At 57.8% G+C, this 115343-nt stretch carries 90 protein-coding genes, 1 other RNA gene and 1 pseudogene (1 of these 92 running past the window's edge); 54 read left to right on the forward strand and 38 right to left on the reverse strand.

Annotation, left to right across the window (positions count from 1 at the left end):
* Positions 1–157: 157 nt before the first annotated feature.
* From recC to L8H52_RS00030, 6 genes are all read left to right on the forward strand, one after another.
* Positions 158–3610 carry an exodeoxyribonuclease V subunit gamma gene (gene recC, locus L8H52_RS00005; RefSeq protein WP_242205508.1) on the forward strand — a complete coding sequence of 1151 codons (3453 nt, stop codon included), beginning with the start codon at positions 158–160 and terminating at the stop codon, positions 3608–3610.
* Positions 3607–7296 carry an exodeoxyribonuclease V subunit beta gene (recB, locus tag L8H52_RS00010; RefSeq protein ID WP_242205506.1) on the forward strand — a complete coding sequence of 1230 codons (3690 nt, stop codon included), beginning with the start codon at positions 3607–3609 and terminating at the stop codon, positions 7294–7296. The genes recC and recB overlap by 4 nt, the downstream gene beginning before the upstream one ends.
* The gene (gene recD / locus L8H52_RS00015) at positions 7293–9401 is read left to right on the forward strand and encodes an exodeoxyribonuclease V subunit alpha (protein WP_242205504.1); all 2109 of its coding nucleotides are present in this window, start codon (positions 7293–7295) and stop codon (positions 9399–9401) included. Before recB ends, recD begins: the two co-directional genes overlap by 4 nt.
* A gap of 119 nt (positions 9402–9520) precedes the next feature.
* A complete protein-coding gene (locus L8H52_RS00020) occupies positions 9521–10096 on the forward strand; it encodes a YfiR family protein (protein WP_242205502.1) in 576 nt (191 codons plus the stop codon).
* Entirely contained in the window at positions 10093–11361 is a 1269-nt protein-coding gene (locus L8H52_RS00025; protein ID WP_242205501.1) for a diguanylate cyclase, read from the forward strand. Before L8H52_RS00020 ends, L8H52_RS00025 begins: the two co-directional genes overlap by 4 nt.
* A 5-nt stretch (positions 11362–11366) precedes the next feature.
* Entirely contained in the window at positions 11367–11861 is a 495-nt protein-coding gene (locus tag L8H52_RS00030) for an OmpA family protein (RefSeq protein ID WP_242205500.1), read from the forward strand.
* Here L8H52_RS00030 and L8H52_RS00035 read toward each other — a convergent pair.
* Positions 11858–12805, reverse strand: a complete 948-nt coding sequence (locus tag L8H52_RS00035) for a LysR family transcriptional regulator (protein WP_242205530.1) — start codon at positions 12803–12805, stop codon at positions 11858–11860. The genes L8H52_RS00030 and L8H52_RS00035 overlap by 4 nt on opposite strands.
* Positions 12806–12954: 149 nt before the next feature.
* Between L8H52_RS00035 and L8H52_RS00040 the strand changes: the two genes are divergently transcribed.
* Together L8H52_RS00040 and mmsB are read left to right on the forward strand one after the other, a co-directional pair.
* Positions 12955–14481, forward strand: coding sequence for a CoA-acylating methylmalonate-semialdehyde dehydrogenase (locus L8H52_RS00040; protein WP_095114177.1), 1527 nt, complete (start codon positions 12955–12957; stop codon positions 14479–14481).
* Positions 14482–14491: 10 nt separating this feature from the next.
* Positions 14492–15394 (forward strand): 3-hydroxyisobutyrate dehydrogenase, encoded by a 903-nt coding sequence (gene mmsB / locus L8H52_RS00045; RefSeq protein WP_242205498.1) that lies wholly within the window; start codon positions 14492–14494, stop codon positions 15392–15394.
* Between the two features lie 94 nt (positions 15395–15488).
* On the opposite strand, the gene L8H52_RS00050 is transcribed toward mmsB, so the two are convergent.
* Positions 15489–15833, reverse strand: coding sequence for a cupin domain-containing protein (locus L8H52_RS00050; protein WP_122607511.1), 345 nt, complete (start codon positions 15831–15833; stop codon positions 15489–15491).
* A 513-nt stretch (positions 15834–16346) separates the two neighbouring features.
* On the opposite strand from L8H52_RS00050, the gene L8H52_RS00055 reads away from it, so the two are divergent.
* Genes L8H52_RS00055 through L8H52_RS00105 form a run of 11 tightly spaced genes read left to right on the forward strand, consistent with a single transcriptional unit; the run spans position 16347 to position 31025 of the window.
* Positions 16347–16916, forward strand: coding sequence for an acyl carrier protein (locus tag L8H52_RS00055; protein WP_242205496.1), 570 nt, complete (start codon positions 16347–16349; stop codon positions 16914–16916).
* An 8-nt stretch (positions 16917–16924) separates the two neighbouring features.
* Positions 16925–18199 carry a beta-ketoacyl-[acyl-carrier-protein] synthase family protein gene (locus L8H52_RS00060; protein WP_242205494.1) on the forward strand — a complete coding sequence of 425 codons (1275 nt, stop codon included), beginning with the start codon at positions 16925–16927 and terminating at the stop codon, positions 18197–18199.
* 1 nt (position 18200) lies between these two features.
* Positions 18201–19259 (forward strand): beta-ketoacyl synthase, encoded by a 1059-nt coding sequence (locus tag L8H52_RS00065; protein WP_242205492.1) that lies wholly within the window; start codon positions 18201–18203, stop codon positions 19257–19259.
* Complete coding sequence (locus L8H52_RS00070; RefSeq protein WP_242205490.1) at positions 19256–20551, forward strand: beta-ketoacyl-[acyl-carrier-protein] synthase family protein; 1296 nt, start codon at positions 19256–19258, stop codon at positions 20549–20551. Before L8H52_RS00065 ends, L8H52_RS00070 begins: the two co-directional genes overlap by 4 nt.
* A complete protein-coding gene (locus tag L8H52_RS00075) occupies positions 20548–21756 on the forward strand; it encodes a beta-ketoacyl synthase N-terminal-like domain-containing protein (protein WP_242205488.1) in 1209 nt (402 codons plus the stop codon). The genes L8H52_RS00070 and L8H52_RS00075 overlap by 4 nt, the downstream gene beginning before the upstream one ends.
* 47 nt (positions 21757–21803) lie before the next feature.
* On the forward strand, positions 21804–24674 hold the full coding sequence (locus tag L8H52_RS00080; RefSeq protein ID WP_242205486.1) for an aminotransferase class III-fold pyridoxal phosphate-dependent enzyme: 2871 nt from the start codon (positions 21804–21806) through the stop codon (positions 24672–24674).
* Positions 24675–24683: 9 nt separating this feature from the next.
* Positions 24684–25421: a 3-oxoacyl-ACP reductase family protein gene (locus tag L8H52_RS00085; RefSeq protein ID WP_242205485.1), complete on the forward strand. Its 738-nt coding sequence runs from the start codon at positions 24684–24686 to the stop codon at positions 25419–25421.
* Positions 25418–26182, forward strand: coding sequence for an SDR family NAD(P)-dependent oxidoreductase (locus L8H52_RS00090; protein WP_242205482.1), 765 nt, complete (start codon positions 25418–25420; stop codon positions 26180–26182). The genes L8H52_RS00085 and L8H52_RS00090 overlap by 4 nt, the downstream gene beginning before the upstream one ends.
* 50 nt (positions 26183–26232) lie before the next feature.
* Positions 26233–27483, forward strand: a complete 1251-nt coding sequence (locus tag L8H52_RS00095; RefSeq protein WP_242205480.1) for a DUF1302 family protein — start codon at positions 26233–26235, stop codon at positions 27481–27483.
* 57 nt (positions 27484–27540) lie between these two features.
* Positions 27541–28377 carry an outer membrane lipoprotein-sorting protein gene (locus L8H52_RS00100; RefSeq protein ID WP_095119577.1) on the forward strand — a complete coding sequence of 279 codons (837 nt, stop codon included), beginning with the start codon at positions 27541–27543 and terminating at the stop codon, positions 28375–28377.
* 32 nt (positions 28378–28409) lie between these two features.
* The gene (locus tag L8H52_RS00105; RefSeq protein ID WP_242205478.1) at positions 28410–31025 is read left to right on the forward strand and encodes an MMPL family transporter; all 2616 of its coding nucleotides are present in this window, start codon (positions 28410–28412) and stop codon (positions 31023–31025) included.
* A 69-nt stretch (positions 31026–31094) separates the two neighbouring features.
* Here L8H52_RS00105 and L8H52_RS00110 read toward each other — a convergent pair whose 3' ends face one another.
* The 3 genes from L8H52_RS00110 to L8H52_RS00120 all read right to left on the reverse strand — a co-directional run bounded on the left by L8H52_RS00110 (position 31095) and on the right by L8H52_RS00120 (position 33214).
* On the reverse strand, positions 31095–31505 hold the full coding sequence (locus L8H52_RS00110) for a MerR family transcriptional regulator (RefSeq protein WP_100846316.1): 411 nt from the start codon (positions 31503–31505) through the stop codon (positions 31095–31097).
* 196 nt (positions 31506–31701) lie between these two features.
* Positions 31702–32277, reverse strand: a complete 576-nt coding sequence (locus L8H52_RS00115) for an NAD(P)H-dependent oxidoreductase (protein WP_150651877.1) — start codon at positions 32275–32277, stop codon at positions 31702–31704.
* 55 nt (positions 32278–32332) lie between these two features.
* Positions 32333–33214, reverse strand: coding sequence for a LysR substrate-binding domain-containing protein (locus L8H52_RS00120; protein ID WP_242205476.1), 882 nt, complete (start codon positions 33212–33214; stop codon positions 32333–32335).
* Positions 33215–33431: 217 nt separating this feature from the next.
* Between L8H52_RS00120 and L8H52_RS00125 the strand changes: the two genes are divergently transcribed.
* Positions 33432–34196, forward strand: coding sequence for a sulfite exporter TauE/SafE family protein (locus L8H52_RS00125; protein ID WP_242205474.1), 765 nt, complete (start codon positions 33432–33434; stop codon positions 34194–34196).
* Here the strand turns inward: L8H52_RS00125 and L8H52_RS00130 are convergent.
* Entirely contained in the window at positions 34186–34500 is a 315-nt protein-coding gene (locus L8H52_RS00130) for a putative quinol monooxygenase (protein WP_242205472.1), read from the reverse strand. The genes L8H52_RS00125 and L8H52_RS00130 overlap by 11 nt on opposite strands.
* Positions 34501–34684: 184 nt before the next feature.
* Between L8H52_RS00130 and L8H52_RS00135 the strand changes: the two genes are divergently transcribed.
* The 7 genes from L8H52_RS00135 to L8H52_RS00165 all read left to right on the forward strand — a co-directional run bounded on the left by L8H52_RS00135 (position 34685) and on the right by L8H52_RS00165 (position 42137).
* Positions 34685–35275 carry an NAD(P)H-dependent oxidoreductase gene (locus L8H52_RS00135; protein ID WP_095119572.1) on the forward strand — a complete coding sequence of 197 codons (591 nt, stop codon included), beginning with the start codon at positions 34685–34687 and terminating at the stop codon, positions 35273–35275.
* A 60-nt stretch (positions 35276–35335) separates the two neighbouring features.
* Positions 35336–36247 carry a LysR family transcriptional regulator gene (locus L8H52_RS00140; protein ID WP_242205470.1) on the forward strand — a complete coding sequence of 304 codons (912 nt, stop codon included), beginning with the start codon at positions 35336–35338 and terminating at the stop codon, positions 36245–36247.
* 103 nt (positions 36248–36350) lie between these two features.
* The gene (locus L8H52_RS00145) at positions 36351–37244 is read left to right on the forward strand and encodes an NAD-dependent epimerase/dehydratase family protein (protein ID WP_242205469.1); all 894 of its coding nucleotides are present in this window, start codon (positions 36351–36353) and stop codon (positions 37242–37244) included.
* A gap of 720 nt (positions 37245–37964) precedes the next feature.
* Complete coding sequence (locus L8H52_RS00150) at positions 37965–39314, forward strand: GntP family permease (protein ID WP_242205467.1); 1350 nt, start codon at positions 37965–37967, stop codon at positions 39312–39314.
* A gap of 16 nt (positions 39315–39330) precedes the next feature.
* Positions 39331–40191, forward strand: a complete 861-nt coding sequence (locus L8H52_RS00155; protein WP_095191405.1) for a MurR/RpiR family transcriptional regulator — start codon at positions 39331–39333, stop codon at positions 40189–40191.
* A 1-nt stretch (position 40192) separates the two neighbouring features.
* Positions 40193–41650 carry a D-aminoacylase gene (locus L8H52_RS00160; protein WP_242205465.1) on the forward strand — a complete coding sequence of 486 codons (1458 nt, stop codon included), beginning with the start codon at positions 40193–40195 and terminating at the stop codon, positions 41648–41650.
* Positions 41651–41768: 118 nt separating this feature from the next.
* The gene (locus tag L8H52_RS00165) at positions 41769–42137 is read left to right on the forward strand and encodes a glyoxalase superfamily protein (RefSeq protein ID WP_034154383.1); all 369 of its coding nucleotides are present in this window, start codon (positions 41769–41771) and stop codon (positions 42135–42137) included.
* A gap of 795 nt (positions 42138–42932) precedes the next feature.
* On the opposite strand, the gene L8H52_RS00170 is transcribed toward L8H52_RS00165, so the two are convergent.
* Positions 42933–43949: an AraC family transcriptional regulator gene (locus L8H52_RS00170; protein ID WP_242205463.1), complete on the reverse strand. Its 1017-nt coding sequence runs from the start codon at positions 43947–43949 to the stop codon at positions 42933–42935.
* Between the two features lie 212 nt (positions 43950–44161).
* Between L8H52_RS00170 and L8H52_RS00175 the strand changes: the two genes are divergently transcribed.
* The 10 genes and pseudogenes from L8H52_RS00175 (at position 44162) to L8H52_RS00220 (ending at position 55213) form a co-directional block, all read left to right on the forward strand.
* Positions 44162–45757: an FAD-binding oxidoreductase gene (locus tag L8H52_RS00175; protein WP_242205461.1), complete on the forward strand. Its 1596-nt coding sequence runs from the start codon at positions 44162–44164 to the stop codon at positions 45755–45757.
* Positions 45758–45762: 5 nt separating this feature from the next.
* A complete protein-coding gene (locus L8H52_RS00180) occupies positions 45763–47358 on the forward strand; it encodes a glycerol-3-phosphate dehydrogenase/oxidase (protein ID WP_242205459.1) in 1596 nt (531 codons plus the stop codon).
* 20 nt (positions 47359–47378) lie between these two features.
* Positions 47379–48947 carry an FGGY-family carbohydrate kinase gene (locus tag L8H52_RS00185; RefSeq protein ID WP_242205457.1) on the forward strand — a complete coding sequence of 523 codons (1569 nt, stop codon included), beginning with the start codon at positions 47379–47381 and terminating at the stop codon, positions 48945–48947.
* A 240-nt stretch (positions 48948–49187) separates the two neighbouring features.
* The gene (locus tag L8H52_RS00190; RefSeq protein ID WP_242205456.1) at positions 49188–50477 is read left to right on the forward strand and encodes a phospholipase; all 1290 of its coding nucleotides are present in this window, start codon (positions 49188–49190) and stop codon (positions 50475–50477) included.
* Positions 50478–50524: 47 nt separating this feature from the next.
* Complete coding sequence (locus L8H52_RS00195; protein WP_242205454.1) at positions 50525–52483, forward strand: DUF1302 domain-containing protein; 1959 nt, start codon at positions 50525–50527, stop codon at positions 52481–52483.
* A gap of 18 nt (positions 52484–52501) precedes the next feature.
* Positions 52502–52594, forward strand: a pseudogene (locus tag L8H52_RS00200) (DUF4381 domain-containing protein); the annotation flags it as partial.
* Between the two features lie 20 nt (positions 52595–52614).
* On the forward strand, positions 52615–53988 hold the full coding sequence (locus tag L8H52_RS00205) for a DUF1329 domain-containing protein (RefSeq protein WP_242205452.1): 1374 nt from the start codon (positions 52615–52617) through the stop codon (positions 53986–53988).
* Between the two features lie 89 nt (positions 53989–54077).
* Positions 54078–54323, forward strand: a complete 246-nt coding sequence (locus L8H52_RS00210) for a plasmid stabilization protein (RefSeq protein WP_034154589.1) — start codon at positions 54078–54080, stop codon at positions 54321–54323.
* The gene (locus L8H52_RS00215) at positions 54320–54739 is read left to right on the forward strand and encodes a type II toxin-antitoxin system VapC family toxin (protein WP_034154392.1); all 420 of its coding nucleotides are present in this window, start codon (positions 54320–54322) and stop codon (positions 54737–54739) included. The genes L8H52_RS00210 and L8H52_RS00215 overlap by 4 nt, the downstream gene beginning before the upstream one ends.
* A 42-nt stretch (positions 54740–54781) precedes the next feature.
* On the forward strand, positions 54782–55213 hold the full coding sequence (locus L8H52_RS00220) for a transcriptional regulator (RefSeq protein WP_242205450.1): 432 nt from the start codon (positions 54782–54784) through the stop codon (positions 55211–55213).
* Between the two features lie 147 nt (positions 55214–55360).
* Here L8H52_RS00220 and L8H52_RS00225 read toward each other — a convergent pair whose 3' ends face one another.
* A complete protein-coding gene (locus L8H52_RS00225; protein ID WP_242205448.1) occupies positions 55361–57280 on the reverse strand; it encodes a methyl-accepting chemotaxis protein in 1920 nt (639 codons plus the stop codon).
* 253 nt (positions 57281–57533) lie between these two features.
* Between L8H52_RS00225 and L8H52_RS00230 the strand changes: the two genes are divergently transcribed.
* Together L8H52_RS00230 and L8H52_RS00235 are read left to right on the forward strand one after the other, a co-directional pair.
* Entirely contained in the window at positions 57534–58205 is a 672-nt protein-coding gene (locus tag L8H52_RS00230) for a histidine phosphatase family protein (RefSeq protein ID WP_242205446.1), read from the forward strand.
* Positions 58202–59023, forward strand: coding sequence for a phosphatase PAP2 family protein (locus L8H52_RS00235; protein ID WP_242205444.1), 822 nt, complete (start codon positions 58202–58204; stop codon positions 59021–59023). Before L8H52_RS00230 ends, L8H52_RS00235 begins: the two co-directional genes overlap by 4 nt.
* A gap of 67 nt (positions 59024–59090) precedes the next feature.
* Here the strand turns inward: L8H52_RS00235 and L8H52_RS00240 are convergent, their stop codons facing one another.
* The 4 genes from L8H52_RS00240 to L8H52_RS00255 form a co-directional block, all read right to left on the reverse strand.
* Complete coding sequence (locus tag L8H52_RS00240) at positions 59091–60569, reverse strand: glycosyltransferase family 39 protein (protein ID WP_242205442.1); 1479 nt, start codon at positions 60567–60569, stop codon at positions 59091–59093.
* 30 nt (positions 60570–60599) lie between these two features.
* A complete protein-coding gene (rimJ, locus tag L8H52_RS00245) occupies positions 60600–61187 on the reverse strand; it encodes a ribosomal protein S5-alanine N-acetyltransferase (RefSeq protein WP_242205440.1) in 588 nt (195 codons plus the stop codon).
* A 260-nt stretch (positions 61188–61447) separates the two neighbouring features.
* On the reverse strand, positions 61448–61819 hold the full coding sequence (locus tag L8H52_RS00250; protein ID WP_242205437.1) for a hypothetical protein: 372 nt from the start codon (positions 61817–61819) through the stop codon (positions 61448–61450).
* A gap of 176 nt (positions 61820–61995) precedes the next feature.
* Entirely contained in the window at positions 61996–63402 is a 1407-nt protein-coding gene (locus L8H52_RS00255) for a DUF2252 domain-containing protein (protein ID WP_242205435.1), read from the reverse strand.
* A 143-nt stretch (positions 63403–63545) separates the two neighbouring features.
* Here L8H52_RS00255 and L8H52_RS00260 point away from each other — a divergent pair, with 143 nt between their 5' ends.
* From L8H52_RS00260 to L8H52_RS00275, 4 genes are all read left to right on the forward strand, one after another.
* Positions 63546–64586 (forward strand): DMT family transporter, encoded by a 1041-nt coding sequence (locus L8H52_RS00260; protein ID WP_242205433.1) that lies wholly within the window; start codon positions 63546–63548, stop codon positions 64584–64586.
* A gap of 800 nt (positions 64587–65386) precedes the next feature.
* Complete coding sequence (locus tag L8H52_RS00265) at positions 65387–66541, forward strand: caspase family protein (protein ID WP_242205431.1); 1155 nt, start codon at positions 65387–65389, stop codon at positions 66539–66541.
* On the forward strand, positions 66538–67620 hold the full coding sequence (locus L8H52_RS00270; protein WP_242205429.1) for a hypothetical protein: 1083 nt from the start codon (positions 66538–66540) through the stop codon (positions 67618–67620). The genes L8H52_RS00265 and L8H52_RS00270 overlap by 4 nt, the downstream gene beginning before the upstream one ends.
* Positions 67589–68701, forward strand: coding sequence for a hypothetical protein (locus L8H52_RS00275; protein ID WP_242205427.1), 1113 nt, complete (start codon positions 67589–67591; stop codon positions 68699–68701). Before L8H52_RS00270 ends, L8H52_RS00275 begins: the two co-directional genes overlap by 32 nt.
* A gap of 317 nt (positions 68702–69018) precedes the next feature.
* Here the strand turns inward: L8H52_RS00275 and L8H52_RS00280 are convergent, their stop codons facing one another.
* The 23 genes from L8H52_RS00280 to L8H52_RS00390 form a co-directional block, all read right to left on the reverse strand.
* Positions 69019–69843 (reverse strand): hypothetical protein, encoded by an 825-nt coding sequence (locus tag L8H52_RS00280; protein WP_242205426.1) that lies wholly within the window; start codon positions 69841–69843, stop codon positions 69019–69021.
* Between the two features lie 194 nt (positions 69844–70037).
* The gene (locus L8H52_RS00285) at positions 70038–75557 is read right to left on the reverse strand and encodes a DEAD/DEAH box helicase (RefSeq protein WP_242205423.1); all 5520 of its coding nucleotides are present in this window, start codon (positions 75555–75557) and stop codon (positions 70038–70040) included.
* A gap of 1036 nt (positions 75558–76593) precedes the next feature.
* On the reverse strand, positions 76594–78483 hold the full coding sequence (locus tag L8H52_RS00290; RefSeq protein ID WP_242205421.1) for a hypothetical protein: 1890 nt from the start codon (positions 78481–78483) through the stop codon (positions 76594–76596).
* A gap of 16 nt (positions 78484–78499) precedes the next feature.
* Positions 78500–80146 (reverse strand): hypothetical protein, encoded by a 1647-nt coding sequence (locus tag L8H52_RS00295; RefSeq protein WP_242205419.1) that lies wholly within the window; start codon positions 80144–80146, stop codon positions 78500–78502.
* A gap of 19 nt (positions 80147–80165) precedes the next feature.
* On the reverse strand, positions 80166–81401 hold the full coding sequence (locus L8H52_RS00300; RefSeq protein WP_242205417.1) for a Druantia anti-phage system protein DruA: 1236 nt from the start codon (positions 81399–81401) through the stop codon (positions 80166–80168).
* A gap of 1980 nt (positions 81402–83381) precedes the next feature.
* Positions 83382–83699, reverse strand: coding sequence for a hypothetical protein (locus L8H52_RS00305; protein ID WP_242205415.1), 318 nt, complete (start codon positions 83697–83699; stop codon positions 83382–83384).
* Positions 83700–84046: 347 nt separating this feature from the next.
* Positions 84047–84910 carry a phage integrase N-terminal domain-containing protein gene (locus tag L8H52_RS00310; RefSeq protein WP_242205414.1) on the reverse strand — a complete coding sequence of 288 codons (864 nt, stop codon included), beginning with the start codon at positions 84908–84910 and terminating at the stop codon, positions 84047–84049.
* Positions 84911–86451: 1541 nt separating this feature from the next.
* Positions 86452–86922, reverse strand: a complete 471-nt coding sequence (locus tag L8H52_RS00315; RefSeq protein WP_242205411.1) for a hypothetical protein — start codon at positions 86920–86922, stop codon at positions 86452–86454.
* Between the two features lie 327 nt (positions 86923–87249).
* A complete protein-coding gene (locus tag L8H52_RS00320) occupies positions 87250–87849 on the reverse strand; it encodes a hypothetical protein (protein ID WP_095125358.1) in 600 nt (199 codons plus the stop codon).
* 13 nt (positions 87850–87862) lie between these two features.
* A complete protein-coding gene (locus tag L8H52_RS00325; RefSeq protein WP_242205409.1) occupies positions 87863–88090 on the reverse strand; it encodes a hypothetical protein in 228 nt (75 codons plus the stop codon).
* A 9-nt stretch (positions 88091–88099) separates the two neighbouring features.
* On the reverse strand, positions 88100–88570 hold the full coding sequence (locus L8H52_RS00330; RefSeq protein WP_095125360.1) for a hypothetical protein: 471 nt from the start codon (positions 88568–88570) through the stop codon (positions 88100–88102).
* Positions 88571–88581: 11 nt separating this feature from the next.
* On the reverse strand, positions 88582–88887 hold the full coding sequence (locus L8H52_RS00335) for a hypothetical protein (RefSeq protein WP_095125361.1): 306 nt from the start codon (positions 88885–88887) through the stop codon (positions 88582–88584).
* A gap of 96 nt (positions 88888–88983) precedes the next feature.
* Positions 88984–89208 carry a hypothetical protein gene (locus L8H52_RS00340; RefSeq protein WP_242205407.1) on the reverse strand — a complete coding sequence of 75 codons (225 nt, stop codon included), beginning with the start codon at positions 89206–89208 and terminating at the stop codon, positions 88984–88986.
* A gap of 603 nt (positions 89209–89811) precedes the next feature.
* The gene (locus tag L8H52_RS00345; RefSeq protein WP_242205405.1) at positions 89812–90057 is read right to left on the reverse strand and encodes a hypothetical protein; all 246 of its coding nucleotides are present in this window, start codon (positions 90055–90057) and stop codon (positions 89812–89814) included.
* Between the two features lie 323 nt (positions 90058–90380).
* Positions 90381–91523: an STY4528 family pathogenicity island replication protein gene (locus tag L8H52_RS00350; RefSeq protein WP_242205403.1), complete on the reverse strand. Its 1143-nt coding sequence runs from the start codon at positions 91521–91523 to the stop codon at positions 90381–90383.
* A 220-nt stretch (positions 91524–91743) separates the two neighbouring features.
* Complete coding sequence (locus L8H52_RS00355; protein WP_242205401.1) at positions 91744–93000, reverse strand: integrase domain-containing protein; 1257 nt, start codon at positions 92998–93000, stop codon at positions 91744–91746.
* A 183-nt stretch (positions 93001–93183) separates the two neighbouring features.
* Positions 93184–93572: a transfer-messenger RNA gene (gene ssrA, locus L8H52_RS00360) on the reverse strand.
* 96 nt (positions 93573–93668) lie between these two features.
* The gene (locus tag L8H52_RS00365; protein WP_077571007.1) at positions 93669–93947 is read right to left on the reverse strand and encodes a hypothetical protein; all 279 of its coding nucleotides are present in this window, start codon (positions 93945–93947) and stop codon (positions 93669–93671) included.
* Between the two features lie 130 nt (positions 93948–94077).
* A complete protein-coding gene (locus L8H52_RS00370) occupies positions 94078–96888 on the reverse strand; it encodes an FAD-binding and (Fe-S)-binding domain-containing protein (protein WP_242205399.1) in 2811 nt (936 codons plus the stop codon).
* On the reverse strand, positions 96885–97556 hold the full coding sequence (locus tag L8H52_RS00375) for a lactate utilization protein (protein ID WP_242205397.1): 672 nt from the start codon (positions 97554–97556) through the stop codon (positions 96885–96887). Before L8H52_RS00375 ends, L8H52_RS00370 begins: the two co-directional genes overlap by 4 nt.
* Positions 97556–99010, reverse strand: coding sequence for a LutB/LldF family L-lactate oxidation iron-sulfur protein (locus L8H52_RS00380; protein ID WP_242205395.1), 1455 nt, complete (start codon positions 99008–99010; stop codon positions 97556–97558). The genes L8H52_RS00375 and L8H52_RS00380 overlap by 1 nt, the downstream gene beginning before the upstream one ends.
* Positions 99007–99831 carry a (Fe-S)-binding protein gene (locus tag L8H52_RS00385; protein ID WP_242205393.1) on the reverse strand — a complete coding sequence of 275 codons (825 nt, stop codon included), beginning with the start codon at positions 99829–99831 and terminating at the stop codon, positions 99007–99009. Before L8H52_RS00385 ends, L8H52_RS00380 begins: the two co-directional genes overlap by 4 nt.
* Positions 99832–99981: 150 nt before the next feature.
* Positions 99982–101676: a lactate permease LctP family transporter gene (locus L8H52_RS00390; protein ID WP_242205389.1), complete on the reverse strand. Its 1695-nt coding sequence runs from the start codon at positions 101674–101676 to the stop codon at positions 99982–99984.
* A 262-nt stretch (positions 101677–101938) separates the two neighbouring features.
* Here L8H52_RS00390 and L8H52_RS00395 point away from each other — a divergent pair, with 262 nt between their 5' ends.
* The gene (locus L8H52_RS00395) at positions 101939–102706 is read left to right on the forward strand and encodes an FCD domain-containing protein (RefSeq protein ID WP_007915207.1); all 768 of its coding nucleotides are present in this window, start codon (positions 101939–101941) and stop codon (positions 102704–102706) included.
* Between the two features lie 120 nt (positions 102707–102826).
* Here the strand turns inward: L8H52_RS00395 and smpB are convergent, their stop codons facing one another.
* On the reverse strand, positions 102827–103309 hold the full coding sequence (gene smpB, locus L8H52_RS00400; RefSeq protein WP_008088297.1) for an SsrA-binding protein SmpB: 483 nt from the start codon (positions 103307–103309) through the stop codon (positions 102827–102829).
* Positions 103310–103428: 119 nt separating this feature from the next.
* Here smpB and L8H52_RS00405 point away from each other — a divergent pair, with 119 nt between their 5' ends.
* From L8H52_RS00405 to L8H52_RS00415, 3 genes are read left to right on the forward strand one after another with little or no spacing between them, the layout of a single operon-like run.
* Complete coding sequence (locus L8H52_RS00405) at positions 103429–104832, forward strand: sodium-dependent transporter (RefSeq protein ID WP_242205387.1); 1404 nt, start codon at positions 103429–103431, stop codon at positions 104830–104832.
* Between the two features lie 7 nt (positions 104833–104839).
* On the forward strand, positions 104840–105274 hold the full coding sequence (locus L8H52_RS00410) for a type II toxin-antitoxin system RatA family toxin (RefSeq protein WP_016986510.1): 435 nt from the start codon (positions 104840–104842) through the stop codon (positions 105272–105274).
* Entirely contained in the window at positions 105267–105581 is a 315-nt protein-coding gene (locus L8H52_RS00415) for an RnfH family protein (protein ID WP_242205385.1), read from the forward strand. Before L8H52_RS00410 ends, L8H52_RS00415 begins: the two co-directional genes overlap by 8 nt.
* Positions 105582–105641: 60 nt before the next feature.
* Here the strand turns inward: L8H52_RS00415 and L8H52_RS00420 are convergent, their stop codons facing one another.
* A complete protein-coding gene (locus L8H52_RS00420) occupies positions 105642–106169 on the reverse strand; it encodes an outer membrane protein assembly factor BamE (RefSeq protein WP_038357476.1) in 528 nt (175 codons plus the stop codon).
* Between the two features lie 97 nt (positions 106170–106266).
* Here L8H52_RS00420 and fur point away from each other — a divergent pair, with 97 nt between their 5' ends.
* Entirely contained in the window at positions 106267–106671 is a 405-nt protein-coding gene (fur, locus tag L8H52_RS00425) for a ferric iron uptake transcriptional regulator (RefSeq protein WP_064119476.1), read from the forward strand.
* A gap of 75 nt (positions 106672–106746) precedes the next feature.
* Here the strand turns inward: fur and recN are convergent, their stop codons facing one another.
* A complete protein-coding gene (gene recN, locus L8H52_RS00430) occupies positions 106747–108420 on the reverse strand; it encodes a DNA repair protein RecN (protein ID WP_242205382.1) in 1674 nt (557 codons plus the stop codon).
* A 240-nt stretch (positions 108421–108660) separates the two neighbouring features.
* On the opposite strand from recN, the gene grpE reads away from it, so the two are divergent.
* The 6 genes from grpE to carB all read left to right on the forward strand — a co-directional run.
* Positions 108661–109227 carry a nucleotide exchange factor GrpE gene (grpE, locus tag L8H52_RS00435; RefSeq protein WP_007915219.1) on the forward strand — a complete coding sequence of 189 codons (567 nt, stop codon included), beginning with the start codon at positions 108661–108663 and terminating at the stop codon, positions 109225–109227.
* 102 nt (positions 109228–109329) lie between these two features.
* On the forward strand, positions 109330–111246 hold the full coding sequence (gene dnaK, locus L8H52_RS00440; RefSeq protein ID WP_007915221.1) for a molecular chaperone DnaK: 1917 nt from the start codon (positions 109330–109332) through the stop codon (positions 111244–111246).
* A 297-nt stretch (positions 111247–111543) separates the two neighbouring features.
* A complete protein-coding gene (dnaJ, locus tag L8H52_RS00445) occupies positions 111544–112668 on the forward strand; it encodes a molecular chaperone DnaJ (protein WP_016986506.1) in 1125 nt (374 codons plus the stop codon).
* Between the two features lie 9 nt (positions 112669–112677).
* Positions 112678–113484 (forward strand): 4-hydroxy-tetrahydrodipicolinate reductase, encoded by an 807-nt coding sequence (gene dapB / locus L8H52_RS00450; RefSeq protein ID WP_160055781.1) that lies wholly within the window; start codon positions 112678–112680, stop codon positions 113482–113484.
* 257 nt (positions 113485–113741) lie between these two features.
* Positions 113742–114878 (forward strand): glutamine-hydrolyzing carbamoyl-phosphate synthase small subunit, encoded by a 1137-nt coding sequence (gene carA, locus L8H52_RS00455; protein WP_007915228.1) that lies wholly within the window; start codon positions 113742–113744, stop codon positions 114876–114878.
* A gap of 126 nt (positions 114879–115004) precedes the next feature.
* Positions 115005–115343, forward strand: the 5' portion of a protein-coding gene (gene carB / locus L8H52_RS00460; RefSeq protein ID WP_242205380.1) for a carbamoyl-phosphate synthase large subunit. It continues 2883 nt past the right edge of the window; the window shows 339 of its 3222 coding nt (coding positions 1–339); the start codon lies at positions 115005–115007; the stop codon falls past the right edge of the window.

Below are 115343 nucleotides of genomic sequence, written 5' to 3' on the forward strand. Positions count from 1 at the left end.
AGATTAAATTCCGAAACCCCAATTGCGAAAGCAGTTGGGGTTTTGTTTTGCCCGCAGGAAAGTTCGTACAGCATTCACAGACGCCGTCCGGCTGCTACAACCTGCCGACAATGCTAAGGTTCTGCCCTGGCTTTTGTACTTCTCCAAGGAAACCCTTATGCCGGACGCCCAGTCCCTCAACGCTGCATTCATGGTGGTTCAGAGCAACAGCCTGGACGAACTGCGCAGCCTTGTGATCAGCATCATGCGGCGCTATCCGCTAGCTCCCCTGGAAAACGAAATTGCGTTGGTGCAGAGCAACGGTATTGCCCAGTGGCTCAAATTGGCTCTGGCGGAAGACCCGGAGGACGATGACCTCGGCGGTTGCGGCATTGCAGCCGCGATTGACGTGCAATTGCCCGGAAGCTTCATGTGGCAGCTATACCGGATGGTTCTCGGACGAGAAGAGATTCCGGCCAAATCCCTGCTCGATAAGGCCCCGCTAACCTGGCGTCTGATGCGCTTGTTACCCCAGGTTATCGATCGCCCGCATTTCGAGCCGTTACAACGCTTCCTCACCAACGACACCGACTTGCGCAAACGCTATCAACTGTCTGAGCGTCTGGCGGATCTCTTCGACCAATATCAGGTATATCGCGCCGACTGGCTCGAAGATTGGGCTGAAGGGCGGCATCAGCTACGAAATGTCAGAGGCGAAGTAAAACCGCTGCCACCGACCAGTTGCTGGCAAGCGGAGTTGTGGCGTGCATTGCTCGATGACGTGGGCGAGCAGGGGATGGCGCAGAGTCGTGCGGGTGTTCACCAGCGATTCATCGAGCGCATCAACCACCTCACCGAGGCCCCGGTGGGGCTGCCCTCGCGAGTGATCGTCTTCGGGATTTCCTCGTTACCAGCACAAGTGCTTGAAGCGCTGGCCGGGCTTGCGCGTTTCAGTCAGGTTCTGCTGTGTGTGCACAACCCCTGCCGTCATCACTGGGCTGACATCGTCGCCGACAAGGATCTGCTGCGCCATCAATACAAACGGCAATCGCGCAAAAGCGGAATGCCCGTCGTGCTTGATCCTGAAACACTGCATCAACATGCCCATCCGCTGTTGGCAGCATGGGGCAAACAAGGCCGGGACTACATCAGCCTGCTCGACAGTTACGACGATCCAAATAGCTATCGAGCGGCTTTTCGCGACGGTCGCATAGACTTGTTCAGCGACACCCAGCCACACAACCTGCTCAATCAACTGCAGGATGACATCCTGGAGTTGCGCCCACTCAACGAGACACGTGAACACTGGCCCGCTGTCGACCTGGCTGATGACGAGTCGATCCGCTTTCACATTGCCCACAGCGCTCAACGTGAAGTCGAAATATTGCATGACCAGCTCCTCGCGCGCTTCAGTGCCAACCCGGATCTGCGCCCTCGCGATGTGATCGTGATGGTGCCAGACGTCGATAGCTACGCGCCGCATATCCGCGCGGTGTTTGGTCAGCTTGATCGCCACGACCCGCGATTCATACCCTTCACATTGGCCGATCAGGGGCAGCGCGGCCGCGATCCATTGCTGATCGCCGTCGAACACCTGCTCAAGCTTCCCGACAGTCGTTTCCCTGTCAGTGAAATCCTCGATCTGCTCGACGTTCCTGCTCTTCGCGCGCGCTTTGGTGTGGAGGAGCCCGACCTGCCAACACTGCATCGCTGGATCGAAGGTGCAGGCGTGCGTTGGGGCATGAACGCCGAGCAACGGGCGGGCCTGGGTTTGCCGAACGAGCTTGAACAAAACAGTTGGCATTTCGGTCTGCGCCGCATGCTCCTGGGCTACGCCGTCGGCAGTGCCGACGCGTGTGAAGGGATTGAGCCCTACGATGAAATCGGCGGACTCGACGCCGCACTGATCGGGCCGTTGGTAGCCTTGCTCGACGCTCTGGAACTTGCACATCAGCAGCTCACCCAACCGGCTCAACCCAAGGAGTGGGGGTATCGGTTGCAAGCGCTGATGCAGCTGTTCTTCAAAGCCAGTAACGAGCATGACGATTACTTGCTGACCCAGCTCGAAGAGCTTCGCGAAACCTGGCTGGAAACCTGTGAGGCCGTAGGTCTTGCGGATGAGCTGCCACTGACAGTTGTTCGCGAAGCCTGGCTCGCCGGGCTCGACCAAGGGCGTTTGTCTCAGCGTTTTCTGGCCGGTGCCGTGAATTTTTGTACGCTGATGCCCATGCGCGCCATTCCATTCAAACTGGTCTGTCTGCTGGGGATGAACGACGGCGATTATCCCCGCGCACAGCCGCCGCTGGACTTCGACCTCATGGGCAGCGACTACCGCCCCGGAGATCGTTCGCGGCGTGAGGACGACCGATATCTTTTGCTCGAAGCGCTTTTGTCAGCACGCAATCAGCTGTACATCAGTTGGGTCGGTCGCAGTATTCGCGATAACAGTGAACGACCGGCTTCCGTGTTGATCGGCCAGTTGCGTGATCACCTCGCCAGCGGCTGGCGATTGCTCGACGAAAGCCGGGATCTGCTGAGCGCCATGACGCAAGAGCACCCTCTGCAACCGTTCAGTGCGCGCTATTTTCATGACGGCGATCACCTCTTCAGCTACGCCAGCGAATGGCAGGTTCTGCATCAACAGCATGAGCCTCAAAACGAAGCGCAGTTACTGACTCCCTATGTACAAGAGGAACCGTTGAGCCTGGCTTTGCTGCAGGATTTTTTGCGCAACCCGGTTCGACACTTTTTCACCCAGCGCCTCAAGGTATATTTCGAGGCCGCAGAAGCTCCGCTGGCCGATGAAGAACCTTTCGTACTGGACGCATTGCAGCGTTACACGCTTAGTGACAGCTTGCTCGAAGCCGCTCTCAGGCAACCGGACAATGTCGATGAGGCGCTGACTGCTCAGGCCCGGCGCCTGCAAAACAGCGGCCTGCTGCCAATGGCCGGGTTTGGTGAGTGCCTGCAACGAGAGTTGATCGAGCCTCTGCCGGATTTGCTGCAGCGTTATCACCAACTGCTGACACTCTGGCCTGCCCCTTTGACCAGTGCGTTACCGGTCAACCTCCAATTGCAGGGATTACGCCTTGAAGGCTGGCTTGCCGGTTTGCATCAGCGCGCCGACGCTGGCCTGTTGTCGGTCACGACCATTCCCAACAGCATTGGCTCGATCAAAAGCCGTAAATGGCATCGCCTGACCAAACCCTGGGTCAATCATCTGGTGGCCTGCGCCAGCGGACTTTCCCTCAGCACCGCACTGGTTGCCAGCGATGACACTCTGCTGCTTGATCCCATGGAGCCAGATCGCGCCATACGGTTCCTCGGTGACTTGCTGCTCGCCTGGCAGGCCGGTATGCGCCAGCCACTGCCGATCGCGGTAAAAACCGCTTTTGCGTGGCTCTCTCAGACCGACCCGCTGAAGGCCGAAGCCGCCGCACGTAAAGCCTATGAAGGTGATGGTCAAACCAGTGAAGGTGAGCGCCGCGAGAGCCCGGCGTTGTCACGTCAATTTGCCGATTTCGAGTCATTGCTCGCTGACGAGACGTTTTCCGGTTGGTGTGATGCTTTGTATCGCCCGCTCTTTGAAGCGCCCTGGCGTTCGCTGTCCACTGAGGGGGCTTGCGCATGAGTACCAAGACACCCCTTGCACTGGCATTCCCGCTGCGCGGCAGTCAGCTGATCGAAGCCAGTGCCGGTACGGGTAAAACCTTTACCATTTCCGCTTTGTACCTGCGACTTATCCTGGGGCACGGTGACGAATTGAGCGGGTTCGGCCGCGAATTGCTGCCACCACAGATTCTCGTGGTGACCTTCACCGATGCCGCGACCAAGGAATTACGAGAACGCATACGCACGCGTCTGGCGGAGGCCGCTCGATTCTTTCGCGAAGAAACGCCTGCGCCCGACGCACTGATCGCCGAACTGCGTGATCAATTCGACCCCCAACAATGGCCAGGTTGCGCCAACCGTCTCGATGTCGCCGCGCAATGGATGGACGAGGCCGCCGTTTCGACTATCCACAGTTGGTGTCAGCGCATGCTGCGCGAGCACGCGTTCGACAGCGGCAGCCTGTTTACCCAATCCCTGGAAACCGACCATAGTGACTTGCTCGGCGAGGTGTTGCGCGATTACTGGCGGCTGTTCTGTTATCCGATGCAGGGCGATGCCTTGAACTGGGTTCGCAGCAACTGGGGCGGACCTGCGGCATTGTTGCCTCGCATACGCGGCTTGTTCGCCAGTGAACGCGACAGCGACGAGGGAAAGGTTCCAGCGGAGCTAATAGAAGAATGCCTGCAAGAACGTCGTGCAGCGTTGATCGAACTGAAAATGCCCTGGCGCCAGTGGGCAGACGAGTTGCTCGCCATCTGTCATCAGGGCGTTGCGAGCAAAACCGTCGACGGTCGCAAGATGCAGGCGCGTTACTTCGAACCGTGGTTCGAAAAGCTCAAGGCATGGGCTGAAGACGAGACTCTGGAACAACTGGATATCGGCACCGGTTTCACCCGACTGACTCCCGACGGTATGGCCGAAGCCTGGAAGGGGCAACCCCCGAGCCACCCGGGCCTGGATGCCATGCCGGCACTCAAGTCGAGCCTCGATGCTTTGCCAACCCCGGATGCCGCCGTGCTGCAACATGCCGCCAAATGGGTCGGCGCACGCTTTGAAGAAGAGAAGCGCCGTCGCGCCGAAATGGGTTTCGATGACATGCTTTTGCGTCTGGATGCCGCGCTGCAATCCGATGGAGGCGAACGTCTTGCGACGTTGATCCGCGAGCAGTTCCCGGTCGCGCTGATTGATGAGTTTCAGGACACTGACCCGGTGCAGTACCGAATCTTCGAAAGCATCTATCGCATCGAAGACAACAGTCCAGACACAGGCCTGTTTCTGATCGGTGATCCGAAGCAGGCGATCTACGCTTTCCGCGGTGCGGACATCTACACCTATCTGCGCGCGCGCCAGGCCACTACTGGCCGACTGCATACGCTGGGGACCAACTTCCGCTCCAGCCACGGCATGGTCAACGCGGTCAATCATGTATTCGCACGCGCCGAGTCCCGTGAGCTGGGGCGCGGCGCATTTTTGTTCCGCGAAAAAAACGGCGACAACCCGGTGCCATTTCTTCCCGTCGAATCTCAAGGTCGCAAGGAACATCTGCAAGTTGCCGGGCAGACTGTCGCGGCGTTGAATGTCTGGCACTTGTCCACCGACCAGCCACTGTCGGGTGCGGTCTATCGTCAGCAGTTGGCAGCAGCATGCGCCAGCGAAATTACTGCGCTGCTCAATGGCGGGCAAAACGCTAGCGCGGGGTTTGTTCAGGACGGCAAAGACTTCAGAGGTTTGAGGCCGTCCGACATCGCGATTCTCGTGCGCGACGGCAAAGAAGCCCAGGCTGTACGCGGTGAACTCGCCGCCCGTGGCGTGCGCAGTGTTTACCTGTCGGACAAGGATTCGGTGTTCGCAGCGCAGGAGGCACACGATCTGTTGTCCTGGCTCAAGGCCTGCGCCGAGCCGGATGTCGAGCGCTCCCTGAAAGCCGCATTGGCCTGTATCACCCTGAACCTGCCATTGGCCGAGCTGGAACGTCTGAACCAGGATGAACTGGTGTGGGAAAGCCGGGTCATGCAATTCCGTGGCTATCGCGAGCTATGGCGCAAACAGGGCGTGCTGCCGATGTTGCGACGCCTGCTGCACGACTTCCATTTGCCGCAAACCTTGATGACACGCAGCGATGGCGAGCGCGTGCTGACCAACCTGTTGCATCTGTCGGAGTTGATGCAGCAAGCGGCTGCGGAGCTGGACGGCGAGCAAGCGCTGATCCGCCACCTCGGCGAACTGCTGGCAGTCTCCGGTCAGGCCGGTGAAGAGCAGATTCTGCGTCTGGAAAGTGATGAGCAACTGGTCAAGGTCGTGACTATCCACAAGTCCAAGGGCCTGGAATATCCATTGGTGTTCTTGCCGTTCATTTGCTCGGCGAAACCCGTCGATGGCAGTCGCTTGCCACTGCATTACCACGATGCAGCGGGCAAGGCTCAGGTGAGTCTCAAACCGACTGCCGAGCTGATTGCACAAGCGGATGATGAGCGTCTCGCCGAAGACCTGCGCTTGCTCTACGTAGCCCTGACCCGCGCGCAGCACGCCTGCTGGTTGGGCGTGACGGATCTCAAGCGAGGCAATAACAACAGCTCGGTCCTGCACCTTTCCGCGCTGGGTTATCTACTCGGTGGCGGCTCATTTCTGGGTGAGTCGAGCGAACTGAAGCGCTGGTTGCAGGACCTGCAGCATGATTGCCCGGCCATCCACACCGGTGAAATGCCACAGCCCACCGACGAGCATTACCGGCCACCACGCAACGACGCCGTGCTGAGCGCTACGCTGCTGCCCAAGCGCAAGGCCAGCGAAAACTGGTGGATCGCGTCTTACAGTGCGCTGCGCATCAGCGATGTGCTGAGTGTCGGCAGCGATGAGGCGCCGGACAGTCCGCAGGCACAAAAGCTGTTTGACGACGAACGCCTCGACCCGGACGCGCCACGAGAAATCATTGCCGGCGGCGCCGATATCCACCGCTTTCCGCGCGGGCCCAATCCGGGAACATTTCTTCACGGTTTGCTGGAGTGGGCCGGTGATGACGGCTTTGCCGTTTCGCGCGAAGCGCTCGAAGATTCGATTGCCCGGCGCTGTAATCTGCGCGGCTGGGAGGGCTGGATAAACACTCTGAGTGACTGGCTGCAACATCTGTTGCAGTCGCCATTGCCGATTGCCGGCGGGCAGCCACCAGTCGTTCTGCAACAGTTGACGCAGTATCGGGTCGAGATGGAATTCTGGTTCGCCAGCCATAAGGTCGACGTACTCAAACTCGACGAACTGGTGCGACAGCACACTCACAGAGGCGTGGCTCGCGTGGCGGCAGAACCAGTGCAGCTCAACGGCATGTTCAAAGGCTTCATCGACCTGACCTTTGAACACGATGGTCGATATTACGTGGCCGACTACAAGTCCAACTGGCTTGGCGTGGATGATCTGGCTTACACCGAACAAGCCATGGAGCAGTCGATTCTCGACAACCGCTATGACCTGCAATACGTGCTCTACCTATTGGCGTTGCATCGCCAGCTCAAGGCACGGCTACCTGATTACGATTACGACCGGCATGTCGGCGGCGCGTTGTATCTGTTTCTGCGTGGCACACGCGCCGACAGTCGTGGCGTGTATTTTGCCCGCCCACCACGGGAACTGATCGAGCGTCTTGACCGAATGTTTCAAGGAAAACCCGAACCCAAGTCCGAACCCGCCTGGGAACAGGGAGTCCTGCTATGAGCCGCAGCTTTGCCGATCTGCTCCCAACGCCGCTGGCCGCTGACAGTCTGTCGCGGCTATCGCCCCTGACCAGCGCCGATGACCTGTTGATATTGCTGACCCGTTGGGTCGAGCGAGGCTGGCTGCGTGCGCTGGACAAAGCGTTTGTCGCGTTCCTTCATGAACTCGAGCGCGATACGGATCCACTGGTGTTGCTCGCTGCCGCCCTGACCAGTCATCAACTTGGCCACGGTCACGTCTGTCTTGATCTGTACGAAACCCTGAAAGCTCCCGACTTCGCTCTGTCGCTGCCCCCGGAAGGGGATGTGCAAGGGGGTGTGTTGTTGCTGCCTTCGCAATTGCTTGAAGCGCTTGAAGGTGCGCACTGGTGCAAGGTTCTCGCGGGCAGCTCTTTGGTCGCACTGGCGGCGGATACCCGCGATATCGCACAGCAACGCCCGCTGGTGTTGGCCGGAAAACGTCTGTATCTGCGACGCTACTGGGCCTACGAGCGGCGCATCGATTCCGCGTTGCGCGAGCGCCTGCAGCAAGTCGAGCCGACGCCGGATGATTTGCCACAGCGCTTGAACGAGCTGTTCGGATCAGCGAAAACGGGTGAGGTGATCGACTGGCAGAAACTCGCTTGTGCCATCGCGACCCGAGGTGCCTTCAGCATCGTCACCGGTGGTCCGGGGACCGGTAAAACCACCACGGTCGTGCGTTTGCTGGCGTTGCTTCAAGCCCCCGCAGTCGCGGCCGGTCATCCGCTGCGGATTCGTCTGGCGGCGCCGACAGGCAAGGCTGCGGCGCGGTTGACCGAGTCCATCAGTCAGCAAGTGCAGTCGCTCGAAGTCAGCGAAGAGGTGCGGGCGAAGATCCCTTGCGACGTCACCACCGTGCATCGTCTGCTGGGCAGTCGTCCCGGCACCCGACACTTCCGTCACCATGCCGGCAACCGCCTGCCGCTGGATGTGCTGGTGGTCGACGAAGCCTCGATGATCGACCTGGAAATGATGGCCAATCTGCTCGATGCCTTGCCTCCCCATGCACGGCTGGTCTTGCTGGGTGACAAGGATCAATTGGCCTCTGTGGAGGCCGGCGCAGTGTTAGGGGATTTGTGCCGTGATGCCGAGAATGGTTGGTACAACCCGCAGACCCGACAGTGGCTGGAGTCGGTCAGCGGAGAGTCGCTGAAGGACAGTGGTTTGCAGGAGGACGTCGATGGCGCTCACCCGCTAGCCCAGCAAGTGGTGATGCTCCGCCACTCCCGGCGTTTCGGCGAGGGCAGCGGTATCGGTCAGCTCGCGCGTCGGGTCAATCAACAGCTGCCGGATGAAGCGCGTCAGTTGCTCGCGGCCGGGCACTATGACGATGTGTATTCGTTGCCGCTCAAGGGCGAGCATGATCACACGCTGGAGCGACTGTTACTGGAGGGGCATGGCGATGGACCTCAAGGCTACCGCCATTATCTGAGCGTACTGCGCAATCAGCGTCCACAGTCGGGCCGGCCCCTCGAACATCCGGACTGGGTCATTTGGGCCCGCGAAGTCCTGCAAGCGTTCGACACCTTCCAGTTGCTGTGTGCCGTACGCAAGGGGCCGTGGGGTGTCGAAGGTCTGAATCAACGCATCACCGCCGCGCTGCTCAAGGCACGTCTGATCGAAAGTGATCAGCAATGGTACGAAGGACGGCCAGTGCTGATGACTCGCAATGATTATGGTCTGGGCTTGATGAACGGCGACATCGGGATCGCCCTCAAGCTGCCCGAGCGCGAAGGCCCAGACGCAGGCAAACCGGTGTTGCGCGTGGCTTTCCCGCGCAACGACGGGCAGGGCGGCGTGCGCTTTGTATTGCCAAGCCGCCTCAACGACGTCGAAACCGTCTACGCCATGACGGTGCACAAGTCCCAGGGGTCGGAATTTGCTCACACGGCGCTGATCCTGCCCGACGCCTTGAACCCCGTGTTGACCAAAGAGTTGATCTACACCGGTATCACCCGGGCCAAGCATTGGTTCACCTTGATCGAATCCCGAGCGGGCGTGTTTGAAGAAGCGGTGCAGCGCAAGGTCAAGCGCCTGAGCGGATTGATGCTGGAACTGGAGGAGGGGACCGTGCCTGCGAGGTGAAAATCCCGACGATGGACGGCGTTTACTGACCAACCGGTCAGAGGTCGCTGTCTCGCTGGCGTTTCAGCGCTGTGCTATCGTTGCGGCATCATTTCGCTACGATCCAAGAGAATCCCTGCATGAAGGTGTCTGTCTGGGCGACAGGGCGCGTAGTTGTCTGCAAGCATGCGTTGCTTGTCGGTCTGCTCTGGGTGATGACGGGCGCGGCTGTCGCGCAGCCGCAAGCGCCGACGGGCATGGCCGAACAACGGGCCAAATCTGTCACGCAGGTTGTTCTTGGCATTCTCAGCTATGCGCGCTGGCCGGTAGAGCCTGCGCAATTGCGCCTGTGCATCGTCGGCCCGACCGAGTACACCGACGATCTGGTCAAAGGAACCACTCAAGCCACAGGGCGACCGGTCACCGTACGTCGCCTGCTGGCCGACAACCCGGCGATCGTCAGCGAATGTGATGCGGTGTACATCGGCAAACTCACGGCAGATGAACGCAGTCGCTTGTTCGCTTCGCTGATCGGTCACCCGGTGCTGAGCATCAGCGAAGGTGGCGATCAGTGCACGGTCGGCAGCCTGTTCTGTCTGCGCGTTGGTGATGAACAAGTGTCGTTCGAGGTCAATCTCGACTCCGTTGCCCGCAGCGGCGTGCGCATTCACCCAAGCGTGCTTCAATTGTCGCGTCGCAAACCGGCGGCGCCATGAACCTGTTCAGATCGAATAGCCGCCCAACGCTGGGCTCGGTCATTGGCCGAGGGCATTTGACAGTCGCGCTGGTGGGCGTGGCGATGGCCAGCGTTTCGCTGACGTTGCTCGGCGTGCTGGCGCTACGGGTGTACGCCGATCACAACCTGCACTTGATCGCCCGTTCGATCAGCTACACCGTGGAAGCGGCGGTGGTGTTCAACGACAAGACCGCCGCTAACGAATCGCTGGCGCTGATTGCTTCCGCCGAAGAGGTCGCTGACGCCCAGGTGCTGGACAGTCAGGGACAATTGCTCGCGCATTGGCAACGCCCGGAAAACGGTTTGTTCTCTGAGCTGGAAATGCAGATTACCCGCGCCATCCTGGAAAAACCCATCAGCCTGCCAATCGAGCATCAGGACCGTGAAATCGGTCGCGTGCTGCTCACCGGCCACGGTGGCAGCCTGATGCGCTTTCTGCTCAGCGGTCTGGCGGGGATCATCCTCTGCACCGCAATCAGTGCTTGGGTTGCGCTTTACCTGGCGCGCCGGCAGTTACGCGCGATCACCGGTCCTCTACGCAGTCTGGCCAATGTGGCCCACGCCGCCCGCAGCGAACGCGCGCTGGATCGCCGCGTGCCTCCGGCGCAGATCGCCGAACTCGACAACCTCGGCAATGACTTCAATGCCTTGCTCGACGAACTGGAGTCGTGGCAAAGCCATCTGCAGAACGAAAACGAAACCCTCGCTCACCAGGCCAGCCATGACAGCCTCACCGGTCTGCCGAACCGCGCTTTTTTTGAAGGGCGGTTGATCCGCGCCTTGCGCAATGCCGGCAAACACAATGAACGCGTTGCTGTGTTGTTTCTCGACAGCGATCGCTTCAAGGGGATCAACGACAACTTCGGTCACGCTGCGGGTGATGCTGTCCTGGTCGCCGTGGCCAATCGCATTCGCGCACAGTTGCGCGAAGAGGATCTGGTGGCGCGTCTGGGCGGTGACGAGTTCGCCGTCCTGCTCACGCCGCTGCACAGGATCGAAGACGCCGAACGCATCGCCGACAAGATCCTCGCCAGCATGGACATGCCCATCGCGCTGCCGGGCGACACCAGTGTCGTGACCTCGCTCAGTATCGGCATCGCGGTTTATCCCGATCATGGTGTCACGCCGGGCGCCTTGCTCGATGCTGCCGATGCGGCGATGTATCAAGCCAAGCGTCTGTCGCGTGGCGCCCAATTCACGGCCGGGGCGGAGCTTCCGGTCGATTCCGTTCAAACCAGGAGCTGACTCTCGTGTTCACACTGTCCATTCGATCTTTTTACGCTGCGCTGTTGATCGCCGCACTGGCCCTGACCGGTTGCCAGAACACCCCGCAAAAAGGCCTGACGCCAGCGCAGGTCGCCGTTCTCAAACAACAGGGCTTCGAGCTGACCGATGAGGGCTGGGAGTTTGGCCTGTCCGGCAAAGTGCTGTTTGGCAGCGACGTCGAAAGCCTGAACAAGGAAAGTACCGAAATCGTCGAGCGCATCGGCAAGGCACTGCTGGGTGTCGGTATCGAGCGCGTGCGGGTCGATGGCCACACCGACGCGTCGGGCAAGGAAACCTACAACCAGCAACTGTCGCTGCGTCGTGCCAAGAGTGTCGCCAAAGTGCTGGGCACGGTCGGCATGAAGCAGGAGAACATCCAGTTGCAGGGTCTGGGCAGCAAAGAGCCGGTGGCGTCCAACGATACGGCGGCGGGCCGCACAGAAAACCGCCGTGTCGCGATTGTGGTCAGCGCCGATTAGTCGGCGAATTGCATCTCGCGGGTCTGCCCCATTAGCAGACCCTGATTACGCTCAGTCACCTCACGGATGTAATCCCACAACAGGGTGATCCGCTTGAGCTTGCGCAGGTCCTCCCGGCAGTACATCCAGAACTGCCGGGTGATGTCGATTTCCTCCGGCAACACCGGCAGCAGGCGCGGATCCTGCGCGGCGAGGAAGCATGGCAGTATCGCCAGCGAGCGCCCTTGCTGCGCCGCGACGAATTGCGCGATCACACTGGTGCTGCGCAAGTTGGCGCTGGCGCCCGGCAACACGTTCGCCAGATACAGCAGCTCGGAGCTGAACGCTAGGTCATCCACATAACTGATGAATTGATGCTTACCCAAGTCTGCCGGGCGGCGGATCGGTGGATGTTTGTCGATATATTCCTGAGTCGCGTAGAGCTGCAAACGGTAGTCGCAGAGTTTGCAGCATACGTACGGCCCATGCTCCGGGCGTTCCAGCGCGATAACGATGTCGGCCTCGCGCTTGGACAGGCTGATGAAGTGTGGCAGCGGCAGGATGTCCACCGAGATGGCCGGGTAGGCGTCGACGAAATGGCTCAACTGCGGCGTGATGAAAAAACTGCCGAAGCCTTCCGTGCAGCCCATGCGCACATGCCCGGACAGCGCCACGCCGGATCCCGACACCTGCTCGCAGGCCATGTGCAAGGTGCTTTCAATCGACTCGGCATAACCGAGCAGGCGCTGGCCTTCAGTGGTCAGGACAAAACCGCTGGTGCGCGACTTCTCGAACAGCAAAGTCCCCAGTGCAGCCTCCAGCGAACTGATCCGCCGCGACACCGTGGTGTAGTCGACAGCCAGCCGTTTGGCGGCAGTACTGGCCTTACGGGTGCGCGCTACTTCAAGGAAAAACTTGAGGTCGTCCCAGTTCAGCGAGCCTAGAGAGGTGATGTTTTTTTGCATGATGGACGGGCTTATATGTGCGTTCTTATTAGAAGTTTGCACATCTATACTCCAAAAACAGTCCGACAACCAACTCGTGACACACGCCTCATCTCAAGGCGAACCTTTCGCCTTGGCTCCTACGATAAAAACAAGTTTCGGAGACCAGCATGAACGCATCGCTTACGCCCAACGAAACCACGGTCCAGAAGGTCAAGCTGCTGATCAATGGCGAATGGGTCGAGTCGCAGACCACCGAGTGGCACGACATCGTCAACCCGGCGACCCAGCAAGTGCTGGCCAAAGTGCCGTTTGCCACTGCCGCAGAAGTGGATGCCGCCGTCAGCGCCGCCCAGCGCGCTTTCCAGACCTGGAAACTGACCCCGATCGGCGCGCGCATGCGCATCATGCTCAAGCTGCAAGCGCTGATCCGCGAGCACTCCAAACGCATCGCTGTAGTGTTGAGCGCCGAGCAAGGCAAAACCATTGCCGACGCCGAGGGCGATATTTTCCGTGGCCTGGAAGTGGTCGAGCACGCGTGCTCCATCGGCAGTCTGCAAATGGGTGAATTCGCCGAGAACGTCGCCGGCGGCGTTGATACTTACACCCTGCGCCAGCCGATCGGCGTGTGCGCCGGCATCACACCGTTTAACTTCCCGGCGATGATTCCGCTGTGGATGTTCCCGATGGCCATCGCCTGCGGCAACACCTTCGTCTTGAAGCCTTCGGAACAGGATCCGCTGTCGACCATGTTGCTGGTCGAACTGGCGATCGAGGCCGGCGTTCCGGCCGGTGTGTTGAACGTGGTTCATGGCGGTAAAGACGTGGTCGATGGTCTGTGCACGCACAAAGACATCAAAGCCGTGTCCTTCGTCGGTTCGACCGCCGTTGGCACCCACGTTTACGACCTGGCCGGCAAGCACGGCAAACGCGTGCAATCGATGATGGGCGCGAAGAACCATGCCGTGGTGCTCGCTGATGCCAACCGCGAACAAGCGCTGAATGCCTTGGTCGGCGCCGGTTTCGGTGCCGCTGGGCAACGTTGCATGGCCACCTCGGTGGTGGTGCTGGTCGGCGCGGCGAAGCAATGGCTGCCGGATCTGAAAGCGCTGGCGCAGAAGCTCACCGTCAACGCCGGCAGCGAGCCGGGCACTGATGTCGGTCCGGTGATCTCGAAGAAAGCCAAGGCGCGAATTCTCGATCTGATCGAAAGCGGCATCAAGGAAGGCGCCAAGCTGGAACTGGACGGTCGCGACATCAAGGTGCCGGGCTACGAGCAAGGCAACTTTGTCGGCCCGACCCTGTTCTCGGGCGTGACCACCGACATGCAGATCTACACCCAGGAAATCTTCGGCCCGGTGCTGGTGGTGCTGGAAGTCGACACCCTTGATCAGGCGATTGCGCTGGTCAACGCCAACCCGTTCGGCAACGGCACCGGCCTGTTCACCCAAAGCGGCGCGGCGGCGCGTAAATTCCAGACCGAAATCGACGTCGGTCAGGTCGGCATCAACATCCCGATTCCAGTGCCGGTGCCGTTCTTCAGCTTCACCGGTTCGCGCGGTTCGAAACTCGGCGACCTCGGCCCGTACGGCAAACAAGTGGTGCAGTTCTACACGCAGACCAAAACGGTCACGGCGCGCTGGTTCGATGACGACAGCGTCAACGACGGCGTGAACACCACCATCAACCTGCGCTGAGGAATCGACCATGAAAATCGCATTTATCGGTCTGGGCAACATGGGCGCGCCGATGGCGCGCAACCTGATCAAGGCTGGCCACTCGCTGAATCTGGTCGACCTGAACAAAACCGTGCTGGCGGAACTGGAACAACTCGGCGGCACTATTCGCGCTTCGGCGCGTGAGGCGGCCGAGGATGCTGAGCTGGTGATCACCATGCTGCCGGCCGCCGTGCATGTGCGCAGCGTCTGGCTCGGTGAGGACGGTGTGCTCGCCGGCATCGGCAAAGGTGTGCCGGCAGTGGATTGCAGCACTATCGATCCACAGACTGCCCGTGACGTAGCGGCCGCTGCGGCAAAACAGGGTGTGGCCATGGCCGATGCGCCAGTGTCCGGTGGCACCGGCGGTGCCACCGCCGGGACGTTGACCTTCATGGTCGGCGCCACATCTGAACTGTTCGCAACCCTGCAACCGGTGCTGGCGCAGATGGGCCGCAACATCGTGCATTGCGGTGAAGTCGGCACCGGGCAGATCGCCAAGATCTGCAACAACCTGCTGCTGGCGATCTCGATGGTCGGTGTCAGTGAGTCGATGGCGCTGGGTGATGCACTGGGGATCGACACCTCGGTACTGGCCGGGATCATCAACAGTTCGACCGGACGTTGCTGGAGTTCGGAGATGTACAACCCGTGGCCGGGAATTGTCGAAACCGCGCCGGCTTCGCGTGGTTATACCGGTGGGTTTGGTGCAGAACTGATGCTCAAGGATCTGGGCCTGGCGACGGAAGCGGCGCGTCAGGCGCACCAACCGGTGGTTCTCGGCGCGGTGGCGCAGCAGTTGTATCAGGCGATGAGTCAGCGTGGGGATGGCGGGAAAGATTTCTCGGCGATCATCAACAGCTATCGCAAGCCTGCAATAGAAGGGCAGCGCTGAACAAACTGTGGGAGTTAGCCCCCACAGGGGACTTGTGTGTATCAGATATTGTTTGCCGGGAAATCACGTTGGGTGATCTCCCGGCTTTTTTGCATCAGGCAAACACGAAATATTTACGCACGGTCTCGACCACTTCCCACGTGCCTTTCATGCCCGGCTCAACTACGAAAATATCACCGGCGCGCAAATGAATCGGCGCCATGCCGTCCGGGGTGATCACGCAGTAGCCTTCCTGGAAATGGCAGTATTCCCACTTCACGTATTCAACGCGCCACTTGCCCGGCGTGCAGATCCACGTGCCCATGATTTTGCTGCCGTCTTCGCTGGTGTAGGCGTTGAGGTTGACGGTGTGCGGGTCGCCTTCGAGTTTTTCCCATTTGCAGGCATCGAGTACCGGCAGCGGGTGGGTGTCGCGTAGAACGGTGATAGGGGCGGTCATGTGTCGGCTCCAGACAAGGCGATCAAACGGAAGCTGCACCCTATAGCGCCGTGCCGTGGCCCAGATGTCTGTGCTCGACATGCAGATATCCATAAACGCTGCCAGCGGTTTACGGATGGAGGCCTGAACCTTCCAGCAAAATCAATTAACGGCAGTACTGATCTACAACAAAGGTTATGAAGTTATAACTATTTTACTTGTCTGGTTTTTGCTTTTAGTACGTCTGTTCCGTTGCGTGCTTAGTTGCTTTCGATAGTCAGCCTGACTGATAGCGCGGGCGCCCCACCATACCCCGTCTTTGTTAAGTAAATAAGTCGTTCACCGCACCAAGGAGGTGCGGTGTCAGTGGGGTTTTGCAGACTTTTTTCGAGTTGTAAAAAAACCTTGAATAGTTCGTTGACTCTCCCCTTAAGGGCAGAGTTTAGATTCCCGCCGCGTGAGAAGTTGCTGTGGGAAAAGTTACTTTTCATAAGTCGAATTCATGAAGTAGTCACGACATATAGGGAGATAGAAATGAACAATCCATTGGACTTGGAACATGTCGTTGCCAGCACTCGCGAAATCCTCGCACAGCTGTTGGTGATGGATGCGAATGACATCGAAGAAAACAGCAGCATCGTCGAAGACCTCGGTGCCGACTCGCTGGACATCGTCGACCTGAGCTTCCAGCTGGGCCGCCAATATGGCTGCACACTGCCGAAAACCAGCGTGCTCGACCATGCGGTGGCGGTTTGCGGTGATGCCAGCGAGTTTCTCGTCAACGGCCGCATTACCGAAAGCGGCAAGCACTTGCTTGAGCAAAGCCTTAGTGCCTACACCCCGGATCAACTGAAGGCCGGCATGCAACCGGCTCAGGTGTTCGCCGCGACCACCGTGCGCAACTGGGCCAACCAGTGCCGCAATCTCTTCAACTACCTGCCGGCGACCTGCCCGGATTGCAACGCTCACCAAGCGGTTCTGAACGAGCGCCAACAAGTGGTCTGCGGCGCGTGCAGTGCGCGTCTGGTGCCGGCGGATGGCGATGAAGTGTCGCGTCAATTGGTTGAGCAGTTTGTTACCACTCACGCCAAAGAAGCGGTGTAGGAGTTCTCATGCGGGCACGAGAAGTCTATGTGAGCGGGTTCGGTCTGGTGGCGCCCATGGCGCTGGACGCTGCCACGTTGTTCGAGCGGATTTGCCGGAAGCAATCCTGTGTCCGCGAACATCCCCGGTTCAAGGCGCTGGGATTCAGCAACAGCGCTGCCGGGTTTATTGATGACGCGCAGTGGCAGCAGATCGGGGCCGGTTTCGGCGGCAACGCGGCGCTGCACCCGCGACAAAGTGTGCTGGCCGAGTTCGTCGCCCGGCAGGCGCTGGAACATGCCGGCCTGACACCGGCAGATTTTGCCCACAGTCGCAGCGGTCTGTTTCTGGGGGCGAACAAATATTGTGCCGACAGCCACGATCTGCAGCGAGTCAGCCGTTGCATGAATGAGGCGGGGCGCGTCGACCTCGACCGTCTGTTGGATCATCCGCCATCGCCCGCCGCGATCTTCAATCGACGTGTCGATCAACAGACACAACACCTGGCCGATCGGCTCGGCATCCGCGATCACATCTCGACCCATTCCGATGCCTGTGCCGCTGGCACCATGGCCATCGGCAGTGCTTACCGGGCCATCGAGCGCGGTGAGATCGATCTGGCCATTTGTGGTGCCGTCGAGTTGATGGCCAACGAATTGCCCTACTACATGTTCAACAGTCTCGGCGCGCTCTGTCAGGCCGACTTGCCAGCGAGCGAACAAAGCCGCCCGTTCATGCCTGACCGCAGTGGTTTTGTCCTCAGCGAGGGTTCGGCGATGGTCGTTCTCGAATCCGCTGAACACGCCCAACGACGCAAGGCTGCGCCACTGGGCCGGGTGCTCGGTTACGCGAATGTCTGCGAGGCGCAGAAAATGACCTCCAGCAGCCGCGATGGCAGCAAATACGAGGAATGCATGGAAGCTGCAATCGAAGACGCCGGGCTGCTGCGCAGTGCCGTGCAACACGTCAACACCCACGGCACCTCCACCCAGGCCAATGACAGTTGTGAAGCGCTGGCCTTGCAGCGGTTGTTTGGCGGCTGCCAGGACTTCATGACCTTCACCGCCAACAAGTCCGCCATCGGTCATTCGCTGGCCGGCAGTGGCGCGATCGAAGCGGTGCTGTCGCTGATGAGTCTGCGTGACGGTGTGCTGTTACCGACCTTGAATTACGACCCTGAGCGTGCCGAATACCCATCGCTGAAGTTTTTGAGCGAGCCGCTTCGCCAGTCGATCAATGTGGTGATGTCCAACTCGTTCGGTTTCGGCGGTATCAACAGTTCGCTGGTTCTGGGAAGGGCATGACATGAACAGAGCCATCTATCTGCACACCGCTGCTGTCCTGAATGCAGCTGGCAGCGAATGTGCCGACTTGCTCGGCACACCACGCTCAGCACAACCACTGGCCTTTGACGCGCGACGTCTGGCTTTTGCATTGCCGACGCCGCGTCTGGCGAGCGATTTGTTCGATCGCAAGATCCAGCGCAGCGTCGAGCCGCAAGGCTTGCGTTTATTGCATTGCGCAGCACGGCTGGCACCGTCGCTGGCGGCGCTGCAAGTGCCCGCCTCGCGTGTTGCCCTGACCGCGGCCATTCCCGAAGTCGACGCACCAAGCCCTTGTTGGGACGCGGTGCAGGCGATCATCGAACAGCCACACAAACAACTCGGCCAATTGTTGGCCAACACTCCGCCCTTGCATGCGCTGACCCTGCTCAACAGCAGCGTGATGGCGTATGTGGCCGAAGCGCTCGATTGCCACGGGCCGATGGGAGGCTTCTGTTCCCAGGACAACGCCGGGCTGGATGCGCTGATCGAAGCCTGCCAGCAGATTGGCGAGCAGCATGCCGACGCCGCGCTGGTGGTCAGCAGCAGTCCGAACCTGACACCGGCCCTGTACCTGCGCGAGCCCGACCAGGCAAACGAGGCGGTTTTTGGTGAGGGCGCCGCCGCGCTGTTGCTGGCGTCAACACCACCAGCGGATAGGGCCCATGTCGTACGCGTAGCCGGGTTCGCTCGGGGCTACAGCGCGGATCCGCAACGCTCTTCAGCCGTTGGCCAGCGCGTGATCGACCAAGCCTTGAGTCTGGAGAAACTGCGCGTGGGCGACGTTGAACAGGTCGTCGGCAATTGCGCTGACGAGCAGTTGATGAAGTTGCTCGAAGCCTTCCCGCGCGAGATTCGCAGCACCCGCAACATGACCGGTGAACTGGGCGCCAGCGGCTTGCTGACAGAGGTCGCGCTGACCTTGCACCTCAGTCGTGAGACAACGGCGACGCCAGGCTACACGCTGCTTGTCAGCCACACTCGCGCCGGTCACTGGGGCGCGTTGCTGTTGAGCAGTGAAACCATGGAGAAGCACGCATGAGTGCGACACGGATTGTGATCACCGGCATGGGCGCCGTCACCGGTTTCGGTTTCGAATGGCAGACCCTCTGGGAAAAAATGCTCGGCGCCGAACATTGCGTGCGGCCATGGCAGCCGGACGACCTGCAAGAGGCCTCGTTTGCGGTGCGTTATGCAGCGCCTGTCGACATGAGCCTGTTGCCGGAAAAACTGCACAACCACACGGCGTGGACGATGCCACTGGAAAAACGCAGCCGCTTTGGCTGGGTGGCCGCTACGCAAGCGGTCAACGACAGCGGCCTGCAACCGGAGCAATTGCGCGGCGCCGCGGTCCTGTGTGCCTCGGGCGCGCCACAGCACATGCTCGCCGACATGCTGCTGACCGCCGCCCCCGATGGCGCGGCCCCTGGCTGGCAGCACCTGATGCCGCGTGCCGGGCAAGTGAATGCCGACGGTTCGCTGCGTCAAAGCAACGACCGTCTGGCGCGCGTAATCGCCGACGATCTCGGCTGCGAAGGCCCCGTGATCAACATCAGCAGTGCCTGTGCTGGCGCCTCGCAAGCGATCGGTAATGCCTTTCAGATGATTCGTCGCGGCGAAGTCAGCGTAGCGCTGGCCGGCGGTGCCGACTCGGTGCTCAATCTCGACACCATGGCCGCGCTGTACTTGCTCGGCGCCGCGTCGGGCGAACAACGCTGGGGCGCCGACCTGTGTCGGCCGTTCGATCGTGACCGCAGTGGGCTGATCGCCGGCGAGGGCGGCGGTTTTGTTGTCCTCGAAAGCCTGGAACACGCCTTGGCCCGGGGCGCGACACCCTATGCCGAAGTGCTCGGTTTCGGCAGCAGCCTGGACGCTTACAAAGTCACTGCACCGCAACCCGAAGGACGTGGCGCGGCACTGGCGATGCAAGCTGCGCTCGACGACGCCGGGCTACGCCCGCAGCAGATCGATCTGATCAACGCCCACGGCACCTCGACGCCGCTCAACGACGTTGCCGAAACCCTCGCGATCAAAAGTGTGTTCGCCGAACACAAGCACTATCAAGCCTTGGCTGTCAGCGCCAACAAATCACAGTTCGGTCACCTGATCGCAGCGGCCGGCGCACCCGAATGCATCGTCACCGCATTGGCCTGCCTGAACGATCTGGTCACGCCCACGGTGAACCTGCACGACGCCGACGAACAGTGCGATCTGGATTACTGCGCCGGTCAGGCCGTCAGTCGTCGCGTGGATTACGCACTGAGCAATTCCTTCGGTTTTGGCGGCCTCAACACCTCGCTGGCCCTTGGCAAATATCGGGAGCACGGACAATGAGCAATGCCTCTGCACGTATCGCCATCACCGGCAGCGGCTGTGTGTTGCCCACAGGCTGGGGAGTTGAGGGTTTCTGGTCGGCGGCCCGCGAGGGTCGCAGCGCGATCTCGCCCCTGAACTCGTCACTGTTCCACAGCGAGCGCGTCACCGCGTTCGGGCACATCGCTGATCGAGACCATCAACGTAGCCGTCAGGATGTCGCGCAAAACCTCCAGCGTTACTGCCCGCCGGCAGTGATCTGGGGCGTCAGTGCCGTGCGCCAGGCGTTGGCCGAGGCCGGGCTTGAACCGGGCCGCGACAACGTGCGTTTTGGTCTCTATTGCTGCCAGGGCGGTTACACCCATCCCTCGCTCGCTTCTTACGGTGAACTGCTGCACGAGTGTCAGACCGAGGCCGGTGCCGACATGCAGCGTCTGGCCAAACGCGTGTTGCAGGAGCGCGCGCTCGATCCGTTTCTGGTCCTCAAAAGCCTCAGCAACGGTTTGCTCGGGGTGGTCAGTCTGGCGTTGAAACTGGAGTGCGAAAGCAACGCTTACATGCAAGGTGTGGCCGGCAATCTCGCGGCGCTACGCGAGGCCTGCGCCGCGCTGCAAAGCGGTCGAGTGGATGCGGCGATTGTGGTCGGCGCCGGCAGTGAACTTGATCCACTGGCGCTGGCTGCACTGGCCGAGGCTGGCGTAATCAGCACCGACGCTTCGCAAAGCCTGCGCGCCTTCGATCGCCACGGCAGTGGTGGTATTGCCGGCGAAGGCGCGGCGGCGTTGGTACTGCGCCGCGCCGATGATCTGCCGGCAGGCCCGCAAACCTGCCTGACGGCGCTCTTCGCCCATCCTCGTCTGGACTCGCTGAACCTGCCCGACAAACAGGTGGATCTGCTGATCAGCAGCGCCACTGGCGATGCGCACAAGGATGCCGATCTTGCCCGCACGCTGGCGCGAACCGGCGCCGCGCACATCACCAGCAGCACGCCGCTGACCGGCATGCTCAGCGGTGCGCCGAGCCTGGTGGATCTGATCCTCGCGCGGCAGGCGTTGCAGGCGCAAAGCATCCCGCCGGTCAGTGGCCTGGAGCAACCGCTGGATGCGCACCTGCCGTTTGTGCTCGGCGGGCCGCGCGATGCCGTGCTGCACGATTGCCTGGTCATCAACCGCGACGACAACGGCTTCAGTGCCGGTTACCAACTCGAATTTCACGCGGCCGACTGACCGTCCGCCCGCAACAGCTGATTTTTTACTCAAGGGATAGAACTGTCATGGATTACCGCGATTACGTACGGCCGAAATTCGTTGAATTGATGCAGGCCCTGGGCCTGGAGTGCCAGTTCCACAGAGCGCTGGGCAGTAAATTGTTTTACCGCGACCGGCAGGGCGAAGAGGTGACGGTTACTGACTTCCTCGGCGGCTACGGCGCCGCGCTGTATGGCCACAACGATCCGCAATTTGTCGATCAACTCGTCGACCTGTTGCGCGCCGATGTGCCGTTCAATGCGCAGATGTCGGTGCGCGGTGCGGCCGGTCAGTTGGGGCGTGAACTCAGTGAAGCGTTCAACCGTGAACTGAACAACACCGAGCGCTACATTTCGACCTTCTCCAACAGTGGCGCCGAGTCGGTGGAAATCGCCGTCAAGCACGCCGAATACCGTCGTCAGAAAAACCTGCAGAAGCAATTCGACGAGCGCGATTTCACCCTCGCCAATCTGGTTGCCAGCGACAAGGCCTACGTCGAACTGGACATCGACGATATCGATTTGCCCGCCGGTCTGCTGCCGCAGAATCTGTCCTGCGTCACCGTGCGCCAAGTGGCCGAGGCGGTGCGTCAGCACAACCTGGAGCAGTTGCATGTCGAGCCGGTCTTTCTCGCTGTACGCGGCAGCTTCCACGGCAAACTGGTGAACACCGTTCAACTGACGTACGGCAAGCAGTACCGCAAACCGTTCGCCCGTTTCGGCCTTAACGTCGAGTTCATCGACCCGCAGCAGCCACAGCAATTGCAGGACCTGCCGGCCCGTCACGTGCGTCACTGGCTGAGCCTGGAATGGAGCGGCGAAACCCTGCAGGTACGCCGCGAAGCATTCAGCGCGATCACGGCGGTATTGCTGGAGCCGATTCAGGGCGAGGGCGGCATCAACGAGTTCGCCAATGAGTTTTATCTGGGCCTGCGGCGTCTGTGCAACGAGCAGCAATGCCCGCTGATCATCGATGAAGTGCAATCCGGTTTCGGCCGCACCGGCACTTTGCTCGGCGCCAGCCATTTCAACTTGCAGGGCGATTACTACTGCCTGTCGAAAGCGCTGGGCGGAGGCCTGATGAAAATTGCTGCGACGGTGATCCGCGCCAGCCACTACGAAAACGACTTCAGCTACATCCACAGTTCGACCTTTGCCGAAGATGACGCGTCCTGCCATATCGCCCTGTCAGCCCTGCGGCGTCTGTTCGAGAACGACAGCGCGATGCTCAAGGACGTGAACAAGAAGGGCGAGTACCTCAAGTCGTCGCTGCTGGAACTCAAAGCGGCCTACCCGGACGTCATCGCCGACGTGCGCGGTCGCGGCTTGCTGCTGGGCTTCGAATTGCACGACCTGACCGGCACCAGCTCACTGGTTCAGGCATCGGCGCAGTACAACGATGCGCTGGGCTACATCATTGCCGGCTACCTGCTGCAATTCGAATCGCTGCGCGTGGCGCCGTCGGGCAGCAACGCCAATGTGATTCGTCTGGAACCGCCGGTGTGCATCACCTTCGAAGAAATCGATGGCTTGATCGGCTCCCTGCAGAAAGTCTGCGACATGCTGCGCCGCCGCGATGCTTTCCCGCTGGCGGCCGGTGTGTGCGCCGACAGCATCGCGCAAGTGCCGGCCCGCGAGGTCAGCTTCAAGGAGGATGAAAACCTCCCAAAGTCTGATGAGAACGTGCGCGTGGTGGCGCGCGTGGCGTTCATCAACCATTTGATTGATTCGGACATGCTCAGTGACGTCGATCCGTCACTGTCGACCCTGAGCCCTGAACAGAAACGCGAGTTCATCAAACGCATGGCCCCCGAGCGTCGTGCCGCGCCGATCGGCCCGGTGCAGATCCGCTCGAAACTCGGCACCGCCGTGGAGTTCACTCTGTACCCGCTGTGCATGGATTCCGACGCCATGGCGGCGTACATCGCCAGCGGTGATTTGCAAACCATCCGCGAAGAAGTCGGCAATCGCATCAAGGATGCCCGCGCCGATGGCTACACCGTTGCCGGTCTGGGCATGTACACCTCGATCGTCACCAACAACTGCCAAGCGCTGCAGATCCCCGACATGGCGCTGACTTCCGGCAACGCCCTGACCATCGGCATGGGTCTGGAAGCCATCGAGCAAGGCTGCAAACAGCAAGGCCTTGAGCTGGGTGAGCAGACCGCTGCAGTGGTCGGTGCGGCCGGCAACATTGCCTCGACCTACGCCTCGCTGCTGTCGACCAGCGTCGAGCACCTGATCCTCATCGGCAGCGGCCGCGACGGTTCCCTGCGTCGTCTGGAAAAAACCGCGCAACTGATTTACGCCGAAGCCGCCCGCGCGATTCTCAAGGGCGTCGCCGAGCACGACCGTCTCGCCCGTCGCTTGCAGCAAATCGACGGCATCGATGCGCTGTTGCAGGCCCATGGCAGCAGTGCCGATCTAGGCCTGCGAGTGGCGAAACTGGTCGAGGAACGCTTGGGCGCGAATGCCTTCATCACCGTCAGCAACGATCTAGATGTGCTGAAACAGGCACGCATCGTGCTCTGCGCGGCGAACGCACCGCAGCCGTTTCTAGGGGCCGAACACTTCGCCGAAAACAGCGTGATCTGCGACATCGCCGTTCCGCTGAACGTTGACCAGAACCTCGCCAGTCAGCGCTCTGACGTGCTCTACATGCACGGCGGCATCGTGCAGACACCGCTGGGCGATGGTTTGGTGAAAAACGTTCGGGCCTATCTCAAGCAAGGTCAGTTGTACGCGTGCATGGCCGAGTCGGTGCTGATGGGCCTGTCCGGGATGAAACAGCACTACTCCTACGGCGACATCAGCCGTGAGCAGGTTCAGCAGATTCGTGCGCTGGCGGCGACTCACGGTTTCACCCTCGCGCAGTTCAAAACCGACAACTCGCTCTAAGGAACGGTCATGCCGAATAAAGTAGCAGTGGTGACCGGTGGCAGTCGTGGCATCGGTCGGGCGATTGTCCAGGCCCTGGCCGGGGCCGGTTATCAGATCGCGTTCAGTTACGTGCGCGATGAAGTCGCGGCGATGGCCTTGCGCGATGAGGTCCAGGCCTCGGGGATCGATTGCCTGGCGTTGCAGTGCGATGTCAGCAACGGCGACAGCATCAAAGCGTTTTTCGAGCGGATCGATCAGCATTTCCAGCGTATCGATCTGTTGGTCAATAACGCCGGTATCACTCGCGACGGTCTGCTGGCGACGATGTCGGCGCGTGATCTGATCGACGTGATCCAGACCAACCTGATCGGCACGATGCTGTGCTGTCAGCAGGTGGTGCCGGGCATGTTGCGCCAGCGCAGTGGTTGCATCGTCAACATCAGTTCGGTGGCGGCGCAGAAGCCCGGTAAAGGGCAGAGCAACTATGCCGCCGCCAAGGGTGGGGTCGAATCGTTGACCCGTGCCCTGGCGGTGGAACTGGCACCACGCAACATTCGCGTCAACGCGGTAGCGCCGGGCATCGTCAAGACCGAGATGAGTACGGCGCTGATCGGCAGTCAGGAGGAAGAAATCCAGTCGCGTCTGCTGATCAAACGCTACGCGGAACCTGAAGAAATTGCCGAAGCGGTGCTGTACCTCGCCGATCGCGGTTTGTACCTGACCGGGGAGGTCCTGTCGGTTAACGGCGGGTTGAAGATGCCATGAGCCGGACCATTCTGATCACCGGTGCGGCCAAAGGCATCGGCCGCGCGGTTGCCGAGAACTTTGCCGCCGACGCCGACAATCGCCTGATCCTGCTGGATCTCGATCTGGCCGAACTGCAGCGCTGGGTCGATGAGCAACAGGAGCAGATCAAGGCGCGAGTCGAAACCCACGCGGCGAACATTGCCGACCTGCCGGCCATGGAGGCGTTGTTCAAGACCCTCGGCTCGCAAGTCGAGTACGTCGACGTGCTGGTCAACAGTGCCGGCATCTGCAACGAGAACGAGCCGGAGGATCTGCACAACTGGCACAAGGTGATTTCGGTCAACCTCAACGGCACGTTCTACGTGACTTCGCTGTGTCTGGCGCTGATGCCCGACCGTGGGCGGATCATCAACATGTCGTCGATCCTCGGCCGTGCCGGCAAGGTGCGCAACACCGCGTACTGCGCCTCCAAACACGGCATCGTCGGCATGACCAAGGCGCTGGCGCTGGATCTCGCTTCGCGGCAGATCACCGTTAACGCGATTCTGCCGGCGTGGATCGATACGCCAATGTTGCAGGGTGAACTGGCGACGCAAGCGGCGATTGCCGGGTTGACCCAGGAACAGATCGTGCGCAACGCGAAGAAGAAACTGCCGATGCGCCGTTTCATTCAGAGCGAAGAAGTCGCGGCGATGGTGCGCTACCTGGCCAGCCCCGAGGCTGGCGGGGTGACCGCCCAGAGTCTGGTGATCGATGGCGGTGTCGGGTTGGGAATGTAGCGATGCCTCGATTTCACAACAGTCACATTGTGGGGGCGGTGTGGGCGTGCATGGCTGCGCCCGCCGCGATGGCCGAATTGACCGTCGATGATCTGAAGCCTGATTACGCCGACGGTGAAGTCGGCGTGGCTACGGCTTTGCGCCTGCACGGCGACGATCAGGTCACGCAAAAAGCCGTGTATTTCAAAGCCAACCTGGAAGACAACTGGGACGGCGGTTACTACAAGGCCAAGGGCCGCGTGCGATATGACGCGCGCTACGACGGCAACAATCCGTACAGCGAACGGGCTCGCGACAAATACCGTTTCGATGCCGATTGGCGGCACCTCTACGTCGGCCATTCCCTAGGTGACGGCGAAGTGACGGTGGGCTGGCAGCAAGTGGTCTGGGGCCGTGCGGATGAATTGCGCGTGCTCGATCAGATCAACCCGCTGGACTATCGCGATGGTCTGACGCCGCTGCTCGAAGACAGTCGTATCGCCGTGCCCATGGTGCGTTTTGCACAACCGGTGGGCGAATGGGAACTGGAGGCGCTGTGGATCACTGACTTCTTGAAAAACCGGGCGCCGGTGGAGGGCAGTGAATTTGCCGCGCCGCTGTTTGCCACGCCGGATCCGCAGTATTTCCTGCTCGATTCCAAACCCGGCTATGACGGCGACAAGGGCTATTCCTATGGCCTGAGCGCCAATGGCCGGATCGGCGCAGTGGATACCAGTTTCGTTGCCTTGAGCGCCCGTCAGCAAGATCCGGTGTACGCGGTCGAAGGTCTCGCCGATGACGGTCGCACGCGACTGGAACGGCAGTTTCCCCGTTACACCATGGGCGGTGCGGGGCTGGCGATCGACGCCGGGCACAGCATCGTGGTGCGCAGTGAGGTCGCGTATTTTGACAACTGGCGCGTGACCAATCCGACCCGCGCCTACGGTGCCGACAGCACGCCCATGGTCAAGTCGCTGCTGGGTGTCGACTACCTGTTGCGCGACTGGCTGATTTCCGCGCAATGGCAGGAACAAGTGCTGCTCGACTGGCAGGACGGCATGTTGCAGGACAAGCGCGAACCGCTGTTCACCCTGTCGGCCGAAGGCACCCATTGGCAGGACCGCCTCAAGAGTCGTCTGGTCGCGGCTGCCTCACCACCGTTTCAGGACAACGCCTTGCTGCAAGGCATCTTCACCTACAAGCCGGTCGACTACATCAAGCTCGGCCTGGAAGTGGATGTGTTCTTCGGCAAACCCGACAGGTCTTTTGGCGAGTACAGCAAGCGCGATCAAGTGCGGCTGTCGGCCGGTTATCTGTTCTGACCCATCATGCCTGCCGCGCTCGCGCAGGTGCACTCATCCAACGAAAAGGAAGTTGTTATGTTGCCGTTTTTGAAAAGTCTGACCACCGCCGCATTGATCCTCGGTAGCGCCTGCGCCAGTGCCGCCGAGGCTGGCAATGCCGATGAGATCATCCGTCAGGTACGCGATCGCAATGACGGGAACAGCTTCATGTCCCAGGTCTCGCTGATCCTGCATGACAAGAAAGGCAATACCCGAGTTCGCGAGTTCACCTATCTGCAAAAGGATTACCCGGACAGCGACAAGTTCAGCATGTACTTTTCCGCGCCGACTGACGTGCGTGACGTCGCCTTCCACATTGAAAACCCGCACGAAACCCTCGGCCTGGAAGACAGCCAGTGGATGTACCTGCCGGTCAGCCGTCAGACCCGCCGCATCTCCACCACCGACAAGCGCGGCTCGTTCATGGGCAGTGAGTACTCGTACGCCGATCTGGACAAGATCCGCGTCAAAGACTATTCGCAGAAACTCGTCGGCGAAGAACAGATCAAGGGCCGCGACTGCTACGTGATCGAGCGCGAACCGGCGTCCCCAGAGGTGCTGGCCAAGACCGGTTACAACAAGCTGAAGGTGTGGATCGACAAGCAGAACTTCCTGGTCATGCGTCAGGATTTCTTCGACGTCAAAGGCGTGTTGATCAAGCAGATGCGCACGCAGAAAGTCGCAACCATCGACTCGATCGACAGCATCGTCCTCAGTGAGACCGAGCACTTTATCGACGGCACCCGCTCGGAAATGCGCTTCAACCAGTTGCAGTACAACGTCTCGCTGGAAGATCGCCTGTTCACCCAGACCGCCATCAAGCGCGGGCTGAAAACCGGTGACCTGCCGGAATTTGCCGTGTCTGCCCGCTAAGCGCCGCCCCCGACGACCTGGAACCCTTGATCATGGAAAGATATCTGAATTTCGTCGAGCGCTATGCGCGGACGATTGTTTTCCTGCTGGTGGCGATAACCGCGTATTTCACCTACACGCTGGGCGCGCTGGTGTCCGACACCAACCCTTATCTGCTCAAGGAAAACCACCCGGCGCGCAAGACCATCATCGATTTGCAGGGTGAGTTCACCGGCACGTTCGACTCGGTGATGGTGGCGCTGAACAATCCGCAGACGGTGTTCAACAAAACCACGCTCAACGCGCTGTTTTCGATGTCGCAGTCGGTGCGCAAGATGATCCTGGCCAACGATGCCGACAAGGAGCAGCTGGCGCAGATCGTTGCCCGGCACCCCGACGACAGCCGTGCGCAGTTGCTGACCCGGGACATTCTCGAAGGTGGTTTTTCGCAGAACGATTACGCCAACGCCAAGGCATTGCGTGATCATGCCCAGAGCCAGAACTGGGATTCCCATGATCAACTGTTCCTGACCTTTCTCGCCGAGCGGATCAACCCGATCCGCGAAATGGCCTCGATGGGCGACCTGGAAAACATCGTCCTGACCGACGACGGCGAGCTGTTGATCCACAAAACCCTCAATGCTTATGACATGGACCCGGCAGTGGTCGAATCGCAGATCATGGGCAACGAGTTGATGGTCGACGGGGTGGTGTCCAAGGACAAGAAAGTCGCGATGCTGGTGGCCGAACTCGGCACCAAGCAGGACGACGCTCAGGCGCAATTGCGCGCCTATCAGATCGTGCGCGGCATCGTCGCGCAATATCAGGCCGAGCACCCCGAGTACAAGGACGAAATCTTCATTGCCGGCATGCCGATCTTCATCGCCGCGCAGCAGGAGATCATCGATCACGACCTGGCCGTGCTGTTCCCGATCGTGTTTTTGCTGATTACCTTGCTGCTGATCTTCTTCTTCCGCAAACCACTGGGCGTGCTGTTGCCGCTGTTCAACATTCTGTTCTGCACCATCTGGACCTTGGGCCTGATGGCGCTGTTGCGGGTGCCGTTCGACCTGCTGACCAGTGTGCTGCCAGTGTTCCTGTTCACCATTTGCTGCTCCGATGCGATCCACGTGATGGCTGAGTATTACGAGCAGAAAAGCGCCGGCAAGAGCAATCGCGAGGCCAACCGCGAAACCCAGCGCCTGATGGTGGTGCCGGTGGTGCTGACAACCGTGACGACCATCGCCACGTTCATGATTTCCACCACCAACAACATTGTCAGCATCCGTAATTTCGGCGTGTTCATGTCCATCGGGCTGACTGCGGCGCTGATCATTTCGCTGTTGCTGATTCCGGCGTGGATCGCGATCTGGGGCAAGGATCAGCCGCAGCAAGCCAAGGCTGTGGTGCACCAGGAGTCGATCATATCGCGCTATCTGGTCGCGTTCTGCGCTTGGATGATCCGCTTTCGCAAGCCGATCCTGATGGTCATTCTGCCTGTGCTGGCGCTGGCCACGGTGTTCACGTTCCGCGTCGATATCGAAGACTCCGGCATCGCTTACTTCAAACCGGAAAGCCACATTCGCGTGTCCGATCAGTTCATCAACCACGCCAAAGTAGCGGGCACGGCGCCGGGCTGGATCGCGATCGACAGCAAAGAGCCGCGCGGCGTACTGACCACCGAAGTGGTGCAGTTCATCGACAAGCTTGACCACTTCATCAAACAGCAGCCGAACGTCAGTTATGGCTACTCGCTGGCGACTTACGTCAAGCGCATGAACCTGGTGCTCAACGACATGAACCCGGATTATCTGCGGGTGCCGAATGCCGTGGAGAAGGTCACCTCGGTCAATGACGACGGGCAGGTCGAGCGTTTTGAAGTGCCGGGCAATTCGCTGATCGAGCAGCACGTGATGCTGTTCGAAAACGGTGGCGGCTCGGACCTGAACAATGTGCTCAACGCCGATTTCTCCAAGGCCTTGACCCTGTACACCATGACCTCGTCGGTCGCCAGCGACTATCAGGGCATGCTCGACCGCCTCGACGCCTGGCTGCTGGTGAACAAACCGGCCAACCTGGAAGTGACCCACGCCGGCACGCCGTTGATCTGGACGGGCGTGCTGCAGGAAATCACTCAAGGCCAGGTGTTGAGTTTCTCCCTGGCCTTGCTGGTCGTCACGTTGATGATGATGTACTGGCTGAAATCGGTACGCCTCGGTGTGCTCGGCATGTTGACCTTGCTGACCACGTCGGTGACGGTCTACGGCTTCATGTTTCTGTTCGGCATCGAGCTGAACATCGGCACGACGCTGGTGACGTTCCTCGTGGTCGGCGTGGTCGATTACGCGGTGCACCTGCTGTCACGCATCAAGTTGCTGGTGCAGCAGGGTATCGAGATCGACGCGGCCATTTTGCAGGCGATGCACAGCGTTGGTCGTTCTACGGTGATCAACGTGGTGATCTTCTCCGTAGGCTTCATGGCGTTGCTGTTTTCCGACTTCAAGCCGATTGTCGATCTGGGCGCACTGGTGGCGATGGCGCTGTTTTCCAGCGGGGTCATGACCATTGTCCTGGTGACGCTGGTATCGCCGTGGTTCTTTGCGGCGATTGTGCCGGTGCATGCGCCGGTTCAAGCACTGCGCACAGAAGGGGAGGCGGTGCCGGGCTGACTCGCCAACGACCGGGCACGCCTGCCCTGAGACGACAGGCGAGCCCGGTCATGCGGCGCAGCAGGGCTTTCAGTTCAGGGTAGTGCCCGGGTTTTTTTCGCCATAACGGGCAATGCGCTCGAACTGACATTCCTGTCGCGCATCGTTGAGGTTGTTTTCGAACGCTTCGAGGCCGTCGTGCAACTGCTGCAAATCGCCGATCTGGGTCACCAGTTCGGCTTTTTTTTCGGCAATGGCTCGTTGCGCCATGTCCCACGGGAATTCGTCGCCGCGGTAGTTGTTGAGGATCACCTGTAGCTCTTTGAGCTTGAAGCCCAATTGCTGGGCGCACTTGATGAACGTCAACACCTCGACACTTTGCTGGCTGTAGATACGGTATTTGCCTTCACGCTTGGGCTCGGGCAACAGGCCGATTTCTTCGTAATGGCGAATGCTTTTGACAGTGGTGCCCGACAGCTGGGCGGCTTTGCCGATATACATAAAGGTCCGTCTCGATGATCAAACATAGCTAGCGCGGTCAGGCGTCATGCCTGATCGGCGGCGATTATATGTCCAATATCATCACAAGGTTGCAGCTGTGCGTAAAAGACGCGCACAGGCGACGGGCGGGCACCGACGGGAACCCGCAGACGGACTGACGACGGCCACGCGCCGTCAGTGTTTCAGCCGTGTTGCGTCAGCAGGCGGCGCTCACGCGGGCTTGCTCCAGCCAGTTTTCGCGCTGTTTCGGTTTGGAGCCCAGAATCGGTCCGAACGTCAGCGTCTTCAACGGCTTGATCCCGCAGAATTCCAGGGTGGTCTTGCGCATCTGATGCAGCCCCGGCATGCCGTAGACCCATTTGTAATACCAGTACGGCGTGTCCATGGTCACCAGCAGATGCGCGGTGCGGCCCTTGAGCAGCTTGTCGGGGAAGGCTTTGCCTTCGCGATACTTGAAGGCGAAACCGGGCAGGAAAATCCGGTCGACAAAACCTTTGAGCAACGCCGGAATCCCGCCCCACCAGATCGGATAGACAAACGTCAGGTGTTCGGCCCAGGTGATGTCGGCCTGGGCTTGCAGCAGATCCGGCTCCAGCGGCTGCACCTTGTTGTAGCCCTCGTGCAAAACCGGATCGAACGCCAGCGCATCCAGGCGCAACAGGCGGACGTCATGCCCGGCGTCTTTGGCTGCCTGCACGTAGGTTTCGCTCAATGCCCCGCAAAAGCTGTCGGTGGAGGGGTGACCCAGAATCACGAGCATTCGTTTGCTCATTGTGTGTACTCCTGAAATGAAGCTCACAGGATAGAGTCTGCCCCTAGCGGTAGAGTCAAGGCATCAGCGTATCGAACAGGGCACGGGCGTAACCGGGCAGGTGATCGAAATCCCGCGCGCACAGTTGCAGAGTGCGATGGGCCCAGACTTCGTCCAGCGGCCGGCACGTTATCGAGTGCACCGCCGCCCAGCGCTCGATAGCCACCTTGGGCACGATGGCCAGCCCCGCACCTCGCGCCACCATGCGCATGACGCCCTCGAAGCCATCGGCACGGATCCGGATCGACATGCGCTGGCCGATGTGCAGCGCTTGTTCCTCAAGGTGAATCGCCAGCGCGCTGTGGCTGCCAAGCGCTACATAGTCGTGCGCCAGGGTTTCACCAAACGTCAGCGACGCCTGACTCGCCAAAATATGGTCTGGGGGCAGGATCAGCACTAATGGATCGTCGCGGAAGGGCCGGGTTTGCAGACCGTGGGTGTCGACCGCATCGGAAACAATCCCCAGGTCCGCCGCGCCCTGGCGCAAGGCGTGAGTGATGCGCGCGCTGGGCAGTTCCTGCAAATCGATGTCGAGATTGGGATGATCGCGCAGGAAGTCCGCGAGTACTTCCGGCAGGTATTCGGTGATCGCCGTGGTGTTGCACAGCAAGCGCACCTGACCTTTGACGCCTTGGGCGTACTCGGCCAGATCCTGCTGCATGCGTTCGGCTTGTTGCACAAGGATGCGCGCGTGGTGGGCGAGGGCTTTGCCGGCGGCCGTCGGCGTGACGCCACGGCGCCCGCGCTCAAGGAAATCGCTGCCGAGCGAGGCTTCCATGGCACGGATTCGGGCGCTGGCGGCGGCCAGGGATAAATGGCTGCGGGCAGCGCCGGCGGTGATGTTGCCGCTGTCGAGGATGTGCAGGTAGAGGCGCAGGTCGGTGAGGTCGAAGTGCATGAGGGTGGCCTCTGGTTTTAGGGTGTTCGGGCTGGCCCCTTCGCGAGCAGGCTCGCTCCCACAGGGGAGTTGTGTACGACACCCATCCAATGTGGGAGCGAGCCTGCTCGCGAAGGGGCCGGTCGCCTGACTGAAAATTTCAGCCTCTTGTTAAAAGAGAGGCTGCCTCAGTATATGGCAGATTTTCAGCCAGCCTCGACTGGCGCACAGTCATGCCATGAGCACACTTGCAGACTTCTATCAAAATCTCGGACTGGCCTTGTCTTTGCTGGTCATGATGACCTTCGTCCTCGCCGGCCTGATCAAAGGCGTCATCGGCCTCGGTCTGCCCACCGTCGCCATGGGCCTGCTCGGTCTGGCTATGGCGCCGTCGCAGGCAGCCGCGCTGCTGATCATCCCGGCAACCCTGACCAACGTCTGGCAATTGGCATTCGGCGGACACTTGAAAGGTCTGATCAAACGCTTGTGGCCGATGCTGCTGATGATCTTTCTCGGCACGGGCATCGGCACAATGTGGATCGGCATGGCAGGCGGGCATTGGGTGGTGCGCGGACTCGGCGCGGCACTGTTGCTCTACGCGTTGAGCGGATTGTTTTTGCCAACGCTGCACATCCAGCCACGCCACGAAACCTGGCTCGGCCCGGTGTGCGGCTTGATCACTGGCGTCATCACCTCGGCGACGGGCGTCTTCGTGATTCCGGCGGTGCCGTACCTGCAAGCGCTGGGTTTGAGTCGCGATGAACTGGTGCAGGCACTGGGCCTGTCTTTCACGGTTTCGACGCTGGCGTTGGCCGCTGGATTGCTTTGGCGCGGTGCCCTCGGTGGCGGCGAACTCAGTGCTTCGCTGCTGGCGCTGATTCCGGCCATTCTCGGCATGTTGCTTGGCCAATGGCTGCGCGAACGCATCAGCGCGGTGCTGTTCAAGCGCGTGTTCTTCATCGGTCTGGGCGCGCTCGGCGCCCATCTGCTGATCAGCGGTTAGCCGAAGCTTCGCTGAGCATTTCGATCTGGCGGATATCAAAATCGCGCTGCAGATAATCCATGCGTCGCTCGAAGAATGCCTTCATGTGCGGCAGGTTCGAGTGCACATCCAGGTGCGCTTGCGACGCCCAGATCTCGTAGAAGATGAACAGCGTCGGATCTTCCTTGTCGCGCAGCATGTGGTACTCGATACAACCCGGCTCAGCGCGACTCGGCTCGACATAGGCGCGAAACAGCGCTTCGAAAGCCTCGGATTTTTCCGGGCGGGTCTTGGCATGCAGGATAAAACCCAGGCGTTCACTCATCACAACGACTCCTCATATTCAGAATGCCGCGGATGTTATTGCAACAATCGGCGATGGATTCGTGCTTTTTGATCAAATGTATTTTGCGCAGTCAGGCCTTATTCCGCGCGAGGCGGATCGTTAACCTGCCGCCATTCCAGTTTCCCTTCTCCATCCAGCCCAATGGCTGCGCCGAGGCTTTCTCATGAAAAAAGTGCTGTTGCTTAATGGCGGTAAAAAATTCGCTCACTCCGACGGTCGCTACAACACCACCCTGCACGAGGCCGCGCTGAGCGTGCTGGATCGCGGCGGTGTCGACGTCAAAACCACGTTCATCGACGAGGGCTACGACGTCGCCGAAGAAGTGGCGAAATTCCTTTGGGCCGACGTGATCATTTATCAGATGCCGGGCTGGTGGATGGGCGCGCCATGGACGGTGAAAAAGTACCTTGATGAAGTCTTCACCGAAGGCCACGGCAGCCTCTACGCCAGCGATGGCCGCACCCGTTCCGATGCATCGCAGAAGTACGGCAGCGGTGGCCTGATTCAGGGCAAGCAATACATGCTGTCGCTGACCTGGAACGCACCGCAGCAAGCCTTCGATGATCCGACTGATTTCTTCGAGGCCAAAGGTGTTGATGCGGTGTACTTCCCGTTTCACAAGGCCAACGAATTTCTCGGTATGACCGGGTTGCCGACGTTCCTTTGTGTGGACGTGATGAAGCGGCCGAACATCGAGGCTGATGTGGCGCGTTATGAGCAGCATTTGACCGAGGTGTTTGGCCTCAAGGGCTGATGCTCGGCTACTATCGAAGGCCTGAGCCTGCGGGGCAGGCCAATCGATTTGAGGACACCCGTGAAAGCCAGATCCGATGAGTTGCAGATTTTCGTCTGCGTGATCGAATGCGGTTCGATTTCCGCCGCCGCCGAACAGGTCGGACAAACGCCGTCGGCAGTCAGCCGCACGTTGTCGAAGCTGGAAGCCAAGCTCGACACCACGCTGATCAACCGCACCACGCGGCGCATGGACCTGACCGAGGAGGGCAAGTATTTCTTCGAGCAGGCCAAGCTGATTCTCGATCAGATGGAGCAACTCGAAGAGCGTCTGTCTTCACGCCAGCAAACCCCGTCGGGGCGCCTGCGGATCAACGCGGCATCGCCGTTCATGCTCCACGCAGTTGTGCCCTACATCGACGAATTCCGCCAGCTCTATCCGGACATCCAGCTCGAACTCAACAGCAATGACCTGATCATTGACCTGCTGGAACAAAGCACCGACATCGCCATCCGCATCGGTACCCTCGCCGATTCGACATTGCACGCGCGTTCGCTTGGTTGCAGTCCGCTGCTGATCGTCGCCAGCCCTGCCTATCTGGAGAAACACGGCGCGCCGCTGCAAGTCGCCGATCTGAGCGAACACACCTTGCTCGGCTTCACCCAGAACGAAGGCCTCAACCAATGGCCGCTGCGCTATGTGCACGGCGATCGCTGGCCGATCACCGCGGCGATCAGCGCTTCCAGTGGCGAGACCGTGCGCCATCTGGCGCTGGAAGGGCAGGGCATTGCCTGTCTGTCGCACTTCATGACCATCGATGACATCCGTGCCGGGCGCCTGAAGGTCCTCCTCGGCGAATTCAACAGCGGTTATCGCCAGCCAATCAACGCGGTGTACTACCGTAACTCGCAGCTGGCGCTGCGCATTCAGTGTTTTCTCGACTTCATTCAGAGCAAGCTCGCCGCTTACGCCAGCGCCGATTTCAAGGGCTGATTCGTGATCTCTGCGCAAGAGTGAATTGGGCGAGGGCGGGTTTTTCCCTCGGACCCACGAGCAGATACTCGTCCCATCACTTACTCACGCAGGGAGTTTCTCCATGAACGTATTCGTCACCGGCGCTGCCGGTTTTATCGGCGGCTCGATCGCTACTGGTCTGGTTCAGGCTGGCCACACCGTTACCGGTCTGGTGCGCAGCGCCGAACAGGCTGCTGAGTTGAAAGCGCTTGGCATCACCCCGGTCATCGGCGCGCTGGATGACAAAGCACTGCTCGCCGAACAGGCTCGCGCTGCCGACGCAGTTATCAACGCCGCCAGCAGTGACCATCGCGGCGCAGTCGAAGCCTTGCTCGACGCGTTGCGCGGTTCCAACAAAGTCTTCTTGCACACCAGCGGTTCGAGCATCGTCGGCGATGCGTCGGGCGGCAAGTTCAGCGACGTCATCTACTTTGAAGACAACCTGCCGGAGCCGACCGTCGACAAGGCCGCGCGCGTAGCCATCGACAACCTGATCCTTGCCGCGGCAAAGGATGGCGTGAATTCCGCCGTCATCTGCAACACGCTGATTTACGGCCACAGCCTGGGCGTCAACCGCGACAGCGTGCAATTGCCACGACTGCTCAAGCAAGCACGCAAAAGTGGCGTAGTGCGCCATGTCGGCACAGGCCAGAACATCTGGTCCAACGTGCACATCGAAGACGTCGTTGCCCTCTACCTGCTGGCGCTGACCAAAAACGTACCGGGCACGTTCTACTTCGTCGAAAGCGGCGAAGCGTCGTTCATCGACATGACCACCGCCATGGCTGAAGCACTGAACCTGGGCCAACCACAAGACTGGCCGCTGAAAGACGCCGAAGCCGAATGGGGCTACGAAATGGCCAACTACGGCCTCGGCTCCAACAGCCGAGTGCGCGGCAAACACGCCCGCGAACTGCTGGGCTGGGCACCGAAGCGCACCTCGGTGGTTGAATGGATTCGTAACGAAATGGTGTGATTGCTGTTTGAGCCCCGCCGGGCTTTGTGATCACCCTTTAGAACGGCTGCCATCGGGCAGCCGTTTACGTTTCGGGCTTTGCGACTTGAGACGGGCTACTTGGCCAGGGACAAGTGCAGGAACCTGCTGGACCTGAGTTTGAGTTTGCGCTCAATGGTCTCCACGCTTTGACCCGTCTCGATGGCTGTCGAGCTGGCAACTGCGCGAATCAACGTTTCGGTTGTCAGTTTTTTTTTGGTGCGAGGCGTGGGGCTCATGGCAGGGACTCCGCGGAGGTTGTCAGGCGAGTATAGCGCTTGGCCGGATTTGAAAAACATGTCTATGGCTGGGCACCGAAGCGCACGTCGGTGGTTGAATGGATTCGTAACGAAATGGTGTGAGTCGTCCACCAGCTCCCACAGGTTTTGCGCATTCTGTCTGGAGGAATGCGATCAAAACTGTGGGAGCGAGCCTGCTCGCGAAAGCGTTGGATCAGTCGGCAGAGATGTTGAATGTGAAGCCGCCTTCGCGAGCAGGCTCGCTCCCACATTGGTTTCTCGTTCACCGAAAGGCCATGTAAATCCCGCCCCGTGATTTTCATTAATCACGACAAGACATATCCATCAGCGACACGCCTTACCTCTCCACGAAAATTACTTTCATGCGGTTTGAAATCTCGATCTTGAAATGATTTATGAGTTTCACAACCCATTCGAACGTGACCCTTTCGAGGAGTACCGCATGACGCCTTCCTTCGGCTATTGGCTGCTGGTGTATGCCGCCGTCGCCATCATCGCGCTGATCGTGTTGATCGCCCGTTACCGGCTCAATCCGTTCATCGTCATCACCCTGATTTCCATTGGTCTTGCGCTGGTCGCGGGGATGCCGCCGTCAGGCGTGGTGGGGGCGTATGAGGCCGGGGTGGGCAAGACGCTGGGGCATATCGCGTTGGTGGTGGCGCTGGGGACGATGCTCGGCAAGATGATGGCCGAGTCCGGCGGCGCCGAGCAGATGGCGCGCACGCTGATCGACAAATTCGGCGAGAAGAATGCGCACTGGGCGATGGTCTGCATCGCCTTTCTGGTCGGGCTGCCGCTGTTCTTCGAGGTCGGTTTTGTGTTGCTGGTGCCGATAGCCTTTACCGTGGCGCGGCGCGTTGGCGTGTCGATTCTGATGGTCGGTTTGCCAATGGTCGCCGGCCTGTCGGTGGTGCATGCGCTGGTGCCGCCGCACCCGGCAGCGATGCTCGCGGTGCAGGCTTATCAGGCGTCGGTCGGGCAAACCTTGCTGTATGCGATCGCCATCGGTATTCCCACCGCGATCATTGCCGGCCCGTTGTACGCCAAATTCATCGTGCCGCGCATTCAACTGCCGGCGGATAACCCGCTGGAAAAGCAATTCCTCGACCGCGAACCGCGCGACAAACTGCCGGGTTTCGGCATCACCATGGCGACCATTCTGTTGCCGGTGGTGTTGATGCTGATCGGTGGCTGGGCCAACCTGATTTCCAACCCGGGCAGCAATTTCAACCAATTCCTGTTGTTCATCGGCAACTCGGTGATTGCGCTGTTGCTGGCGACCTTGCTCAGCTTCTGGACGCTGGGTATCGCCCAGGGTTTCAACCGCGAATCGATTCTGAAATTCACCAATGAATGTCTGGCACCGACCGCCAGTATCACCTTGCTGGTCGGTGCTGGCGGTGGCTTGAACCGCATTCTGGTCGACGCGGGCGTCACCGATCAGATCGTCGGCCTCGCTCATGAGTTTCACCTGTCGCCGCTGATCATGGGCTGGCTGTTCGCCGCATTGATGCGCGTCGCCACCGGTTCCGCGACGGTGGCGATGACCACCGCGTCTGGGGTGGTCGCGCCGGTGGCCATTGGTCTGGGTTATCCACACCCTGAGCTGTTGGTGCTGGCGACTGGCGCTGGCTCGGTTATCTTTTCCCACGTCAACGACGGCGGCTTCTGGTTGATCAAGGAATACTTCAACATGACGGTCGCGCAGACGTTCAAGACCTGGACCGTGCTCGAGACGCTGATCTCGCTGGTCGCGTTCGGTTTGACCGTCGGCCTTTCTTACCTGCTGTAACCGGAGCCCGCCGCCCATGGACATCCTCTACCAGATCCGCGCCCGCCAGGATTCCTTCAGCGCCGGCGAAGGTCGCATCGCCCGGCTGATGCTCGACGACGTCGGTTTTGCCGCCAGCGCCAGCCTCGAAGACCTCGCCCAACGCGCCGAAGTCAGCACCGCCACGCTGTCGCGGTTCGCCCGTACTGTCGGCTGCCGCGACCTGCGTGATCTGCGCCTGCAACTGGCTCAGGCCAGCGGCGTCGGCAGCCGTTTTCTCGACCCGGCGGGCACGCCTGAGCAGTCGGCGTTTTATGGGCAGATTGTCGGCGATATCGAAACCACGCTGCGCCAGCATCTGGCCGGATTCGATGAATCACGCTTCGCCGATGCGGTGAAACTGCTCGGCCAGGCGCGGATGATTCACGCCTTCGGCATGGGCGGTTGCTCGACCCTGTGCAGCGATGAATTGCAGGTACGCCTGGTGCGCCTCGGCTATCCGATCGCGGTGTGCCATGACGCGGTGATGATGCGCGTCACTGCCGCCAGCCTCAACGCCGAGCAAGTGCTTATCGTCTGTTCGCTGACTGGCATCACCCCGGAATTACTTGAGACTGTCGAACTGGCGCGCAACTACGGCGCACGCATTCTGGCGATCACCCGCGCCGATTCGCCGCTGGCCGAACTGGCCGACATAGTTCTGCCGCTGCAAGGCGCGGAAACCTCGTTCATCTACAAACCGACGGCGGCGCGCTACGGCATGCTGCTCGCCATCGACGTGCTCGCAACCGAGCTGGCACTGGCCAATCCTGAAGACAATCAAGAACGTCTGCGGCGGATCAAACTGGCCCTCGACGAATACCGTGGCGGCGACGATCACCTGCCGCTGGGAGACTGACATGCTGTACGACACCCTGATTCGCAATGCCCTGATCATCGACGGCAGCAATGCGCCCGGTTACCGCGCTGACGTGGTGATTCGCGATGGCCGCATCGAGCATATCGGTGATTTGCACGATGCCACGGCGACCGAAGAAATCGACGCGGCCGGGCGTGTGCTGGCGCCGGGTTTTATCGACGTGCACACCCATGACGACACCGTAGTCATCCGTCAGCCAGAGATGCTGCCAAAACTCAGCCAAGGCGTGACCACGGTGATTGTCGGCAACTGCGGGATCAGCGCCTCGCCGGTCAGTTTGAAGGGCAATCCACCGGATCCGATGAACCTGCTCGGCACGGCGGCGGCGTTCGTTTATCCACGCTTCAGCGATTACCGTGCGGCGGTCGAAGCGGCCAATACCACGTTGAACGTTGCCGCGTTGGTCGGCCATACGGCGCTGCGCAGCAATCATCTGGATGACCTGTTCCGCACCGCCACGCCGGAAGAAATCGCCGCAATGCGTGGGCAACTGCGCGAAAGCCTTGAGCACGGTGCATTGGGTTTATCCACAGGTCTGGCCTACGCCAGCGCCTACAACGCTTCCACCGATGAAGTGATGCAACTGACCGAGGAACTGACCGCGTTCGGCGCGGTGTACACCACGCACCTGCGCAGTGAATTCGAACCGGTTCTGGAGGCGATGGATGAAGCGTTCAGCATCGGTCGTCACTCGCGTTCACCGGTGATCATTTCCCACCTCAAATGTGCCGGAGTCGGTAACTGGGGGCGCAGTCCGCAATTGCTAGCCTCATTGGAAGAGGCCGCTAAAACCCAGCACGTGGGGTGCGACTGCTACCCGTACGCGGCGAGCTCTTCGACGCTGGACTTGAAGCAAGTCACCGACGCCCACCGCATCACCATCACCTGGTCGACGCCGCACCCGGAGGTCAGCGGTCGCGACCTGATCGACATCGCCGCCGAATGGAGTCTGCCGCTGCTCGATGCCGCGAAACGTCTGCAACCGGCAGGGGCGGTGTATTACGGCATGGACGAGGCGGATGTACGAAGAATCCTCGCGCATCCGTTATCGATGGTCGGGTCTGACGGACTGCCGGAAGATCCGTTCCCGCATCCACGCCTGTGGGGCGCTTTCCCACGGGTGTTGGGCCATTTCAGTCGTGATGTCGGGCTGTTTCCGCTGCACACGGCCGTACACAAGATGACTGGGCTGTCGGCGGCGCGGTTTGGTTTGAAGGAGCGCGGCGAGATTCGTGAAGGCTATTGGGCGGATCTGGTCTTGTTCGATCCGGCGACGGTGCGTGATGTCGCGGATTTCAATGATCCGCAACGGGCCGCGCAGGGGATTGATGGTGTGTGGATCAACGGCGTATTGAGCTATCGCGATGGACAGGCAAACGGTCGCCGGGAAGGGCGCTTTCTCGCTCGCCACGGTGATCTGCGTGACAACTTTCACTGAGGTTTCGCGGACTGCGTCACAGTGATGGCACATTGCAATTAAAGAAAGCCATCAACAGGCCGAATTGCTGACATCCACCCCGTCTACACTGTGGGGCCAATCAGTCAGGGAGCACCCCATGAGCTTCGGCAAAACCACCCCGATCCTGCGGATCTTCGATGAAGCCAAGGCTGTCGAGTTTTATGTCGACTTCCTCGGTTTCAAGATCGACTGGCAGCATCGCTTCGAGGCGAATTTTCCGTTGTATCTGCAGGTGTCGCGCGGTGAATGTGTGCTGCATCTGTCCGAGCATCATGGCGATGCGTGCCCGGGTTCGGCGTTGCGTATCGAGACGGATGAACTGGAGGCTTTCCAACAGCAATTGGTGGCCAAGGATTACAAGTTCTCCCACCCGGGAATTCAGGCGATGCCGTGGGGGAGCCAGGACATGACGATCGTTGATCCGTTTGGTAATCGGCTGGTGTTCACCAACGCGATCAGTCTCTGAAGCGAAAAGCCCCTCACCCTAACCCTCTCCCGGAGGGAGAGGGGACTGACCGAGGTGTCTGGCGCTGTACATCGACCTGAAAGATCTGCAGTGATTATGGATTCGCAGCAGAGATACACCGACCTGAACCTGCTCGGTCTAATACATAATCGACTCGGTCATTCAGGTCGGTGTATAGCGCCAGACACCTCGGTTGGCTCCCTCTCCCTCGGGAGAGGGCTGGGGTGAGGGGAAATGGCACACCGCAAAAAGAAGCCCGCCACCTGACCATCACAGTCGGGCAGCTGTTCCCTTTGTTGAGCGGCCACCCTTTGGCTACTAAACGAAAGGGTGGCAGCTGTACGCAGGTTAGTAGACCGGGGAACTCAGCTAAGCCGGCGCGCCGAAGCGCCCTGCGTACAGCCACCATCAAGCTCAGGTACGCGAGTACCTGTGATGAATGTACGACCAGCAGAATTACCTCCGGGCTACTAAACCCGATCACTGGGAGTCAGTGACGCAATCAAGTTACGCAGCCTGCTCCGGGCGCACAAGCCGGCGGATTCTGGCGCATGCGTAGGCAGCGGCGCAAGGAATTGTGGGCTGTTTCGCGTAACGCTGAGTGTCTTTAAACGCCAGTGGTGCGGGATGTTTATTGCGCTCAAGTATCGAAGATTTACCTGTAGGAATTGGGTGCTGCAGTTGGCGCATTCGCGAGCAAGCTCGCTCCCACAATGGATCTGCAGTGAACATCGAATTTGTGAGCCGCCGAGATCAAGTGTGGGAGCGAGCCTGCTCGCGAAGGGGCCAGAACATTCACCCCCGATGCATCTGCCGAAACTCCCCCGGCGGCATCCCCCGCCGACTCTTGAACGTGCGATGAAACGAGCGCGGTTCGGTAAACCCCAGATACTGCGCAATGTCCTGAATCGGCAACGTACTGTTGAGCAAATAATGCTCTGCCAGCTCCTGGCGCAGATCATCGAGAATCTGCTGATACGACGTCCCCGCCTGATGCAATTGCCGCTGCAGCGTACGCACTGAAACGGCGAGCTGTTCGGCGACCTGTTCCTTGCGCGGCAGGCCTTCCTTGAGCAACTGCCGCAGAATGTTTTTCACCTGCTGTTCCAGCGACGCATCCTCCAGCGTCGCCATCAAGCCCAGCGCATGTTCTTCCAGCGTGCGCAGCAACTGCGCATCCGCCTGACGCAACGGCAATTGCAAATACGCCATCGGCACGACCAGCGCCGAATACGGCTGATCGAACAGCACCGGGCAACCGAAAAACGCTTCGTACTGCGCAGGCGTAGCCTCGGCCGGGCACGCATGTTCCAGCCAGACGCCGGCCGGCGACATCTGCGTATCCGCGATCCAGCGCGCATAGTGCAGCCAGGAACCGAGCACGTTCTCCACCAGATGCCGGCGAATCCGTGGGCGCTGATAACGGCACGTCCAGATCAGATGCACGTGGCCATCCAGCACTTCGGCGCGACTGACGCCCATGTCGCCGACCAGTTTCTCGAACGGCATGATCCGGCTCATCGCATCGCCCAGCGTCGCGCAGTTCATGGTGATGTAACCGAGCACGCTCCACGAATTGGGCAGGACGAAGTTCGCCGCGTTGAGCCCGAACAATGGATCGCCCGAGTGCTCGCAAAAATAATCCAGCAAGCGTTCGTGTGCCTCACCGGGTAAACGCAAGGTGTTGTCGCTCAGTTGCTGCGCCTGCAAACCCGCCGCCGCCAACGCAGGCTCGATGGCCATGCCCAGTTGTTCGGCATGGCGCAGGTATTTGAGCAGCGGCGGAACCGAGGTGAAGCCGAGCGATTGCATGATCCCATTCCTTTGATCAATGGCGGCGGAGACGGACGAAATAGCCTGAAAGGTAATTTGAAACCCCGACTAAAGTAAATGGCTGACGCTTGCGCGACGTTTGACTCAATTGGCTACACGAACTGGCCGGATGCGACCGTGACACTTTACGGCTGCTGGCTAGTATGGGGGCCTGAAATATCACTGATCTGACGGCAAAAAAGGACACACGCATGCGACGCTGGAACGGCTGGGGAGATGCAACCACGGTGGTCGAACTGCCGGCCCAGGGCGCGGAGTTTCTTCATGAGCGACTGGGCGAGGGGCGAGCGCTGCCCGACGCGACACTGGAGAGCGCATTGGCCCGCGTGCCGGCTTCGCGATTGCCGGCGCACAGTTTGTACAGCGTCGATGCCCATGATCGTTTGCTGCATGCGCGGGGCCAGAGCCTGCCGGACTGGCTGGCGTTGCGCGAAGGTGCTTTGGGCAATTACCCCGATGCGGTGGCGTTCCCGGAGACGGCCGAACACATTCGCCAATTGCTGGCGCTCGTCCATGAACAGGACTTGTGCCTGATCCCTTATGGCGGTGGCACGTCGGTGGCAGGGCACATCAATCCGCCGGATTCTGCACGGCCGGTGGTGACGGTGTCGCTGGCGCGGATGAATCGCCTGATCGACCTCGACGAACAGAGCCTGCTGGCGACGTTCGGCCCCGGTGCGAGTGGCCCGCAGGTGGAAAGTCAGCTGCGTGCGAAAGGCTACACGCTGGGGCATTTTCCGCAGTCGTGGGAGCTGTCGACGCTGGGTGGTTGGGTGGCCAGTCGTTCCAGCGGTCAGCAGTCGTTGCGCTATGGCCGGATCGAGCAGTTGTTTGCTGGCGGAACGCTGGAAACCTTTGCCGGGCCTTTGGAAATTCCAACGTTCCCAGCCTCAGCGGCGGGCCCTGATCTGCGCGAAGTGGTGCTCGGTTGCGAGGGGCGTTTCGGGATCATTTCCGAGGTCAAAGTACGCGTCAGCCCACTTCCCGCCGATGAACGTTTCTATGGCGTATTTCTGCCCGATTGGCCGCAGGCACTCAGAGCTATCCGCCAATTGGCCCAGGCACGCGTACCGCTGTCGATGCTGCGTTTATCCAACGCCGTGGAAACCGAGACGCAACTGGCGCTGGCCGGTCATCCGCAACAAATCGCCTGGCTGGAAAAGTACCTGAATCTACGTGGAGCGGGCGCGGGCAAATGCCTGCTGACGTTCGGCGTAACCGGCAATCGCCGGCAAAACGCGCTGGCGCTAAAACAGGCGCGACAACACCTCAAATCATTCGGCGGCGTATTCACCGGCACCTTGCTCGGCAAGAAATGGGCGCAGAACCGTTTCCGTTTCCCTTACCTGCGCGAGAACCTGTGGAATGCCGGTTACGTGGTCGACACCCTCGAAACCGCCACCGACTGGAGCAACGTCGACAACCTGCTCAACCTCATCGAAACCAGCCTGCGCGACGCCTTGGCCGCCGAGGGCGAGCGCGTGCATGTGTTCACCCATCTGTCCCACGTTTACGGTGAAGGTTCGAGCATCTACACCACTTACGTGTTTCGCCCGGCGGCGGATTACCCCGCGACGCTGGCGCGCTGGAAAGCGCTGAAACACGCGGCCAGCCAGACCATCGTCGACAACCACGGCACCATCAGCCATCAGCACGGCGTCGGCAAGGATCACGCGCCGTACCTGTTGCGTGAGAAGGGCGCACTGGCGATGGATACCTTGCAGGCGCTGAGCAAACATTTCGATCCGGCCGGGCGCCTCAACCCCGGCACGCTGTTGCCGGAGTGACGGCCATGAGTCAGGACTGGAACGCCGCATGGCGCCAGCAAGTTCTGCCGACGCTGGCCGAGGAAAGCTGGGATCTGATCGTCATTGGTGGCGGCATCAGCGGCGCCGGAATCCTGCGCGAAGCGGCGCGTCGAGGTTGGCGCTGCCTGCTGCTGGAGCAACGCGATTTCGCCTGGGGCACCTCCAGCCGATCGTCGAAAATGGTCCACGGTGGTTTGCGTTACATCGCCAAAGGCCAGTGGCGCCTGACCCGCGATTCGGTGCGCGAACGTCAGCGTCTGCTCGACGAAGCGCCGGGGCTGGTCGAACCGATGAGTTTCATGATGCCGCACTATCGCCGCGGCTTTCCCGGGCCTCGGGTGTTGGGTGGTTTGTTGAGCGTCTACGACGCCTTGGCGGGGCGGCGCAGCCATCGTTTTCATGATGCGCAACAGCTTCGATTTCTGGCGCCGGGGGTGAAGGAAAACAACTTGCTCGGTGGCACCTGTTTTGTCGATGCGCTGACCGACGATGCGCGGCTGGTGATGCGCGTGTTAAGCGAGGCGCGGGCGGAGGGTGCTGTCGTGGTTAACGGCGTTCGTGTGGAGCATTTGCTGCGAGAAAACGGGCGAGTATGTGGCGTTCAGGTCGAGGATTGCGAGGCTGGCACGTCACTGCAATTGCGCTGCGGCGTGCTCGCGGTGGCGACTGGCGCGTGGGCTGAACGCTTGCGGCCGACTGAGGCGCCACGGCAATTGCGGCCGTTGCGCGGCAGTCATTTGTTGCTGCCGGGTTGGCGTTTGCCGGTGGCGCAGGCCTTCACTTTTATGCATGAGCGCGATCGGCGTCCGGTGTTTGTTTTTCCGTGGGAAGGCGCGACGGTGGTCGGCACTACGGACCTCGATCATCGCGAGGATCTGGATCAGAGCGCGAGCATCTCTAACGAAGAACTCGACTATCTGCTGGCGGCTTGCACGCAACAGTTTCCCGGAGCGCAAGTGAACGCTTCGGACGTGCTGTCGACATGGTCGGGCGTACGTCCGGTAGTCGGCAGTGCGGCGGGCAATCATCAAGACAAACCGTCGAACGAAACCCGCGAGCATGTGCTGTGGCAGGAGCCCGGTTGCGTGACCCTGGCTGGCGGCAAACTGACCACGTTTCGCCCGCAAGCCATCGAAGTGCTTAAGGCCTGCGCGGCGATGCTCGAGCGTCCTTTCGTTGACGACGCCGCGCCAGTGTTTGCCGCTGTGCCTGCGCTGACGATCCCTGAATTGAGCAACCATCAGTGGCGACGCCTGGCCGGACGGCATGGCCGCGACCTGCCGAGGCTGGCGCAACTGATCAAAGACGTCGGCCATGCCACTGTCGGCGCCACGGATACGTTGTGGGCGGAATTGGCCTTCGCCTGCGAGAGTGAAATGGTTCTGCATCTGGATGATTTACTGCTGCGCCGCACGCGTCTCGGTCTGCTGTTGCCGCGCGGTGGCGAAGCGTATTTCGCCGCCATCCGCAAGCTCTGCCAGCCACGACTGGGCTGGAGTGACGAACACTGGCAGCAGGAAGAACAGCGATATCGGGCGTTGTGGCAACGCCATCACGGTTTGCCGGATGCCACGCCTTGATGCCCCTTGAAGAGAGCTCCATGGATAACCACCCGAACAAGCGTTACCTGCTGGCCATCGACAACGGCACCCAGAGCGTGCGCGCGCTGCTCTTCGATTTGCAGGGCAATCTGCTCGGCAAAGGCAAGGTCGAACTGCAGGCGTATTACTCGACGCAACCGGGTTGGGCCGAGCAGGATCCGGAGTATTACTGGGCGAAACTCGGCGAGGCGTGTCAGCAGGTCTGGCAGCAGACTGGCATTGATCGTTCGCAGATTGCCGGTGTTTCCCTGACTACTCAGCGCGGTACGGTGATCAATGTCGATGCCGAGGGCAAGCCATTGCGTCCGGCGATTCTGTGGCTCGATCAGCGTCAGAGCGAAGTCGAAGGCGGCATCAAGGGACCGTGGGGCTGGTTGTTCAAACTCGTCGGCGCGCAGGGCACGGTGGATTATTTTCGTGCCCAGGCTGAGGCGAACTGGATCGCTCAGCATCAGCCAGAGGTGTGGGCGGCGACGGACAAGTTTTTACTGCTCTCGGGGTTTCTCACCCATCGATTGTGCGGACGCTTTGTCGACTCGATCGGCTGTTGCGTTGGCTACCTGCCGTTCGATTTCAAACGCCTGAAATGGGCCGCGCCGAGTGACTGGAAATGGCAGGCACTGGCGGTGCGGCCCGAGCAATTGCCGAGCCTGCACAAACCCGGTGAAACCCTCGGTCACATTACCGCCGAGGCCGCTCTCCATACGGGTATTCCCGAAGGCTTGCCGCTGATTGCTGCAGGCGCCGACAAGGCTTGCGAAGTGGTCGGCGCCGGCGTGGTCGATGCGGGTACGGTGTGCCTGTCCTACGGCACCACGGCGACGATCACCAGCACGCGCTCGCGTTATCTGGAAATCGTCCCGTTGATCCCGCCGTATCCCTCGGCGGTGCCGGATCAGTTCAACTGCGAGGTGATGATTTATCGCGGTTACTGGATGGTCAGCTGGTTCAAGAACGAGTTTGGGTTGCGTGAGATGCAGCAGGCCAAAGCGCAGGGTATCGAGCCGGAGCAGTTGTTCGATGCGCTGGTTGATGCGGTGCCACCGGGCTCGATGGGCCTGATGCTGCAACCGTACTGGTCGCCGGGGATTCGTGAGCCCGGTGTCGAGGCGAAAGGCGCGATGATCGGCTTCGGCGATGTGCACACCCGCGCGCATATTTACCGGGCGATTCTGGAAGGGCTGGCGTATGCATTGCGTCAGGGCATGGAGAACATCGAACGGCGTTCGAAGGTGTCGATCAAGCGTCTGCGCGTTGCTGGCGGTGGTTCGCAGAGTGATGCGGCGATGCAGCTCACGGCGAATATTTTCGGCCTGCCGGCGGAGCGTCCGCACGTGTATGAAGCGTCGGGACTGGGCGCGGCGATTTGTTGTGCAGTGGGGTTGGGGTTGCATGCGGATTTCCCTACGGCGATCGCTTCAATGACCAGAGTAGGGGCTGTCTTCACCCCACAACCCGAAGCGCAGAAAATCTACGAGCAACTGTACAAAGAGGTCTACCTGCGCATGTACCGCCAGCTCAAGCCGCTGTATCAGAGCATCCGCAAAATCACCGGTTACCCTGCCTGAAAGAACACTGTAGATCCCTGTGGGAGCGAGCCTGCTCGCGAAAGCGGAGTGTCAGCCACCAATGATTTCACTGACCCACCGCATTCGCGAGCAGGCTCGCTCCCACAGGGGGGGGTGGTGTTTTTGATAACGGGTAATTGGCGCCATCGGAGAGTTTTTCTGGTGAGATCGGACAGTGTCAGCGGCGGGGTCGGTTGTTAGGCTCATCACCCACGGCACCTCCAATAAGAACGAAAAGCAATGAAGCTGACCTTCCTCCTGTTGCTGCTTTGTGCAACGGCCCCGAGCGCCTGGGGCTGGTCGAACCATACGGTCGGCAGCTATCTGGCGTTGCAGGATCTGCCGGCGTTGCGCGATGCGCCACCGGTGGAAGTCGAGCCACTGGAGCAGTTTCTCACCGAGCAATACCCGGCCGTGCTGGCGCTGCTGGAGCAACAGGAAAGCTTCGCCCGCGAGCACTTCGCGCAATATCCGCCACGCCCCGACAATCTGAAGTTGCCGGCGGTGCCGAGTGACAATCTGCGCCACGACTTCCTCACCGCGTTGCGCATCAATCCCGAGATTCATCTGGCGATGGTCATCCAGCCCTTGCCGGGTAAAGACCTGCCTGAGCGTGAGCACTTGCAGGCCAATCAAGTCATGGTCGAGCAGACCCTGTCACCGTGGAATCGTCAGCGTTTCATCGTCATTGCCAATCACGAAAAAGTTGCCGCGCTGGCCGTGCTCGCCAGCGCCGCCGACGAGCCGGATTACGGCCACGACATCAACCTGTTCAGCGACAACCCTGGCGAGGTCGGCGCGCTCTACGGCTTCGGCCCGCAACCGTTCGGTGATGCGCGTTTCCAGTACAGCTCGCAGGCGCCGTTCCACATGGGCTTCTTCCATGAAAGCGCGGTGGTGTATGCGGCTGCCGGTTTCCTCGAGCGCAGTTGGCCGGACTGGCGCGTGTATCAATACATGGGGCTGGCGCGACTGGCGTTTGCCAGCGGTCATCCGTACTGGGGTTATCGTTTTCTTGGCTGGGGCCTGCACCACATTCAGGACCTGACTCAGCCGTATCACGCCAAGCCATTGCCGGGCGTCGACCTCGCCAGTCTTCTGCTACTGGAAGGCAAGGCGCTGGCCGGTTTCGCCGCCGACAAACAAGCCTCGATCGAACGCGTTGCCACTCGGCATATGGAAGTGGAAAAGTACCAGTCGACCTGGCTGCGGCGCTTGCTGCGCACCGGTCAGGCGCATCCGATGCTCGCGGCTTACGCCGATGTGGCTCAGGACAAAAGCTACCCGCCGTACTCGGTCGACTACCTGCGCGAAGTGGTCAGCGCCGAGTCCGTCAACGACTCCGCAGCCTTCGACGAGGCCATCGGCCAGTGGCTGGAAACGGCGCCCGCCAGCAGTGATTTCAGCAGCGGCAATCAGCTGCATCGTGAAGATTTCGACCATCCGGCACTCAACCAGCAACTGTTCAAGTTGCTCGGGCATTTCGGCGCGCACAGCCGGATTTACGTCAGCGCGGGATTGGCGCCGTAGCGCGGCAACGCACACCACAACAATAAAAAACAGGGAAGGAGGAACACATGATCAACACTCGATTGCGCCTGACGGGCGCGGCGCTCCCCGGTGTCGGCCTGGCCGGGCTGCTGCAACTGTGCGCAGTCGATGCGGCGCACGCGGTGGAGTTCAGCCTGATGGACAAGCAGGTTACCGGCTCTGTCGACACGACCTTGTCTTACGGCCGTTTGTGGCGGGTGCAGGGCCGGGACAAGACTAACGATGACGTCAACACCAACGACGGCAATCGCAACTTCGATACCGGGCTGGTTTCCGAGGTGTACAAGATTACCTCCGAGCTTGAGGCCAACTATCAGAACTATGGCGTGTTCGTGCGCGGCACCGCGTTTTACGACACGCAACTGATGGACAAGCGCAACGACTACTACGACAACAACAGCCCCTCGCAACCGAGCCAGAGCTACCCGCAGGACGACCATTTCACCAGCCAGACCCGCGACATTGCCGGCAGCCGCATCGAGATGCTCGACGCCTATGTGCACGGCAGTTGGGACGTCGCGCAGATGCCGGTGACGGCGCGTGTCGGCCGTCAGGTGTTCAACTGGGGCGAGGGGATTTTCTATCGCGGCGGGATCAACACCACCAACCCGGTGGACGCCGCCAAGTACCGCCTGCCCGGCGCCGAAGTGAAAGAAGTGCTGGTGCCGGTCGAGGCGCTGAGCTTCAACATCGGCCTGACCGATTCGCTGACCATGGAGAGTTTCTACCAGACCAACTGGAAGGAAACCCGCATCGATCCGGTCGGCACCTTCTACTCGCAGACCGACCTGTTCGCCGACGGTGGCAACACCGGTTACAACAACTTCAGCGGCACGGCGCTCGATACGCCTGTGCCGGGGTTTGGCAACGTCATCGGTTTGTACAGCGCACTCGGCAACAACCCGTTGCTGAACTCCGCCCTGCAAAGCACCGGGCTGTACGCGAACGGCGTGACGCCGGCCTACGGCAATACGCTGAAAGTGGCGAGCATCGGCAAGGACTACAACGCGCGCAACGATGGCCAGTTCGGCTTTGCCTTTCGCTACATCGCTGAACAACTCAACAGCACCGAGTTCGGTTTGTACATGGTCAACTACCACGCCAAGGAGCCGACCATCGCGGCGGATCTGGGCGGCTACAAAGGCATCGACATGGATGCCCTGACCAACCTGTTGTCCGGTGTCGCCGGCAGTCAGGCCGGGGCGCTGGCCAATGGTCTGGCCACCGCTGATGTGATGGGCAATATCCAGGCGCATCGGCGCTACGCCGAAGACATCCGTATGTACGGCTTCAGCTTCAACACCACGTTGGGCGAGGCATCGGTGTTCGGCGAAATCGCTTATCGGCCGAATCTGCCGATCGGTGTCGCCGCCACCAACGATTTGATCGGTGACCTGGCCAACGGAGCTGCCGTGGCGGTGACGGGCAGGTCGATCAACGTCGGCGGGCAGATGGTCAATCTCAACAGCGAGATCAACAACGCCGAACGTGTCGAAGCGTTCAACACCTCGCTGGGGACCATCTACAACTTCGGCCCGACCGCTTCGTTCGACTCGCTGTTCGGCATTTTCGAACTGGCCTCCGAGCACCTGCGCGGCAGCAGCCTGCAATACACCGCGTATGACGGCAGCCGACGTTATTACGCCGGCACCGGTAACTATTCCTATGTCTCCGGCGGTGATCGCGACGATCAGGTCAACCGCAATTCCTACAGCTACACGGCGATGCTCAACGGCACCTGGAACGACGTATACGCCGGGGTCAACGTCTCGCCCTACATCGTTTACAAGGACGATTTCGAGGGCAACAGCTATCAGGCCGGCAACACCATCGAAGGGCGCAAGGCTTACACGCTGGGGATAAAAGCCAACTACCAGAACAAGCTTGAAGCCGAACTGCAATACACCGAGTTCTACGGCGGCGGGCAGAACAACGGCATTCGCGACCGCGACAACGTTGGGTTCAACCTCAAGTATTTCCTTTGAAGGCTAAACACAGCCCCTGTGGGAGCGAGCCTGCTCGCGAAGAGGCCAGCACATTCAACACAGGTATCGCCTGATACACCGCTTTCGCGAGCAAGCTCGCTCCCACAGGTTTCTGTATTTTGGAGAAGATCATGGTTCACACGTCAAGATTGACCAAGGCTTCGCTAGGGCTTGTTTTAGGCTTGGCCGCCGGCACCGCTCTGGCCGCCATCACCCCACAACAAGCCGAACAACTGAAAACCACCCTGACCCCCATGGGCGCCGAGCGCGCGGGCAATGCCGCCGGCACGATTCCCGCCTGGACCGGCGGCATCACTCAAGCCCCGGCCGGTTACAAACCGGGTCAGCATCACCCAGATCCTTTTGCCGCAGACAAACCGCTGTTCACCATCACCAAAGCCAATCTCGACCAATACAAAGCCCACCTCAGCCCCGGCCAGATCGCGCTGTTCAACAGCTATCCCGACACCTTCCAGATGCCGATCTACCCGTCCCGCCGCTCCGGTTCAGCGCCGCAATGGCTGTACGACAACACCCTGAAAAACGCCACCTCGGCCAAGCTGCTCGAAGGCGGCAGCGGTTTCTCCGATGCCTACGGCGGCGTGCCATTCCCGGTGCCCAAGGACGGCGTTGAAGTGCTGTGGAACCACATCACCCGCTATCGCGGCATCTACGTCGTGCGCCGCGCTTCCGAAGCGCCGGTCCAGCGCAACGGCAGCTTCGCGCTGGTGACGTCGCAGCAGGAAGCCCTGTTCAACTATTACCGCCCGAACGGCCAGTTCGCCGATCTGAAAAACATCCTGTTCTACTACCTCGCCTTCGTGAAAAGCCCGGCGCGACTGGCCGGTGGCGCCGCCCTCGTGCACGAAACCCTCGACCAACTCAAGGATGCGCGCCAGGCCTGGATCTACGACGCCGGCCAACGCCGCGTGCGCCGCGCACCCAACCTCGCCTACGACACGCCGATCGCCTCCTCCGATGGCCTGCGTACCGCCGACGACACCGACCTGTTCAACGGTTCGCCGGATCGCTACGACTGGAAGCTCAAGGGCAAACAGGAAATCTACATCCCCTACAACAACTACAAAGTCGGCAGCCCCGACGTGAAATACGCGCAACTGCTCACCCCCGGCCACCTCAACCCGCAATACACCCGCTACGAACTGCACCGCGTGTGGGTGGTGGAAGGCAACCTGAAACCGGGCTCGCGGCACATCTACTCCAAACGCGTGCTGTTTCTCGATGAAGACAGCTGGGGCGCGGCACTGGTCGATCAGTACGATGGGCGAGGGGAGTTGTGGCGCGTGTCGATGGCCTACCTGAAAAACTTCTACGACCTGCCGACGACGTGGAGTGCGCTGGATGTTTTCCACGATTTGCAGGCGCGCCGTTACTACGTGCAGAACCTTGATAACGAAGAGGCGGAGACGGTGGATTTCGCGCAGCCGGTGCCGGAGGATGCGTACTTCATGCCGTCGGCGTTGCGGCAGCGGGGTACTCGTTAAGCTGGATACCGTTCGTAAAGTCGCCGAGTTTTGATAGTTGAAGATGTGCTAGCCTGCAATCAGTGATTTCATTGATTGCAGGGGGCGTCGTGGCCAGCATTACAATTCGAAACCTTGATGAAAAGCTCAAGGAACAGCTGCGCATCACCGCGGCTCACAATGGGCATTCCATGGAGGAAGAAGCTCGACTCATTTTAGGCAGGGCTCTGACGACGGTTGATCGTGCCGGTGGTCTCGGCAGCCGAATCCGCAACAGATTCAGTGCTGTCGGCGGAATAGACCTCGATTTGCCGGAGCGTTCAGAGAAAGCCACTGCGGTGGATTTCTCTGAATGATAGTGCTTGATACCAACGTTCTATCAGAGTTCATGCGAATCGAGCCTGAGACCCGAGTGCTCGCCTGGGTTGATGCACAGCCTGCGATGGAACTGGCTGTGAGTGCCGTGACCGTGGCAGAAATACTCCACGGCATCGCACGGCTGCCTTCCGGTAAGCGCAAACAGAAACTTGAGGCTCATGCCATGGCGATGTTCGAAGAGGATTTCGCCGGGCGCATTTTTCCGTTCGATGCTCATGCCGCTGTCGAATACGCAACGTTGGTCGCTGAGTGCGAGTCAAAGGGCCGCGCGGCTTCGATGGCTGATGCGCAAATTGCTGCTATCTGCCGAACTCATGGTGTTCCCATAGCCACCCGTAACGTGAAGGATTTTCAGTTCAGTGGTGTCGAGGTGATTAATCCTTGGCAGAGCTGAGTCACTTCATAATTAACGGAATCATAAGAAAAAGGTGGTCGCATGAAGCGTAAAAAGGTTGAAGCCAGCAGGCTGGACTCCTTCCTGGTTGATGATTTTCCCGTTCTTGACGGTCTAGCGAACCCGATAAAAAACGACGATGACTTCCAAGTGCGAATGGCCCTGATTGATGAGCTTTATTCCCACGCAAGCACCGAGGATGATGCTGCGGCACGATTTGCGGAGTTTGTGGCTGATCGGGTTTATGAGTACGAAAGTGAAACGGTGTTGATTGCTTATTCGTCCCAATCTGAAGCGCTGGCGTTTCTGCTGTCGGAAAGAGGCGTCAAACAGAAAGACTTGTCTGAGATCGCAACTCAGAGTGCTGTTTCAGAGATATTGAATAACAAGCGAAAAATGACCGTTGCACAGATAAAGGGATTCGCCGAGTTCTTTAAAGTGCCGGTCGAGTTTTTTATGCACGGTGTGGTTTGACGTGAAGCGGTGATGGGTCGGACGCAATCGCGAGCAGGCTCACTCCTACGGGTAACGCGTCGATCACAGATTATGTGGGCGACGCCAATCCCCCTGTAGGAGTGAGCCTGCTCGCGATGCGGTTGTAGCTTCAGCGCTGAACCAGGATCAAACGCGGAAGTGGCTGACCATCTGCTGCAACTGACCACCCAGGCGTGCCAGTTCAACACTCGACGCTGCCGTCTCATCACTCGCTGCGGCGGTCTGTTCGGACACGTCGCGCACGTTGATGATGCTGCGGCTGATCTCTTCAGCCACGGCGCTCTGCTGTTCGGCAGCAGCAGCGATCTGCTGGTTCATCGACTGGATGTTCGACACCGTGCGGGTGATGTTTTCCAGCGATGCGCCAGCCTTGCGCGTCAGGGCGACGCTGCTGTCGGTCAGGGCGCGGCTGTTGCTCATCACGGCCGAGACTTGCTGGGTGCCGTTCTGCAGACCGGCGACCAGGCCTTCGATTTCTTCGGTGGATTTCTGCGTGCGCTGAGCCAGACCACGCACTTCGTCGGCAACCACGGCAAACCCACGACCGGCTTCACCGGCACGGGCGGCTTCGATCGCGGCGTTGAGCGCCAGCAGGTTGGTCTGTTCAGCCACAGCCTTGATCACGTCCATGACGCTGCCGATCTTGTCGCTTTCCTGTTGCAGCACGCTCATGGCTTCGGTCGAGCGCACCACTTCGCTGGCCAGACGTTCGATCTGGGCGATGGCTTCGTTTACGACTTTGTCGCCTTCACGGGCTTCGCCGTCAGCGGCGGCGGCCGCTTGCGAAGCTTCTTCGGCGTTGCGCGCGACTTCCTGCACGGTGGCGGTCATCTCGTGCATCGCGGTGGCGACCTGATCGGTCTCGACTTTCTGACTGTTCACACCGGCGCTGGTCTGCTCGGTCACGGCCGAGAGTTCTTCGGCAGCGCTGGCGATCTGGGTGACGCCGTCGCGGATGCCGCTGATCAAGTCGCGCAGAGTCACGCCCATGCGCGCGATGCCTTGTTGCAGTACGCCAAGTTCGTCACGGCGGGTGACGGTGACGTTCTGGGTCAGGTCGCCGCTGGCGATGCGCTCGACTACAGCCAGGGTTTCTTGCAGAGGACGGGTGATCTGACGGGTGATGATCACCGCAGCAATTACGCCGACCAGCAATGCCAGCAGGGTGCTGATCAACTGGAAGGTACGTGCCTGAGCGCTTTCGACATCGCGGCGGTCGAGTTGAATCTGATACAGCTGCTCGCTGGTGTTGACGATCGCGGTGCCTTGATCGGTCATTTCCTTACGGGCCTGCACAGCGTCGGTATTGGCGTTTTTATAGGCCATCAACGCGCTGCGATAGTTGACCAGTGCGGTTTCCAGCTGACGCAGGGCGTCTTGCTGAGAATCGGCGAAATGCACGTTCAGTTGCTTGAGGCTGGCGATCGCGAGATCCAGTTGGCCGACGGCTTTCTGCTCGGTGTCGGCGTTGGTGGTGGCGGTGTAGCCGCGCACTTCGTAGCGCGCGAGGATGAACGCTTCCTTGGCGGCGGTGATCGCCTGGAACTGTTCGAAACGCTGCTCGCTCATGTCCATCTGCTGCACGCGTTTGCTGATCGATTCGATCTGGTTGTACGCGGTCTCGGCACTCACGCTCATGCTGTCGCGGGCGCTGTTGCCGGTGCGATAGGCGTTGCGCATTTTATTCAGCGATGTCTGGTATTCAGCGATGGTCGCGGCCTGCTCCTTGAGCAGTTTGACGTTTTCCGGGCTCTTGAAGCTGTTGATCAGCTTCTGTTGCTGCGCGGCGAAGCTTTCGAGGGTGGTCTGCACGTTCTGCGCGGCGGTTTCATCGCCATTGGTCAGCATGTATTGCAGGCGCACCACGCGCAGTTTGGTCAAACCGGCATTGAGCTGGGTGATGTCGCTCATCCAGTTGCTGCGGTCGATCAGGCCACCGAGGCTGGTCCAGCCCGTCAGGGCCAGCACGCAGGTCAGGGCCAGTACCAGGCCGAAGCCCAGACCCAGTTTCATGTTCACGCTGATGTTGCCGAACCAGCTATTCATCAAAAATCCTCCAGAAACGTTGGGTTTCTTGTCGTCGGTTAGGCTGGAAGATTGTTGTTTTTTTGAGCCAGCAAGGGTGTTAGCAGGTTTGTATCGGCCGCAAATCCGAGAGCTGAAAGGATTTTGTCCTACGGAATTTGTAACAACGGATCCCAAGACTTTTTTCACATGGGTTTCACTGGCCGCCCACGCCCGCCTCTGTACCTTCGCCGCATCGAATGAACCCGTGATGCACAGTGGCGAGGCGGTTTTTGTGGAATTGAGACTGAGTCTGTTCGGCGTCAAACGCTCGATCGATCTGAGCTTTTTGGCGCGTTTTCGCAACACCTGGGTGGTGTTGGCGGCATCGGTATTGGTAATCCCCTTGACCCTGTGGTTGCTCGCGCCGGCGGCGGTGCCGGATCTGGCCCACGGCAATACGGCGGGTGCACAAGCGTTGGCGGCGGGGTGGGCCAAGGGCGACATGATCGTGCTGGTGCGTCACGTCGAGCGTTGCGATCACTCCAGAGCGGCATGCCTGAGTGGCAATGACGGCATCACTGATCGCTCGCGCAGTGTCGCGGTGGCGGTCGGTGCGCAGTTCGAGCAACTGGGCCTGAACAACGCCGACATCTATAACAGCCCGTCGATGCGCACGGTGCAGACCGCCGGTTACATGTTCAACCATGCCGCCAGCGGTGACGACTGGTTGATCAACTGCCGGGGCCGCATGTTGCAGGACGCCTTGGCCCACAAGGTTCCCGGTCGCAATCTGGTCCTGGTGACCCACAGCGAATGCATGGCGCAAATCGAGAAAGACCTCAAAGTGCCGACCTCGGACATGGGTTATGGCTCGTCATTGTTTGTTTCCGCCGCCAGCCCGGCGGCTCCCAAGATGCTCGGCTTTATTGAAGCCTCCGACTGGCGCACGGTGACCACCCGATGAAATCCCGTTTCTACGTTTATAACTTCGGCATTCCGCTAGCCTGCGCGGCGCTGGTGTTCCTGATGTTCGACATGACCAAGATCGACATCGCCTTCAGCAACCTGCTGTTCGATCCGCTGACGCAGTCCTTCCCTCTCGACAAAATTCACTTCTTTGAAAAGCTCACCCACAAATGGGCGCGGATCATTCCCAACTGGACGGCGGAAATCGCTCTGATCGGCGCGCTGCTGTCGGTGGTCTGGCCATTGGTCAATCCGCAGAAGCGTCCGCGCCTCGGCGTAATGCTGGAGCGCAGTAAGGTCGCGCCAGTGCTGCGCTTTGCCGCTGATCATCGTAGGGATTTTCTGTTTGTGGTGGTCGCGTTTGCCGTTTGCACCGGGGTGATCCACTTCCTCAAATCCCACACCAGCGTTTACTGCCCGATCGAGACCACCCTGTACGGCGGAAAAATGGCCCACATTGAGTGGTACAGCAACTTTCAACTGTTCCACGAAGCCGGTAGTGGCCGGTGCTGGCCGGGTGGTCATGCGTCGGGTGGCTTCACCATGCTGGCGCTGTATTTCGTGGCGCGGCGCTATCAATGGCGTTTTTCCAGTGCAATCTTGTGGGGCTCGCTGCTGTTGGGGTTCATTTACGGCACCACTCGTGTTCTGCAGGGCTGGCACTACATGTCCCACACGTTCTGGGCCGGAGTCTTCGTCTGGCTGGCGTGTTTACTGACGGCGTTGGCCTTCTACGGACGCGCGCGGCTGGATGTGCCGGTGCTGGGCAAGCGTGAGCAGAAAGCTTTCAGTGCTCAGCCTGAGGTCTCTCTCTGAACCCGTTCGGATGAAATGAAAAACCCGCCAATCATCGGCGGGTTTTTTTTATGCGGCTGCGCAGGCCTCAATAGCCGACGAAGTAATACGCCTGACGCCCGACCATCATGGTTTTGAGCACTTTCAGTGGTGGCGTGGGCTCGCTGTCGCCGGCCATCACCACGACATGCGAGGGCGAGGCCGTGAGGAAATCTCGCAACTGCGCCTCGGTATCCAGCCCTTTGAGTACTTGCTGGGTATAGAAGACCGTCGCGCCACCGACCCGCTCATTGGCCTGAAACAGTGCGACTTGATGCCCGGCGGTCTGCAGTGTCTGAATTTCTGCGCTCAATGGCAGGAACGAAAGCTTTTTGTCGGCGTGGGGCAGTGCCCATTGCGCGGCGGCGAGGTAACTGCCGATTACCAGCGTGAGCACACCCACTGCCAGTGTCTGACGATGACGGGCGATTCGGCCTACGAATCGATTGGCGGATTCGTACTGCTTCAATCGTTCGAACAACACGCCTGCATATTCTGCTGCGATCACCGCTGCGGCTGGCGTCATCGACATCAGGTACACCGTGCGCTTGCTCGACGCCAACGTCAGCATCACGAACTGCGCTACGATCCACAGGCTGAAAAACAGCAAGTAGCGGTTGGCCTTCAGTTGTTTGCGGAAATGCCAGAGCCCCAGGTACACCAGAATATTCCACGGCAGGAAGGCTTCCGGCAGCTTGGCGAGATAGTAATAGAACGGTTCATAGTGCCCGGCCTCGACGAACGAACCGCTGAAGCGCCCGACACTGTTGGTCAACAGCACCTCTTTGACGGCCTGCGCGCCGCCGTGCTGAAAGAGGATGACGAGCCAGATCAGCAGCGGAATCAAGCCGATCAGGGTTAGTAAGCCCGGCCGCAGCCAATCGGTGATTTTAAGGCGCTTGTCCATCAGGTTGTCAGCCAGCAGATAGGCAAAAATCACTACCCCCGGCATGGCCAGCCCCAGCACACCTTTGCTCAATGTAGCGATGGCGATCCCGACGACAAACAACAACGAGTTGCCGAGAGTCGATGCTCGTTGCGCCTGGAAAAAGGCCAGTAGTGCCGTGGTCACGCCGAGGGCGAGCAATGCATCTTCACCGACGCCGCGCACATTGCTCCAGTAACTGGCCATGGTCGCGAGCAGAACGCCCGCCGTCCAGGCAATCATTTTCGGTCGTTCAAAGCGGCGCAACATGCCGTACAGCAGCATCACACTGAGCAGCCCGGCCACCGCCGACGCCAGTCGCACGGCCCACGGTGAAACGCCGAACACGCGCATCGCGCCAGCGTCCAGCCACAGGCTCAGTGGTGGTTTTTCCAGAAACGGTTCGCCGAACAGGCGTGGCGTCACCCAGTCGTCGTCCAGATGCATCTCCATCGCGATGCCGGCGACGCGAGCCTCAGTGGAGCCTTGCAATTGGTGGTTACCCAGCGCGAAGAAAAACAGCAGGGCGGCAAGCAGAAACAGCGAAGTGACGGCACGCGACATAGGGTTCAGGCAACCGGAAGGGGCGGGAGGCCTGAGCATACGACGGCAATCCTTAACGAATTGTGAAACTCACGCCAAAGGTTTCGACCAGCGCTTTTCCGGTGTCTCGAACCTTGAATTGACCAGCGCCGTCAGCACGTGGTCCTGCCAGCGTCCGGCAATGTTCAGATACGCCTTGGCGTAACCCTCACGTTCGAAACCCAGGCGCTCAAGCAAGCGAGCGCTGCGTTCGTTGCCGGGAATGTAGTTGGCCATGATCCGGTGCAGATTCTGGGACTCGAACATATAGTCGATGCCAGCCTCCAGCGCTTCGTGCATCAAGCCCTGTCCCTGTTGGGCTTCATCAATGTGATAACCCAGATAACACGCCTGAAAGGCCCCGCGAATAATGCCGCTGAAGTTGCAGGCGCCGATCATTTGCTGGCCATACGGGGTCAGCAGCGCGAAGTGCATGGCCAGCCCGGCCTCGAATGCGCTGGCCTGTATTTCAAGGCGTCGGCGAATCTGCTCGGTGGAAAAATACTCGGTGGTGCGGATAGGCGACCATGGCGCGAGGTGACGCTGGTTGCGTTGATAGAACTGGCTTTCAAGGTCGGCTTGTTCCGGAGCCAGTATCGCGAGCGTCAGGCGTTGGCAGGGCAGGGTCAACAGCGGCATCGGGCGCTCCGGAGTGGGAAATCTTCCGGCAGGTTGGCGCACTCACCTGTTGGAGAGCAAGCCCTCACAGGCTGACGCGGCAAATCCGAGGCAAAAAAAAGCCCGCAGGAGCGCGGGCGAACCGTAGTTTCTTGAATGAGCGAGCGGACTGTACAAGGCTTGGCCGCGTAGCTGCAGTGAAGAAAAATTCATCTCGATGGGCGGCTCGGCGTTGGCCGACGCTTACCCGAGCGACGGGGCGACTCGTACAGTTTCACCCGTCAATGGCGGGTTTCAGGCCCGCAGGTTTGCGGTCCCTGCGGGTCAAGATTGTCCCGCGCCCGGCAGACCAGGATCTCGGCCAGTGCGCTCAGTTGCTTCATTGCCACCGCCACATGGCGTTTGGAGCCATCGAACTCATCGGCAAGGTTTGCGCTGATGGCGACGAGGGAGTCGAGGATCTCGCTGGCGTGGGTGAGCAGGGTCAGTGTGTCGACATCGTCGCGCACCCTGATGAGCTGATTGAGTGGAACATTACGCCGGCGACGGGTCGCCTCGGCGCGTGCGGTGGTGTTCGACTGAGGTTGGGTGCTGGTCGCTGGCGCGTCGGAAGGTGCCGAGCCAACCAGCGAAAGTTGTGGGGTCTTTTTCATGACGTAGCTCCGTGGAGTGAACATTCACTGCAGTTGCGGCTGCCAAACCGTCCGCTGGTTGGCAGTGGTCGTGGAGGGTAACGTCCTGAGGAACTGTCCACCAGTTCACCAAAGTCGACGCGTGTTGCGGGAAATTTCCTAGGACGTTCGGTGTGGGAAGGAGGAGCCGGCCCCACTCAAGGCATATGGTCAGCGGCAAAATCAGCCTCTGACCGGGCGCGCAAACGGCCCTTGCGACAAGCCATCTGGAAGCGCTCGAAGTCGCGTTCGTTTTGTGCGGTGTAACTTTGCGCGTACTTCAGCAGCGCATCGGCCAGCGCATCGCCTTTGCCAATGTAACCGCTGATTTGCGCCGCGAGGCCGGATGCCTTGGCATGTGCCCGGGCGAGGGCTCGGCCGCACACTCGTCCATAGGCGGCGAAGGTTTCGGCGTCGAAGGTCTCAAGCTCAGCGGAGATTTTCATATCGCGCAGTTGCCGCACATAGAAGTGCCGACCGTTGGGACCGGTGGTCCAGCCGAGAAACAGATCGCTGGCGGCCTGCATCAACCGCTGCCCCTCGACCACACGTTGGCCTTCGTGGCGCGTGCGCGATTTGACTTTGACGTAATCGGCGAGCACCGAACGTCGTGCTTCCTTGAACTGCAGAAACAACGGAAATTCCTGATCGTCGGTCAACAGCGCCACCAGGCAGCGCGTGCCGACACTGCCGACGCCGACCACTTTGAAGGCCAGGTCCTGGACATGAAACCGTGAAAGCAACTCGCGACGGTCAGGTTGCAGAGTGTTTCGATAATCACGCATGAACGCGTCGTAGAGCGGGCGCCAGTCCGACAACCGCAACCAGTCATCGTCGGCGTCCAGCAACGTCGTGTTTTTGTGCAGGTGGAAAATTTCCGGCAGGTCATCGCGAATAATCAGACCACCACTGGCATCGCGCTCACTGATTTTTGGCAGCAGCTCAGCGTGGGTGCGTCGCTCAGCCTTTTCGATGGCGCGCTCCACATGTTCGAGGGTACTTTTGCGCGCCTGCGCAAGCAGATCGTTATAGCTGATGGACTCGTACCAGTTTTCCAGCGAACTCTGTTCGGCGCATTCCAGCAGCGTCGTCTGATAGGCGCCGACCATTTCACGGCACACCTGTTCCTCGATCGACTCGCCGTGGCGCAAGTCGCGGGCAGCCACCACGAAACTCGCCGCGAGACGCTTGAGATCCCACTCCCACGGTCCGGGATGCGCTTCGTCGAAATCGTTGACGCTGAACAGCAGATTGCGCTCAGGCGTGGCGAACCCGCCGAAATTCATCAGGTGGCAGTCACCGCAGATGGGCAAGTTCAGGCCCATGTTCGCCGTGCCCGACAAATCGTGTGCCTGCAACAAGGCATTGCCGCGAAAGAACGTGAACGGCGACACCAGCATGCGCCCGTAACGCAGTTCGACCAGCGACGCGACGCGGCCCTGGCTGGAGGCCTTGATCAACGGAATCGGGTCGCGGTTCATCTTGCCGGTGGCCGCCTGAGCGCTGCGCGAGCATTTCTTGCGGGCGTCTTTGCCTTGTTGCATGCGGTCTTTTAGAGAGGTCATGGGGGCTCGGTGTGGCGGAAGGGGCGCTGTGAGTGTAGAAGCGCTTCCGGGGTTTATCCGCTGGCTTGAGTCGGGTGACGTGAACTCTGAGTTTTGCCATGATCATTGCCGGTATTCCATCAGCCCGAGCGAGTGATCCCGTCATGAATGTGAGCGTGCTCTACGCGTTGGTTGCGGCAGCGTTGTTTGGCGCCAGTACGCCACTCGCCAAGCTGCTGGGCGTACAGATTTCACCGATTCTGTTGGCCGGGTTGCTCTATCTGGGCAGCGGGCTGGGTTTGACCGTGCTGCGTGTTGCCCGCGATCGAGGCTGGCAACGTTCGGGACTCGGCACCGGCGAATGGCCGTGGCTGATCGGTGCCATCGGCTTCGGCGGTGTGCTGGCGCCGGTGGCATTGATGTTCGGTTTGACCCGAACATCCGGCGCGAGCGCGTCACTGATGCTCAATCTGGAATCAGTGCTCACGGCCCTGCTGGCGTGGCTAGTGTTCAAGGAAAATGCCGATCGGCGAATCGTGATCGGCATGCTCGCCATCGTGGCCGGCGGCGTCGTGTTGTCCTGGCCTCAAGAAGCCGTGTCGGCGCAGGACTGGACAGGCCCGCTGGCCGTCGCCTTCGCCTGCTTTTGCTGGGCCATCGATAACAACCTGACGCGTAAGGTCTCTGCCTCGGATGCACTGTTTATCGCGGGCAGCAAAGGTCTTGTGGCAGGGCTAGTCAACTGCGGCCTGGCCTTGTTCATCGGCAAACAACTGCCCGCAGCCGACTCGCTGGTGCCGATCCTGCTGGTCGGGTTTCTCGGCTACGGCGTCAGCCTGGTGATGTTCGTCCTCGCCCTGCGCGGGCTGGGCAGTGCACGCACCGGCGCGTACTTTTCCACCGCGCCGTTTCTGGGCGCAGCTATCTCGATTCTGCTGCTGGGCGAGTCGGTATCGCTGATGTTCCTGCTCGCCGCAGCGTTAATGGCCGTGGGGGTATGGATTCACCTGATGGAGAACCATATTCATGAGCATCAGCACGAACGGCTCGAGCATGATCATCGCCACACACACGACGAGCATCACCAGCATACGCACGGGTTTGAATGGGATGGAACGGAGCCGCACAGTCATTCGCATGTGCATACGCCGATGCGTCACCGGCATGCGCATTTTCCGGATGTGCATCATCGGCATGAGCATTGAGGTGTGTGGGGAGGGATTGGTTTTTGGCGGTAGGGACTGGATGGGATGGCCAGATGCGACAAAGCCCGCACTTGGCGGGCTTTGTCGTTGAGAGTTGGTGGGCCGGGGTAATTTGAATTGATCAGTTATGCTATTGATTATTATTAATAATATTCGTTTTGTATTTTGATTGGAATACCAATTGGAATACCTCACGAGATAGAAATGCCATGGCCCGTCTTTTTGATTGATTCGACAATCTTGCTTAGCACCCATAATGAGCGGTGATCTTCTTACAACTCTCGGGATACAGGCTGTGTTCGATAAGAAGCTAAAGGGGGTGACAGGCAGAAAACGGCCGATTCTGTTGAAAAAGTCGGTTGGCCCGAGCTGCGCGAAAATTGAACCATGAAAACGGCATTTCTGCGCACTGCTAAGTGAAATCGGAGCTAAAAGCCTCTGCCAAAGTATGGACTTCAATTTCAGACGTGTACTTTTCTGCCGTGGAAACCACGTCCGATTGTTTTCAAAAGAAAGCCAAAAAGCAGCCATTCGAGCGTGCCTATATAAAGACTGGGCGATTCCACACCTCGGAAAAGAGCTTTGGTAGGTGGAGATCTTGATTCGCGAATAACGTTAGGACGCGCGAAAATCCGTGGCAGCAAGCCGAAACAGATCAAAGAAATTTACGCTCCAAATCCTAAAAAGAGCCAACCGATCAGCTAGTCGAAGCTGTGTTACACGTAATTTCTCCACCAATAGTGGCTTGTTGCTATGCTGCAACCTTTTGCGCGGCATAATGCAAGGAGTCCGCTGCCAGCATGACATCATTGATACCTGAAAATTTAAGCCTGCCCGGGACCCACGCGTTGGTAATAGGGGTGAGTGCTTACGAGTTTCTGAGCGGCGGTGCAAACTGCAGCGATCAAGGCCGCGCGTTTCGTATCGGCCAGCTCTCAGCAGCTGCCCGCTCTGCATCCGAATTTGCCGCGTGGTTGATGAACGGCTACAACCGCCCTGATCTTCCCTTGCGTAGTCTGCGCGTATTGTTATCGCCCTCGCCAAATGAAACCATCGAGCCAAGCATCCAAGCTCTTCTCAAGGGCAATTGGCAAGCCACTCGAAAAAACGTAGACGCCATGTTTACTCATTTTAGAGATGCCGCCGGAAGCCACGAAGAAAACGTTGCTATTGTCTATGTTGTCGGACACGGCGTGCAGTTCAGCAAAAATGGCGCTGTATTGTTATTGAACGATTTTGCTGACCCAATGCATCGCTATGAAACATACACTGGCGCCGTCGATATGAGATGGATGCATGATGCGATGAATCAAGAGAGTGATGTTGCCCAGACTCAATTTTGGTTTGTCGATGTATGTCGTGACCTGCCCGAAGAACTTGAAAAATATGGAGTTCTTGGAGGCGTGAAGGGTGGTGATGTAACCCGAACTGGCTCAGCCAAGTCTTCCCCCTTGTTCCTCTCCGCATCACCTGGTCAAGGTGCCTTTGCAAAAACCAATGGACTGACGCTTTTCTGCGATGCACTTTTGAAAGGCCTCAAAGAGGGCCATGCGGCTCGATCTGAGGGGGAGCGCAACTCACCTTGGCGCGTATCGGTTAACACCTTACTCGAATACTTACCGGACGCAGTACAGGCTTTGGCCAATGTAGGAGAAAAGACTCAGGAGGTTGAGTGCACCGGCAAAATGACAAACGCAGTGCTACACGAATGTCTTACCCCCCCTGATGTTAACTTGACCATCTCTATACGATTAGGCCACAACAACTCTAATTATACTGCCAACCTCAAACACCGTGGCTCAACGCTGTATAAGGGTTATTCAAACTGGCCACTTACAGCTACAGTGCGCGCCGGACTCTATGCAATCGAAGTAACGACGCTCTCGCCACCAGGCATTGATGAGGATTGCTTGAATCTTCAACCTCCTATCAATGAAAAGGAGCTTCCGTTATGACTGCTGAAGGAGAAAGGATAGGTGTATTACAGATAGAAGTTGACTCAAAACTTTATTACCGCGGTGAAGGAGTTCGCGTTGAAATCCGCGACAGTGATTTGATTTTGATCCAACCTGCAACCACTCAGCGAAGCTTCGATCTACCGTATGGGCTTTACGAAATCAGTGCCGTTTTGGAAGACGGGAAGCGAACTAACAAAGTTGCAGAGGTGAACGGTAAATATCCGAATCGTATCAAGCTCGAACCTAATCTACCGTTTGAGCCTTTGGCTTCAAAGAATGACATAGACTTCCGTTCCATAAGCGAATTGCAGCAACTTAAAACCGTGAAAACGGACATGGAGATTGTCGATATCAGTTCCGACGTAACTGTCTATGAAGTCGAGAGCCATTGGATCCTCCGTCACTCGCAAATAATGGAACAGGTGCCTGTGGTCACTATTAACAGGGTAGGAAGCACTGTGCAAGCGAGCCTTCCTATCAGCGCGGGCGATCACCGTTTTTCGGTAACTTGTCATGTTACCCGCCGGTCCGAGCCGTCTTTCGGACCAGTGCAAATCAAAATCTCGCAGTCTCGTAGCATTGCCTCAGCAATGGAGAGAATGGTTGAAGCAGGTCAGTTTGAATCGGCCACACGGCTCGCCAACAAGGCGCTGGAAACCTTGCTATCAAAATTTGTCGATCCAACCGGTGCTGCTCTGGCCGCGCTGATCCTTTACAAGGCAGATCGGCTTAATGACAAGCTAGGTCTTCTCCATTCGTTAGTTAAGCGTTTTGGTTGGCTACCTGATGGAAAAATATTACTGGCCTCCCAATTGGTGCGACTTCCTGGGCAGCGTGAAAAGGCGCTGCAACTAGCCTGTCAGGCAAGCGAACAACGAATTCTATTTACAGAAACGTTTTCACTATTACTTGATTTGTTGCGCTACTGGCCGGAAGAAAGTGACAGTAAGGCTCGCAGCGAAGCCTTATCTCGTCTAAGCAACCGAGCGCCATTTGTCGACTGGCGCTCGACGTACCTATGCGACCGATTGCAGGAGGACCACGATGCTAACGCTGCAACTTCTGCCCGCGCGTGAGGGCGATGCCATTTGGGTGCGTTGGGGGAGCGCTGACGTCCCTTACCAGATGCTGATCGATATGGGCACCCAGGAAACGGGGACGGAGTTGCGAGAGCGCATCAGCGCTCTGCCAGAAGATCAACGAGCATTCGAACTGATCGTTGTCACTCATATTGACCGCGATCACATTGGTGGTTTGCTGTCTTGTCTGGTAGATGCAGAGCTACTCCCAGGCTTTACAGCGAAAGATTTTTGGTTCAACGGGTTTGCACATCTAGATGGACTCAAACCCCAAGGTGAATTTGAGTCCATGGGAGCAGTCCAAGGCGAACGCTTGAGCCGTTGGCTGGATAAGCAAAACTGGAACAAGCAATTCGCAGGAGAGGCGGTATGTTGTGAAAATAAACTGCCTTTACCATATCGAGATTTTGAAGGTGGTATGCGATTGACGGTTCTAGGTCCAACAGCCAAAAGACTCAGTGAGTTGAAGTCTGTATGGCGCAAAGAGGTTGAGGCTGCACTTAAGAAAACACAGCAAAGCACCGCAAGCGAGGGGCTGGAGCGAATGGGAACTAGCTCTCATCGGACACTAGAAAACAAGGCGGCGCTTGCAGATCTCGCCGAGCAACAACTGGCAAGAGATAACAGCCCCGCCAACGCTAGCAGTATTGCCCTTTTACTGGAATATCAAGATACACGGATATTATTAGCTGGGGACGCATTTTCAACAGACTTAAAAGAATCAGTCCAATTGATTTCCCCGGACCAACCTCTTGAACTAACTGCCTTCAAGGTTCCACACCACGGCAGTCGACGGAATCTATGCAAGGCTCTAATCGAAAGTGTTAATTGTCGATTCTGGCTTATCTCGACCGATGGTTCGCGCTTTCAGCACCCCGACGACGAAGCGGTGGCTCGTATACTTATTCATAGCAAGCATCGCCCGGCAACTGTAGGGTTTAACGTTCGTAGCGAATTCAATGAGAAATGGGATAGCGACGACTGGCGTCAAAAATTCGACTATTGCACAACGTACGGTAATGCAGAGGACGGCCTAAGCTTAAAATTTCAAGGCGGATCAATATTAGTTACGCAATAAGTCGATCCAGAACGATTGCATGCAGTGTAAATATTTGATGTTGATGCGAGAGTGTTGTGTTGGAGTCGCGACGTTATTCATCATTGATGAGCGTATGCAACCGTTGCGCCCATTCCAGTCGACCGCGTCCTCTAGCAGCCTTGATTGAAGTTTTCAGGCGCGATGAATTAGCTCCACTGCTCTTGTAGTAATCTCTCCTCTCGCTCCCGTTCGCGTCTTTGTGCTTCGTTGTTCCCGCAAGCATTTTATCGAACTATGAACGGCGCTTCACCATCTTGAGAATCGTAAAGCGCCGCTTTCAGGATAAACTCGATTAGTTACAACGAGCTGCCGTAACGCTTAATAAACACTTCCAAAGACAAAACCTCGGTAGGCACCCCCAGATATTGGTAGGCCACACGTGCCTTATGGCAAAACCGGTCATCTCCAGTGACAAAAACATCTGCTTTGGTGGCATAAATCGCATGCGTAACATCATGCATTCGCGTGCGTGAGTTTTTTACCTTTTCTGGCCTGAAACGTACCTCCTCAAGGTAGTTCATGAGTATCTCAAACACATGCTCCAACACCGCATGTGATCGGGAAATACTGGGCCACTTCAAGTCCGTCAAGCCAGCCTCACGCTTGTTATTCATTAGTTCACGACTGGCTTCAAATTTTTTCTGTAGCTGTAAGGCATATTCGGGATCCGATAAAAAATCCACAGGAAGGTTGGACATTCTTGTGGCGCGCGCTCCTTCTGCATCGGTTGCCTTAATCTGCTTAAGCAATTCGCGCTCCCGAACTTCGAGAAGTCTATTCCTGTCGAAATGATCTAGGACCCGAACCAGACAGGCTCCTGGATGTTCCTCGATCATTCGGGTCGGCTTATGCCCTTGGCCAGGGAATACTTCAACCATTTTTGAGATATCGATGACATTCTGTAGCCTGCTCTCACACCGCTCTAGGACTGCCTTGATTTCATCCTCCCCAAACTCTTGCCACGCCAGGGAGGAGGCCAAATCTTCCATATGTGCGGGACTGTAAGGAAGCACGTGCTCATCTTTCAGGGCATCCACCACTGCCCTAAGGCCTTCTACGTCATTCGCTCGATAGCTTTCGAAAATATTATAATCAAGATAAATTGTTTTTTTGGCAGTCATTCTGAAATCCTTCTCTATGTTTTTTCCAATTGTACAGCGCTCTAAAAAAATGTCACAAGTAGCTTACTTAAAAATCTTACCTTCATCGCGGTGAAGAATTTTTGACTAATTAATCACCGTAAGTAGAAGCGGTAAGTCACAGTTGGACTGTGACTTATCGAAAACACCAGTGCGGTCTTATTTACACCCCTACATTACTGAAATAAAGCTTGAACTATAAGCTGAGCGTCAGGCAGGTTTGACCGAAGCAGATACTCATTCAGTCCGCGGGAACTGTGTACCCCCTTTGCTTTTGCGACAGGATGTACAAACTCTGGGGTGCCAATCAGCCCAGGATAACACCCAATCGCCACTTGACGGCCGTTACGGGTAACCAATAGCGGGGTCTCATTGCTCTCAACTGCTGAACATTGGTAGCCATTTAGTTCAAGACTTGCGCGAAGTTGCGACAACGTTGCGACTTGCGCTTCCGGTGACGAGCAGCTAGGCATTTCGCCTAGAACAGCGTAACGCAGCAACATTGCCCCTACGTGTCTGTCGAGTCGGTTCTGAAGGTGCTGGTTGTGGAAGTGGTTCAGACACTCTGTACATGATGTCTCACAGGTACAGTTCTCCAGAAGACTAAGAGTGGCTTCGAGAATTTCAGGCATGTGCCTCGCGACAACCTCCGCATACCCTGCACCTCCCGAAAGAGTATCGTACAAGAACACGTCCAGCATCCGGGCATTGTCTTGGAGTGCAGGTTCGATACGAAACCCAGAGCCAAATTCTGCTGGGTCTAAGTCCAACTGCCGGTGGCGACTTGCGGCAAGACGGAGTGCTTCAGCGATCGTATGTAATGCATCTTCGAGGATCCGTAAAACAACTGAATCTACTGTATTGGTAACTAACGGATCTGCAATTTTAAGTCTGAGTAAGAGAAGATCGGTGTCGAAGTCATGCCCCAACAACACACGATCAAACGTCCCACTACAGCGCTCCGGCGTACCTTTTTGGCCTTGTTGGAAATATGGACGATCATGTACGCCCAATATCTCGTCCCGGTCGTAAACCGAGGCATGACCACAATCCATGCAGACCGAAAAGCCGCCCAACTCGGAGCCCTCTTTGCCTCTGTTGACTGTCACTAATGTTTGGTCAGTCGCATGTGTATAACTTGCGTAGGGACCACAATTAATAAAGCTAAACACCTCAGGATCCACAGGTCGCGGAAATTGTGCCATGGTCGCATAGGTGATCTCTTGGTCCCGATCAGTTTCAGGTAATTCTTTTGCTTTCTCCGGACCGAAAACTTCTGGCAAAATCATGGGTTCTGCAACGAGCTCCCCATCGCAGACTGGGCAAGCCCCATCGTTTCCCCCCGCTTTATTAGGGTCCCTGACAAATGAGCATGCCTTGCAGTGAACGTGCAATTTGGCGTTTGCAAAAAGTGGTCTAGCGCGATCTACAACTGCAGCGGGCATATCTGCGAATACTCCACCGCATCGATAAGTTTTGCGATCAATCACGATAAGGCGGCCAGGAGCGTATTCACTCAGGGCCTTGGAGACAGATTGTTGGGGCCGCTGAAGGGTGCGGATCTCCCATTTGTTATTCACTCGCTCTGGTTTTTCAACCAAAAAACTGCAAAGGCTTGTAGGAAACGCATAGCTCGGTAACAGCCCATGAAAAAAGAGAAATTCCAGCAGTTCCTTTTGTTCAAGACTAGGTTCTGGAATTTCACTTACGCCAGCACCTCCTTCTTCATTCTCTTCAGCGGGCTCATCAAAAGCTTCCGGCTTTGGAGCATGTACGGCAAGCTTCTGTAAAGTCAGCAAGAGCCCTTCGGCGGTATCAACAAGCCAATCACCCAGCGACACACCCCGAGTGTCGAGATTTTGCGGTAGCCAAGCAACCACCGACTTTTTCAAATCTGCGCCTTCCGCAGTGACACGACGAGATACCCAAGCTTTAAAACATTCGAGATTAAGCCCAGTTTCTTTCGCCCCGAAAAAGAAATCCTGCGTTAGACCTAGCGCCTTCAGAAGCAGCGAAGTTTTCTCAGTGGGGACTTTGCACTGCGCCATATTCTCGTGAAAGAACGTCTGAATGAGATAAGCATGTACGTGCCGGCGGGCGATTTTTTCATTATCTACTTTGACCTCTGGCGTTCGGGGCGGACCAGCTACGATGTGGCCGGGATTTAAGAAATAGTGACTGTCATGCGGCCCGTTTTGAGAATATGTCACCACCGTAGATACGGAAGAACCCCGCCGTCCCGCTCGGCCAGCACGCTGCTGATAGTTCTCTCGTTGAGGCGGAACGTTGCGCAATGCAACCGCAACCAGTGAGCCAATGTCGACTCCGACCTCCATAGTTGTCGTGCAGCTCAATACATCGATAGGTCTGTCCTTATCACCCACCAAGACGTCTTGGAATCTCAACTCGTAGAGCTCTGTTGTTGCGTGGACTTTGCTACGGTCACGATTTGAAAGTTGCGCCGTATGCTCCTCGACGTTCAAGTTGGAAAGTCGAGCACCTGGCTCTAGAGCTTCTTGCACAGGGAGGCGCCAAAATCCTTTACGCGCTTTGACGTATTCATTGTTGGAAGGATCGATAGGCGTAGAGCTTTGACTGCCGCATGCCAGACAGATCTTTCCGGCTAGTGAAAAAGGCATCAGAGAGGTGCAATCAGAACATTGGGTCCATACATGTGCGAGATCAACGACAAGTTTCAATGAGTTTGGGGACAGGAACCACCCACCATCCGTATGTTCAGCCAGTTGACCGCGGAAAATCGTTTCAACGGACTCAAAGGTAGTGCTGGCCCATCCGAGGTTACTGGTTAAAGAGCTCCTCAACTCCTTCTCAAATTGCCCTTTGCTACCCCAGCCGGATTTAGGGTAACCGGCTGCCTTGTAGCGGAGTATCGGATCTATCGACGAGTCAAATGCGAAGTCTTGAAGGAGCGAATCAATCCAGCCAACCGCAAGGGCACGGACGTCCTCGTCATCAATTACGATACCGGCGGCTTTAAGTTCTTCTTTCAGTGCTTTGAGCTTCCTTTGAGATGGCTCAACGAAACCTACGGTGGTTCCTGAAAGGGAGTAGTAGTTGCTGCACAGTAACTTCAGCAGTGCGATGCGATACCGAGCAGGAAAGTCGCTCGGAGGATTACCGTCACCAAGCGCTTCTTGCAAATAATCGGGACCATAATCACGTTCATAAACTGCACGTACCTCCTCAATTCTTTTCGCATCTAGCCCATCAAATATTGGCAAATCCTGTTCAGTCAAAATTTGGAGGAAGGCGAGATAGAGCATGGACGTAGGACGAGGATCTTGCTTGTTGTCGCGCAGCCGCTGACATGCAAGTGCTATAGCTTGGCGAAAAACGTCGAGCTCAATGTCACGCGGAATATCCCGAGCAAGCCTCGCCGCTTTCTGACGACCATCAGAGAATATGAGAACCTTTCGACCACCGTTGGGATGTCGCGCATCAGTAGTGCGACTGGCTGGTTGCCGTGCCATTTGAGTTCGGACCAATGTGGTGAACGGCGCTTCACCTTTTGTGACATGGTCCATGATTTTCGAAGGGTCGCCTTTTGCGCTCCTGACTCTGCGAATACATACCGGACAGTTATCAAAGGTTAGATCGCCGCCGGTCGGTGGCTTGTCTGGGATGCGTACTTTTCGGTAACCCGCATTTTCACCTGGGTTCACACCAGTGAGGATGCCTGTGGACATATGCAACCATATATCTCTGTGTCGACTACGTGGATGGGCATTTTCCTCAACAAAAATCTCAATGGGCATGAGCGGAACGGTTCCACCCTCTGACAACGGTCCGCTTGGCTCATGCCATACGAATTCCATTTCCTCACTTACGTAGCCTCGAATAAACGCGGCTCCACAGTCGCGGTGAGTCAGCAACTCAAAAATACGGCTCTTCGACTCACAGCCGCATTGAGTAATAGGCTTGGTATGCAACCGCCCCAAGATAGTCGGGCCCTGGTTGTCTGCCAAACGATTTGTGCAGTTTGGGTCAACGCAGGCGTGTAACCCTGGTAACCCTCGGTGGAAGAGGTGAAGACGAGTGGGCAGTAGTACTCGGTTGTCCGATCGTCGTTGCGCGTAGCTACCTAGTGCGAGTAGCGCATCTGTCGCCTTTTCTGCCTTGTCTAGAGTGCAATCAGGAAAAAGCGTCTCACTCAGCGTGTCCAAGCGGACAGCCTTGCCCGACACCAGTGTGATGAGCTTCTCCAACGGCCCGAAGTCAGTAAGACTCTTGAATAGCCAATCGCGAAATGAAGTCCTGTCATTTGCCTGTGGGGCACTCCAGTCAAGCCTTCTGGCGAGAACTGCTGCGGCGCTTGCCGATGCGGCGAGATCATCAGCGGCTCGTTGGAACGCGTTCAAGTCAAAGTCGGCCAAAGCGTTGATTTGTTTTTGAGTAACGGTGTATTCGGTAGACCGTGGCTCAGGGGTGCCCTGAATAACTTTAATCCGTCGCGAAGATCTTTCAGGCAGTCCCGTCAAATCACGAGCAAAACGTTCTCCGTCCGCGGCTGCAGTCTCGTCACGCCCAAGACTTGCACTCGTTAGGATGCAGCGCATCCGCTCGCGAGGAATTTCCAATCGGGCGCACAGACGACGGATTAGAAGGGCGACCTCCGCCCCACCGGCGCCTCGATACATGTGGGCTTCATCAAGGACTAGTATAAATTCGTTCTGGGAGTCTTTTTTCAACCAGTCTTTCGTTTGATCGAATATGTCTCGCTCAATCGGCCGCATGAGCATGTATTCGAGCATCGAGTAGTTCGTAACCAGCAATTCAGGGCAGCGCGTCTGAATTTCATCGCGAGTCATGAGCTCACGGTCATCTGGTTGAGTTTTTAGTCTTCCCTTCCAATTATTTGAAGCAGTTTGCTTCCCTGCGGCGTTTGTTTTGATCCTGACAGTGTCCTCTCCGTAAAACGCATCGAGATCCTTACTCGGCCACCGACCGATCCGATCAAGTTCGCTTTTAACTGCCGGAACTTTCCCTACCTTCTTATAGAACTCTTCAAAGAGAGGCTTAATAAGGCGCTCATCACGACTGGCCGAGCGGGGCCCTGGATACGGGGTGCGTCCCGTGTAGCTACCGAAACGTACCGGTGCATTCCGCCCTTTGGAGATGATTGCGGACGCATCTCGATTTCCAAGCATACGGCGAATACGGGCCAACTGATCATTAACCAAGGCGTTCATCGGGTACAGCAGCAACGCCCTGCAGCCAGGCATTGCAGCGGACTCTGGCCGTTCTTCACCTTCTATTGCTAGTTTTCCGATGACTGGCATAAGAAAGCTCTCGGTCTTTCCCGAGCCTGTACCTGTCGCTATCACAAGATCCTCTGCGCCCCGCCCAAGGAACGAGACGAGTGCCTGAGATTGGTGCTCGTATGGTAGAGGGTAAAGTCCCAAGCCCATCACCGATAGTTGTGTCAGTACATCTGCTGCGATTTTTGGAATAGGCAAACTGTTGTATGGCGCGCCAATTTTATAAACTGCGGTCGCCTCCACATAAGGTGTTTGAGCCACCGTGCCATCTGCCTGCAAAAGCGCATTGCGTTCTCTGACAAGTCCCTCGTCCCTGATGTGGTATTGGGCCTCAATGTATTGTCTCAAGCTGTCGGCCAAACTTTTTGTTGTCTCGTGGACGCCAGTTGCTTCAGCCATCATCGACGTGATGCTCATCAGATCCCTCCTTCGCGCTTCAGCGCTGATGCAAAACTACGCCAAGCCCGTCGAGCGCGCTGCGCACAATGGGTAGCATTTCTGTAGGTAAAACGTGGGAGGTGACGCCTGGGTGCGCACCTTCTGGGCTTGGTATTTGCCAACCAAGCAAAAGCGTTTTCTCCTCTTCTCGCGGTAGTCGCCGCCACAATTGAAGCTTTGTGAACCCATGCGAAGTTCTAGCCTCCACCTTCATAGGGCATCCAGCTTGTATGTCTAGTTGAAAACTAAGACGCCTGGCCTCTTGGGAATCCAAAGACGCCATTTTCCGAAGACGACCGCGAAAAAAACTGCCAATAAAATAAGAGTGCATTGGTCCAGTCTGGCACTTGGAGAGAAAGATCCCCTCTGCGCTCGGCATGGTCACGAGTTGCGCCCATCTGCCGGTCGAATAGATTGAAATTTCGTTCAATTCTCCCGGAGCATCAGCTAATCGGCCCCTTGCCGCTGCGAGCACCCGGTCAGACCATGCTTCCAGTCCCTCCATAGGAGCGCCAATCCATTCGTGAGCATCACAAATATCAATCCAACCCTCACAGGATCTCGCATCTACAAGGCGCACCCTGCCGCTGGATATCAACTGAACTGAACGAGGGAATGACTGAGATGGGCCTCCTCCAATTACAACTGCCGTGTTATCTGCGGCTCTGACACCTCGAGCTGGCGATGTGAGCCATCTGCTGCCCTCAACCTTTGCCAGATCTCCCACGTTGCCTAGACTATTTAAGACAGTCATCACTCCGTGTGGAGTATCACCTTCCTCGGCCAACTCTGCCCAAATTGAGCTCAAGCGCCGCCGGACCATGCTGGTTAAGCTAATGGACGCGGCAGCCTGCCATGCTCCGTATCCTTCAACCGGGGCGGAGCACAGATATGATGCAGCTCGCAAACATTCTGATATCACGGCAATGCGAAGCCCTTCGCCAGAGACTTTGCATCCGATGTTTACCGCGAGAACTTTTAGGACGTCTTCTCGGGACATCGCCTGCCACTTCATCTAAATGCCCTCAATAAGCGCTACTTCACTTCGCAGACCTGCGAACACTTGCTCGGCTAATCGAGCTATGTGGTCGGCTGGCCCCGCGGTTGCCTTCGCCCAAGGCTGCGCCCAAAACCTCAGCAGAGAATGTAGATCTTCCTCTGCACTTGCGCCTGGTAATGTTCTCAGTCGTACAAAGGCGCGCTCTGCACTTCTTAGCCAAAGATTGCCGGGAGAAAAGCCTGCCTCCCGAAGACCGTCTTTCAACTCCATAACAGGTGCTGGTGGAAAACCCTCGTCAAAGCCTTGGAGTTGGTCCCAGGAATCGCACATGAGATGACCAAACCTCATCCCTGGCAAACTGGCAACTCCTCCCCTCATACGGAAAGTGTCGGTGTCAAAAACAGGACCTAGTTCGGCAAGAGTGCCACCATCAGAAAATGCAGCAGGCCCTTGTGTCCAGGAGGCGATCAGAGCGAGACGGGGATAGAGCAAGATGGAATACTGACGACGCACGACGACGTCACGAATCGCGGTTCCGTAAACTTCAAATGCTGAACGGTTGGCGCCCTTGATGAGCAAACAACCCGACGAATCTTCAGCGACTTCAAGGCAGTCGGAAGCAATCTCGTCTGAAATGAGGCCGACAGGCACTCGCCATTCATGAAACTTTGGGCCACCCACAGCGGCCGCGACAGAATCCGCCACCAAGTCGGCAATCGAGCCCGAAAATTGGATCAACTGTCCGGTGGCGAGCGCTGCCAGAATCTGACGAGCAGTATTGGTTGCGACACCATTTAAAATCCCGCACGCCTGAAGGTTCCAAGCAATGGTTTCACAGGCGGTCTCAATAGAGTTGATTTCAACGAGCGGCTCCTGTGGCTCCGTTTCAAAAATCAGGGCCTGATATTTTTTTGAGAGGCCGTCGCCTGCTTTCGAAAAATTGACTTCCAGCGCGTCCAAGCGCTCCGCCAACAAATCAATCGCATTAGCAGTCTTGGTCCAACCGTCTTCATGCAGACGGATCTGATCAATTTCCTCTTTTAGTTCCGAAATCTCAGCGAAGAATTCATGCCACTTTTCTGCCTTGACCGAAAGTGCCTCTAGGTTTTGTTCTAGAGATTCAGCACGACTGTTGAAGTCAGAGGTTGATTCGGAAGCCTGCTTCCCAGCAGCCTCCAGGGTTTGGACCAGTTTTTCGAGTGTCTCAGCGCTCGCAGCCACTTCGTCGAGCGAGGTCCGCAAGCTACTCACATCACGGTCAGCATCACTTACGGCAGAAGCAACCAGATCCATCCCTTTGGCAAGAGATCCCAAGTCGGACTCAAATTGGTCAATCCGCTTCGCCGTCTCTTCTGCCGCCGGCTCTGCGATTTCAATGTAGTCCTCAATCTTATCCAGGCGTCCGGGTAGCTCATTGATCATGCGATCACGGGCGAGGGTCGATGCCGGGTGGAAATTACCCAACGCAGCTAGCGCGTCTGAGTGATCCGCAAATCCGCTGAAGCAGAACAGGCGCTCGACTGTCTCTCTCGGACTATCAGGAAACTGATCCGCCAGACTCCTCAGGAAGGCTAACCCCGAATCTGGAGTAAGAAAGGGGTCATCATTCACGGGAAAATCAACACCCAGCCTGTTTTTCGCCCATGCCAGCCATAAGGCGGCAAATAGCTTCCAATCGGTATCCCCTTTCGGACCTAACTGTGGGTGAACAAGATGACCAACCAGACGCTCCTGCTTCTTTTTGAACTCGGGCGGCGTACCTCGCCTAAAACCCGGCATGGCTGGCTGACGCTCGTAAAACGGTTTTCGGAATGCTAGAGGAACTTCATCGATGAAGTTAGCAACCGCTGCCTGCCCGAGCGCTGAGATACGATCCCTCGCCTCCTGGCCATATTGGTAACTCATGGCGAGACACCTACTCCTAAATGTTAAGTTCAAAACCGCAAGCTAAGATTTGCGTCGCTAACGTACGGTGATGGGGGATAAGTTCCGGTTGCGGCCTCACCACAGCGAAAGCACGAACCAGCGAATGATCATCTGCCGGTCTGAGCATCGGCGTGCTTACTTGCAACTGACACATAAAACTGTGAACCCTAGCCCTTAAGCTAGGGCCTAGAGTCAACAACGTCTTTCCAGCAATAGATGAGGATTGTTCACCGTACAGGCGTAGTCGCCCGAATCCGCCGAAGTCTAGGTCGATATGGCACTCTGGGTCAGTCAGATAGCTGATGACCGATGCTTGCACCTCAAGTGGAAGAAGGCGCTGATGCTGATTATGGGAAGCTGGGGCTCCGCCGGCTGATAGATTAACTTCGCAGCGTTCAGAGCGTCTTTCGGTAATAAGCTGTCCTTCAATACCAGGAGGCATTGCGAGGTACTCAAGGGACAGTTCTTGAGCTCGGGCGGCCGCAAGTAAAGTCTTGCATCTCTTCTGATGAATCGGGATTACCAAGCATGCCCCATCCTCCCCCTTAAATATCGCCTCAACGGCAGGAATCCTTTGGTTACGTCCTAACGAAGGGGCGTGGGTGAAGATTCTTTGAAGATCTTGATACTCATTCTTCCCCACACGGAAGTGCTCAATTCTCTCCGGTGTCAAAGCAAAGAACGCTGGCGATCGGTCTACTCCTGTAGCTGAAAGGCGATCAACTCCACCGAACGCTTGCATCGTCGGCCCCTGGTCTTGCAGCCCCATCGGCATTATGTGAGCTGAAAGCAAAACCACCGATGAATCAGCGTATTCGATGGTGTGGATGCTGGAGTTTCGCGTGAGAAACGGCCAAATGGGGATGATGTAAGGCTCGGGTGGGTGGACGATCAATCCGGTAAAGGATTGAAGCCACTGTGAGCATTCTGTTGAGGGCCTATCAGGGATCGTAACGAGCGCGTGGTGCCAGCCTTGTCTACCAACAAGCCAGTCGAGAACGAGCTCATTCGGGAAATCGGGCGCCTCAGGCGCCTTCCACAGCAACGCATAGGTCTCTGAGCCTCTGAGCATCTGGGCTCTAGGAAACCCGCGAGCCTCTCCGCGTCCCGAGGCAGTAAAGGCAGCAGCACCAAAAGATGGAAATCCTAGGCACTCCCTCTCCACTCCCTCTTCAAAAAGAGGATCAGGGTTGCCATCAAAGGACACTATTCGGTAATTCTCCGTCGACAGCTCGGCCATGATCCGAAAGCCGTCAGTCATGCCACGCATGTTGACCGGTTGAAGGCGCCCCCCCACATCCACTGTGACAGTGGCGTCGCACGCACGGCACGATGGCAAGACGAGTTCAAAATACCATCCGGTACGGCCTTGCTCCTTTGGAATGATCAGCCGCAGATCCATCCGCCGTTTTGTCAGCGCAGAAAAAATACCGCTTTGGATGTTTTGTGTCTGCTGACCAGGTGAAAAATTTTCGCATTCAGGCGTTCCCCACCCGGGCCAGTGGGCGAAGTATTTCTTTCGGATGGTCCCAGCGCGATGACTCATCATCGCTTTGCAACATGGGCATGCGTATAGGCCCAGGCCTGTAGCCTGATCAGCAGATTCAACCTTGTTCGTCAGTTTGTTAAACGCGTAGTCCAATGCACATCTCCCTACGTGCCTAGCTTCTTGTCCCCGTACGTTTACCTAGCGCTTCGGTTTGCTCTACTAGGGCTCTAAGGGCTTCAGCTTGGCTGCCAAACAACTCAATGAGATCGTTAGGCCTCCAATACTTAAACTCCGGAGTGCTGTTTGCTCGCGGTATTACCCAGCGATCCAGCGCCATATCGGCAATTTCCCTCACCGATAAAAGCGAACTGATCTCCGGCTTGCCTTTTCCAGTCTGCAAGATTTTAGTCGCGTTGGAGGCAATTTGACATATGAAAACTTCGCGTTGGATTCCGTGTCGCATCAAATCATCTTTAAACCCCAGCGCTAGCAGGGCGGCCCGAGTGGTCCGTAATCGCCAATTGGGGCCCTGACCATAGGCATGCTGATCTGCATAGGTATGGTCGATATGGCGCAGGTAGTCCCGCAACTCCATGAACAGCCAATCGGGAATGTGAAAATGTCCCCAGCCGCCCGTATAGCCAATCGATTTGAGATACTCAGTCCCGTTGAGCTTGAGGCGGTTATAGACCGAGGATCGCCCCATCGATGATGTCGTGATGATGGAGAGCAAGCGAGCCTCCTTTTTTTTCTGCGAGATAATGCCGGTCGAGGCGCCGTAGGTTTTGGCGAAATCATTGTAGATATCGCGGCTGCGGAGTAGGCATGCGATCAACTTTCCTCCAAGCAAAGCGTTGTAAGGCGGGATCGCGCCGAGTACGTAAGCATCCATGAGATTGACAAGCCTGGCGCCGCGATCTTCCGAGTTCCAGCCTATGAATTTGTCTCTTACGCCAAGGTTGAAAACTGGATCGCCAACCGCAATGATCCCCATTAGCTTGCCATTGCTTTGGTCCCAGACGAGATAACGCAAGCGCCGACCGAAACCGCTCGAGACCGGAACGGACCATGACATCGAAGCGAGTCTGAAAAGGTCGCTTTGCCAAGTGTTGGACGAAACTCTTTCCAATACCGGGGATATTTTTTCCGGTTGTATATCTTCACCTGCCGCAAAATATTGCAGTAGTTTTACACCAGATCTGGTGACGAATTTTTCGCTGGCGATAAGACGCTCTTCTCGCTGAGCACTGTGCAATTTTCGAATTGCATCCTTGCTATTTCCCGGGGCGCGCAAAGCACCTTCAGCAGTCTTGGTGAAACCTAATGAGTGTAAGTGCTCACGAAGCTTTCGCTTTAGATTGGCTTCCCTTGGGTTAACGCCGACAATTATTGCGTTACCGTTTGGCATTTATTTGCTTCCTGCTCAGTATTGATCCAATTGAGCTCGTCAAACCAAGGGATCTGATCCCTGGGATACACTGGAATGAATGTGATGAGTCAGGCAAACGGACGACCTCGGAGTAGCCTTCTCCTCGGCCGACCAAATTAATGGTGGCTAAGGCTTTACAGTTACTAACCAGGCTCAACTGGGCTGATTCCAAGTTGTAGCGCGGTAGGCGTGGAGGCCGCGAATCGTACAGTTACATGAGACACTTATAAAGGGAGGCCAAGCAAAAACGCCACTGCACAGGCATGAGGTGTAGGGCGCGGGCCTTAAGCGAACGATGCCAATGATACAGAAGGTTACCGCTAGCCATATACGGCTCCCCAAAAGTGGTAAAGACGCTGCGCGGTACCTGCCCCCCCCCCTCCTCCCAGAGCCCCTAATGCCCACGAAGACTTGGCTAGAAGGCTAATCATTACCGTTATGGTGGGCGCTGTCTCAAAACCGAAAGCGTCATCGTCCAAGGGACTACCAGGAAGCATTTGAAGCAGGCTTTCTGCTGCGGTTGCAGCAGACGCTGATCATACGACGTGAGGCAGTCACTTCCCAATCAACCAGATTCGATGTCTGAGTTTGTAATTGATGTTTGAGACTTTGCTTTTCCCGCCAAACCCTCCGATCAAGCGATCTTTGATCGCGTCGACCGGAGGGTTCACTCGCTTTTTCTCGCAGCCACCGCGGTCCTCCCTTTCATTTCAAATTTGATTAGCGCCAGCCTTGTGTTACCGCCAATAATTGCTCGTGATCTGTATCGAGCGCAGAGCCGCTTCAGCGTCAAAGCGGATCTTTTCGTTGGGCATGGGGGGAGGTCTGGTGACAGCGCACGTAGAACTTGGCCTGGCGCATGGCGACAGAAGTGGAGACAGTCGCCACTTTCTGCGCGTTTTGACCGTGATGCTTAACTGTCTTTTCGAGTGGGTATAAAAACTGGTGCACCGATCGATGTCGTTGACAGCACCAGCCCAAGGAGCCTGAACCTTCAAGGCTACGCCACTTGCGTGGTGGTTCTTCCCCAAGTGCGATTAGCGTCCGGCGGCTCGCACGATCACTTCCCAAGAGTGATGGATGCCTACTCTACCAATCTGTCCACTGCGGCAGACAATGGACCTACCTCGCTGCGCTGCGGAAACCTCACCTCTTGGCATGCTTCGATGTGCCAGACCGCGCCCGTCTCTTTCTCCCGGAAAGAGACGGGCGCTCGTACCACTGCTACAAGCCACTTCGTACAATGCATTGCCGCAACTCTCCTCGTGACAAACGGTCTGAAAAAACCGATTTGTCGCCATCCGCAACGACGCAGGCACCGGTGCCGCAGCCATGGAAGGGGCGCACCTGACTGACAGTCAGGCATGCGCCAGGTTTCGATGTTGTTGCCTTCTCCCACCCAGGATCTCTAGGTGCCGAACTCGTCAATCGGCGCAGTCTCCACCCGCCCGCATCTTCGGATGCGTCTAAAGACGCCAGATTCATGGGGTTATGCCCTTGCTCCCGGTCCCGTAAGGAGTCGTTCGTAACGCGTCGGTGAACACCTCGCAGGCCGAAGGGGCCTTGATCCCTGATAACACTCAACAACCGTGGCGGACTACGTGAGGTCTACCAGCAATGAACGAGGATAGGTCATGCAGCAGTTAGATCCGAAGCTTGAACTACCACCACCTCGACCGCTGTTTGAGTCGAGTGCCGTGGCCCAGTCTTATCCGGTGCAGGCATTGGGGGAATTCTTGGGCCTGCGGTGGAGCGCATTCCGAGGTGATTGGCGTGGGTGCGGAGATTTCTATCTGAGAGAAAACGTATTCTCTGTTACCGCCGAGTTACTTAAACGTCTCTAGTAACCAATCGAAGTAGTGATTGATCGAATGCACTGTCTTGCCCGTCGCCAAGAGTCGCAAAAAATCACCTGTCCAAGGACAGGTGATTTTCTTGGTTTCAGTAATCGTAAGAGAACTATACGAAAATTTTCATCGCCCCGATCAAGATGCCGATCGTCACAGCGAGCATGGATGCCATGCGAATGGATAACTTAAGATCAGATTTAGCGATCTCTGCAGTCAACCGATGATCAATTTTAGATATCTCGGACGTTAGCCGATGATCAGCTTTAGTCAGCTCAGCTGTCAGTCGCTGCTCTAGATTGGTGAGATCACTTTTCGTAGCGAGTAATGTGAGCATGTCAGATTCCAATGCTTGGATAACAGCTTCGGCTTTGAGCTCAGGTACGTCGATTGCACGCAGTGCCTGATACATCGCCAGTTCCATTTTCATTAAGGCCTCCTAAAACAAAAAAGGCCTTCCCCACGACGGGAAAGGCCCGTCGTGGGTGGGAAAGTCATGCTTCCATCGACATTCAAGTCGACTGTCCGCGCTGCCGGAAGCTATGCGGTCATTTGGTGGATCCTGCGGAGAACCGCAGCGCCGTCTTGAAGATCCTGGCGGCTTGGGTACTGAACGAATCAGCTAGATGCATAGCAAAAGTGCCCCTGAGGACTTCGGCTGTCAATCCGGTAATCGGTTTTCGACTGTTTCCTAATGTTGTATGAGTCTCCTTCCTGCCTGTGCTCACCACCACCTTCAGATTCGGGTTGTTGAGGATCGATGTCGAGCGCACTGAATTATCGGCCGAGGTACGTAGCGGTAATTTGTGTTCTCTCATGCCCGAGTTCACGGCTGATAATTTGTCGAGCAGTACGGTCTTGAGAACGTTGCATTGGGGTAAACTCCTTGGACGTAATCCCCCCTGCCGCTGGTGCCTTCCATCCTGTCAAAGCTACGTAACGGCTTTGGGCATAATGATGACGTAGCCCATGCATGTGGCTCAGGCCTGCTGCCTTGCACTGACCATCGTAGGTGTTTCTCTGCTGGATATACGTTTTCTGAGCCGGGATTAATGAACCGGCTCCCGCTAGCTGATGTGCCACGTTCAGCACCTCGCGCTGTTGCGAAGTAATGATCGGAACAGAGCGATCACGCCCACCCTTCGTCCATGAGCCCTTGAGGAGAATGTGATCTCCTTGATCCGCATACTTGGGCTGAAATTTGATCGCTTCCTCACGGCGTAATCCAAACGCGGACTGAAGCTGGAGACTCATGCGTACATGGGGATCGATGATCTTGCCAAGGTCTGTTCCCAGTTCCTGAGCTTTGCTGACGTTAGTGACGAAGCGCCGTTCGGCCACACCCAGTTGCGTGTTGTCCGCGGGGAGAATGCCAGCCTTGCCGATTTTTTCAGCCCACCATCGAAGGTGCGCAAGCCGATTTTTGATGGTGCCAACTGACAGGCCTTCGCCTTTCCATCGATCCAGCAGTGCTAGTACGTGTTTGCCCTTGAGCGAGGGGGCTTTCATCTGGCGGAAGCCAACCTCACGCAGATGGCGAGCGATCAGCCCCAATGAGCGAATACGGTCAGTCTGAGTGTTGTGACTGCCATCGCGATTGCGCCGGCAAAGTTGCCGCAGGGTGTAGGTCAAATCGTCCATATCCCATCCACTCACTGGCTTTGTTTTGTGCTGTTGTCCTGTCCTGAAAATCATTGGTAAGTGTTGGTGCCAACTCGCTAGGCGAGATCCCCGAAGGGCAGGGGCATGGTGTTCAGGAAACACCGGTGTCTCGGCTGAGACGTCCGTCTTCCTTCCTGATGGAAGGTCGGACGGAGATGGAGCGGGATGAGTTAGTTTTTATGTTGATGAGTACTCCAAGGAAATGGATGGGATTGTTAAGTGGAAGCAGTCGGCATTGCGCAAAGGCCCGCTATTTGGGACAGCGTAGTAACGGCACATTAGGGAGTAGGTCTACAGACAAAGGCGGCTCCGTCCCATGGGTATGGGGCGGTATGCTTCTGGAACCTTGCATACCTGGGCTAACTCCATCCTGCTGGATCAGCGCTTGCAGGAGTCTTGCGCTGTTGGGACGACGACTCTCGAACCTGTCGTCTTAGGTTTTTGCTGGACCAGTGTATGGGGGCATCATCATGTATGCCGCACGTTTTAGGATTCAGGATTTGCCCGTGATGTTGAGGCGTCGGCGGGGCCGTCACTGCGGTTTGCAGTGACGGCCCATCTCATGAGTTGCGCTTCATTGGGCAGGGGCGCCGCTGTGATAGGTGCATATGCATCGATTGCCTGTGATGCTGACGCGGCCTTCGGCCTTGTCGGCTCCCTGCGCAGGTGTGGCATGGTCCCCAAGCCACGCCTGCGCAGGGAGCTTTGGGAAAGGCGGAGCACGGAGCTGCCTTACCGATCGATACCGTGAATCGCATGAGCGTGCAAGTCGACAACATGAATATCCAGGTTGACCGAGAGCTTTCTGCCGAAGGTCTGGGGCGTATGATAACTAGCAGTTACAACGGGGTAGTTGGGGGCTTTTTCTACCGTTTTGCGACGGGTAGAAAACGGCCAGAAGCAGTCATTCATACTAGCGAGTAGGATCGCATCTCACTACGATCAGGTAATCACACGGAAGGAGCTGCTTAAATGGATTGCCTAACAAACGCAAGGCTCAAAATGGATGATTGGGGCCTGAAAACTGGTGACCGCATGAACAGCGATAGTTCCGCTTCGTGCCCTTGATGGGGCCTGCTAAACTCTCGCACTTCTTGCATGAAATCGAGTAGTCCTTGTAGCACGGGGTATTGCTTTGTATCCCCGATGATCGCTGCTGATTCGCTATCCCATTAAGAACGACAGCAGCACCAACGAATTTTACAACTCCACTCCAAAAACCCATTGATGTTTTCCCCAGTTTCATCCGCGCGAAATTGCGCTTTTTTACCGACCCAGCCCCGCGATGCGAGGTCTGGGGTGCACCAGGCGACTTTCCCTATCCAGCGATACGGTTTAGCTGCATGTTCTCATCCCAATCGATACCAAGGGCTGTTGCGATCTTTGCTGTGTTGATCCAAGCGCCATTCGTTCAGCGAAGAATTTTTCGCGGGCCGCGGTGTAGCAGTTTTCAATATTCATTGATTCAGTTTTCATGCTTGATCCTAGGACGCGAATAACGTCTCTTTCCTAGCGCATCATCACTGCTTCGTGGCTGATACGGTATAAATGTACTCGACACCGTTCTCCAAAGCCTTGTATTCGCGCTTCTCTCCGCTAGCGAGTATGTCCGTAGCGGAATGCTTGAAGCCTCCGGTCCTAGGCTGATCGATGGTGAAGTTCCCGGCCTTCACCGTTGCCATTTTCTCCAACTCAATGTAGTCCACATTGAATTTTAGACTGATACGACCATCACTGGTGATGTGCGGCGTGATGAATGCCTTGGTACCCAATGCCAAGTCCGCCATGTTGGTCTTACCCTTGGTGACTGAATCTCTATACTTGATGAGACTGATATTGCTGTGTGGTTGGGTGTGTCCATCAGTGGTAGAGCCGGAAAAATTATCGACAACCACACCGTTACGAGTCAGCTCAGTGCTTACGAAGATTGAGTCAGCAGCCGAGGCGCTGGCTGCAAAGGTGGTCACTATTGCGAACAGCATTGCTTTCATGAGTTTTCCGTTATTCATGGATTTAGTCACCAGGGATTTTCGCAAACGCGAAAATTAGCGTCTGACTAAGTTTGACGGCAGGGTTTCTGCGTACTTGAGTAACCTTTCCCTAGACTCGTAGGTGCATTGGTTAGAGCGACCTAGTATGACGTTTGATTTCCATCTCACGGCATGGCCATCGCAGGCAATCGGTACTCCGGGGCGCTATCCTATGCAGCCTAGTGGGGCTGTCGGAATTTCCTACTTGCATGGCCGTTTATGTTTGACCTTAGTCAGTACATTGAGCGGTGACAAATATTTTGATCAATCGGCGATAGACGCGATCATTTAGACGTTTTCTAGTGGTGTAAAAACACCAAGATTTTCCATATCAGCCTCATATTGTCCGAAACTCATCCACCCCAACAGTTCAATTATTGCCATCGAGCGCGAGACAGGTTCGGGGGTAAATTTTCCTGGATGGTGCTGATCTAAAGTCTTGAAGAGAGACGTCCAACTCCCAGGCTTACTATCGTCAAAGTGCATGGCTTGATTACGACCAAACCATATGATTTCTCGGGTATTCGCCCCGGAGGTTATCCGGCCCTCGATAGGACAGTATTCGATTTTTTGACCATATCGCGTAACTAGACCCTGCCTTGCAATCTGAAGAAGTGTTCCAGCTACGATGGTCATCGTCTGCTCGGTCACCTGAATCGCCCGAACGGTTGCACTCAGCTTCAATCTCTGGCGCATCAAAGTGACCTTCGCTTCCTCGCGAAGCTCATCACTACCTTCCAGAAAGGCGATTTCAGTCTGTTGACGCGAGCGCGTGGTGACGTACCTGTCTTTCTCAATTGCTTGTTCACACAACGTGCGCTGCAAATCAATAACAACCGATTTTGTCAAATCGTAATGGATATTGGCCTCGACAATCCTTGTACTCATAAGATCCTTTCCCTTAATAGTCTTGCAATTCAAATACCCCGCCAGACTGAACCATAAGCTCGCGTACCTGTTCGCTTGTTGCAGGCTCATCGGGTCCAATCGTCCATTCGCCGGTAGCATGGTGCACAACCCAGGTATCGCCAATCACCCACGTGATAGGCCCACTTCCGTCCCAAGTGCAAAATCGCTTCATGGCCTCCAGTAAAATAGGCATCAACGGATCGTCGGGCAAATCGTCCATGGCCATTTCCTATATTTCAGACCGCGCCCAGCGCAGTCTGCTGATCGCTTTGAATTGATTGATACCGACTGAGCCTCGTTCGTTTCGAGCCTTTGATCCAGGCCTTGTCAGTAACGCCTCAACCGCAGAGCGATCCGCTTCAAAAATCTGGAAAGCGTTGTAATCCGCATCGAGAAGAACCAGTAAAACTGTATCGAAGGGTTGCCTTAAATCGATTGATCCCACTCGACCGCTTCGCATTCGTGGGCTGGTGCAATACCGCCCCTTGATTTGAATTCTGACTTTCAGCCCATCTCTCACTTCTGTGGCGTCGTACCCAGCTTGCCTAGCCAGTTCCAACTCGACGTTGAGGTGCCGAGCTGCCTCGTACTCTGCGATTTCCCCAGTCACACCCAGCGGTTTGCGAGTGAGTTGGTAATAACGGCGAGCCAAAACCTTGGTGTCTCGAAGGATCTGGTACACCTCATCGGCGTCCTCCATGCGAATTTCCTTTAATCGGACGCTAATCCCATGTGCATGACATACCACGCACCGACGTCCATACAACCTTCCCCAACGTAACGGCCACCAAGACGACGAAGAAAACCTTGCTTAGCTTCCTCCGTAGACAGCCTCAACCAAGGGCTATCGTCGCCATACGAGACCAAGAGCTGTCCATTTGGTGCACGCTCGGCTTTGTATTGAGCGAACTCTGTTTCACCGTCAACGGCTTCATGGAGTGCGTACACATCCTCTACGTCCGTCTGCACAGCGCCATCGAGCCATTCGTCAAAATCGGTCAGTGTGAGCCTAGCCATTGTTGATTCCTCAAGTTCTCGGGGGCAAAAGTCTTCACACCCCTAGACGGACATTTCATTATCAATGCTGACTAGCGGTAAGAATTATCGATATCACTATGCCAGTGCAAACTCGAAAGCACGACGGATCACCTCGATGTCGACAGTTAGATACGACTTTCCACGTCGCCGGTCGCAGTCAGCACCTTTGCCGCCAGAGTGTGTGAGCCATAAGAGCATCACGTCGCGCTTTGGCAGACGGCCAGCAACAGATGCAACGCGGATCAATTGTTTGAATTCCCCTGAACGAAGGGATGCGGCGCGGCGGATGAGTATAGTCATAGGGCTCTCTCTCTGGACTGATGACGAATCGCCGACGGTCATGAGAGAGTTTGCAACGGGCCTCCTGAATAGCTTACAGACCCGAGCGCCGTGGTGTTCGCGGAAAATGAGAGAGGAGCATATGGAGATATACGGTATTGGCAATAAGCCAGAATTGCTTTTGGGTATGCAGTCGCATGCTGCAAGCATTCACTATCGGGCGAAACCAGAACCGAGTCGACTGTCCGCTTCTGTCCTATTTCTGCCCGTCGTAACCCGTAGAAACCAACCATTCCCAGCATCGGGTATAGGGCGCTGATAATGGTGAGCTGTGTCGTGAACACCGCGATTGGAGGGGGCAGCGCAATTCTCTCTCATGGACATAGCCCAATCCCTTCGCGTGGCCACCAGTCAGCAAGCCCATCAAATAAGCGCAGATGTCATGAACGACTAATTTAGATGTGCCCGATTTTAACCGGGTGTCCCTCTGCCTTTGGTTAAAGGCAAAGACGAGTGCTGTCGCTCGCTCGCTTGCGCGGCACTACACGCTTAGCTTTCTGGTTCACAAGAAAAACCACCTGCCATAGGGTAGGTGGTTCTCGGTACTGCCGAAAAAGTAGATCGTTAATCAGTCATCGCCATCAAGACGAAGACCGCTGCCACCAACGGGAACATCATTGTGCCAATGTTTAGGGTGAGATCCGATGCGACGCGAGATAGCTCTGTCCGAAAGTGTTCTACGTCTGGATCGGATTTAACGGTAGGAGGTGACTGCAACGCAGTCTCCATGGCTTGGATTACGGCATCGATTTTTGGCTCAGGCACGTCGATCGCTTTCAGTGCTTGATACAGTGCCAGTCGAATGTTCATTAAGGCCTCCGAATAAACAAGAAAGGCCTTGCCCGGACGGGAAAGGCCCGTCGTGGGTGGGGGTGAGTAACATGCTTCCATCGACATTGATGTCGACTGTCCGCGCTGCCGGAAGCGATGCGGTCATTCGGGAGGATCCTGCGGGAAACCGCAGCGCCGTCTTGCAGATCCTGGCGGCTTTTGGGTGCTGATCACATCAGCGAGACGAGATGTGAAGTTGCTCCCTGCGGTGTTCGCTGTAAATCCGAAAACGGTTATTCGGAATTTCCTAATGTTCCCCGAGTGCTTGATAACCAGTTGCGCAGGGATTACTGACGCATGCTCTAGGCAGGAAGCGGCTGGCAGGCCAAGCTTTTCATGACCTGTGCAGCCAGATCGTCTGCAATCCTTGGCCCCTTCATGATCTTGCGCATCTCGGCAACGTGCGGCAGGCCCTGCTGAATTTTTTTCGATCTTGTGGCCGGCTTTTGTTTGACCTCAGCGGCAGCCGAGGCCACTGGATGGAGCGTAATGGGGGCGACAGCTTTCTGCTCTTTTTTACGGCCTGCCCACGGTCGAAATTCGCCGGCTAATGCTCGATTTATCAACCCGAAGAAATAGGCGACGACGTTACGCACCGACCCACGTTGACTGCGCGCCTGGAGTTCGTCCAGCACTTGCTGGCGATGTTGGAGTGGCAGTCGAGTCAGGGCTGCCAGCACGTCTTGTTGCTGATCCGCTTTGGCGTTTGCCAGGCATTGCGGCAGTGTCACTGGCCCTTGTGTCAAATGGCGTTCCGCACGTGCGCGTGCGCGGTACGTACGTATTTTTTTATATTTGTTTTTATACGTACTGTCGCCGGTGCTGAGGTGTTTCTGGTCGGTCTGCTGCGTGACGGAGGTTCTTGTTGCGGGATGACTCGGTACAGGTTTTCTGGTGGACAGCGGGCGTTTTCCTGAGGGGGGCGGCTCATCGTCCTCGTCACGTTGTGCCGGCGTGAGTGCAGCATTGTCTTTGGACGTTTGCTCCCGCGTAGCTTCGATGTGCTTCGCGATACAATCGAGATGGGTGTGCTTATGGCCGATGCAGTTCTCGAGAAGTGCTGGAAGGGTGGTGTCTAAAGCGCAGGCTTCGCGGAAGCTCAGGGCACTCTCGTTGGTCTGATAGAGCTCGTTCAGAACGTTGCCCGTAATGAGGTCGCTATTCTGGCCGACCAAGCTTATCCAACCAGTTAGGCGCAGAACTGTTAGCGCTCGCGAGGCGGTTTCGTAAGAAGCTCGTTTTGCCAGCGGGGCGCACGCGAGGTATGAGCGCAATTGACCCATTCCTGCCAAGGTGTACAGACCTCCAGCCGACCGTAGCGAGTGCATCACGTGCCAGCAATTGCGATCCAGAGGTGTCAGGCGGTTATCGACCATGAGCGATAGGACCGCAGAGCGCGGAGCGTCTTGAGCCTGCAAGGTATGGGAGGAGTGTTGGTTGGTCATGAGGTGTCTCCGAGGTCTGGGCCACGTTGGCCTGTTACTCGACATCTCATCTAGGACTGTTCCGTATGTCAGCCAACAATGCGATCTCTGCTACGGACACATTGTTTGGCCTTTGTGATGATTGGTACCTGGGGAGTGATCTAGAACGCTGTGTTAATGATCTCGGGTGAATCAGCAGGCGAATGCCTCAGTAGTGAATACGAGACGAGCGTTATTGCGTCTATCTCACCGAGACTAGGTTAAGTCCATTGGCGCTTTGAACGGCTGAAACCGACAAGCTCCCGGTTGCCGCTTGCTGGATGTGTTCACTCCACCAAGCCATCATCGGGCGTCTTCGCTCTATGTAGTCCGCCCGGTTGTAGGCGCTACGGACTTCGTCTTTGTCCACATGCGCAAGCGCGACCTCGATCAGCTCCGCATCCCACCCGTGTTCATTCAAGATTGTGCTCGCCATGGAACGCATTCCGTGGCTTACAAGTCGCCCCTCAAACCCCATCCGCTTCAGCGCCATGTTGGCGGTCTGGCTGTTGCAATGAGTGCGAGGATTGCGGTCGGCTGGAAACACGTACTCCCTGTGTCCGCTGTAGGGCTTGATCGCTTCCAGAAGCGCCAAAGCGTGCTGCGTGAGCGGGATGATGTGTGTGCGGCGTTTCTTCATGCGCTCCGCTGGGATCGTCCAGATCTTCTTACTGAAGTCGATATCAGCCCATCGGGTGGTCGCAGCTTCTGCGGGCCGAGTCATCGTGTGGAGCTGCCATTCGATGAGGCATCGGGTGGTTCTTTTGATGCTGGCGTTGGCAATTGCCACCATGAGTTCATTGAGCTCATCGGGGGGCAATGCCGCCATGTTTTTCTTCTTTGGTTTTTTAAAGACCGATCGAATTCCGCTCAGGGGGTTGGCATGAATGAGTCCGTAGTTCACCCCGTAAGTCATGATTTCGTTGAGACGTTGGGTCAGGCGCTTGACCGTTTCCAAGCTGCCTTTGGTTTCAAGTGGCCTAAGCAACTTGATGACCTGAGGCGCGCTGATTTCAGAAATCGGGGTCGCGTGTAGATCCGGGAAGATGTGCAGCGTGAGCGAGCGCCAAATGTCTTCAGCGTAGGCGGTTGTCACGGAGTCTTTTTTGAGTTCAAACCACGCTGTCGCGACGTTTTGAAAGGTGTGCTCTGTCGCGGCTTTTTTCGCCTGGCGATCTGCATCGCGTTGCTCTTTCGGGTCCAGTCCTTGGGCAACCAGCTCCCTGGCTTCAACCGTACGTTTTCGCGCATGAGCCAGGCTGAGTTCCGGGAATGTTCCCAGTCCCATGTTGATCCGCTTCTTGGTCACGGGATGGATGTAGTTGAAATTCCAAAGCCTCGAACCGTTGGTTCGGACTCGTAACTGAAGGCCGTCGCCGTCGGTCAATGTGTAGTCTTTGTCCTTGGGCTTGGCGGCTTTGATTTTTAGGTCTGAAAGGCGTGTGGCTCGGGCTCCCATGGGTACTCCAACGCTGTTTGTGTATTCCAAAATTTACCAGTCACGGGCTTGGAATACGCCTTGGAATACATTTCAAAATGGATCTGCCTGAAGCGCTGTGGAGCTCAATAGCCCTGAAACCCCCGTATTTACTGGATTTCAGGCACAAAAAAAGACGTCCGTGGACGTCTTTAGATGATGAAATGGTGGAGCCGGGGGGATTTGAACCCCCGTCCGCCAGTACTCCGCTGTCGGTACTACATGCGTAGCCGTTTCTATTAAGTTAACCCTCAGCGACCCGAAGGGCAGGGTGCTTTGGGCGAGTTGTGTAAGTTTTAGCCGCTTCGTCCACAACGTACTGCACGGCGATTCTGTTCTATATGACAATCATTTTGGGTTTACAGACATCCCCTGATGATTGCTGGACCCGAAGGTACCAGGAGCATTGTCAGCTGCAATTAAGCAGCGAGAGCAACACCGTATTGGTCGTCATTGGCAACTATAAGTAGTTGCAACAGTGGATTTACGACTTCTGTTACCAAGTCGGCATGCACCTAAAGTTTCGCAACCGGCGTCGAATCCTAAACGGCCCCGAACTCATTGCTCAGTACATCTGTTTGAGCAACAAGCCTGCGCAGTGTACGCCAATCAGCCCACAAGGCCAACCCGAAGGTTGGCCGGGACGCTGATCAGTTGTTGGTACCGGTGGATTTGCGCAGCTCCACGATGGTTTGCGAGGTTTCCGCAATGCAATCGTCAATTTTGCCTTGAGCCTTGAGCGCCTTGGCCTTGGCCACACTGGTTTCAGCGCGCTGACTCAGTTCCGGATTCGCTGACAGTTGCCCCTTGCCATTCTCAATGGTCTGAATATTGGCATCACACAGGTCGGCAGGCTTGCCGTCAGCAAACGAAGTGGACGCCATCATCGATGCAGTAACGAACAGACCTAACAGTACAGAACGTTTCATGTGTATCTCCTTGAACCGAGTGGGTCCAGACTTCGCTGGCCGTCAGGACGGGCAACCGTATGGAAGAAAAACCCCGATCAGTCGGGGTTATTCTGTGGACTACAGTCGACCTCAAGGGTTCTATTTTTCTTCAGCAGGCCTTCGCCCGGGTCACGCGATCCACCAGATAGACCAGCCCGTGGTAGTCGATTCCGCCATGTTGCGTCAGGCCGATTTCACAGGTGCGGCTGGTGGAAATCCCCTCGCTGCAATGCTGCACCGCATCCTTGAGCGTGCGCAGCGAGTGACTGTTCAGCTCCGGCGTGGTGAAGCCTTTGTCGCCGGCAAACCCGCAGCAATGAATGCCTTCCGGGATCACCACGTTATTGCTGCACTTACGCGCCAGATCGATCAACGCCTGGCTTTCGCCCAGATGTTGCGTGCTGCAGGTCACGTGTACGGCAATCGGTGCGTCTTGCGGGGAGAACTCGAGTCGATCGAGAAGATGCGTACGGATGAAGCGCACCGGGTCGTACAGATCCAGACGAACATCTCCCTCGTCCTGCACCAGTCGCAACGTGCACGGACTGGTGTCGCAATAGATCGGATCGAGCCCGCCGCGACTCGCATGCAGCAGTGCGCTGAGCAACTCCTGGCGTTTGTGCTCGGCCTGTTCGGCGTAGCCTTTTGAGGCGAAGGGCTGGCCGCAGCAGAGGTTGTCCTGATTGTCCGGGAATACCACTTGGTAACCGGCCTTCTCCAGCAAGCCACGGGTTTTGTCGTAGAGCGGCATTTGCTCTTTATCACCCGCCGCCGGACCCATGACTCGCGATACGCACGCGGCCAGATAGACCACACGCGGACGTTCGTCCGAGACGCTGGGGCTGAAGCGAATCGCTTTTTCCGGTTGCGGCATCGCATTCGTCCACAGCGGTACTTGGCCCTTGGACAGGCGCGTAATGGTTGCCGAAAGTTTCGCCAGACGCGGTGCGCCAAGCATCATCCGCGCACCGTTGGCCACGTGCAGGGTGAAGCGTGCGCCTTGCAGGGTCTTGGCGAAATTTCCTTCGATCCAGTCAGCGGTTTTCTGATGCGTTGCGTGTCGGCCACGGAGTTTTTTCACCAGCTCACCGGTATTGATGCCTACAGGGCAACGCTGCGCGCACAGACCGGTGGCGGCGCAGGTGTCGATGCCTTGGTACTCGTAGGCTTCTTCCAGTTCGCGGGTATCGACTCCGGCACGTTTTTTCGCCTGAATATCGCGCCAGATCACGATGCGCTGGCGCGGGCTCAGGGTCAGGCCTTTCGACGGACAAACAGGCTCGCAGAAACCGCACTCGATGCACTTATCGACAATCTCGTCGGCTGCCGGCAGCGGTTTCAGGTGTTTGAGGTGGATCTGCGGATCTTCGCTGAGCACCACGTCCGGGTTGAGAATCCCGTTAGGGTCGAGCAGACGTTTGAGCTGCCACATCAACTGATAGGCGTCGCTGCCCCATTCCAGTTCCACGAATGGCGCCATGTTGCGGCCGGTGCCGTGTTCGGCTTTCAGCGAGCCACCGAATTCCACCGCGACCAGTTGCGCGACGTCGTCCATGAACGCTTGATAGCGTGCGACTTCTTCCGGGTTGTTGAAGCCTTGGGTGAAGACGAAGTGCAGATTGCCTTCCAGCGCGTGTCCGAAAAGGATCGCTTCGTCGTAGGCATGTTTGTCGAACAGCTCGATCAAACGATTGACGCCGATGGCCAGTTGTTCGACCGGGAAGGTCACGTCTTCGATGATCACCGTGGTGCCGGTTTTACGCACGGCGCCGACAGCGGGGAAGGTGTCCTTGCGGATCGCCCAGAGCTTGGCGTTCTCGGCAGGGTCTTCGGTGAAGTCGACCTGCTTCTCCACCGGGAAACCGCTGAGCGACGCCATGATCTGCGCCAGTTGTTCCTGCAGCAAAGTGGAAGAGGCGGCGCGGGATTCGATCAGCAGCGCGCAGGCATTGTTCGACAGCTGTTGTACGAAAGCGGGCATGCCCGGTTTGTCTTGCACCGAGCGCAGGCTGCGCCGATCCAGCAGTTCTACGGCTGACACCGGTTGGCTTTTCAACACGGTGACGGCGTTGCAGCAGGTTTCTACATCCGGGAATACGATCAGCGCCGAAGCCTTGTTCGGGTGATCGATCACCGTGTCGTAAGTCACCGCGCTGATGAAACCGAGGGTGCCTTCGGAACCGACCAGCAGGTGGCTCAAGATATCCACAGGCTCATCGAAATCCACCAAGGCATTCAGCGACAGGCCGGTGGTATTTTTCAGACGGTATTTGTGGCGGATTCGCGCAGCCAGTTCGGCGTTGGCGCGGGTCTCGCGACCTAAAGTCGCCAAGCGCTCAAGCAGATCGTCGTGGCTGGCGCGGAATGCCGCGACACTGGCAGCGTCTTCGGTATCCAGACGTGTGCCATCGGCCAGCACCAGGCGAATCCCGGCCAGCGTGTGGTAGGTGTTTTGCGCGGTGCCGCAGCACATGCCGCTGGCGTTGTTGGCGACGATCCCGCCGATCTTGCAGGCATTGATCGACGCCGGATCCGGGCCGATCTTGCGCCCGAACGGTGCCAGCCAAGCGTTGGCTTGTGCGCCAATCACTCCCGGTTGCAGGCGAATCTGCATGCCTTGGTCGCGAATCTCGCGCGCGTTCCAGTTATCCCCAAGCACGATCAAAACCGAATCGCTGATCGCCTGACCGGAGAGGCTGGTGCCCGCCGCACGGAAGGTCACCGGGACATGGTCGCGCTGAGCCAGTTTCAGCAGTGCCACCACTTCGTCTTCGGACTCGACGCGAATCACTAGTTGCGGAATCAGCCGATAAAAACTTGCATCAGTGCCGAAGGCCAGCGTCGATAACGGATCATCAAAGCGCCGTTCGGCCGGAATCAGTTGCTGCGCATCACGCAGGAAGTTCGCTGGAAGCGTCATTGGTCCTCCAGGATCAGAACCACGAGATCTTTCGGGCCGTGGGCGCCGTAAGCCAGCACTTGCTCGATGTCGGCGGTTTTCGATGGGCCGGAAACCAGTAGAGCATTGGTCGGCATGCCTTGCGCCCATTCGAATTCCTGTTGCACCTGATAGAAGTTGTCGCGGATTTCGCTGGCCTTGAGCAGGGCGAAATGCACTGGCGGCACAAGGCTCATCAACCGTGGTTCTTCGCGGGTTGGCCACATGATGAGGCTGCCGGTGGCGGCGATCGCGCCGAGGGTGCCGGTGAGGCTGGCCGGGGTGTCGTTGAACAGTTCGGCTTTCCACTCTTCCATCGGCCGGTCGTAGGATTTCAGTGTCGGCAGCTCGGGATTGTTCGCCCAGTACTGAACGATTTTCTGCCCGTGCGCTGTCGTCGGTGCGATCAACAGGCTAGGCAACTGGCGATCACGCAGCAATTGCGCAAGTAACGCCGGCCATTCTTCGCCCGAGGTCAGGTGAATTTCGGTGTGCACTGCTTCCATCAGTTTGCGCAGTTGCGGGATGCATTGTTCGGCGCTGTAGGTATAAGGCTGCGTCACCAGATCGACGTCGAAGTCGTCGGCAATCGGTGTGGTTCCCGTCAGACTTTTCCGCAGTTTGCCGAGGATGTTTTGCTTGGCGCTCATCAGCGGTCCCCCTGTTTGGCCAGATGCTCGCGGGCCATGTCGTGCAGTGAGCGAGCGGCGGGTTTCGGCGCGCTGTGGTTTTGCGTCCACGGGCCGACGTTGCTTGGCGTCAGGGCGCGCAGGCGCGTGGCGAAGAAACCGAACAGTCGATACAAGGTTGGCGAGCTGTTGAGTTTCGCCCAAGCGTTCCAGATAAAACGTTCCTTGCGCGAATACTTGCTGCCCTGACCGCGCATCACTTGATGTGGGCTGTCCGGGGCTTTGACGTTTTCTTCGCGCAGGCGCCGCAGGATTGCCGGGATCGGAATTTTTACCGGGCAGACTTCACCGCAGGCACCGCACAGCGACGAAGCGCTTGGGTGATCCGGAACCTTGGCCAGACCGACCATGTGCGGCGTGATGATTTTGCCGATCGGCCCCGGATACACCTCGCCATAGGTGTGACCGCCGACGCGGGTGTATACCGGGCAATGATTCATGCAGGCGCCGCAGCGGATGCAGTTCAGGGTCTGGCGCAATTCACTGTCGGCGAAAGCCTGGCTGCGACCGTTGTCGAGCAGTACCAGATGCACTTCCTGTGGGCCGTCGAGTTCATGCTCCTTGCGCGGGCCGGAGATCATGTTGACGTAAGTGGTGATCGGAATGCCCAGCGCCGATCGGGTCAGCAGTGACAGCAGCGGTACCACATCACGCAGGTTTTCCACGACTTTTTCGATACCGGTGACAGCGATGTGCACCGGTGGCACGGTGGTGGTCATGCGCCCGTTGCCTTCGTTTTCCACCAGCAGCAGGGTGCCGGTTTCGGCCACGGCGAAGTTGACACCGGAGACGCCGATGTCCGCTTCGAAGAATTTCTGCCGCAGGACTCTGCGACCGATCTGAATGAGTTGGTCAACGTCCTTGGTGTATTCCACGCCAAGTTTGTCGTGGAACAAGGACGCGACCTGACCGGCATTCTTGTGGATCGCCGGCATAATGATGTGTGAAGGCTTCTCGTGGTCGAGCTGGACGATGTATTCCCCCATATCGGACTCCAGACATTCAATGTCCCGAGCCTCGAGGAAATGGTTCATCTCCATCTCTTCGCTGACCATCGATTTGCCCTTGATCACTTGCCGCGCCTCGTGAGCGCGGATGATCGATAAGACGATGCCATTGGCCTCGTCCACCGTTTCCGCCCAGTGCACTGTCACACCGTTGCGGGTCAGGTTCTGTTCCAGTTGCTCGAGCAGGTCGGGCAACTTGGACAGCGCGCGGGCCTTGATCGAATTGCCCAGTGCGCGCAAATGTTCTCTTTCGTGGGCATCACTGAACGCGGCTGCCCGCTTGACCATCAGTGAGTCCATGGCAGTGCGGAAGTTGTTCCGCAGTTGCTGATCACCCAAGGCGTTGTGCGCCCGGGTGCGGAAATCTTCTTCTACGGCGACCGTAGGAATAATCGCGGAAGTGCTCATTGCGCACCCCCGGTTCGTTGCCACAGAAAGCTGGCGAGATGTTGCCCGCGCAGCGCTTCTTTTTGTTTCTCCAATGCGCCGTTGATGTTCATCAAACAGCCACAGTCGGCGCTCAAGACCTGATGCGCGCCGGAATCCTTCAACGCTTTGGTCTTGTCAGCCACCATCGCGCCGGAAATGTCTGGCATACGGACGCTGAATGTTCCGCCGAAGCCACAGCATTCGCTTTCATGGTCATGATTGACCCGTTCCACGTTGCTCAACTGCGCCAACAACTCGCGGCCGTGCAGGTGGGTGTTCATTTCGCGGCGTGCCGAACAGGAAGTGTGCAGCGCGACTTTGACCGGTTCGCCGCTGTCCTTGAGCTGCACCTTGCAGACAAACAGCAGAAACTCGGCCAGTTCATAGGTGCGGGCCGCGAGGGCCTGAACCTGTTTCAGCGTTTGCGGCTCGTCCTTGAACAAGTCGGCGTAATGCTCACGCAGCATGCCCGCGCAGGATCCCGACGGCACCACCACCGGATAGTCCCCGGCAAACAGCGCCAGTTGCGAGCGCGCTACCGTCCGCGCCTGCTCGGTGTAACCCGAGGTGTAGGCCGGTTGCCCGCAGCAACTTTGCCCTTGCGGATACTCGACCCGGATCCCTTCGCGCTCCAGCAAGTGGATCGCGTCCATCCCGGCTTCGGGGTAGAACAGGTCGACCACGCACGTGCCGAACAGATAGACCCGCGCCGGTTTCTCGCTGGGGTATTGCCGAGGTTCGGGCAGTGGCGGTGCCACACGGGTCGCGTTCGGCACAGCGTTGTAAAAAAGCTCGCTCATCAGGCGTGTCTCCGGGTGGGCCCGGTTATCCGTCTGTTGCGGCTGCTGAATATAGAGAGCATTGCTTTCAGCAGCCTTACAGACCGGGTTGTGAATTGCTGACGCCGAAATCACGGATCGGCGTCGGTTATTTCTGTTTCGCGTGTAGGTTTAGTGGACCAGCATGCCGGTGAACCAGTAGGCCTGAGCCAGAGTGATCAGACCGACAATCGTTGCAAAGAATAGGCTGTGCTTGAGGGTGAAGCGGAACAGATCTGATTCCTTGCCCACCAGACCGGTCGCGGCGCAGGCCACGGCGATCGATTGTGGCGAGATCATTTTGCCGGTCACGCCGCCGCTGGTGTTCGCTGCGACCAGCAGGGTGTCGTTGACGCCGATCTGGTGTGCGGTGGTCGCCTGCAACGAACTGAACAGCGCGTTGGAGGAGGTATCGGAGCCGGTGAGGAACACGCCGAGCCAGCCGAGGAAGGGCGAGAAGAACGGGAATGCCGCGCCAGTTGCTGCCAGTACCAGAGCCATCGTCGAAGACATGCCGGAATAGTTGGTGACGAAGGCAAACGCCAGCACCATGCCGATCGACAGGATCGGCCAGCGCAGTTCGTAGAAGGTCTCTTTCAAAGTGGTCAGACCAGTTTTGTAGTTGATCTTCAGCACCAGCATCGAGATCAGCGCGGAGAAGAAAATTGCCGTGCCGGTCGCGGAAATCGGGTCAAGTTTGAGCACTGCGGGGATGGCAGTCGGCGTGGCCACGATTGGTGCGGTTTTGATCACCAACTGATCAAGGTGCGGAATCGCGAAGTTGAATACCCAGTTGTACATCGAGCCGCCAGCGGCGAACATCGCTTTGAAAGGCTTTAGGGTCCAGATGGTCACCAGTACGGTGAGGATCAGGAACGGCGACCACGCTTTGAAAATTTCCCCGAGGCTGTAAGGCGAAGCCACCGTGGTGCGTTTCTGACCGAAACCGCCGACGCTGGCGGTAATTGCTGCGCTGGAAGTGGCGCCCGCGATTTGCGCGCCGGCGGTGCGCTTCGGCTGCCAGACTTTCAGGAACAGGGTCAGGGAAATCAGGCTGGCCAAGGCCGAGGTGATGTCCGGCAACTCTGGACCGATGAAGTTCGAGGTGAAGTATTGAGTGACGGCGAAGCTCAGGCCCGCGACCAATGCAGCCGGCCAGGTTTCACGCACGCCGCGCAGGCCGTCCATCATGAACACCAGCCAGAACGGCACGAACAGCGACAGCAGTGGCAGTTGGCGACCGGTCATGGCGCCGATCTTGAACGCGTCGATGCCGGTGACTTGGCCGGCCACAATGATCGGAATCCCCAGGGCACCGAACGCAACCGGTGCGGTGTTGGCGATCAGGCACAGGCCGGCGGCGTACAGCGGGTTGAAGCCTAGGCCTACGAGAAGTGCGGCAGTAATCGCCACGGGCGCGCCGAAACCGGCGGCACCTTCCAGGAAGGCACCGAAGCAGAAACCGATCAGCAGCACTTGCAGGCGCTGGTCGTCAGTAATCGATAACACCGAACTGCGAATGACCTCGAACTGACCACTTTTGACCGTCAGTTTGTAGAGGAACACCGCCGCGACAATGATCCAGGCAATCGGCCACAGACCGTAGGCGAAGCCATAACCGGCGGCGGCGAAGGCCATGTCGACCGGCATCTGGAACGCGAATATTGCTACGGCAATCGACAGGGCGAGGGTGATACTCCCGGCCACATGGCCTTTGAGGCGGAACACCGCCAATGCGAGGAAAAAGAACACGATGGGGATGACGGCCGCGAGTGCGGACACGCCGAGACTGCCGAGCGGGCTGTAGAGCTGTTGCCAGGTTTGCATATGGGGTGGCCCCTAATTGTTGTTGGTCAGGCACTGTCAGCGTTCTTGGATAATTGGTAAGACCAATTTACAATCGCTGTTGGCTAGGGTAAAAGCCTTGATGTCGGTGTGTCAATTTGTCGCCCTGAAACTTTTGTCGAACAAGCAGCGCAGATCGCATCTGATCCGGTTTCGGCAAGTGGCGTCTGGTAGGTGTCGGCAAGGCGCCGATAGGCCAGAATAGAGAGCCCGGCGAGCGGTCGGGATCGTGGAGAAATGAGTTATGGGGTTTGATCAGATTCGGCAGCGCCGTTTGTCTGACGATATTGTCGAGCGACTTGAGGGGATGATCCTCGAGGGCACGCTGAAGTCCGGTGAGCGGCTGCCGGCGGAGCGCACGCTGGCCGAACAATTTGGCGTATCACGGCCGTCATTGCGTGAGGCGATTCAGAAGCTGGCGGCGAAAGGTCTGCTGGTCAGTCGCCAGGGCGGCGGCAATTATGTGGTCGAGAGCCTGGGCTCAACGTTCAGTGATCCGCTTCTGCAGTTGCTCGAAAGCAATCCCGAGGCGCAGCGCGATCTACTGGAATTTCGCCACACTCTGGAGGCATCGTGTGCCTATTACGCTGCGTTGCGCGCGACCGATGTTGATCGCGAGCGGCTGACGGCGGCGTTCGAAGAGTTGCAGGATTGTTATTCACGCCATGACGAAGTGAGTCGGGCGGAGGAGGGCGCGGCGGATGCGAAATTTCATCTGGCGATTGCCGAGGCCAGTCATAACGCAGTGTTGCTGCACACCATTCGCGGGCTGTTCGATCTGCTCAAGCGCAACGTGGTGACCAACATCGGCGGCATGTACAAGCAGCGCACGGAAACCCGCGACATGCTGATCACTCAGCATCGGGAATTGTATCTGGCGATTATAGAAGGTCGCGCGGAGCAGGCGCGTGAGGTTTCCAGCCGACATATCTTGTATGTGCAGGAAGTGCTGGAAGAGGTGCGGCAGGAGGTTCAGCGCATGGCACGGGCGGAGCGACGCAAGGGCATGTGATCAGTTATTTTTGTGTTGATGATGGAATAGCTTTCGCGAGCAGGCTCGCTCCCACATTTGAGTTGCATTCCAAATGTGGGAGCGAGCCTGCTCGCGAATACGCTTTAAAGGCAGAAGAAGTTAGTCTTCCTTGCCCTTGTTGCGCACCGCACGCTGCAGTTCACGACCGGCATCGCGTTCGCGCTCGGTGTCACGCTTGTCGTATTCCTTCTTGCCCTTGCCCAGAGCAATCTCGCACTTGACCATGTGCTTGCTCCAGTACCAGGACAGGCAGACGCAGGCGTAACCCTTTTGCTGCACCATCGCTGCAAGCTTTTCCAGCTCGCGGCGGTTGAGCAGCAATTTGCGTGTGCGCACCGGGTCAGCGATGACGTGGGTGCTTGCGGTCATCAGAGGCGTGATGTGGCTGCCGAGCAACCATGCTTCGCCATCCTTGAGCAGGACATAGCTGTCGACCAGCTGTAGCTTGCTTGCCCGCAGACTTTTTACTTCCCAGCCGGCCAGGACCAGACCAGCCTCGAACTTGTGCTCGATGAAGTAATCGTGTCGCGCCTTTTTGTTCTGCGCGATGGTCCCTGTAGGGTGTTTCTTCTGTTTAGCCATAGGGGCGGCATTATATGGAGATAAACGGCTGTCGGCTACGGTGATGCTGCGTGCTTGAGCAGGTTGAGTGAATCCCGGACAATGCGGCCTCTTTTTCTAACGCTTGGGCGTGATAAACGATGTCGACAGACAAGGTTTCTGTCCACGGCAGTTGGGCTAGCCGCTGGGTATTCATACTCGCCGCGACCGGTTCGGCCGTGGGACTGGGTAGTATCTGGAAGTTCCCCTACATGGTCGGGGTCTACGGCGGCGGTGCGTTTGTACTGATGTTTCTGGCGTGCATCGCGCTGATCGGCATCCCGGTCATGCTCGCGGAAACCCTGATCGGCCGGCGCGCCCGGCAAAGTCCGGCGAACGCCTTGAAGGTGCTGGCGCTGGAAGCCGGGCATTCGGGCAAATGGTCGTGGGGAGCGTTTGCCGGGATGATCACGGCATTGTTGATCCTGTCTTTCTATAGCGTGGTGGGCGGCTGGTCGCTGGACTACATCGTCGACATGGGGCGCGGTGACTTCCAGGGTGCCACGGCCGATCAGGTCGGCGCTTATTTCGGCAATGTCATCTCCAATCCATGGCGTCTGACACTTTGGCACACGCTTTTTATGCTGCTGTCGGCCTTCGTCATCGCCAAAGGTGTGGTTGCAGGGCTTGAGCGCAGCCTGCGCATCATGATGCCGCTGTTGTTCGTGATGATCCTGGTATTGCTGGGTTACAGCATGACCACCGGGCATTTCATGGAAGGCGTGCATTTCATGTTCGACTTCCACCCGGAAAAAGTCCTCGACGGCTTGTTGCCGGCGATGGGACATGCGTTCTTCTCGCTGAGCGTCGGTGTCGGCTCGATCATGATCTACGGCGCTTATATGCCGAAGAGCTCATCGTTGTCGGGAACCGTTGTCGGCGTGGCATTGCTCGATACCTTTGTTTCGCTGATCGCCGGTCTGGCTTTGTTCCCGATTGTATTTGCCGGCGGCCTGAACCCTAGCGAAGGGCCGGGGCTGATGTTCGTCAGTCTGCCATTTGCCTTTGGTAATGTGGCGTTCGGTCAGTTGATGGGCGTGGTGTTCTTTGTGCTGGTGGCTATTGCTGCCTGGAGTTCGGCGATCTCCCTTTTGGAACCGATGGTTGCCTATCTGGTTGAGCGCACCAAAGTCAGCCGCGCGTGGGTGACCTTCTGGCTTGCCTTCACTTGCTGGTTCGTCGGTCTGGGCACGGTGTTCTCCTTCAATATCTGGAAGGAAGCCAAATTTTTCGTGAACGAAGGCGGGATGTTCCACCTCTACCAATGGGGTGCGCAGAGCGGTCTGGACTTCTTCGGCGTGATCGATTTCTTCACCTCGCGGATCATGTTGCCGCTCGGCGGTCTGTGTTTCGTGTTGTTTGCCGGATGGGTGATGGGGCGTGAAGCGGTGCGCGACGAGTTGTCGATCCGCAACCCGGCACTGTTCGCCCTGTCTTTGTTCTTGATGCGCTACGTGGCGCCCATCGGCATTCTTGTAGTGTTTGCCGCTCAGCTCTGGAAGTAACGCTCACATGACGACACATATTCAACGATCGGCATTGCTGCCGTACCCGGCGCAATTTCTCTACGACCTGGTCAACGACGTGGCGCGCTACCCGGAATTTCTGCCGTGGTGCTCCTCGGCGGAAGTGCTGGAAAGCTCGCCGGAGCATATGCGCGCCAGTGTTGGCGTAGCCAAGGGCGGGCTCAGTCAGCATTTCGTGACGCGTAATACGCTGGTGCCGGGGCAGTCTATTGAAATGAACCTGGAAGAAGGCCCGTTCAATCAGTTGCACGGTGTGTGGGTGTTCAAGGTGTTGAACGAGAAGGCCTGCAAGATCAGCCTGGATCTGTCGTTCGACTATGCCGGGCCGCTGGTGCGTGCCACGTTGGGGCCGCTGTTCAATCAGGCAGCCAATACGCTGGTAGATGCGTTTTGCCAGCGCGCCAAGCAGATGCATGGTTGAGCCGGTGATTGAGATAGAGGTGGTGTACGCGGCCGTGGATCGTCAGGTTTTGCGCTCGGTGAGCGTAAATGCGGGCGTCACGGTGCGGGCGGCGGTGCTTGCATCGGGTATCGCTAGTGAGTTCCCTGAGCTGAATCTGGCGGAGTGTCCGTTGGGTATCTTCGGCAAAGTGGTGGCTGACCCGGATACGCGGGTGATTGAGGCGGGGGAGCGCATCGAGATTTATCGCCCATTGCTGGCCGATCCGAAAGAGGTACGACGCTTGCGGGCCGCCAAGGCTGCCGAGGCCAAAGCGCGAAACGCGTAAAAAGCCAAATCGCAGGCAATAAAAAACCCGGAATTTCCGGGTTTTTTATTGCGTCGCAAATTATTGCGGCGAGGTGTCCAGCGGCTCTGGTGTCGGAACCGGAACGGTTTCCACACCATCGACGTCCTTCTGGATCTGATCCAGCAAGGAACCTGGCTTGACCGGTTTTTCCGGTTTTGGCTTCTCGGCGTTTTCAGCAGGAGCGGTCACGGTCGTGCCACTGTCCTTGCCGAGAATGGCTTCGTCACGGCTTACGCCCGGCATAAAGTCACCGGACAGGCTGACAAGCTGGTCGTTTGAGTTGAAAATAACGCTGATGCGTTCCTGTTGGCGTTCACCGCCACCCGGTTGCAGGCTGTACAGATAATCCCAGCGATCGGCATGGAACGTGTCGACAAGCAGAGGGTTACCCATGATAAACCGTACTTGCGGCCGGGTCATTCCCGGGCGTAACTGGTCTATCATGTCCTGCGTGACGACATTGCCCTGCTGGATGTCGATTTTGTAAACCCCGGGGAATGAACAACCGGCGAGTGCGAGCAGTCCCACAAAGGTGAAACTGGTTAGCAAGAGCTTGGTGTTTTGCATCGGTGGGCGACTTCCACTATCTTGGCTGGGACAACGTAAACGCCGATCATACCCGCATTAAGAGAAGCTGCGAAGCAGCATCGCGAGAAAGCTGACCATGGTTGAAAATAGCGAACTACGCAAAGCCGGCCTCAAAGTGACCCTGCCACGGGTCAAGATCCTGCAAATGCTCGACTCTACCGAGCAGCGTCACATGAGTGCCGAGGACGTCTACAAGGCGTTGATGGAAGCTGGCGAAGACGTCGGTCTGGCCACGGTTTACCGTGTTCTGACCCAGTTCGAAGCAGCTGGCCTCGTGGTCCGTCACAACTTCGACGGTGGCCACGCGGTATTCGAACTGGCTGACGGTGGCCACCACGACCATATGGTCAACGTGGAAACCGGTGAAGTCGTCGAATTCGTCAGCATCGAAATTGAAAAGCTCCAGAAGGCAATTGCCGAGGAGCACGGTGTCGAGTTGGTGGATCACAACCTGGTGCTGTACGTCCGCAAGAAAAAGTAAGCATGTCGCGCGAATTTCACATTCGCGAAACGAACGAAGGCGACCCAAGGGTCGCCTTCGTGCTTCCTGTCGTGCTTAAACCTTGGCCGTCACAACCATTTTTTTCGCGTGGGCCAGGGATTCCTTGGTCAGATCGATGCCACCGAGCATCCGTGCCACTTCTTCTATACGGTCGTTCTTGCTCAGTTTGGAGACGGCGGTGTGCGTTGCCTGTTCGCCACGCACCTTGTGCACGAACAGATGCTGATGACCTTGCGCTGCCACCTGAGGCAGGTGCGTCACGGTCAGTACCTGGCCGCGATCGCCGAGACGGCGCAACAGTTGGCCGACAATTTCCGCCGTCGGGCCACCAATGCCCACGTCCACTTCGTCGAACACCAGCGTCGGAACACGGGATGTCTGTGCGGTGATGACCTGAATCGCCAGACTGATCCGTGACAGCTCACCACCGGAAGCGACTTTTGCCAGCGCCTTCAGCGGTTGCCCCGGGTTGGCGCTGACCAGCAATTCAACCTGCTCCAGCCCATTGGGCAGTAATTCGTCGCTGCTATTGGCCTTTAATTCAATGGTGAATCGACCTCCAGGCATGCCCAGACGCTGAATTTCCTGTTCAACCGCACTGGCGAGACTGCCGGCAGCCTGATGGCGCAAATCGCTCAGCTCCCGCGCCTTCTCTTGATAGTGGCGGGCGTAGGAAGCCAGCTCTTCGCCCAGGCGTTCGATAGATTCGTCGTTGGCGTTGAGTGTTTCGATCTCATCCAGCAACTTCTGCTGCATTTCCCCGACTTCGGTCGGCTGAATCCGGTGTTTGCGCGCCAGCGTGTAGATCGCGTCGAGCCGTTCTTCCAGATATTGCAGGCGCGCCGGATCGGCATCGAAGTTATCGAGGAAGCGATTGAGTTCACCGACGGCCTCTTCGACCTGGATCTGCGCGCTGGTCAGCAGGCTGCTGGCTTCGCCCAGTGCGCCGACGGAATTATTCACGCTCGACAGACGATTGAGGCTGGCGGTCAGTGCGTTCAGTACATTACCTGAATCACTTTCGCTGCATTGCTCGACCACTTGCCGGCAAATGCCCAGCAAGGTTTCGGCGTTGGTCAGGTTTTTGTGTTCCTGCTCCAGTTGCTCCAGCTCGTTATCACCCAGACCGAGGTTTTCCAGCTCTTCAAGCTGATAGCTCAGTAACTGATGGCGGGCGCGTTGTTCATCGCCGGAATTGGACAGACGCTCCAGTTCCTGGCGAGTCTGGCGCCAGCGCTGGGCGGCGAGCTGAACCTGGCGGGCCAGATCGGTGGCGCCGGCATACTCGTCCAGCAAGCGTCGATGGGTATCGGTTTTCAGCAGGGACTGGTGTTCATGCTGGCTGTGGATATCAATCAACAGCTCGCCCAGCGACTTGAGGTCACCGAGTGGGCAAGGGGTGCCATTGATGTAGCCGCGCGAACGACCTTCCGACGTGATCACTCGGCGCAGAATGCACGGGCCATCAGTCTCCAGATCGCGCTCGGCCAGCCAGACACTGGCTTCAGGGATGTCGGCCAGATCGAAAGTCGCGAGGATATCGGCTTTGTCGGCGCCGGGACGAACCACGCCGCTGTCGGCGCGATCGCCAAGAGTCAGGCCCAGCGCGTCGAGCATGATCGACTTGCCGGCGCCGGTTTCCCCTGTGATCACGCTCATCCCGCGATCGAGTTCGAGATCGAGATGTTCAACGATGGCGTAGTTGTGTACGGACAGGTGCACCAGCATAAAGGCCGCTCCCAGGCTTTAGGTCTGGTTATTTATACAGTGTTTTGTTTCGGGCTGACAATGCCCACCCTTAGCTCGATTCGCTTGAACCTAAAAGCTGCTTAGCGCATTCAGGAATGAGAATGTGGCACTTTTTTGTAGGGTTAATGGTTGAAAGCCCTTGAAGCCTGATTTTGCGGCCCCATATATCGGGGCAGAAGCGCGAGTCAGGCTCGCGGACGAAATTGAAAGGAGAATTCTATGGCTGACGAACAGACAGTAGATACGCAAAACCCAGAAGCCAATCAGGCGCCCGAAGGTTCGGGTGATGACCTGGCGACCCGTGTACAAGTGCTCGAAGAGCAATTGGCCGCCGCGCAGGATCAGTCTCTGCGTGTTGCTGCCGATCTGCAGAACGTCCGTCGCCGTGCCGAGCAGGACGTCGAGAAGGCGCACAAGTTTGCCCTGGAAAAATTCGCTGGCGACTTGCTGCCGATCGTCGACAGCCTGGAGCGCGGCCTTGAGCTGTCGAACCCGGACGACGAAAGCATCCGTCCGATGCGCGAAGGCATCGAGCTGACGCTGAAAATGTTCCACGACACCCTCAAGCGTTATCAGCTGGAAGCGATCGACCCGCACGGCGAACCGTTCAACGCCGTTCAGCATCAGGCAATGGCCATGCAAGAAAGCGCCGACGTAGAACCGAACAGCGTTCTGAAAGTGTTCCAGAAGGGCTACCAGCTCAACGGTCGCCTGTTGCGTCCGGCCATGGTTGTGGTCAGCAAGGCGCCTGCGCCAATTTCGCCTTCGATTGACGAGAAGGCTTGAAATTAGCCGCAAGGCCCCCATTTAGAAGTCAAGCGTTTAAGTATTACCGCAGTTAGCCACCACTGCTGCGGCAACAAAATCCAAAGTTTCGGGAGAGTTAACATGGGTAAAATTATCGGTATCGACCTGGGGACTACCAACTCCTGCGTCTCCGTGCTGGAAAACGGCAAAGCAAAAGTTATTGAAAACGCTGAAGGCGCGCGTACCACGCCGTCGATCATCGCTTACGCCAACGATGGCGAAATTCTGGTAGGTCAGTCGGCCAAGCGTCAGGCAGTGACCAACCCGCACAACACTCTGTACGCGGTAAAGCGTCTGATCGGTCGTCGTTTCGACGAAGAAGTTGTGCAGAAAGACATCCAGATGGTCCCTTACAAGATCGTCAAGGCTGACAACAACGACGCCTGGGTTGAAGTGAACGGCCAGAAAATGGCACCACCACAAATCTCGGCTGAAATTCTGAAAAAGATGAAGAAGACCGCCGAAGACTACCTCGGCGAGACCGTGACTGAAGCGGTAATCACCGTTCCGGCCTACTTCAACGACAGCCAGCGTCAGGCGACCAAGGACGCCGGCCGCATCGCCGGTCTGGACGTAAAACGTATCATCAACGAACCAACCGCAGCTGCTCTGGCTTACGGTATGGACAAGGCCAAGGGCGATCACACCGTGATCGTTTATGACCTGGGTGGCGGTACGTTCGACGTTTCCGTGATCGAGATCGCTGAAGTTGATGGCGAGCACCAGTTCGAAGTTCTGGCCACCAACGGTGACACGTTCCTCGGCGGTGAAGACTTTGACATTCGTCTGATCGACTACCTCGTTGACGAATTCAAGAAAGAAAGCGGCATGAACCTCAAAGGTGACCCGCTGGCCATGCAGCGCCTGAAAGAAGCCGCTGAGAAAGCCAAGATCGAGCTGTCGTCCGCTCAGTCGACCGACGTCAACCTGCCGTACATCACTGCAGACGCGACCGGTCCTAAGCACCTGAACGTGAAGATCTCGCGTGCCAAGCTCGAAGCACTGGTTGAAGACCTGGTTCAGCGCACCATCGAGCCTTGCCGCATCGCCATGAAAGACGCTGGTCTGGACGTTGGCGCGATCAACGACGTGATTCTGGTCGGTGGTCAGACTCGTATGCCGTTGGTGCAGAAGCTGGTTACCGATTTCTTCGGTAAAGAAGCTCGCAAAGACGTTAACCCGGACGAAGCCGTTGCCATGGGTGCTGCGATTCAGGGTGCTGTTCTGGCCGGTGATGTGAAAGACGTTCTGCTGCTCGACGTCAGCCCGCTGACCCTGGGTATCGAAACCATGGGTGGCGTGATGACCGCGCTGATCGAGAAAAACACCACGATTCCTACCAAGAAATCGCAAGTGTTCTCGACTGCCGACGACAACCAGGGCGCTGTGACCATTCACGTGCTGCAGGGCGAGCGCAAGCAAGCCACTCAGAACAAGTCCCTGGGCAAGTTCGACCTGGCCGACATTCCACCTGCTCCACGTGGCGTGCCGCAGATCGAAGTGACCTTCGACATCGACGCTAACGGCATCCTGCACGTTGGTGCGAAAGACAAGGCGACCGGCAAGACTCAGTCGATCGTGATCAAGGCCAACTCCGGTCTGTCCGACGAAGAAATCGAGCGCATGGTGCGTGACGCCGAAGCCAACGCTGAGGAAGACCGCAAGTTCGAAGAACTGGCCGCTGCCCGTAACCAGGGTGACGCACTGGTTCACTCGACGCGCAAAATGATTGCTGACGCGGGCGACAAAGTCACCGCCGAAGAGAAGACTGCGATCGAAGCTGCTGTGGTTGCTTTGGAAGCCGCTGTCAAAGGCGACGACAAGGCTGCCATCGAAGCCAAGGTTGAAGAGCTGTCGAAAGTCTCGGCTCCGGTTGCTCAGAAGATGTACGCCGAACAGGCTCAGCCAGCTGATGGCGCAGCCCCGCAAGGCGAATCGGCTGAGAAGGCTGACGACGTTGTCGATGCAGAGTTCGAAGAAGTCAAAGACCACAAGTAAGTTGTTGGTCGGCCGGTTGACTGCCTTTAGGCAGTGACTGGTAGGATGTCGCCGCGCGGGAGCTAGCTCCCGCGTTGGCGTATCTGGAATACGCGAATTTTTACAGCATGCGACAAGGTTCGGATGTTGGCGGTATGGCCGGGAATGCTCCTGCTTTTCGCGCCGCAAGTACCGCAAGAAACAAAGACCAGGATCGTTGAATTGACGTGAGTTGGGTCCGGGCCTGTATTGGGGCTCAACGAGTTTGGCGATCCTCAGGAGGGGTTTGCCGAACGTCCTCAAGAGTGCAGAAGACTTATGGCAAAGCGTGACTATTACGAAGTGTTGGGTGTTGAGCGTGGCTCAAGCGATGCGGACCTGAAGAAGGCCTATCGTCGTCTGGCGATGAAGCACCACCCGGACCGTAATCCCGATGACAAAGCATCGGAAGAAATGTTCAAAGAGGCCAACGAGGCCTACGAAGTGCTGTCCGACTCCAGCAAGCGTGCGGCGTACGACCAGTACGGTCATGCCGGTGTCGACCCGAGCATGGGTGGCGGCGGTGCCGGTTTTGGCGGTCAGAATTTCTCGGACATCTTCGGTGATGTGTTCAGTGATTTCTTCGGTGGCGGTCGCGGCGGCTCCCGTGGCGGCGCCCAGCGCGGCAGCGACTTGCGCTACACCCTGGAGCTGAATCTGGAAGAAGCGGTGCGCGGCACGTCGGTGAATATCCGCGTTCCGACGCTGGTCAACTGCAAACCGTGTGATGGCTCGGGCGCGAAGAAAGGCTCGTCGCCGTCGACTTGCCCGACTTGCGGTGGCATCGGTCAGGTGCGCATGCAGCAGGGCTTCTTCTCGGTGCAGCAAACCTGCCCGCGTTGCCACGGCCAGGGCAAGATCATTTCTGATCCGTGCGACTCCTGCCACGGTGACGGTCGCGTCGAAGAGTACAAAACCCTGTCGGTCAAAGTGCCGGCCGGCGTCGATACCGGCGACCGCATTCGTCTGTCCGGCGAAGGTGAGGCGGGTACGCAGGGTGGTCCGACGGGCGACCTGTACGTGGTCATCAACGTGCGCGAGCACGACATCTTCCAGCGCGATGGCAAGCATCTGTTCTGCGAAGTGCCGATCAGCTTCGTCGACGCAGCGCTGGGCGGCGAGCTGGAAATTCCGACCCTCGACGGCCGCGTCAAACTGAAGATCCCTGAAGGCACCCAGACCGGCAAGCAGTTCCGTGTACGCGGCAAAGGTGTGGCGCCGGTGCGTGGCGGTGGTGCGGGCGACTTGATGTGCCGCGTGGCAGTCGAGACCCCGGTCAACCTGAACCGTCGTCAGCGCGAACTGCTGGAAGAATTCCGCAGCTCGCTGGCGGACGACAATAGTCATTCGCCGAAAACCACCGGTTGGTTCGACGGTGTGAAGCGCTTCTTCGGCGATCTGTAAGGAGTCGGCATGCGACGTATAGCTGTGATGGGCGCTGCTGGGCGCATGGGCAAGATTCTGGTCGAGGCCGTGCAGCAGCGCGCGCCACTGACCGGGTTGACCGCTGCCGTGGTTCGTCCGGGCAGCACGCTGATCGGCGTCGATGCCGGTGAGCTGGCTTCGCTGGGTCGTATCGGTGTGCCGTTGTCCGGGCATATCGAGGCAGTGGCTGAAGAGTTCGACGTGTTGATCGACTTCACCCTGCCCGAAGTGATGCTGAAAAACCTCGCGTTCTGCCGCAAGGCAGGCAAAGCGATGGTTATCGGTACCACTGGCCTCGACGCTGGGCAGAAGCAGTTGCTGGCCGAGGCGGGCAAGGATATTCCGATCGTGTTCGCGGCCAACTTCAGTGTCGGCGTCAATCTGTCGCTGAAATTGCTCGATATGGCGGCGCGCGTGCTGGGTGATGAAGCGGACATCGAAATCATCGAAGCGCATCACCGTCACAAGATCGATGCGCCGTCGGGTACGGCGTTGCGCATGGGTGAAGTGATTGCCAGTGCGCTGGATCGTGATCTGCAGAAGGTTGCGGTCTACGGTCGTGAAGGTCACACCGGCGCTCGTGAGCGTGAAACCATCGGTTTCGCCACTGTCCGCGGTGGTGATGTGGTGGGTGATCACACCGTGTTGTTCGCCTGCGAAGGTGAGCGCCTGGAGATCACGCACAAGGCGTCAAGCCGCATGACATTCGCCAAGGGCGCGGTGCGTGCGGCGTTGTGGCTGGATGGTCGCGAGCCGGGCTTGTACGACATGCAAGACGTGCTCGACCTGCGTTGATACACTGCTGAACCCGGCGCAAACGCCCTGTTTGCGCTGGTTTTTCTCCGCTTGGCGACGACCTGTCGCATTCTCCGGCCTTTTCGGCTCTTTAGCGGTGGACCAAAAAAGCCTTTTTCTGTAAGCTACAGCTTTAGTGTGTCCACTAAAAGCGCGCAGAATAATTCAGTGAAGAAGCGGGGTGACGTGTCCATACGTCACTCCGCTTTTTTACAACCTGCGATCGCCCTTTCATGCGTTATTTACGGGAGGTCTTCTTGACTAAGCCAGCCATACTTGCCCTTGCTGATGGCAGCATTTTTCGCGGCGAAGCCATTGGTGCCGACGGTCAAACCGTTGGTGAGGTGGTGTTCAACACCGCAATGACCGGCTATCAGGAAATCCTTACCGATCCTTCCTACGCCCAACAGATCGTTACCCTGACTTACCCGCACATCGGCAACACCGGCACCACGCCGGAAGACGCCGAGTCCGATCGCGTCTGGTCCGCTGGCCTGGTCATCCGTGACCTGCCGCTGGTAGCGAGCAACTGGCGTAACACGATGTCCCTGTCCGATTACCTGAAAGCCAACAACGTTGTGGCCATCGCCGGTATCGACACCCGTCGCCTGACCCGCATCCTGCGTGAAAAAGGCGCTCAGAACGGCTGCATCATGGCCGGCGACAACATCTCCGAAGAAGCGGCCATCGCCGCTGCGCAAGGCTTCCCGGGCCTGAAAGGCATGGATCTGGCGAAAGTGGTCAGCACCAAGACTCAATACGAGTGGCGCTCGACTGTCTGGGATCTGAAGACCGACAGCCACGCGACCATCGACGCTTCCGAACTGCCTTACCACGTGGTTGCCTACGACTACGGCGTCAAGGTCAACATCCTGCGCATGCTGGTCGAGCGCGGCTGCCGCGTCACCGTCGTGCCTGCCCAGACGCCAGCTGCCGACGTACTGGCACTGAAGCCGGACGGCGTGTTCCTGTCCAACGGCCCTGGTGACCCGGAGCCATGCGACTACGCGATCAAGGCGATCAAGGAAGTGCTGGAAACCGAAATTCCGGTATTCGGCATCTGCCTCGGTCACCAACTGCTGGCCTTGGCGTCCGGCGCCAAGACCCTGAAAATGGGTCATGGCCACCACGGTGCCAACCACCCGGTGCAGGATCTGGACACTGGCGTGGTGATGATCACCAGCCAGAACCACGGTTTCGCGGTAGACGAAGAAACGCTTCCAGCCAACGTGCGTGCGATCCACAAATCGCTGTTCGACGGCACCCTGCAAGGCATCGAACGCACCGACAAGAGCGCGTTCAGCTTCCAGGGTCACCCTGAAGCGAGCCCGGGCCCGAACGACGTTGCGCCACTGTTCGACCGCTTCATCAACGAGATGGCCAAGCGACGCTAAGCGTTCGCCTTGAGACTGTAGAGAGAAGCCCCTCGAGGGCGGCCCCGACATCGGCGGCCCCTTCGAGACTTCAGAAATCGATCAAGACGGCTTGCCGACTGACCTGCGGATTTGAGTGACAAACCCATGCCAAAACGTACAGACATTAAAAGCATCCTGATTCTCGGCGCTGGCCCGATCGTTATCGGCCAGGCCTGCGAATTCGACTACTCCGGCGCCCAGGCCTGCAAAGCCCTACGCGAAGAGGGTTACCGCGTCATCCTGGTGAACTCCAATCCGGCCACCATCATGACCGACCCGGACATGGCCGACGCCACCTACATCGAGCCGATCAAGTGGCAGACCGTTGCCAAGATCATCGAAAAAGAACGCCCGGACGCGGTGTTGCCAACCATGGGCGGCCAGACTGCTCTGAACTGCGCCCTGGATCTGGAGCGCGAAGGCGTTCTGGAGAAGTTCGGCGTA

The sequence above is a fragment of the Pseudomonas sp. CROZ-RG-20F-R04-15 genome (assembly GCF_022662375.1).
In the GTDB taxonomy this organism is placed as follows: domain Bacteria; phylum Pseudomonadota; class Gammaproteobacteria; order Pseudomonadales; family Pseudomonadaceae; genus Aquipseudomonas.

Excerpts from the sequence above, each read along its gene's own strand:
- L8H52_RS00270 (WP_242205429.1), top strand. The coding sequence starts at position 66,538 with ATGACTGCTGAAGGAGAAAGGATAGGTGTATTACAGATAGAAGTTGAC.
- L8H52_RS00115 (WP_150651877.1), bottom strand. The coding sequence starts at position 32,277 with ATGAGCAAACGAATGCTCGTGATTCTGGGTCACCCCTCCACCGACAGC.
- recB (WP_242205506.1), top strand. The coding sequence starts at position 3,607 with ATGAGTACCAAGACACCCCTTGCACTGGCATTCCCGCTGCGCGGCAGT.
- L8H52_RS00130 (WP_242205472.1), bottom strand. The coding sequence starts at position 34,500 with ATGAGTGAACGCCTGGGTTTTATCCTGCATGCCAAGACCCGCCCGGAA.
- L8H52_RS00340 (WP_242205407.1), bottom strand. The coding sequence starts at position 89,208 with ATGACTATACTCATCCGCCGCGCCGCATCCCTTCGTTCAGGGGAATTC.
- L8H52_RS00060 (WP_242205494.1), top strand. The coding sequence starts at position 16,925 with ATGCGGGCACGAGAAGTCTATGTGAGCGGGTTCGGTCTGGTGGCGCCC.
- dnaJ (WP_016986506.1), top strand. The coding sequence starts at position 111,544 with ATGGCAAAGCGTGACTATTACGAAGTGTTGGGTGTTGAGCGTGGCTCA.
- L8H52_RS00180 (WP_242205459.1), top strand. The coding sequence starts at position 45,763 with ATGAGTCAGGACTGGAACGCCGCATGGCGCCAGCAAGTTCTGCCGACG.
- L8H52_RS00280 (WP_242205426.1), bottom strand. The coding sequence starts at position 69,843 with ATGACTGCCAAAAAAACAATTTATCTTGATTATAATATTTTCGAAAGC.
- L8H52_RS00410 (WP_016986510.1), top strand. The coding sequence starts at position 104,840 with ATGACGACACATATTCAACGATCGGCATTGCTGCCGTACCCGGCGCAA.
- L8H52_RS00150 (WP_242205467.1), top strand. The coding sequence starts at position 37,965 with ATGACGCCTTCCTTCGGCTATTGGCTGCTGGTGTATGCCGCCGTCGCC.
- L8H52_RS00265 (WP_242205431.1), top strand. The coding sequence starts at position 65,387 with ATGACATCATTGATACCTGAAAATTTAAGCCTGCCCGGGACCCACGCG.
- L8H52_RS00220 (WP_242205450.1), top strand. The coding sequence starts at position 54,782 with ATGAAGCGTAAAAAGGTTGAAGCCAGCAGGCTGGACTCCTTCCTGGTT.
- dapB (WP_160055781.1), top strand. The coding sequence starts at position 112,678 with ATGCGACGTATAGCTGTGATGGGCGCTGCTGGGCGCATGGGCAAGATT.
- L8H52_RS00035 (WP_242205530.1), bottom strand. The coding sequence starts at position 12,805 with ATGCAAAAAAACATCACCTCTCTAGGCTCGCTGAACTGGGACGACCTC.
- L8H52_RS00315 (WP_242205411.1), bottom strand. The coding sequence starts at position 86,922 with ATGAAAGCAATGCTGTTCGCAATAGTGACCACCTTTGCAGCCAGCGCC.
- L8H52_RS00155 (WP_095191405.1), top strand. The coding sequence starts at position 39,331 with ATGGACATCCTCTACCAGATCCGCGCCCGCCAGGATTCCTTCAGCGCC.
- L8H52_RS00380 (WP_242205395.1), bottom strand. The coding sequence starts at position 99,010 with ATGAGCACTTCCGCGATTATTCCTACGGTCGCCGTAGAAGAAGATTTC.
- L8H52_RS00110 (WP_100846316.1), bottom strand. The coding sequence starts at position 31,505 with ATGTATATCGGCAAAGCCGCCCAGCTGTCGGGCACCACTGTCAAAAGC.
- L8H52_RS00195 (WP_242205454.1), top strand. The coding sequence starts at position 50,525 with ATGATCAACACTCGATTGCGCCTGACGGGCGCGGCGCTCCCCGGTGTC.
- L8H52_RS00020 (WP_242205502.1), top strand. The coding sequence starts at position 9,521 with ATGAAGGTGTCTGTCTGGGCGACAGGGCGCGTAGTTGTCTGCAAGCAT.
- L8H52_RS00095 (WP_242205480.1), top strand. The coding sequence starts at position 26,233 with ATGGCTGCGCCCGCCGCGATGGCCGAATTGACCGTCGATGATCTGAAG.
- L8H52_RS00330 (WP_095125360.1), bottom strand. The coding sequence starts at position 88,570 with ATGGAGGACGCCGATGAGGTGTACCAGATCCTTCGAGACACCAAGGTT.
- L8H52_RS00205 (WP_242205452.1), top strand. The coding sequence starts at position 52,615 with ATGGTTCACACGTCAAGATTGACCAAGGCTTCGCTAGGGCTTGTTTTA.
- fur (WP_064119476.1), top strand. The coding sequence starts at position 106,267 with ATGGTTGAAAATAGCGAACTACGCAAAGCCGGCCTCAAAGTGACCCTG.
- L8H52_RS00085 (WP_242205485.1), top strand. The coding sequence starts at position 24,684 with ATGCCGAATAAAGTAGCAGTGGTGACCGGTGGCAGTCGTGGCATCGGT.
- mmsB (WP_242205498.1), top strand. The coding sequence starts at position 14,492 with ATGAAAATCGCATTTATCGGTCTGGGCAACATGGGCGCGCCGATGGCG.
- L8H52_RS00040 (WP_095114177.1), top strand. The coding sequence starts at position 12,955 with ATGAACGCATCGCTTACGCCCAACGAAACCACGGTCCAGAAGGTCAAG.
- L8H52_RS00235 (WP_242205444.1), top strand. The coding sequence starts at position 58,202 with ATGAAATCCCGTTTCTACGTTTATAACTTCGGCATTCCGCTAGCCTGC.
- L8H52_RS00385 (WP_242205393.1), bottom strand. The coding sequence starts at position 99,831 with ATGAGCGAGCTTTTTTACAACGCTGTGCCGAACGCGACCCGTGTGGCA.
- L8H52_RS00100 (WP_095119577.1), top strand. The coding sequence starts at position 27,541 with ATGTTGCCGTTTTTGAAAAGTCTGACCACCGCCGCATTGATCCTCGGT.
- L8H52_RS00025 (WP_242205501.1), top strand. The coding sequence starts at position 10,093 with ATGAACCTGTTCAGATCGAATAGCCGCCCAACGCTGGGCTCGGTCATT.
- L8H52_RS00260 (WP_242205433.1), top strand. The coding sequence starts at position 63,546 with ATGAATGTGAGCGTGCTCTACGCGTTGGTTGCGGCAGCGTTGTTTGGC.
- recN (WP_242205382.1), bottom strand. The coding sequence starts at position 108,420 with ATGCTGGTGCACCTGTCCGTACACAACTACGCCATCGTTGAACATCTC.
- L8H52_RS00355 (WP_242205401.1), bottom strand. The coding sequence starts at position 93,000 with ATGGGAGCCCGAGCCACACGCCTTTCAGACCTAAAAATCAAAGCCGCC.
- L8H52_RS00225 (WP_242205448.1), bottom strand. The coding sequence starts at position 57,280 with ATGAATAGCTGGTTCGGCAACATCAGCGTGAACATGAAACTGGGTCTG.
- L8H52_RS00365 (WP_077571007.1), bottom strand. The coding sequence starts at position 93,947 with ATGAAACGTTCTGTACTGTTAGGTCTGTTCGTTACTGCATCGATGATG.
- L8H52_RS00390 (WP_242205389.1), bottom strand. The coding sequence starts at position 101,676 with ATGCAAACCTGGCAACAGCTCTACAGCCCGCTCGGCAGTCTCGGCGTG.
- L8H52_RS00275 (WP_242205427.1), top strand. The coding sequence starts at position 67,589 with ATGCTAACGCTGCAACTTCTGCCCGCGCGTGAGGGCGATGCCATTTGG.
- L8H52_RS00335 (WP_095125361.1), bottom strand. The coding sequence starts at position 88,887 with ATGGCTAGGCTCACACTGACCGATTTTGACGAATGGCTCGATGGCGCT.
- L8H52_RS00350 (WP_242205403.1), bottom strand. The coding sequence starts at position 91,523 with ATGACCAACCAACACTCCTCCCATACCTTGCAGGCTCAAGACGCTCCG.
- L8H52_RS00125 (WP_242205474.1), top strand. The coding sequence starts at position 33,432 with ATGAGCACACTTGCAGACTTCTATCAAAATCTCGGACTGGCCTTGTCT.
- L8H52_RS00050 (WP_122607511.1), bottom strand. The coding sequence starts at position 15,833 with ATGACCGCCCCTATCACCGTTCTACGCGACACCCACCCGCTGCCGGTA.
- L8H52_RS00345 (WP_242205405.1), bottom strand. The coding sequence starts at position 90,057 with ATGAACATTCGACTGGCACTGTATCAAGCACTGAAAGCGATCGACGTG.
- L8H52_RS00405 (WP_242205387.1), top strand. The coding sequence starts at position 103,429 with ATGTCGACAGACAAGGTTTCTGTCCACGGCAGTTGGGCTAGCCGCTGG.
- L8H52_RS00165 (WP_034154383.1), top strand. The coding sequence starts at position 41,769 with ATGAGCTTCGGCAAAACCACCCCGATCCTGCGGATCTTCGATGAAGCC.
- L8H52_RS00185 (WP_242205457.1), top strand. The coding sequence starts at position 47,379 with ATGGATAACCACCCGAACAAGCGTTACCTGCTGGCCATCGACAACGGC.
- L8H52_RS00305 (WP_242205415.1), bottom strand. The coding sequence starts at position 83,699 with ATGAAAATGGAACTGGCGATGTATCAGGCACTGCGTGCAATCGACGTA.
- L8H52_RS00370 (WP_242205399.1), bottom strand. The coding sequence starts at position 96,888 with ATGACGCTTCCAGCGAACTTCCTGCGTGATGCGCAGCAACTGATTCCG.
- smpB (WP_008088297.1), bottom strand. The coding sequence starts at position 103,309 with ATGGCTAAACAGAAGAAACACCCTACAGGGACCATCGCGCAGAACAAA.
- L8H52_RS00310 (WP_242205414.1), bottom strand. The coding sequence starts at position 84,910 with ATGGACGATTTGACCTACACCCTGCGGCAACTTTGCCGGCGCAATCGC.
- L8H52_RS00175 (WP_242205461.1), top strand. The coding sequence starts at position 44,162 with ATGCGACGCTGGAACGGCTGGGGAGATGCAACCACGGTGGTCGAACTG.
- L8H52_RS00375 (WP_242205397.1), bottom strand. The coding sequence starts at position 97,556 with ATGAGCGCCAAGCAAAACATCCTCGGCAAACTGCGGAAAAGTCTGACG.
- L8H52_RS00055 (WP_242205496.1), top strand. The coding sequence starts at position 16,347 with ATGAACAATCCATTGGACTTGGAACATGTCGTTGCCAGCACTCGCGAA.
- L8H52_RS00320 (WP_095125358.1), bottom strand. The coding sequence starts at position 87,849 with ATGAGTACAAGGATTGTCGAGGCCAATATCCATTACGATTTGACAAAA.
- L8H52_RS00250 (WP_242205437.1), bottom strand. The coding sequence starts at position 61,819 with ATGAAAAAGACCCCACAACTTTCGCTGGTTGGCTCGGCACCTTCCGAC.
- L8H52_RS00325 (WP_242205409.1), bottom strand. The coding sequence starts at position 88,090 with ATGGACGATTTGCCCGACGATCCGTTGATGCCTATTTTACTGGAGGCC.
- dnaK (WP_007915221.1), top strand. The coding sequence starts at position 109,330 with ATGGGTAAAATTATCGGTATCGACCTGGGGACTACCAACTCCTGCGTC.
- L8H52_RS00240 (WP_242205442.1), bottom strand. The coding sequence starts at position 60,569 with ATGCTCAGGCCTCCCGCCCCTTCCGGTTGCCTGAACCCTATGTCGCGT.
- recC (WP_242205508.1), top strand. The coding sequence starts at position 158 with ATGCCGGACGCCCAGTCCCTCAACGCTGCATTCATGGTGGTTCAGAGC.
- L8H52_RS00075 (WP_242205488.1), top strand. The coding sequence starts at position 20,548 with ATGAGCAATGCCTCTGCACGTATCGCCATCACCGGCAGCGGCTGTGTG.
- recD (WP_242205504.1), top strand. The coding sequence starts at position 7,293 with ATGAGCCGCAGCTTTGCCGATCTGCTCCCAACGCCGCTGGCCGCTGAC.
- L8H52_RS00080 (WP_242205486.1), top strand. The coding sequence starts at position 21,804 with ATGGATTACCGCGATTACGTACGGCCGAAATTCGTTGAATTGATGCAG.
- L8H52_RS00300 (WP_242205417.1), bottom strand. The coding sequence starts at position 81,401 with ATGCCAAACGGTAACGCAATAATTGTCGGCGTTAACCCAAGGGAAGCC.
- L8H52_RS00290 (WP_242205421.1), bottom strand. The coding sequence starts at position 78,483 with ATGAGTTACCAATATGGCCAGGAGGCGAGGGATCGTATCTCAGCGCTC.
- L8H52_RS00395 (WP_007915207.1), top strand. The coding sequence starts at position 101,939 with ATGGGGTTTGATCAGATTCGGCAGCGCCGTTTGTCTGACGATATTGTC.
- rimJ (WP_242205440.1), bottom strand. The coding sequence starts at position 61,187 with ATGCCGCTGTTGACCCTGCCCTGCCAACGCCTGACGCTCGCGATACTG.
- L8H52_RS00170 (WP_242205463.1), bottom strand. The coding sequence starts at position 43,949 with ATGCAATCGCTCGGCTTCACCTCGGTTCCGCCGCTGCTCAAATACCTG.
- L8H52_RS00255 (WP_242205435.1), bottom strand. The coding sequence starts at position 63,402 with ATGACCTCTCTAAAAGACCGCATGCAACAAGGCAAAGACGCCCGCAAG.
- L8H52_RS00065 (WP_242205492.1), top strand. The coding sequence starts at position 18,201 with ATGAACAGAGCCATCTATCTGCACACCGCTGCTGTCCTGAATGCAGCT.
- grpE (WP_007915219.1), top strand. The coding sequence starts at position 108,661 with ATGGCTGACGAACAGACAGTAGATACGCAAAACCCAGAAGCCAATCAG.
- L8H52_RS00215 (WP_034154392.1), top strand. The coding sequence starts at position 54,320 with ATGATAGTGCTTGATACCAACGTTCTATCAGAGTTCATGCGAATCGAG.
- L8H52_RS00105 (WP_242205478.1), top strand. The coding sequence starts at position 28,410 with ATGGAAAGATATCTGAATTTCGTCGAGCGCTATGCGCGGACGATTGTT.
- L8H52_RS00145 (WP_242205469.1), top strand. The coding sequence starts at position 36,351 with ATGAACGTATTCGTCACCGGCGCTGCCGGTTTTATCGGCGGCTCGATC.
- L8H52_RS00420 (WP_038357476.1), bottom strand. The coding sequence starts at position 106,169 with ATGCAAAACACCAAGCTCTTGCTAACCAGTTTCACCTTTGTGGGACTG.
- L8H52_RS00120 (WP_242205476.1), bottom strand. The coding sequence starts at position 33,214 with ATGCACTTCGACCTCACCGACCTGCGCCTCTACCTGCACATCCTCGAC.
- L8H52_RS00090 (WP_242205482.1), top strand. The coding sequence starts at position 25,418 with ATGAGCCGGACCATTCTGATCACCGGTGCGGCCAAAGGCATCGGCCGC.
- L8H52_RS00135 (WP_095119572.1), top strand. The coding sequence starts at position 34,685 with ATGAAAAAAGTGCTGTTGCTTAATGGCGGTAAAAAATTCGCTCACTCC.
- L8H52_RS00415 (WP_242205385.1), top strand. The coding sequence starts at position 105,267 with ATGGTTGAGCCGGTGATTGAGATAGAGGTGGTGTACGCGGCCGTGGAT.
- L8H52_RS00160 (WP_242205465.1), top strand. The coding sequence starts at position 40,193 with ATGCTGTACGACACCCTGATTCGCAATGCCCTGATCATCGACGGCAGC.
- L8H52_RS00070 (WP_242205490.1), top strand. The coding sequence starts at position 19,256 with ATGAGTGCGACACGGATTGTGATCACCGGCATGGGCGCCGTCACCGGT.
- L8H52_RS00190 (WP_242205456.1), top strand. The coding sequence starts at position 49,188 with ATGAAGCTGACCTTCCTCCTGTTGCTGCTTTGTGCAACGGCCCCGAGC.
- L8H52_RS00285 (WP_242205423.1), bottom strand. The coding sequence starts at position 75,557 with ATGAGCATCACGTCGATGATGGCTGAAGCAACTGGCGTCCACGAGACA.